99 protein-coding genes, 3 tRNA genes and 2 rRNA genes (2 of these 104 running past the window's edge) are annotated in these 113,832 nt (G+C 63.7%); 54 read left to right on the top strand and 50 right to left on the bottom strand.

Translation table 11 applies throughout. The features are described 5' to 3' along the window. The 5 genes from ACX1DW_RS22165 to ACX1DW_RS22185 form a co-directional block, all read left to right on the top strand. Positions 1-1,882: ribosomal RNA gene (locus tag ACX1DW_RS22165) — 23S ribosomal RNA — on the top strand (it extends 1,009 nt beyond the left edge of the window). Positions 1,883-2,017: 135 nt separating this feature from the next. After that, a 5S ribosomal RNA gene (rrf, locus tag ACX1DW_RS22170) occupies positions 2,018-2,133 on the top strand. Between the two features lie 268 nt (positions 2,134-2,401). Next, entirely contained in the window at positions 2,402-3,058 is a 657-nt protein-coding gene (locus ACX1DW_RS22175) for a paraquat-inducible protein A (protein ID WP_458992396.1), read from the top strand. Further along, complete coding sequence (locus tag ACX1DW_RS22180; RefSeq protein WP_270067474.1) at positions 3,045-3,668, top strand: paraquat-inducible protein A; 624 nt, start codon at positions 3,045-3,047, stop codon at positions 3,666-3,668. The genes ACX1DW_RS22175 and ACX1DW_RS22180 overlap by 14 nt, the downstream gene beginning before the upstream one ends. Further along, positions 3,661-5,970, top strand: coding sequence for a PqiB family protein (locus ACX1DW_RS22185; protein ID WP_458992397.1), 2,310 nt, complete (start codon positions 3,661-3,663; stop codon positions 5,968-5,970). Before ACX1DW_RS22180 ends, ACX1DW_RS22185 begins: the two co-directional genes overlap by 8 nt. A gap of 78 nt (positions 5,971-6,048) precedes the next feature. Here the strand turns inward: ACX1DW_RS22185 and mksF are convergent, their stop codons facing one another. The 3 genes from mksF to mksB form a co-directional block, all read right to left on the bottom strand. Then, on the bottom strand, positions 6,049-8,883 hold the full coding sequence (mksF, locus tag ACX1DW_RS22190; protein WP_458992398.1) for an Mks condensin complex protein MksF: 2,835 nt from the start codon (positions 8,881-8,883) through the stop codon (positions 6,049-6,051). After that, a complete protein-coding gene (gene mksE / locus ACX1DW_RS22195) occupies positions 8,880-9,569 on the bottom strand; it encodes an Mks condensin complex protein MksE (RefSeq protein WP_013983820.1) in 690 nt (229 codons plus the stop codon). The genes mksF and mksE overlap by 4 nt, the downstream gene beginning before the upstream one ends. Positions 9,570-9,635: 66 nt before the next feature. Beyond that, positions 9,636-10,922 (bottom strand): Mks condensin complex protein MksB, encoded by a 1,287-nt coding sequence (gene mksB, locus ACX1DW_RS22200; RefSeq protein ID WP_256450009.1) that lies wholly within the window; start codon positions 10,920-10,922, stop codon positions 9,636-9,638. A gap of 253 nt (positions 10,923-11,175) precedes the next feature. Here mksB and ACX1DW_RS22205 point away from each other — a divergent pair, with 253 nt between their 5' ends. The 5 genes from ACX1DW_RS22205 (at position 11,176) to rimI (ending at position 16,797) form a co-directional block, all read left to right on the top strand. Beyond that, the gene (locus tag ACX1DW_RS22205) at positions 11,176-12,273 is read left to right on the top strand and encodes a carboxynorspermidine decarboxylase (protein ID WP_045157720.1); all 1,098 of its coding nucleotides are present in this window, start codon (positions 11,176-11,178) and stop codon (positions 12,271-12,273) included. A gap of 26 nt (positions 12,274-12,299) precedes the next feature. Next, the gene (locus tag ACX1DW_RS22210; RefSeq protein ID WP_041016183.1) at positions 12,300-13,541 is read left to right on the top strand and encodes a saccharopine dehydrogenase family protein; all 1,242 of its coding nucleotides are present in this window, start codon (positions 12,300-12,302) and stop codon (positions 13,539-13,541) included. A gap of 446 nt (positions 13,542-13,987) precedes the next feature. After that, positions 13,988-15,532, top strand: a complete 1,545-nt coding sequence (locus tag ACX1DW_RS22215) for a 2-isopropylmalate synthase (RefSeq protein ID WP_458992399.1) — start codon at positions 13,988-13,990, stop codon at positions 15,530-15,532. Next, positions 15,529-16,335 carry an energy transducer TonB gene (locus ACX1DW_RS22220; protein ID WP_458992400.1) on the top strand — a complete coding sequence of 269 codons (807 nt, stop codon included), beginning with the start codon at positions 15,529-15,531 and terminating at the stop codon, positions 16,333-16,335. Before ACX1DW_RS22215 ends, ACX1DW_RS22220 begins: the two co-directional genes overlap by 4 nt. 9 nt (positions 16,336-16,344) lie before the next feature. Then, positions 16,345-16,797: a ribosomal protein S18-alanine N-acetyltransferase gene (gene rimI, locus ACX1DW_RS22225; protein ID WP_014597543.1), complete on the top strand. Its 453-nt coding sequence runs from the start codon at positions 16,345-16,347 to the stop codon at positions 16,795-16,797. A gap of 377 nt (positions 16,798-17,174) precedes the next feature. On the opposite strand, the gene ACX1DW_RS22230 is transcribed toward rimI, so the two are convergent. Further along, positions 17,175-17,717: a hypothetical protein gene (locus tag ACX1DW_RS22230; RefSeq protein WP_013983812.1), complete on the bottom strand. Its 543-nt coding sequence runs from the start codon at positions 17,715-17,717 to the stop codon at positions 17,175-17,177. Between the two features lie 190 nt (positions 17,718-17,907). Between ACX1DW_RS22230 and otsB the strand changes: the two genes are divergently transcribed. From otsB to ACX1DW_RS22275, 9 genes are all read left to right on the top strand, one after another. Further along, complete coding sequence (otsB, locus tag ACX1DW_RS22235) at positions 17,908-18,684, top strand: trehalose-phosphatase (RefSeq protein ID WP_458992401.1); 777 nt, start codon at positions 17,908-17,910, stop codon at positions 18,682-18,684. Between the two features lie 15 nt (positions 18,685-18,699). Beyond that, positions 18,700-20,115, top strand: a complete 1,416-nt coding sequence (gene otsA, locus ACX1DW_RS22240) for an alpha,alpha-trehalose-phosphate synthase (UDP-forming) (protein WP_458992402.1) — start codon at positions 18,700-18,702, stop codon at positions 20,113-20,115. Between the two features lie 69 nt (positions 20,116-20,184). Further along, positions 20,185-20,829: a carbonate dehydratase gene (can, locus tag ACX1DW_RS22245; protein WP_256044177.1), complete on the top strand. Its 645-nt coding sequence runs from the start codon at positions 20,185-20,187 to the stop codon at positions 20,827-20,829. Next, the gene (locus ACX1DW_RS22250; protein WP_102839702.1) at positions 20,829-21,728 is read left to right on the top strand and encodes a DMT family transporter; all 900 of its coding nucleotides are present in this window, start codon (positions 20,829-20,831) and stop codon (positions 21,726-21,728) included. The genes can and ACX1DW_RS22250 overlap by 1 nt, the downstream gene beginning before the upstream one ends. A gap of 205 nt (positions 21,729-21,933) precedes the next feature. Next, positions 21,934-22,010: transfer RNA gene (locus tag ACX1DW_RS22255), tRNA-Met, on the top strand. Positions 22,011-22,357: 347 nt separating this feature from the next. Next, positions 22,358-22,912 (top strand): hypothetical protein, encoded by a 555-nt coding sequence (locus tag ACX1DW_RS22260; protein WP_458992403.1) that lies wholly within the window; start codon positions 22,358-22,360, stop codon positions 22,910-22,912. Further along, on the top strand, positions 22,896-23,747 hold the full coding sequence (locus ACX1DW_RS22265) for a DUF2971 domain-containing protein (protein WP_458992404.1): 852 nt from the start codon (positions 22,896-22,898) through the stop codon (positions 23,745-23,747). Before ACX1DW_RS22260 ends, ACX1DW_RS22265 begins: the two co-directional genes overlap by 17 nt. Positions 23,748-23,975: 228 nt before the next feature. Further along, positions 23,976-24,185, top strand: a complete 210-nt coding sequence (locus tag ACX1DW_RS22270) for a hypothetical protein (protein WP_458992405.1) — start codon at positions 23,976-23,978, stop codon at positions 24,183-24,185. 163 nt (positions 24,186-24,348) lie between these two features. Continuing rightward, positions 24,349-24,510, top strand: a complete 162-nt coding sequence (locus ACX1DW_RS22275) for a hypothetical protein (protein ID WP_014597539.1) — start codon at positions 24,349-24,351, stop codon at positions 24,508-24,510. Between the two features lie 122 nt (positions 24,511-24,632). Here the strand turns inward: ACX1DW_RS22275 and ACX1DW_RS22280 are convergent, their stop codons facing one another. The 16 genes from ACX1DW_RS22280 to ACX1DW_RS22355 form a co-directional block, all read right to left on the bottom strand. Continuing rightward, positions 24,633-25,889 (bottom strand): OprD family porin, encoded by a 1,257-nt coding sequence (locus tag ACX1DW_RS22280; RefSeq protein WP_458992406.1) that lies wholly within the window; start codon positions 25,887-25,889, stop codon positions 24,633-24,635. Positions 25,890-26,157: 268 nt separating this feature from the next. After that, positions 26,158-27,873: a tannase/feruloyl esterase family alpha/beta hydrolase gene (locus tag ACX1DW_RS22285; protein ID WP_458992407.1), complete on the bottom strand. Its 1,716-nt coding sequence runs from the start codon at positions 27,871-27,873 to the stop codon at positions 26,158-26,160. A gap of 251 nt (positions 27,874-28,124) precedes the next feature. Continuing rightward, positions 28,125-28,523, bottom strand: a complete 399-nt coding sequence (locus tag ACX1DW_RS22290; protein WP_011914299.1) for a DoxX family protein — start codon at positions 28,521-28,523, stop codon at positions 28,125-28,127. 111 nt (positions 28,524-28,634) lie between these two features. Then, on the bottom strand, positions 28,635-30,134 hold the full coding sequence (locus ACX1DW_RS22295) for a sigma-54 interaction domain-containing protein (RefSeq protein WP_014597534.1): 1,500 nt from the start codon (positions 30,132-30,134) through the stop codon (positions 28,635-28,637). A gap of 76 nt (positions 30,135-30,210) precedes the next feature. Beyond that, complete coding sequence (locus tag ACX1DW_RS22300) at positions 30,211-31,581, bottom strand: TRAP transporter large permease (RefSeq protein WP_458992408.1); 1,371 nt, start codon at positions 31,579-31,581, stop codon at positions 30,211-30,213. 16 nt (positions 31,582-31,597) lie between these two features. Further along, on the bottom strand, positions 31,598-32,200 hold the full coding sequence (locus tag ACX1DW_RS22305) for a TRAP transporter small permease subunit (RefSeq protein WP_267935223.1): 603 nt from the start codon (positions 32,198-32,200) through the stop codon (positions 31,598-31,600). Positions 32,201-32,272: 72 nt separating this feature from the next. After that, a complete protein-coding gene (locus ACX1DW_RS22310) occupies positions 32,273-33,358 on the bottom strand; it encodes a TRAP transporter substrate-binding protein (protein ID WP_003299010.1) in 1,086 nt (361 codons plus the stop codon). Positions 33,359-33,767: 409 nt separating this feature from the next. Continuing rightward, positions 33,768-34,166: a MerR family transcriptional regulator gene (locus ACX1DW_RS22315; protein WP_014597531.1), complete on the bottom strand. Its 399-nt coding sequence runs from the start codon at positions 34,164-34,166 to the stop codon at positions 33,768-33,770. 78 nt (positions 34,167-34,244) lie between these two features. After that, the gene (locus ACX1DW_RS22320; protein WP_458992409.1) at positions 34,245-35,426 is read right to left on the bottom strand and encodes an acetyl-CoA C-acetyltransferase; all 1,182 of its coding nucleotides are present in this window, start codon (positions 35,424-35,426) and stop codon (positions 34,245-34,247) included. 257 nt (positions 35,427-35,683) lie between these two features. Then, positions 35,684-36,313 carry a CoA transferase subunit B gene (locus ACX1DW_RS22325; RefSeq protein ID WP_014597528.1) on the bottom strand — a complete coding sequence of 210 codons (630 nt, stop codon included), beginning with the start codon at positions 36,311-36,313 and terminating at the stop codon, positions 35,684-35,686. Between the two features lie 4 nt (positions 36,314-36,317). Further along, a complete protein-coding gene (locus ACX1DW_RS22330) occupies positions 36,318-37,013 on the bottom strand; it encodes a CoA transferase subunit A (RefSeq protein ID WP_458992410.1) in 696 nt (231 codons plus the stop codon). 85 nt (positions 37,014-37,098) lie between these two features. Further along, a complete protein-coding gene (locus ACX1DW_RS22335; RefSeq protein WP_458992411.1) occupies positions 37,099-37,998 on the bottom strand; it encodes a hydroxymethylglutaryl-CoA lyase in 900 nt (299 codons plus the stop codon). A 162-nt stretch (positions 37,999-38,160) separates the two neighbouring features. Next, positions 38,161-40,071, bottom strand: coding sequence for an acetyl/propionyl/methylcrotonyl-CoA carboxylase subunit alpha (locus ACX1DW_RS22340; RefSeq protein WP_458992412.1), 1,911 nt, complete (start codon positions 40,069-40,071; stop codon positions 38,161-38,163). Continuing rightward, complete coding sequence (locus tag ACX1DW_RS22345; protein ID WP_458992413.1) at positions 40,071-40,868, bottom strand: gamma-carboxygeranoyl-CoA hydratase; 798 nt, start codon at positions 40,866-40,868, stop codon at positions 40,071-40,073. Before ACX1DW_RS22345 ends, ACX1DW_RS22340 begins: the two co-directional genes overlap by 1 nt. 57 nt (positions 40,869-40,925) lie before the next feature. Further along, complete coding sequence (locus tag ACX1DW_RS22350; RefSeq protein ID WP_458992414.1) at positions 40,926-42,533, bottom strand: carboxyl transferase domain-containing protein; 1,608 nt, start codon at positions 42,531-42,533, stop codon at positions 40,926-40,928. Positions 42,534-42,644: 111 nt separating this feature from the next. Further along, positions 42,645-43,808 (bottom strand): isovaleryl-CoA dehydrogenase, encoded by a 1,164-nt coding sequence (locus ACX1DW_RS22355; RefSeq protein WP_200629591.1) that lies wholly within the window; start codon positions 43,806-43,808, stop codon positions 42,645-42,647. A 319-nt stretch (positions 43,809-44,127) separates the two neighbouring features. Between ACX1DW_RS22355 and ACX1DW_RS22360 the strand changes: the two genes are divergently transcribed. The 10 genes from ACX1DW_RS22360 to ACX1DW_RS22405 all read left to right on the top strand — a co-directional run bounded on the left by ACX1DW_RS22360 (position 44,128) and on the right by ACX1DW_RS22405 (position 54,516). Continuing rightward, positions 44,128-45,150 (top strand): apurinic/apyrimidinic endonuclease family protein, encoded by a 1,023-nt coding sequence (locus ACX1DW_RS22360; protein ID WP_458992415.1) that lies wholly within the window; start codon positions 44,128-44,130, stop codon positions 45,148-45,150. A gap of 278 nt (positions 45,151-45,428) precedes the next feature. Continuing rightward, on the top strand, positions 45,429-47,111 hold the full coding sequence (locus ACX1DW_RS22365) for an AMP-binding protein (RefSeq protein WP_458992416.1): 1,683 nt from the start codon (positions 45,429-45,431) through the stop codon (positions 47,109-47,111). A 57-nt stretch (positions 47,112-47,168) separates the two neighbouring features. Next, positions 47,169-47,774, top strand: coding sequence for a peroxidase-related enzyme (locus ACX1DW_RS22370; protein ID WP_458992417.1), 606 nt, complete (start codon positions 47,169-47,171; stop codon positions 47,772-47,774). Positions 47,775-47,877: 103 nt separating this feature from the next. Continuing rightward, complete coding sequence (locus tag ACX1DW_RS22375) at positions 47,878-49,140, top strand: OprD family porin (RefSeq protein WP_458992418.1); 1,263 nt, start codon at positions 47,878-47,880, stop codon at positions 49,138-49,140. Positions 49,141-49,450: 310 nt separating this feature from the next. Beyond that, positions 49,451-50,227, top strand: coding sequence for an ABC transporter ATP-binding protein (locus tag ACX1DW_RS22380; RefSeq protein ID WP_458992419.1), 777 nt, complete (start codon positions 49,451-49,453; stop codon positions 50,225-50,227). Continuing rightward, the gene (locus tag ACX1DW_RS22385; protein WP_038662714.1) at positions 50,224-50,940 is read left to right on the top strand and encodes an ABC transporter ATP-binding protein; all 717 of its coding nucleotides are present in this window, start codon (positions 50,224-50,226) and stop codon (positions 50,938-50,940) included. Before ACX1DW_RS22380 ends, ACX1DW_RS22385 begins: the two co-directional genes overlap by 4 nt. A gap of 84 nt (positions 50,941-51,024) precedes the next feature. Beyond that, positions 51,025-52,242, top strand: coding sequence for an ABC transporter substrate-binding protein (locus tag ACX1DW_RS22390; protein WP_270053096.1), 1,218 nt, complete (start codon positions 51,025-51,027; stop codon positions 52,240-52,242). Positions 52,243-52,311: 69 nt separating this feature from the next. Then, entirely contained in the window at positions 52,312-53,199 is an 888-nt protein-coding gene (locus tag ACX1DW_RS22395) for a branched-chain amino acid ABC transporter permease (RefSeq protein ID WP_125869038.1), read from the top strand. Between the two features lie 2 nt (positions 53,200-53,201). After that, on the top strand, positions 53,202-54,209 hold the full coding sequence (locus ACX1DW_RS22400) for a branched-chain amino acid ABC transporter permease (RefSeq protein WP_063540104.1): 1,008 nt from the start codon (positions 53,202-53,204) through the stop codon (positions 54,207-54,209). A 109-nt stretch (positions 54,210-54,318) separates the two neighbouring features. Next, positions 54,319-54,516 carry a hypothetical protein gene (locus tag ACX1DW_RS22405; RefSeq protein ID WP_063540103.1) on the top strand — a complete coding sequence of 66 codons (198 nt, stop codon included), beginning with the start codon at positions 54,319-54,321 and terminating at the stop codon, positions 54,514-54,516. Positions 54,517-54,584: 68 nt separating this feature from the next. Here the strand turns inward: ACX1DW_RS22405 and ychF are convergent, their stop codons facing one another. The 9 genes from ychF to ACX1DW_RS22450 all read right to left on the bottom strand — a co-directional run bounded on the left by ychF (position 54,585) and on the right by ACX1DW_RS22450 (position 61,513). Then, the gene (ychF, locus tag ACX1DW_RS22410; RefSeq protein ID WP_063540102.1) at positions 54,585-55,685 is read right to left on the bottom strand and encodes a redox-regulated ATPase YchF; all 1,101 of its coding nucleotides are present in this window, start codon (positions 55,683-55,685) and stop codon (positions 54,585-54,587) included. Between the two features lie 24 nt (positions 55,686-55,709). Then, positions 55,710-56,294, bottom strand: coding sequence for an aminoacyl-tRNA hydrolase (gene pth, locus ACX1DW_RS22415; RefSeq protein ID WP_003299803.1), 585 nt, complete (start codon positions 56,292-56,294; stop codon positions 55,710-55,712). 33 nt (positions 56,295-56,327) lie between these two features. Further along, entirely contained in the window at positions 56,328-56,945 is a 618-nt protein-coding gene (locus tag ACX1DW_RS22420; protein ID WP_013983773.1) for a 50S ribosomal protein L25/general stress protein Ctc, read from the bottom strand. A gap of 119 nt (positions 56,946-57,064) precedes the next feature. Beyond that, complete coding sequence (locus ACX1DW_RS22425) at positions 57,065-58,006, bottom strand: ribose-phosphate pyrophosphokinase (RefSeq protein WP_003294564.1); 942 nt, start codon at positions 58,004-58,006, stop codon at positions 57,065-57,067. 78 nt (positions 58,007-58,084) lie between these two features. Further along, a tRNA-Gln gene (locus ACX1DW_RS22430) sits at positions 58,085-58,159 on the bottom strand. Positions 58,160-58,206: 47 nt separating this feature from the next. Beyond that, a tRNA-Gln gene (locus ACX1DW_RS22435) sits at positions 58,207-58,281 on the bottom strand. A 19-nt stretch (positions 58,282-58,300) separates the two neighbouring features. After that, positions 58,301-59,161: a 4-(cytidine 5'-diphospho)-2-C-methyl-D-erythritol kinase gene (gene ispE, locus ACX1DW_RS22440; protein ID WP_458992420.1), complete on the bottom strand. Its 861-nt coding sequence runs from the start codon at positions 59,159-59,161 to the stop codon at positions 58,301-58,303. Beyond that, on the bottom strand, positions 59,162-59,782 hold the full coding sequence (gene lolB, locus ACX1DW_RS22445; RefSeq protein WP_458992421.1) for a lipoprotein insertase outer membrane protein LolB: 621 nt from the start codon (positions 59,780-59,782) through the stop codon (positions 59,162-59,164). It lies immediately after the preceding gene. Positions 59,783-59,785: 3 nt separating this feature from the next. Beyond that, entirely contained in the window at positions 59,786-61,513 is a 1,728-nt protein-coding gene (locus tag ACX1DW_RS22450) for a tetratricopeptide repeat protein (protein WP_458992422.1), read from the bottom strand. A gap of 186 nt (positions 61,514-61,699) precedes the next feature. Here ACX1DW_RS22450 and hemA point away from each other — a divergent pair, with 186 nt between their 5' ends. From hemA to ACX1DW_RS22480, 6 genes are all read left to right on the top strand, one after another. Beyond that, complete coding sequence (gene hemA / locus ACX1DW_RS22455; protein WP_063540098.1) at positions 61,700-62,968, top strand: glutamyl-tRNA reductase; 1,269 nt, start codon at positions 61,700-61,702, stop codon at positions 62,966-62,968. Then, the gene (gene prfA, locus ACX1DW_RS22460) at positions 62,965-64,047 is read left to right on the top strand and encodes a peptide chain release factor 1 (protein ID WP_102839744.1); all 1,083 of its coding nucleotides are present in this window, start codon (positions 62,965-62,967) and stop codon (positions 64,045-64,047) included. The genes hemA and prfA overlap by 4 nt, the downstream gene beginning before the upstream one ends. A 34-nt stretch (positions 64,048-64,081) precedes the next feature. Continuing rightward, on the top strand, positions 64,082-64,909 hold the full coding sequence (prmC, locus tag ACX1DW_RS22465; RefSeq protein ID WP_458992423.1) for a peptide chain release factor N(5)-glutamine methyltransferase: 828 nt from the start codon (positions 64,082-64,084) through the stop codon (positions 64,907-64,909). A 24-nt stretch (positions 64,910-64,933) separates the two neighbouring features. Then, entirely contained in the window at positions 64,934-65,689 is a 756-nt protein-coding gene (locus ACX1DW_RS22470; RefSeq protein ID WP_125856745.1) for a molybdopterin-synthase adenylyltransferase MoeB, read from the top strand. Next, positions 65,682-66,476, top strand: coding sequence for a glutamate racemase (murI, locus tag ACX1DW_RS22475; protein WP_458992424.1), 795 nt, complete (start codon positions 65,682-65,684; stop codon positions 66,474-66,476). Before ACX1DW_RS22470 ends, murI begins: the two co-directional genes overlap by 8 nt. Before the next feature lie 83 nt (positions 66,477-66,559). Further along, positions 66,560-67,078: an acyloxyacyl hydrolase gene (locus ACX1DW_RS22480; protein ID WP_079329204.1), complete on the top strand. Its 519-nt coding sequence runs from the start codon at positions 66,560-66,562 to the stop codon at positions 67,076-67,078. A 58-nt stretch (positions 67,079-67,136) separates the two neighbouring features. Here the strand turns inward: ACX1DW_RS22480 and ACX1DW_RS22485 are convergent, their stop codons facing one another. The 3 genes from ACX1DW_RS22485 to upp all read right to left on the bottom strand — a co-directional run bounded on the left by ACX1DW_RS22485 (position 67,137) and on the right by upp (position 69,423). After that, entirely contained in the window at positions 67,137-67,448 is a 312-nt protein-coding gene (locus ACX1DW_RS22485) for a YkgJ family cysteine cluster protein (RefSeq protein WP_063540093.1), read from the bottom strand. A gap of 74 nt (positions 67,449-67,522) precedes the next feature. Next, positions 67,523-68,782: a uracil-xanthine permease family protein gene (locus ACX1DW_RS22490; RefSeq protein WP_458992425.1), complete on the bottom strand. Its 1,260-nt coding sequence runs from the start codon at positions 68,780-68,782 to the stop codon at positions 67,523-67,525. Positions 68,783-68,784: 2 nt separating this feature from the next. Continuing rightward, complete coding sequence (gene upp, locus ACX1DW_RS22495) at positions 68,785-69,423, bottom strand: uracil phosphoribosyltransferase (RefSeq protein WP_125886642.1); 639 nt, start codon at positions 69,421-69,423, stop codon at positions 68,785-68,787. Positions 69,424-69,682: 259 nt separating this feature from the next. On the opposite strand from upp, the gene ACX1DW_RS22500 reads away from it, so the two are divergent. From ACX1DW_RS22500 to ACX1DW_RS22515, 4 genes are all read left to right on the top strand, one after another. Further along, positions 69,683-70,240, top strand: coding sequence for a hypoxanthine-guanine phosphoribosyltransferase (locus ACX1DW_RS22500; RefSeq protein ID WP_270053086.1), 558 nt, complete (start codon positions 69,683-69,685; stop codon positions 70,238-70,240). Positions 70,241-70,770: 530 nt separating this feature from the next. After that, a complete protein-coding gene (locus ACX1DW_RS22505; RefSeq protein WP_458992426.1) occupies positions 70,771-72,642 on the top strand; it encodes a DUF1302 domain-containing protein in 1,872 nt (623 codons plus the stop codon). 97 nt (positions 72,643-72,739) lie between these two features. Further along, positions 72,740-74,101 carry a DUF1329 domain-containing protein gene (locus tag ACX1DW_RS22510; RefSeq protein ID WP_063540090.1) on the top strand — a complete coding sequence of 454 codons (1,362 nt, stop codon included), beginning with the start codon at positions 72,740-72,742 and terminating at the stop codon, positions 74,099-74,101. Between the two features lie 250 nt (positions 74,102-74,351). Next, the gene (locus ACX1DW_RS22515; RefSeq protein ID WP_458992427.1) at positions 74,352-76,976 is read left to right on the top strand and encodes a LuxR C-terminal-related transcriptional regulator; all 2,625 of its coding nucleotides are present in this window, start codon (positions 74,352-74,354) and stop codon (positions 76,974-76,976) included. 157 nt (positions 76,977-77,133) lie between these two features. Here ACX1DW_RS22515 and ACX1DW_RS22520 read toward each other — a convergent pair whose 3' ends face one another. The 4 genes from ACX1DW_RS22520 to ACX1DW_RS22535 all read right to left on the bottom strand — a co-directional run bounded on the left by ACX1DW_RS22520 (position 77,134) and on the right by ACX1DW_RS22535 (position 78,892). Next, positions 77,134-77,400 carry a DUF3509 domain-containing protein gene (locus tag ACX1DW_RS22520; RefSeq protein ID WP_102839752.1) on the bottom strand — a complete coding sequence of 89 codons (267 nt, stop codon included), beginning with the start codon at positions 77,398-77,400 and terminating at the stop codon, positions 77,134-77,136. A 113-nt stretch (positions 77,401-77,513) separates the two neighbouring features. Next, a complete protein-coding gene (locus ACX1DW_RS22525; RefSeq protein ID WP_063540087.1) occupies positions 77,514-77,768 on the bottom strand; it encodes a YebG family protein in 255 nt (84 codons plus the stop codon). A gap of 84 nt (positions 77,769-77,852) precedes the next feature. Continuing rightward, complete coding sequence (locus ACX1DW_RS22530; protein WP_458992428.1) at positions 77,853-78,317, bottom strand: multidrug transporter; 465 nt, start codon at positions 78,315-78,317, stop codon at positions 77,853-77,855. Between the two features lie 119 nt (positions 78,318-78,436). Further along, a complete protein-coding gene (locus tag ACX1DW_RS22535; RefSeq protein ID WP_102839754.1) occupies positions 78,437-78,892 on the bottom strand; it encodes a DciA family protein in 456 nt (151 codons plus the stop codon). 271 nt (positions 78,893-79,163) lie between these two features. On the opposite strand from ACX1DW_RS22535, the gene secA reads away from it, so the two are divergent. From secA to ACX1DW_RS22570, 7 genes are all read left to right on the top strand, one after another. Next, positions 79,164-81,902, top strand: coding sequence for a preprotein translocase subunit SecA (secA, locus tag ACX1DW_RS22540; RefSeq protein ID WP_458992429.1), 2,739 nt, complete (start codon positions 79,164-79,166; stop codon positions 81,900-81,902). Between the two features lie 107 nt (positions 81,903-82,009). Beyond that, a complete protein-coding gene (gene argJ, locus ACX1DW_RS22545; RefSeq protein WP_458992430.1) occupies positions 82,010-83,227 on the top strand; it encodes a bifunctional glutamate N-acetyltransferase/amino-acid acetyltransferase ArgJ in 1,218 nt (405 codons plus the stop codon). Between the two features lie 137 nt (positions 83,228-83,364). Then, complete coding sequence (locus tag ACX1DW_RS22550; protein WP_458992431.1) at positions 83,365-84,306, top strand: Nudix family hydrolase; 942 nt, start codon at positions 83,365-83,367, stop codon at positions 84,304-84,306. A gap of 173 nt (positions 84,307-84,479) precedes the next feature. Then, positions 84,480-85,043, top strand: a complete 564-nt coding sequence (gene ahpC / locus ACX1DW_RS22555) for an alkyl hydroperoxide reductase subunit C (RefSeq protein WP_003284760.1) — start codon at positions 84,480-84,482, stop codon at positions 85,041-85,043. 121 nt (positions 85,044-85,164) lie between these two features. Beyond that, complete coding sequence (ahpF, locus tag ACX1DW_RS22560; protein ID WP_458992432.1) at positions 85,165-86,727, top strand: alkyl hydroperoxide reductase subunit F; 1,563 nt, start codon at positions 85,165-85,167, stop codon at positions 86,725-86,727. A gap of 221 nt (positions 86,728-86,948) precedes the next feature. Next, positions 86,949-88,076 carry a DUF3182 family protein gene (locus tag ACX1DW_RS22565; protein ID WP_458992433.1) on the top strand — a complete coding sequence of 376 codons (1,128 nt, stop codon included), beginning with the start codon at positions 86,949-86,951 and terminating at the stop codon, positions 88,074-88,076. Next, entirely contained in the window at positions 88,063-88,875 is an 813-nt protein-coding gene (locus ACX1DW_RS22570) for an alpha/beta hydrolase family protein (RefSeq protein ID WP_458992434.1), read from the top strand. Before ACX1DW_RS22565 ends, ACX1DW_RS22570 begins: the two co-directional genes overlap by 14 nt. Before the next feature lie 5 nt (positions 88,876-88,880). On the opposite strand, the gene ACX1DW_RS22575 is transcribed toward ACX1DW_RS22570, so the two are convergent. From ACX1DW_RS22575 to ACX1DW_RS22595, 5 genes are read right to left on the bottom strand one after another with little or no spacing between them, the layout of a single operon-like run. Beyond that, on the bottom strand, positions 88,881-89,909 hold the full coding sequence (locus ACX1DW_RS22575) for an ion transporter (RefSeq protein ID WP_458992435.1): 1,029 nt from the start codon (positions 89,907-89,909) through the stop codon (positions 88,881-88,883). Continuing rightward, entirely contained in the window at positions 89,902-90,492 is a 591-nt protein-coding gene (locus ACX1DW_RS22580; protein WP_458992436.1) for a cob(I)yrinic acid a,c-diamide adenosyltransferase, read from the bottom strand. The genes ACX1DW_RS22575 and ACX1DW_RS22580 overlap by 8 nt, the downstream gene beginning before the upstream one ends. Before the next feature lie 15 nt (positions 90,493-90,507). Then, complete coding sequence (locus tag ACX1DW_RS22585) at positions 90,508-92,523, bottom strand: sensor histidine kinase (RefSeq protein WP_458992437.1); 2,016 nt, start codon at positions 92,521-92,523, stop codon at positions 90,508-90,510. 43 nt (positions 92,524-92,566) lie between these two features. Further along, entirely contained in the window at positions 92,567-93,478 is a 912-nt protein-coding gene (locus ACX1DW_RS22590; RefSeq protein ID WP_458992438.1) for a putative 2-dehydropantoate 2-reductase, read from the bottom strand. Between the two features lie 4 nt (positions 93,479-93,482). Continuing rightward, positions 93,483-94,448, bottom strand: coding sequence for a GGDEF domain-containing response regulator (locus ACX1DW_RS22595; RefSeq protein WP_079329198.1), 966 nt, complete (start codon positions 94,446-94,448; stop codon positions 93,483-93,485). 152 nt (positions 94,449-94,600) lie between these two features. On the opposite strand from ACX1DW_RS22595, the gene ACX1DW_RS22600 reads away from it, so the two are divergent. After that, complete coding sequence (locus tag ACX1DW_RS22600) at positions 94,601-95,080, top strand: YajQ family cyclic di-GMP-binding protein (RefSeq protein WP_063540074.1); 480 nt, start codon at positions 94,601-94,603, stop codon at positions 95,078-95,080. Between the two features lie 86 nt (positions 95,081-95,166). After that, a complete protein-coding gene (locus ACX1DW_RS22605) occupies positions 95,167-95,991 on the top strand; it encodes a mechanosensitive ion channel family protein (protein ID WP_458992439.1) in 825 nt (274 codons plus the stop codon). Positions 95,992-96,051: 60 nt separating this feature from the next. Here ACX1DW_RS22605 and ACX1DW_RS22610 read toward each other — a convergent pair whose 3' ends face one another. Together ACX1DW_RS22610 and ACX1DW_RS22615 are read right to left on the bottom strand one after the other, a co-directional pair. Next, positions 96,052-97,752, bottom strand: a complete 1,701-nt coding sequence (locus tag ACX1DW_RS22610) for an AmpG family muropeptide MFS transporter (RefSeq protein WP_110776126.1) — start codon at positions 97,750-97,752, stop codon at positions 96,052-96,054. A gap of 38 nt (positions 97,753-97,790) precedes the next feature. Further along, the gene (locus ACX1DW_RS22615; RefSeq protein WP_084904868.1) at positions 97,791-98,150 is read right to left on the bottom strand and encodes an MGMT family protein; all 360 of its coding nucleotides are present in this window, start codon (positions 98,148-98,150) and stop codon (positions 97,791-97,793) included. Between the two features lie 134 nt (positions 98,151-98,284). Here ACX1DW_RS22615 and ACX1DW_RS22620 point away from each other — a divergent pair, with 134 nt between their 5' ends. After that, the gene (locus ACX1DW_RS22620) at positions 98,285-99,289 is read left to right on the top strand and encodes a DUF481 domain-containing protein (protein ID WP_458992440.1); all 1,005 of its coding nucleotides are present in this window, start codon (positions 98,285-98,287) and stop codon (positions 99,287-99,289) included. Positions 99,290-99,363: 74 nt separating this feature from the next. Here the strand turns inward: ACX1DW_RS22620 and ACX1DW_RS22625 are convergent, their stop codons facing one another. Next, complete coding sequence (locus ACX1DW_RS22625) at positions 99,364-100,122, bottom strand: SDR family oxidoreductase (protein ID WP_110776127.1); 759 nt, start codon at positions 100,120-100,122, stop codon at positions 99,364-99,366. Between the two features lie 100 nt (positions 100,123-100,222). Between ACX1DW_RS22625 and ACX1DW_RS22630 the strand changes: the two genes are divergently transcribed. The 5 genes from ACX1DW_RS22630 to ACX1DW_RS22650 all read left to right on the top strand — a co-directional run bounded on the left by ACX1DW_RS22630 (position 100,223) and on the right by ACX1DW_RS22650 (position 104,131). Beyond that, a complete protein-coding gene (locus tag ACX1DW_RS22630) occupies positions 100,223-100,930 on the top strand; it encodes a HugZ family pyridoxamine 5'-phosphate oxidase (RefSeq protein ID WP_458992441.1) in 708 nt (235 codons plus the stop codon). 131 nt (positions 100,931-101,061) lie between these two features. Beyond that, on the top strand, positions 101,062-101,520 hold the full coding sequence (locus tag ACX1DW_RS22635; protein ID WP_063540069.1) for an FxsA family protein: 459 nt from the start codon (positions 101,062-101,064) through the stop codon (positions 101,518-101,520). Positions 101,521-101,768: 248 nt separating this feature from the next. Beyond that, entirely contained in the window at positions 101,769-102,062 is a 294-nt protein-coding gene (locus ACX1DW_RS22640) for a co-chaperone GroES (protein ID WP_011914234.1), read from the top strand. 48 nt (positions 102,063-102,110) lie between these two features. Beyond that, positions 102,111-103,751, top strand: coding sequence for a chaperonin GroEL (gene groL / locus ACX1DW_RS22645; RefSeq protein WP_102839768.1), 1,641 nt, complete (start codon positions 102,111-102,113; stop codon positions 103,749-103,751). 158 nt (positions 103,752-103,909) lie between these two features. After that, the gene (locus ACX1DW_RS22650) at positions 103,910-104,131 is read left to right on the top strand and encodes a hypothetical protein (RefSeq protein WP_049326101.1); all 222 of its coding nucleotides are present in this window, start codon (positions 103,910-103,912) and stop codon (positions 104,129-104,131) included. A gap of 11 nt (positions 104,132-104,142) precedes the next feature. Here the strand turns inward: ACX1DW_RS22650 and ACX1DW_RS22655 are convergent, their stop codons facing one another. From ACX1DW_RS22655 to ACX1DW_RS22680, 6 genes are all read right to left on the bottom strand, one after another. Next, complete coding sequence (locus ACX1DW_RS22655) at positions 104,143-107,199, bottom strand: multidrug efflux RND transporter permease subunit (RefSeq protein ID WP_458992442.1); 3,057 nt, start codon at positions 107,197-107,199, stop codon at positions 104,143-104,145. 54 nt (positions 107,200-107,253) lie between these two features. Further along, positions 107,254-108,387, bottom strand: coding sequence for an efflux RND transporter periplasmic adaptor subunit (locus ACX1DW_RS22660; RefSeq protein WP_125869063.1), 1,134 nt, complete (start codon positions 108,385-108,387; stop codon positions 107,254-107,256). 222 nt (positions 108,388-108,609) lie between these two features. Further along, complete coding sequence (locus tag ACX1DW_RS22665; protein WP_152481652.1) at positions 108,610-110,232, bottom strand: methyl-accepting chemotaxis protein; 1,623 nt, start codon at positions 110,230-110,232, stop codon at positions 108,610-108,612. 85 nt (positions 110,233-110,317) lie between these two features. Then, positions 110,318-111,412 carry a DUF1513 domain-containing protein gene (locus tag ACX1DW_RS22670; RefSeq protein ID WP_458992443.1) on the bottom strand — a complete coding sequence of 365 codons (1,095 nt, stop codon included), beginning with the start codon at positions 111,410-111,412 and terminating at the stop codon, positions 110,318-110,320. 2 nt (positions 111,413-111,414) lie between these two features. Then, positions 111,415-112,491: an imelysin family protein gene (locus ACX1DW_RS22675; protein WP_125869065.1), complete on the bottom strand. Its 1,077-nt coding sequence runs from the start codon at positions 112,489-112,491 to the stop codon at positions 111,415-111,417. 75 nt (positions 112,492-112,566) lie between these two features. After that, positions 112,567-113,832, bottom strand: the 3' portion of a protein-coding gene (locus ACX1DW_RS22680; protein ID WP_458992444.1) for a di-heme oxidoreductase family protein. It continues 153 nt past the right edge of the window; the window shows 1,266 of its 1,419 coding nt (coding positions 154-1,419); its start codon lies off the right edge, out of view — the gene reads right to left on this strand; it ends in the stop codon at positions 112,567-112,569.

Consider the following 113,832-nt stretch of genomic DNA (forward strand, 5'->3'; position numbering starts at 1 on the left):
AAGTGGGAAACGATGTGGGAAGGCTTAGACAGCTAGGAGGTTGGCTTAGAAGCAGCCATCCTTTAAAGAAAGCGTAATAGCTCACTAGTCGAGTCGGCCTGCGCGGAAGATGTAACGGGGCTCAAACCAGGTACCGAAGCTACGGGTTCATCGCAAGATGAGCGGTAGAGGAGCGTTCTGTAAGCCTGTGAAGGTGAGTTGAGAAGCTCGCTGGAGGTATCAGAAGTGCGAATGCTGACATGAGTAACGACAATGCGAGTGAAAAACTCGCACGCCGAAAGACCAAGGGTTCCTGCGCAACGTTAATCGACGCAGGGTGAGTCGGTCCCTAAGGCGAGGCTGAAGAGCGTAGTCGATGGGAAACGGGTTAATATTCCCGTACTTCTAGTTACTGCGATGGGGGGACGGAGAAGGCTAGGCCAGCAAGGCGTTGGTTGTCCTTGTTTAAGGTGGTAGGCAGAGATCTTAGGTAAATCCGGGGTCTTAATGCCGAGAACTGATGACGAGCTTTCTTTTAGAAAGCGAAGTGGTTGATGCCATGCTTCCAGGAAAAGCCTCTAAGCTTCAGGTAACTAGGAACCGTACCCCAAACCGACACAGGTGGTTGGGTAGAGAATACCAAGGCGCTTGAGAGAACTCGGGTGAAGGAACTAGGCAAAATGGCACCGTAACTTCGGGAGAAGGTGCGCCGGTGAGAGTGAATGACTTGCTCAGTAAGCTCATGCCGGTCGAAGATACCAGGCCGCTGCGACTGTTTATTAAAAACACAGCACTCTGCAAACACGAAAGTGGACGTATAGGGTGTGACGCCTGCCCGGTGCCGGAAGGTTAATTGATGGGGTTAGCGCAAGCGAAGCTCTTGATCGAAGCCCCGGTAAACGGCGGCCGTAACTATAACGGTCCTAAGGTAGCGAAATTCCTTGTCGGGTAAGTTCCGACCTGCACGAATGGCGTAACGATGGCGGCGCTGTCTCCACCCGAGACTCAGTGAAATTGAAATCGCTGTGAAGATGCAGTGTATCCGCGGCTAGACGGAAAGACCCCGTGAACCTTTACTATAGCTTTGCACTGGACTTTGAGCTTGCTTGTGTAGGATAGGTGGGAGGCTTTGAAGCGTGGACGCCAGTTCGCGTGGAGCCATCCTTGAAATACCACCCTGGCAACCTTGAGGTTCTAACTCTGGTCCGTTATCCGGATCGAGGACAGTGTATGGTGGGTAGTTTGACTGGGGCGGTCTCCTCCTAAAGAGTAACGGAGGAGTACGAAGGTGCGCTCAGACCGGTCGGAAATCGGTCGCAGAGTATAAAGGCAAAAGCGCGCTTGACTGCGAGACAGACACGTCGAGCAGGTACGAAAGTAGGTCTTAGTGATCCGGTGGTTCTGTATGGAAGGGCCATCGCTCAACGGATAAAAGGTACTCCGGGGATAACAGGCTGATACCGCCCAAGAGTTCATATCGACGGCGGTGTTTGGCACCTCGATGTCGGCTCATCACATCCTGGGGCTGAAGCCGGTCCCAAGGGTATGGCTGTTCGCCATTTAAAGTGGTACGCGAGCTGGGTTTAGAACGTCGTGAGACAGTTCGGTCCCTATCTGCCGTGGACGTTTGAGATTTGAGAGGGGCTGCTCCTAGTACGAGAGGACCGGAGTGGACGAACCTCTGGTGTTCCGGTTGTCACGCCAGTGGCATTGCCGGGTAGCTATGTTCGGAAGAGATAACCGCTGAAAGCATCTAAGCGGGAAACTTGCCTCAAGATGAGATCTCACTGGAGCCTTGAGCTCCCTGAAGGGCCGTCGAAGACTACGACGTTGATAGGTTGGGTGTGTAAGCGCTGTGAGGCGTTGAGCTAACCAATACTAATTGCCCGTGAGGCTTGACCATATAACACCCAAACAATTTGGCTGTTAGACGGTAAGTCGACAATACAGACCGAAAATCTGCACGAACACGCAATACCGATTCGATCACATACCCAATTCGCTGCAGCGGCTCAACCCCGAGGCAGCAACCGAATTGCTTGACGACCATAGAGCGTTGGAACCACCTGATCCCATCCCGAACTCAGAAGTGAAACGACGCATCGCCGATGGTAGTGTGGGGTCTCCCCATGTGAGAGTAGGTCATCGTCAAGCGCCTATCCCAAACCCCCGATCCGCGTAAGCGGGTCGGGGGTTTGCTTTTGGGGCGCGGAAAGGCTGCCGTGCAGAACTGAGCCTGAACCGAGGCCGGCTGCTCCGATGCAGCCGGTGGCTGTGAAGGCGCTGCGACGGGTTGGAGTAAAAATACGTCTGCCCTCTGCACTGGATCGAACTGCCTTCAAGAGCATCTTCCCTCTCGCCTGACGGCTCACCGCAGTGCGTATCGCTCGTTTAAGATAAGCGCTTTACTCGGATATCCCTCATGCCGGAATCGGCTGCTAGCCCAAGACTTGAAGAGCTTCCGATCGAGCAGCTCGTAGGTTGCCCGGAATGCGATCTGTTGATGGCAAAGCCGACGCTTCACCTTGGCGAGGTGGCCGAATGCCCCCGCTGTGGTTGTGAGCTGTTTCGTCTGCGCCATCGTATCGTCGGACCGGGATTGGCATTGGTGCTGGCGGCTCTTCTGCTCTACTTTCCTGCGAACTTCCTGCCGATCATGCAGTTGAACCTGCTTGGCAGAGCCACCCACGATACCGTCTGGAGTGGGGTGTTGAGCCTGTACAACAGCGGCATGCAGGGCATCGCCGTGGTGGTGTTCCTCTGCAGTATGGCGGTGCCGTTGATGAAGCTGCTGTGCCAGCTCGCCGTGTTGCTCTGCATCGCCATCGATCGTGCCAAGCCCTTGGGGCTGCTGCTCTATCGGTTCTATCACCATCTGCGCGAGTGGGGGATGCTCGAGGTCTATCTGCTCGGAATCCTGGTTTCCATCATCAAGCTGCGTGACATGGCGGAGCTGAGCCTTGGTGTCGGCCTGGCCTGCTTTGCCGGGCTGCTGGTGGTGCAGGTGTGGCTGGAGTTGGTGATGTCACCGCATCAGGTATGGGAAGCGTTATCGGAGCCTGACGATGCGCGCCGCTGACGCCGGGCTGATGGTCTGCCACGAATGCCACCAGTTGAATCGCGCCACACCAGGTATCGAACATCAGCATTGCAGCCGCTGCGGGGCCCGTGTGCACATACGCAGGCCCAACAGCATCGCGCGCACCTGGGCCTTGCTGATCACCGCAGCATTGCTCTACCTGCCGGCGAACCTGCTGCCCATCATGACGGTGCGCATGCTCGGTAGCGGGACGCCCGACACCATCATGTCCGGCGTGGTCACATTGGCCAAGCACGGCATGTTTCCGATTGCGGCGGTGGTGTTCATCGCCAGCATTCTGGTGCCGACATTCAAGCTGGTCGGGATCGCCATGTTGCTGATTTCGGTACAAAGGCATCACCCGATGTCGCCGCGACAGCGCATTCTGGTGTTCCGATTCATCGAATGGATCGGGCGCTGGTCCATGCTCGATATCTTCGTCATCGCCATTCTGGTGGCGATCGTCAATTTTGGCAGTCTCGCCAGTGTCGAAGCGGGATTCGGCGCCGTCGCCTTCGCCAGCGTGGTCATCCTCACTATGCTCGCAGCCATCACATTCGACCCACGTCTGATCTGGGATAACACGGAAGCCGGGAACAAGCATGACTGACCTGCCACAAGCCAATACACGTCCGGCCTCCAGCTGGTCGGCCATCTGGATTCTGCCGCTGATCGCGCTGGCCATCGGCGCCTGGCTGGCCTGGCAGGCGTATAGCGAACGCGGCATCCATATAGAGGTGGTGTTCGACAGCGCCGAAGGCATTGAAATCAACAAGACGTCCGTGCTCTACAAGGGCATGACGATCGGTGTCGTACGCGACCTGCGGCTGGAAGATGACGACCGTCGGCAGGTCGTGGTCGCCGATATCGAAATGAACAAGGATGTCGACGGCTATCTGCGAAGCGGCACGCGCTTCTGGCTGGTCAAGCCCAGCGTCACACTGGCCGGGATCACCGGGCTGGAGACGCTGGTGTCGGGCAACTACATCGGTATGAGCCCAGCCGATGGCGAGCCGACCAAGCGTTTCGTCGCGCTGGCGGAGGAACCGCCGATGTCCGACAGTCGCATCGGCCTGCACCTGACACTCAAGGCCGAGCGCCTCGGCTCGCTGAATCGTGGCAGCCCGGTGTTCTACCGGCAGATTCAGGTGGGGCAGGTGAAGAACTATGTGCTCGCCGAGGATGACAGCACCGTGGAGGTGCAGCTCTATATCCAGCCGGAGTATGCGCACCTGGTGCGCAAGCACACCCGTTTCTGGAACGCCAGCGGCGTCACCGTCGACGCTGGGCTGACCGGCGTGAAGTTCCGTACCGAGTCCCTGGCCAGTATCGTCGCCGGGGGTATCGCCTTCGCCACGCCCGCGCACCGCAAGGACAGCCCGGCCACCGACCCGAACATCCCGTTCCGTCTCTACGAGGATTTTGACGCAGCCCAGGCGGGGATCAGGGCCGTGGTCGCGCTGCAGGATTTCGATGGGCTGCAGGCCGGGCGCACGCCGGTGATGTACAACGGCATGCAGGTTGGTCTGCTGAAAAAGCTGGATATCGACTCGGACCTCAAGGGTGCGCGCGCCGAGCTTTCGGTCGACCCGCTGTTCGAGGACTACCTGGTCGAGGACACCGATTTCTGGGTGGTCAAGCCGTCCATCTCGCTGGGCGGCATCACCGGCCTCGAAGCATTGGTGAAAGGCAACTTCATCGCCGTTCGGCCCGGCGAGAAAGGTGGCTCGCCCAAGCGCGAGTTCGTCGCCCGCCCCAAGGCGCCGCCGCTGGACATTCGCGCCCCGGGGCTGCATCTGGTGCTCACAACTGACAGTCTGGGGTCGCTGGACGTCGGCAGTCCCGTGCTCTACCGGCAGGTCCGGGTGGGGTCGGTACAGAGCTACCAGTTCTCTCGCGACCAGCAGAAGGTGGTGGTGGGCGTGCATATCGAACAGCCGTACGCCAACCTGGTGAACAGCTCGAGCCGGTTCTGGAATGCCAGCGGCATCTCGCTGAGCGGCGGTTTGTCCGGAATCGAGGTGCGCAGCGAGTCGCTGCAGAGCCTGCTTGCCGGCGGTATCGCCTTCGAGACGCCCGATCCGCAGGCCGCCGGGACGAAGAAGGTGCCGCGCTTCGTCTTACACAAGGATAGAGACAGTGCAATCCAGCGCGGGACGCCGATCGAGATCCGCCTGGCGCGTGGCGATGGACTGAGTGCAGGTACGCCCATTCGCTACAAGGGGCTGGCCGTGGGCCAGGTGGACACTGTCACGCTGAGCGATGACCTGCAGACTGTCGTGCTGCGTGCTCGGATTACCGCCGCAGAGTCCCGCATCGCTCGTGCGGGCACCCAGTTCTGGGTCGTTCGGCCGGAGCTCGGCATCATGCGTACGGCGAATCTGGATACGCTGGTCAGCGGCCCGTACCTGGAGGTGGCGCCGGGCAAGGCGGATGCGAGCGTGCAAACGCGTTTCACCGGCCAGGAGCGGGAGCCACAGAAGGCTGGTGAAGGGTTGAGCCTCGTGCTCAGCGCGGCCCGGCTGGGTTCGATCAAGCCGGGTAACGCGGTGACCTACCGCGAGGTGAAAGTCGGTGAGGTCACCGGTTATGAGCTGGGCCAGAACGCCGATCGTGTACTGATCCGCGTCGTCATCGAGCCGCGCTACGCGCCCTTGGTGCACACCGGCACCCGCTTCTGGGAGTCCAGTGGCTTCGGTGTGGATTTCAGTCTGTTCAAAGGTGCCAGCCTGCGCACCGATTCGCTGGAGTCGCTGCTCGAGGGCGGCGTCGCCTTCGCCACGCCAGAGGGCGAGCAGATGGGACGCCGGGCGCTGCCGGGACAGACCTTCGCGCTCTTCAAGGAGCCGCAGGACGAGTGGTTCGGCTGGGCACCGAAGATCGAACTGGGGCGAGCCGCCGGCGATAGATGACGGGCGTTGCTGGAGGGCCAGGCCCCCTGCGTGCATATGAAGAGGGCCCCTTCCGGGGCCCTTTTTCGTTGCAGGAGATCAGGCTGGTTCTTCGGTCCGTTGGGCTGAAGCAGTGTGCTCGCTGGCGACTGGTTCGCGGCGGCTGATGTATTTCCAGTCCGCCTCGTCGATGTAGATGCCGGCCGGCCCGCTGCCGCCTTCCAGGTCGATCGCGACATGGGCCGAGACCTGAGGCTTCACCGATGCGAGGATCGGCACGAAGCCCAGCTGCAGGCTGGTTTCGATCAGCGCCTGCTGGTTGCGCTCGTCGATGTCTGCCGCCTCGTCGAGGTAGTAGGGCAGGCGGATGCGCCCGGCCTGCTCGCGGTCCATCAGGTGCAGCAACAGGTACATGTTGGTCAGCGCCTTGATGGTCATGGTGGTGCCGTTGGACGCCGCACCGTCGATGTCGGTATGAATCACCGGCTGGCCGCCGACCTTGGTGATCTCGAACGCCAGCTCGAACAGGTCCTTCAGGCCCAGCTGGTTGTTGTTCGCCGCCACCAGCCGAGCCAGATACTCCTTGGCTTCCTCGTTCTTCGCGTCCTGCTCGGCGGACTGGGACAGATCGAATACCGACAGCGTCTCGCCTTCCTCGTACTGCCCGGCGCTGTGGATGATCTGGTCGATGTGCTTGAGCGCATCCTTGTTCGGCGCCAGCACGATGCGGAAGCTCGCCAGGTTGGAAACCTGACGCTTGTTGATCTCGCGGTTGAACAGCGCCAGCTGGTGTTCCAGGCTCTCGTAGTCGCTGCGGATGTTGCGCAGTGTCCGGGCGATGTCGGTGACCGCGGCACGGCGGGCCTTGGCCAGGGTCAGCGCCTCGTCCTGACGGTGGGCGTAGGCATTGACCAGCAGCTGCAGGCGACGCTCGGGATCTTCCTCGCTGTCGAACTTGGCCACGCCCTTCAGGCGCACCTGGGCATACAGCGCCTCGATCTGACCGTCGACGCGCTGCAGCGCCTGCCAGCTGTCCTGGTAGTCGTTGAGCAGCGGCAGCAGGTTGTCCAGCGAGTCGTCCACCGGATCCATGTAAGGCGTACCAAACGGCAGATCTGCCGGTAGCAGCTGGCGACGTCGCAGGGCGTCTTCCAGCGTGCGCTCCTTGGCTTCCAGATCGGCCAGCTGACGGCCGACCAGCTGCAGCTTGGCGGACAGGTGCTGTACGCGCTCGGCGAAGGCGTCACTGGTGCGCTTGAGTTCTTCCTGGGCGGCCTCGGCCTGGGCCAGCTGTTCCAGCTTCGCCGGCTCCTCGGCGGCCAGGGTCTGGCTGCGGCGGAAGTCTTCCAGTGCTTTCTGCGCATCCAGCACGGCCTGGTACAACGCCTCGGCCTGGGCCTTGCTCGCCGCGCGGTCGACGGCCACCGCATGCTGGGTCTTGAGCTGCTTGAGTTCGCGCTCCAGGCGATCCTTCTGGTCGCGCAGGGCGGCACGGTCGGCCAGGGCCTGCAGCGCCGGTGGCTCGATATGCGAGAGGTCGATGGACAGGCCCGGCACCGAGAAGGTGTCGCCCTTGAAACGATCCAGCACCGCTTCCACGGCCTTGACCCAGTCGTCGCCCTCGGCGCTGATGCCTTTGTCACCCAGCGGCAGGCTGAACAGCTGGCCATTGAACAGGCGCATCAGGCGATCCACATCGGCCTGGGAGAACTCCTCGCGCAAACGCGAGTAGCTGTTGTTGTCGGCATGGTCGAGCTGTTGCCGGACCGACTTCAGGCGTTTTTCCAGATCACGCAGGCGCTCGTCGAGGTCCTCGCTGGAGAACTGACGGGACTGCGCCAGCGCACCGGCCAGCTCGTCGTGGGCGTCCTTGGCGGCGAGCAGCTGCTGCTCCAGCACATGGGCGTCCTCGACCAGGGCGAAGCGGTTCTTCAGCACCGCCAGCTCGCCCAGCCAGCGCTGGATTTCGCTGATCTCGCGCTCCAGACGCATCAGTTCGCCAGTCGAGCCGCGCTGTTCGTTCTGCAGGCCGTCCTGCTCGCGCCGGTAATGCTCGGCTTGGATCACCAGCTCTTCCTTGCGCGCATCGGCGTAGTCGTGCCAGGTGCCGAGCAGGTTGTCGAGTAGCGGCGACAGGCGATGCAGCTTGCCGCGCAGCAGCTCGCGCTGGGCGACACCGGCCGCCAGCGCCTCGACCAGGGGGCCGGCGGCGACCAGTGCCTGGTAGTCCTGCTCCATGCGGCGCACGTCGCGGAAGGCTTCTTCGGTGGCGGCGATATAGTCGACGCTGCCCGAGCGCAGGCTGTGCTCGAAGGCATCGAGGAACAGCTGCTTGAGTTTCGCTGCGGTGATCTCGCGCATATGCAGCAGGTTGATGAATAGTGCGCGGAAGGTCTTCAGGCTCTGCTCGCTGGTTGAGCGCAGCGGGATCAGCGTCATGTCCAGCGGGATCGAGGTATGCCCGCCGACCAGCAGCCGGCGCAGCTCGTCCGGCTTGGCCTCGTAGGCCTTAATGCCGGCGCGTTCGAGGTTGGCGAACAGCTCGCGCTGGCGCAGGCAGGTGCCGTTCTGCTGGTAATGGTCGAGGTCCAGCGAGCCCTGATAAACGAAGAACTGATGACCGAAGCCGCCGCCCGGCCCGCGGCCGGCCACGCCGATCACATGCGGGCCGTGGGGCAGCATGACTTCGACGAGGATGTAGCTGGTGTCCGAGGCGAAGTAGAACTTGCGCGACTGCTCGAGGCTGTACTTGCCGAAGCTCATGTCCGACATGCGCGCCAGGATCGGGAACTGCAGCGCGTTGATCGACGCGGACTTGCCGAGGTTGTTGGCGCCGTAGACCGACAGCGGGTTTTCCAGCGGAAAGATGCCGAGGCTGTAGCCGGCGGTGTTCAGCAGGGCGAAGCGGCGGATGCCGTAGCGTTCCTGGCTCATGCTTCAAGCTCCTTTTCTTCGGCGATGGCGCGCGCCAAGGCGTCTTCTTCCGATTCTTCGGCTGCTTCCTCGATGAGGATGATGTCGTCCTCGCCCTCGTCCTCGGCGATCAGCTCCGGGGCGGGCAGCGGCAGGTCGCTGCTGTGCAGGCTGGCGGCCAGATCGCGGTCCTGCTGCACCGACAGGCAGACGTCGAGGAAACGGTGCATCGGCGGCAGGAAGCGGTAGACGCCGTTGCTGTCCTCGGCGAAGCCCAGCTGCGTCAGGCGGCGGATGACCTTCTCTTCCAATTCTTCCTGGGTGGTGACTTCGGCCTGCAGGAACAGGTCGCGGTACTTATCCAGCAGCGCCGGCAGTTCATCGCGACCGAGGCTGCCACCGTCGAGCACGGCCAGCGGGTCGCGGCCCTGGTCGGCCAGGTGCTCGACGAGGATGAAGGTGAACAGCGCCAGGCGCTGGGCGGTCTTGTTCACCTGCGCGCCCATCTGCTCCGGGACGAAGTAGTAGAAGCCGCGCGGATCGCAGACCAGCTCGAAGCCGAGTGCCTTGAACAGTGCGCGGTACTGGTCCTGCATGTTCGACAGCTGCGCGTAGGGCTCCGGCTCGCTGCGCGACAGGTGATAGCCCTTGAACAGCTCGCGGAAGATCGGCGCCAGCTGGGTCATTTCCTTGAGGTCGATGTTCATTCAGGTCGCTCGGATATCGTCGGGGTGATGGTGGACAAGCTGCGCGTTGTCCACCCTACGTAGGAGTCAGCCATTGGCATTGGCCACCAGCGCAAAGGAGCTGAGGCTGACGCGGTGTTCGCGGGTCAGGTACTCGCGACGTTCCAGGCGATCGCGCTGGAAGCGGCTGTCGCGGGACAGGCGCGAGAACCAGTAGAGCAGCTCGTCGGTGGCGCCCTCGGGTTCCTGTTCCAGCAGCCAGGCCATCAGGTCCGGCAGCGGCAGTGCCTGCTGGCAACGCTCGATCATCTCCCGTGCGGTGCGCGGTGCGCGCGGCTGCTCGCCCTTGCGCTTGCCGCTGGCCCGCGGGAACTGCGCCGGCTTCGGCTCGAAGCGGGCCAGGGCGTAGACGTAGGCTTCGACCTGGCTGGCAGTGCCGAGAAAGGTACTCTGCGGACGGGTGAACAGCGGCAGCGAGGCCTGTGGTACGGCGTCCAGGCCCTTCTTGCGGATCGCCGACAGTGCCAGTGCCGCGCCGCGGGTCACGGCATTGTGCCGACGCGCTTCCTCGCGTAGCGGCAGCAACAGCTCGCGGGCCTTGCGCAGGGTCAGCTGGGCGGTGGTCTGCATTTCCAGGATGCGCGCATGAGTGCGCAGCAGCAGGTCGTCGTCCACCAGCTGGCCGAGGCGCTGCTGTTCGCCGAGCAGCTTCATCAGCACCTGCTCGACGCGATGAACGCCCTGCTCGAAGGCGCCGTCGGCGGAGACCAGCTGGATCATCGGCTCGACGTACTCGTCCCAGGTCGCCAGCACCTCGGCATAGCGCTGGCGCAGCGGGATCTGGCGGTCGCTGGTCTTGGCCCGGTCGGCCACGGCGACCAGGGCCTGTTCGTCGTTGTCGAGCTTCTTCAATACATCGCGCACGCGCATGTCGAGCAGGCGCAGCTGGCGCGCGAGGTCGTTGCCGTCGCGAATCTCGAAGGCATCGAGGATATGCCCGGCCAGACGCTCCAGATGGCGCAGGTAGGCTTCGATCTCCAGGCACAGGCCGAGGCGGTGCTCGCGGCGCAGGTAAGCGAGGAAGTCGTGGATCTGCGCGTTCAGCTCGAAGCGGTTGGGACTCTTGGCCACCGGCACCAGGATGTCCAGGCGGATCCACTGGTCGAGCAGGGCGTTGATGTCGGTGGGCGTGCCTTCGGGTAGCTGTGCGGCGAGTTGGTGGCGCAACTCCACCAGGCTCAGGGTGCCGGCGTCGAAACGCTCGCACAGCGGCTCGAGCAACGTCCAGTGTTCGGCGAGGGCACGCAGTACGCGCTTGGGTTCGATCATCGTGGCGCCAGTCCAGCCAATGAAAAAGCGCCGATTGTACTGCATTGGGGCCTGCATGATGGACGCGCAGACAATCGGCCACGCCGTCGCGGCACGCATGGAGAAGTCACCTGAACGTCATCGCCTGAAGGTTAGCCTGACGCCATTCGGCGACCGGTCGGGCAAGCCCGAACGTCACTAAACGTGACGAAGTGTCGATGTGCTATTTCGATCTCTGTCGGTTCCCGGCACAATTCGCACTTTTTTGCAAAAAGCGAGCTGTCGGCCGCCGCCGGCGACTCCCTCGGGGCACGAACAGATGATCAAGACGCCGTATTACCTCATCGACAAACAGAAGCTTCTGGGCAATCTCGAGAAGATCGCCTACGTGCGTGAGCAGTCCGGCGCCAAGGCGCTGCTGGCACTCAAGTGCTTCGCCACCTGGTCGGTGTTCGACCTCATGCAGCAGTACATGGACGGCACCACCTCGTCATCGCTGTACGAGCTCAAGCTCGGCCGGCAGAAGTTCGCCGGCGAGACCCACGCGTACAGCGTGGCCTGGGCTGACGACGAAATCGAAGAGATGGTCGCCAACTGCGACAAGATCATCTTCAACTCCATCGGCCAGCTGGAGCGCTTCGCCGAGGCGACCGAGGGGACCATCCGCGGCCTGCGCGTCAATCCGCAGGTGAGCAGTTCGGACTACCTGCTGGCCGACCCGGCGCGGCCGTTCAGCCGTCTGGGCGAGCATGATCCGGCGAAGATCGAGGCGGTGATCGGCAAGATCAGCGGCTTCATGTTCCACAACAACTGCGAGAACTCCAGCTTCGAGCTGTTCGACAAGATGCTGAGCACCATCGAGGAGCGCTTCGGCCATCTGCTGGAACAGGTCCAGTGGGTCAGCCTCGGCGGTGGCATCCACTTCACCGGCGAAGGCTATCCGCTCGATGCCTTCTGCGCGCGACTGAAGGCGTTCTCGGAAAAATTCGGCGTGCAGGTTTACCTGGAGCCCGGCGAGGCGGCGATCACCATGAGCGCCTCGCTGGAAGTGACGGTGCTCGACACCCTGTACAACGGCAAGAACCTCGCGGTGGTCGACAGCTCCATCGAAGCGCACATGCTCGACCTGCTGATCTACCGCCTCAACGCCAAGATGGCGCCCAACGACGGCGAGCACAGCTACATGGTGTGCGGAAAGAGCTGTCTAGCCGGCGATATCTTCGGTGAGTACCAATTCGATCGTCCGCTGGCCATCGGCGATCGGCTGTCGTTCATCGACGCGGCAGGCTACACCATGGTCAAGAAAAACTGGTTCAACGGTCTGAAAATGCCGTCCATCGTGGTAAAGCAGCTCGACGGCAGCGTCGAGGTGGTTCGTGAGTTCGACTTTAACGATTACCTGTCCAGCCTTTCCTGAGGCCGCAGTACAAGGGGGTGAAACAATTGAAGAAAAACGTTCTTATCATTGGCGCAGGAGGTGTTGCCAAGGTGGTGGCCCACAAGTGCGCGCAGCACAACGACGAACTCGGTCGTATTGCTATCGCGTCGCGCAGCATCTCCAAATGCCAGGCCATCATCGACAGCGTCCAGGCCAAGGGCGGGCTGAAGCAGCCCGGCGAGATCAAGGCCTATGCGCTGGACGCCATGGACGTGGAAGCGACCAAGGCGCTGATTCGTGAAACAGAATCGCAGATAGTCATCAATGTCGGTTCTGCCTTCCTCAACATGTCCGTGCTGCGCGCCTGCATCGACACCGGCGCCGCGTATCTCGATACCGCGATCCATGAAGAGCCGGGCAAGATCTGCGAAACCCCGCCGTGGTACGGCAACTACGAGTGGAAGCACCTGGCCGAATGCCAGGAAAAGGGCATCACCGCCATCCTCGGTGCCGGCTTCGACCCGGGCGTGGTCAACGCCTACGCCGCTCTGGCCCAACAGGAATACTTCGACAAGATCGAGTCGATCGACATCCTCGACGTCAACGCCGGTTCCCACGGCAAGTATTTCGCTACCAATTTCGACCCGGAAATCAATTTCCGCGAATTCACCGGGCAGGTTTACAGCTGGCAGAACGGCCAGTGGACGACCAACCGCATGTTCGAGGTCAAGCGCACCGACGACCTGCCGGTCGTGGGCGAACAGAGCCTCTACCTGACCGGTCATGATGAGGTGCACTCGCTCTCCAAGCACCTCGACGTGCCGAACATCCGTTTCTGGATGAGCTTCGGCGAGCATTACATCAACGTCTTCACCGTACTGAAGAACCTCGGCCTGCTCTCCGAGCAGCCAGTGCGCACCGCCGAAGGCCTGGAAGTCGTTCCGCTCAAGGTGGTCAAGGCCGTGCTGCCCGATCCCGCCTCGCTGGCGCCGGGCTACACCGGCAAGACCTGCATCGGCGACCTGGTCAAGGGCACCAAGGATGGCCAGCCGCGCGAGCTGTTCATCTACAACGTGGCCGACCATGAAGAGGCCTACGCCGAGACGGATAGCCAGGGCATCTCCTACACCGCCGGCGTGCCGCCGGTCGCCGCCGCGCTGCTGATCGCCCGTGGCGAGTGGGATGCCAAGCGCATGGTCAACGTCGAAGAGTTACCGGCCCAGCCGTTCCTCAAGCTGCTCGATGTGATGGGGCTGCCGACGCGGATCAAGGATGAGCGCGGCGACCGCCCCTGGGATCAGGCTTGATCGGCTGCGCGTCGGCCCTGCTGCGTTAAAAACAGGCTCGGACGGTGGCTTGCCACCGAACGGCCTTTAGGCCGGCCCGAAGGGCGAGCGGAGCGAGTCATGCTCATTTACAGCAGTAAACTCGCGCGCGAGCCCGGTCCGCTTCCTCGCCTGTTTTGATTCGCTGGCGCTCACCCTACGGGCCAGCCTTCGGCTGTTACTTCCGCTGGTCGTTGCGCCTTGCATGGCTCTAGCTCGCTCGATCAGCCCAAAGCCCGCCTAAAGGCGGGCTTTGTGTTTTCTGGCGTAGGGTGGAAAACCGCGAAGCGTTTTCCACCAGCGTTCCCCGCGGTGGAAAACAACCCACGCCAAACGCAGCTGCGCCTTCCCGCCCCGTCCATTTCACGCGACAATCCGTCCACTCAGGCGCCCCATGAGAGGCGCCCGGCAGCCGTGAGGAACCCCCTATGAGCAGCAACGATCGCGTCATCATCTTCGACACCACCCTGCGCGACGGCGAGCAGAGCCCCGGCGCGTCCATGACCGGTGAGGAAAAGCTGCGCATCGCCCGGGCGCTGGAGCGGCTGAAGGTAGACGTGATCGAGGCGGGCTTCGCCATCGCCAGCCCCGGCGATTTCGCCGCGGTGAAGCTGGTCGCCGACAACATCAAGGACAGCACCGTGTGCAGCCTGGCGCGCGCCGTCGATGCCGACATCGAACGCGCTGCCGAAGCGCTGGCCGGCGCCAACTCCGGGCGCATCCACACCTTTATCGCCACCAGCCCGATCCACATGCAGTACAAGCTGCGCATGCAGCCGGACCAGGTGGTGGAGCAGGCAGTGCGCGCGGTGAAGAAGGCGCGCAGCCTGTGCACCGACGTGGAGTTTTCCTGCGAGGACGCCGGCCGCTCGGAGATCGATTTCCTCTGCCGCATCATCGAGGCTGCCATCGACGCCGGCGCACGCACCATCAACATTCCGGACACCGTCGGCTACGCCATCCCGCACCAGTACGCCGACACCATCCGCCAGCTGATCGAGCGCATCCCCAACGCCGACAAGGCGGTGTTCTCCGTGCATTGCCACAACGACCTGGGCCTGGCTGTGGCCAACTCCCTGGCCGCGGTGGTCGCCGGTGCGCGCCAGGTGGAATGCACCATCAACGGCCTGGGCGAGCGCGCCGGCAACGCCGCGCTGGAGGAGATCGTCATGGCGATCAAGACCCGCCAGGACCTGCTCAACGTGCACACCCGCATCGAGACCGAGCACATCCTCGCCGCCTCGCGCCTGGTCTCGGGCATCACCGGCTTTCCGGTGCAGCCGAACAAGGCCATCGTCGGCGCCAATGCCTTCGCCCACGAGTCGGGCATCCACCAGGACGGCGTGCTCAAGCATCGCGAGACCTACGAGATCATGTCCGCCCAGTCGGTGGGCTGGAACGCCAACAAGATGGTCATGGGCAAGCACTCCGGTCGCGCCGCGTTCCGTTCGCGCCTGGAGGAGCTGGGCATCGCACTGGAAGGCGACGAGCTGAACGCTGCCTTTGCCCGCTTCAAGGAGCTGGCGGACAAGAAGCATGAAATCTTCGACGAAGACCTGCAGGCGCTGGTCTCCGATACGCTGGCCGACGAGGCGCCCGAACACTTCAAGCTGGCCAGCCTGGAGGTGGCGAGCAAGACCGGCACCACGCCCGAAGCCAAGCTGGTGCTCAGCGTCGATGGAGCGGAGCGCAGCGCCCAGGCCGAAGGCTCCGGCCCGGTGGATGCCACCTTCAAGGCCATCGAGGCGGTCGCCGGCTCCGGTGCCACGCTGCAGCTTTACTCGGTCAACGCCATCACCCAGGGCACCGATTCCCAGGGCGAGGTGACCGTGCGGCTGGAGAAGGGCGGGCGTATCGTCAACGGCAACGGCGCCGATACCGATATCGTCGTCGCTTCGGCCAAGGCTTATCTCAACGCGCTGAACCTGATGCAGGTCGGCGCCAAGGCTCATCCACAGGTGGAAGGCGTTTGATCAGTGAAACCCGGCGTCGGGCCTACCTAGACGCCATGCAGGTAGCCAGCTGGCTGCCACGCACCGAGCTGCCGTTCGCTGCCCCGTCTCGGCTCGAGCTGCTGCAGCCTCCGGTTGCCGAGCCGGAGCCCGCGGCCGCCGTCGCGCCCGTGGCCGAGGTCGAGGCTGCACCGGTCGTCGAGCGGCCAGCCGTGACGCCGACCGTCGAACCGACCCCGGCACCGCGCCCGCGTATCGCCATGCCGGAGCCGAAGCCCGTGGCCGCGACCGACAGCCCTGGCGAGGAGGCCGCCGCCGAACCCGCCAGGGCCATCGAGCCGCCGCCGCGCTTCTCCCTGCAGCTGCTGCGCGCCGGCAACGTGTTGCTGGTGGTGGAACTGCCCACCGGCGAATCCTTCCAGAGCCGTGACCCGGCCTACATCCTGCTCAAGGACCTGCTGCGCGCCGCCCGGCTGCCGGACAAGCCGCAGCAGGTCGGCGACGGCGAACCGATCCGCTGGCCGCTGCTGCACAAGGGCAGCCTTGACCAGGGCGCCGAGGCTGCGCGCGATTACGTGCAGGGTGTGATGGCTGCCGAGCTGGAGCAGATGGGCTGCGACTGCATCTGGTTGATCGGTCGCCCGGCCCTGCGCTTCGCGGGCGAAGTGGACGTCGACAACTGCTATCGCGAGGTGGTCGTGGAAGGGCTGGGTCGCGCCCTGGCGATGCCGGGGCTGGAAGCCTTGATGGAACAGCCGGCCGCCAAGGCCGAGCTGTGGAAGGCCATGCGCCGCAGCATGCCGCGCTGGCACATAGGTTCGTGAGTACGCGTGATGAGTGATGCAGTCAGCTTTCGCCCGATGACAGCGGCGGATATCGAAACCGTGCTGAAGATCGAATACGCCGCCTTCAGCCACCCCTGGACCCGCGGCATCTTCAACGATGCCCTGACGGCCTACGAGTGCTGGGTGATGTTCGAGGGCGAGCAGCAGGTCGGGCACGGCGTGATCAACGTGATCCTCGACGAGGCGCACCTGCTCAATATCACCGTCAAACCGCAGAGCCAGGGCCGCGGCCTCGGCCTGCGCCTGCTGGAGCACCTGATGCAGCGCGCCCGCGAGCGCGGCGGCCGCGAATGCTTCCTCGAGGTGCGCGCCAGCAACGCGCCGGCCTACCGCCTCTACGAGCGGTACGGCTTCAACGAAGTGGGCCGCCGCCGGGCCTACTATCCCTCGGCCGATGGCCGCGAAGATGCGCTGGTGATGGCCTGCACATTGCTGGATTGACGGCGTGTTCAGCCCGGCGGACGGTAGCTCAGTCCGCTGGCCCATGAGGCGGCGTTTCCCGGAGGGGCTAAAGCCCACCCTACGATCTGGCAGCTGTAGGGTGGATCACGCTTCACCGATCCACCGTGCTTCGGGGAAGGTGGATGTAAAAATCGTACGACCCCTGGACTGATTGCTGCGCGGCCCGAGGCTGCGGCGCTTGGGCTGGGAGCTAGCGGACTCCACGACTCGCGGTTCCCGATCTCAAACTGTTGCTGTCCTCGTAGGGTGGATCACGCTTCACCGATCCACCATGCTCAGGCCAAGGTGGATGTAAAAAGCGACATCCACCCTACGACCAGACCCCACCCGGCGTTCGGGCGCGGCAAGCGGCTCGGTCACTCCCCCGGCCGCTTGTCCCGGCCTGAATCCAGCGGGGCGTCGCCCTCCAGTTCATCGTCCGACAGCACACTGTCGTCCTCGCGCAGCACCGCGTCGCCACCGCTGAGGCCGGTGTCCTCGTCGCCCTTGGCGGGGCCGTCCCAGGGTTTGCCGTCCAGCGGGTCGTAGCGGCCCAGCTCGGCTTCGTCGAGGTCCACGTCTGCGCCGATCTCGTGCTCGGACACCACGCTCAGATCCTGATCCGCCGGGCCGCCGTGGCCGCGTTCGCGGGGTGAGCGGGAGCCGTCGTCCGGGATCTGCGTCTCTGGCGCCAGGTCATCCATGGTGGTCTCGCCGCCGGGCACTTCGCCGACCGTCATGCCGGCCTCGGCCTCGCGCTCCGGCGGGAACTGATCGGCGATTTCCTCGGCCGGCACCTGGTCGCCGATGCGGCCCTTGCGCTCGTCCCGGCGCTGGTCGAAGTCGAGCGGCTCCATCGAGCCCATGCGGTCCTCGGTGTCGTCGATTTCCGTCGGGGTATAGGGTTTCTGATCGCTCATGATCGTCTCCTGTCAGGCCATCGGTCTTGCAGGTTGTGACCCGGCCGCTCGATGAAGATTCAGGTGCGCCGCTGGCCGGAACCGGCATCCGGGGCCATCCTTGATGGGCTGCGAATTCGGGCTGCAGTACCTGACCGGCAGGCGAGCGAAATGGGACGAACCACCGCGCGTGATCCGGAGTCCTACCTGCATGAACGATCAAAACGACCAACCTGCGCCTGAGGCTCGGCGCTGCGCTTTCTTTTTCGACGTCGACGGCACGCTGGCTGAAATACAGCCCCGCCCTGAGCTCGTCTTCATTCCACCGCCCACCCTTGCGGCCGTGGAACGACTGCATGCCGACGGGATTCCCGTCGCCGTGATCTCCGGGCGCCCCCTGGCCCAGCTCGATGTGTTGCTGGCGCCGCTGCAACTGCCCGCCGCCGGCGTGCATGGCGCCGAGCGCCGGGATGCCGAAGGCGAGTTGCGCAACCTGGCGCTGGATGCCCGGCAGCTGGAGCGCATCCAGCGCGAGCTGGCCGAGGCCTGCAGCGAGCACCCCGGCTTGCATCTGGAGAACAAGGGCGTCGCCTTCGCGCTGCACTTTCGCCTGGCGCCGCAGCTGGAACAGATCGCCCGAGAGCTCGCCGAGCATTTCGCCGAGCGCTACGCCGAGGTGCTGAGCCTGCAGCCCGGCAAGTGCGTGTTCGAACTCAAGCCGCGCGGGGCGAGCAAGGGCGAAGTCATTCGTGCCTTCATGGAGGAGATGCCGTTCGCCGGCCGCACCCCGGTATTCGTCGGCGACGACCTCACCGACGAAGCCGGTTTCGCCGTCGTCAACGAGCTGGGCGGGCGTTCCATCAAGGTCGGCGAGGGGCCCAGCGAGGCTCGCGAGCGATTGTCATCGGTACATGCGGTCGGCGGCTGGCTGGAACAGCTGCTGAGCGAGCTCGGCGAACCGGCCGAGCCCATAACAAAACCAGACTAGAGCGAGATTTTTGCCATGAGCCGTTTAGTAGTGGTTTCCAACCGCGTCGCGCCAATCAAGGCAGGCAAGGTGGCTGCCGGAGGGTTGGCCGTCGGTGTCTACGATGCCCTGCGCCAGGCCGGCGGCATCTGGTTCGGCTGGAGTGGCGAGGTCAGCGCGACCCCGGCCATCAACACCGAGGAAGTCGGCAACATCACCTATGTCACGCTGCCGCTGAACAAACGCGACTACGACCAGTATTACCGCGGCTTCTCCAACGCCACGCTGTGGCCGATCTTTCACTACCGCATCGACCTGGCCCGCTACAGCCGCGAGGAATACGACGGCTACCGGCGGGTCAACGCCATGCTGGCCGAGAAGCTCATGCCGCTGCTCAGGCCCGACGACATCATCTGGATCCACGACTACCACCTGATCCCCTTCGCCGAAGCCTGCCGCCAGCTGGGCATCCGCAACCGCATCGGCTTCTTCCTGCACATCCCGTTTCCGGCGCCGGAAATCCTCACCGCCATCCCGCCGCACAACGACCTGCTCAAGACGCTCTGCTACTACGACCTGATCGGCTTCCAGACCGACACCGACCGCCTGGCCTTCCAGGACTACATCACCCGCGAGGTGCGTGGCGTCGTCGAGCCGGACGGCAGTCTGACCGCCTATGGGCAGAACTTCCGCGCCGGCGTCTACCCCATCGGTGTGGTGCCGGACGAGATCCAGCAGCTCGCCGAAGGCTACAAGGGCCGCGCGCATCCCATGCGCCGCGCCACCGACACACGCCGCCAGACCATCATCAGCGTCGACCGGCTGGACTACTCCAAGGGCCTGGTGGAGCGTTTCCGCGCCTACGAGGAATTCCTCGACCGCTACCCGGCGCACCGCAACAACGTCGAATTCCTGCAGATCGCGCCAACCTCGCGCTCCGACGTGCGCACCTACCAGCACATCCGCGAGCAGCTGGAGAGCCAGGCCGGACACCTCAACGGGCGCATGTCCGATCTCGACTGGACGCCGCTGCACTACCTGAACAAGAGCTACGACCGCCGCGTGCTGATGGGCCTGTTCCGCGCCGCCGACGTCGGCTTCGTCACCCCGCTGCGCGACGGCATGAACCTGGTCGCCAAGGAATATGTCGCCGCGCAGGACCCGGAAGACCCCGGCGTGCTGGTGCTGTCGCGCTTCGCCGGCGCGGCCCGCGAACTGACCTCGGCGCTGATCGTCAACCCGTACGACTGCGTCGGCATGGCCGAAGCGCTCGACCGGGCGCTGAACATGTCGCTGGCCGAACGCAAGGACCGCTACGAGCACCTGATGCGCGCCATTCGCGCCGCCGACCTGGACGCCTGGCGCGACAACTTCATGCGTGATCTGCGCTCGTTCATCTCGCAACCCAGTGCCCAGCGGGCGAAGAAGGTCGAGCTGGTCGAACCCGAGTGAGCCGCGGCGGCTTGTCAAAAGCCTGCAGCGACTCGTAAGGTGCCGACCCGACCCACAGGGACACATGAGATGAGCGAACTGGACCCGCTGTTCGAGAACAACGCCCGCTGGGCCGAAGCCATCAAGGAAGAAGATCCGGATTTCTTCGAGAAACTGGCCCGCCAGCAGACGCCGGAGTACCTGTGGATCGGCTGTTCCGATGCGCGGGTGCCGGCCAACGAGATCGTCGGCCTGCTGCCGGGCGACCTGTTCGTTCATCGCAATGTCGCCAACGTCGTGCTGCACACCGACCTCAACTGCCTGTCGGTCATCCAGTACGCGGTCGACGTGCTCAAGGTCAAACACATCCTGGTCACCGGCCACTACGGCTGCGGTGGCGTCCGCGCCTCCATGCGCGACGACCAGCTGGGCCTGATCGACGGCTGGCTGCGCAGCATCCGCGACCTCTACTACGAACACCGCGTGCACCTGTCCAAGCTGGCCAGTGAGGAAGAACAGGTCGACCGCCTGTGCGAGCTCAACGTCATCCAGCAGGTCGCCAACGTCAGTCACACCACCATCGTCCAGAACGCCTGGCACCGCGGCCAACCGCTCGCCGTGCACGGTTGCATCTACGGCATCAAGGATGGCCTGTGGAAGAATCTCAACGTCACGGTGAGCGGGCTCGACCAGTTGCCCTCGCAATACCGTCTGCGCCCGCCGCGCCAAGCCTGATGAGTGCGCGCCAGGGCCCGGCCTTCGCCGGGCTGCTTATCGCCGTGCTCTGCTGGAGCGGCAACGCCCTGGTCGGCCGCGCCTTCCATGACAGCATCCCGCCGCTGAGCCTGTCGTTCTGGCGCTGGGTGCTGGCCACCAGCTTGTTGCTGCCTTTCGTCGCCAAGGGCATCTGGACCCACCGCGCCACCCTGCGTGCAGCCGGCTGGCGCCTGCCAGTGCTCGCCGCCATGGGCATCGCCAGCTACAACTCGTTGCTCTATACCGCCGCGCAAAGCACCGAGGCGATCAACCTCACCCTGGTGAACACCTGCCTGCCACTGGCGACCTTTATCGGCGCGGGCTTCCTGCTCGGCGAATGGCCGCTGCGCCGCGCCTGGTTCGGCATGGCCGTGGCGGCGGGCGGGCTGCTCTACCTGATCAGCCGCGGCAGCTGGCAGACCTTCGCCAGCCTGTCGTTCCAGCGCGGCGACCTCATCATGCTGCTCGCCGTGCTGGCCTGGGCGCTCTACACGCTGCTGCTGCGCCGCTGGGCCAGGCATCTGCTGGTGCCGCCGCTGGTGCTGCTGGGCGTGCTGATGCTGCTCGGTCTGCCGCTGATCCTGCCGTTCTACCTGCTGGAACTGGGCCGGGTAGGGGGCTTCGCCCTCACGCCGAGCAACCTCGCCGCCATCGGCTACACCGCCGTGTTCGCCTCGCTGGTGGCCTACGTCGGCTGGAACCATGGGGTGAGGATCGTCGGCGCGGGCAGGGCGGCCATGGTCATGTACCTGATGCCCGTGTTCACCGCGCTGCTGGGCTGGCTGCTGCTGGGCGAGGCCCTGCGCACCTTCCACTGGATCGGCGGCGCCCTGATCTTCGCCGGCCTGCTGCTGGCCACGCGGCCGTCGTTCCGCTAGGGCCGTAGGATTCCGATCTGGGCTGCCCGACCAGCGCGGCCCGGGCTGCGCGCCACCGACCTAGGCGGCCCGGGCTAGGCGCCCCCACCTGCGCGGCCCGACCTAGGCGGCCCCACCGTTCGTAACTAACCGTTTGAAAAGGATAAAAAATCTGCGGAGCCAGGGTTGACAGCCCAAACCGACCAGAGAATAATGCGCGCCACTTGGCTACATAGCTCAGTTGGTTAGAGCGCAGCATTCATAATGCTGATGTCCCAGGTTCAAGTCCCGGTGTAGCCACCAGACACAGAAAGGCGGTTAGCGAAAGCTAACCGCCTTTTTTGTTTTTGGGCTTTGACTACCGCTCTCCTGAATCACGCCACTTCGGCTTATTCAACGACCGTTTGATGCCCAGGCGGTAGGCATCTGTCTGCTGAATCCTTTCTCATTTTGACCCCCGTTGGAATCTTCGCGGAGCCGACCTAGCTATAGGTAGTGGTTGCCTAATGTCAAAGTGCCGCTAGAGAATGGCTGGATGAGCCCCGACTACGACGAGGCCAACCGAAACTTGGCCAATTCAAACGCGGGATAGCGATCACACAGGAAGTAGCTAGGCGCTGGTACGCCCGAAAAGATGCCAAGGAGGGAGAATGAAGGCAGATATCAATGATCGGCCGCTAAGAAGGCCCAGCTATGCAGTGCGACGACCTTATGTGTTAGCGATGGCCGTTTCGACTTTACTCTCAACTGGAATCTTATACCTCTATTCAACAGGCTGGGGAGTGACAGTCAACCTTCTGAAATTGGAGGAAGCTTTCATAATGCACGACAAGGCGCACCCTGGAAGCCGGAGTGAGGAGCTAGCAAGAGAGCAGCGTACAGTTACTCCAAGTCCTCAGTCATTAATACCGCAAAGAACAAGCGTGCCAATGAATGATGAGGCTTCGGGATTTTACGTGCCACCGAAAGGGATGATTCCAATCGATTGGAATACGCATGTAAGAAAATTTAATAGCGTTTTTATTCAGCATTCCTCTTGCAATCCGAACGATATGAAGTGGACGCAAATGGAATGCTCCAACTTCCGGGCAAGAGCTATGAAACGGTTTGGCGTTGAGTGGAGAAATGGGGCGTATTGGGATGGCGAAAAAATAATAGATAATCCAGAAGCAACGATGCGGGTTAATTTTGAGATTGGTAGCTAGGGAGGGTGGGGTGGAGCTAGGGCACTATACTAATACTCAAGGGCTGATGGGGATCTATCAGAGTAGAACCTTAAGGGCGACTAACATAAAGTTCTTGAATGACGAACAAGAGTTCGTTCATGCATTAGAGCTGATAAGGCGCCTCATTGAAGAGACTGACGAAAATAAGGTGGCGCCTTATGTTGTCGTGTTTAATGAGTTTAAAGATAGAATTCTGTCAAAGACAACTGCGCTAGATGAGCATACTTCAGAGTCAATATTTACTTTGTCATTTTCTGAAAAAACGGATTTACTTAGTCAGTGGAGAGGCTACTGTCCGGGTAATGATGGGTATTGCTTGATATTAGACACTACTAAGATACATGAAACAGCTTTTAGAGAGTTTGATGAATGCCATTTTTTTAAATGTGTCTATGATAACGGGGAAAAGGAAAAGCGTCTGAGGTCCGTTCTAAATAAGTATTGGTCGATATATAGGAAAGGGAATGATAAGGAAAAAGGGGTTGCGGTAGAGGAGCTGAGGAAAGATGTTCTTTTGCTTGCTTCTCACTTCAAGCATCCTTCTTTTGCAGAAGAGTGTGAGCATCGTGTCGTATTGTTGTTGGCTATGCCGGATAGCAGGGTTAGCTTCAGGCAGGGAAGATTCTCTATAATTCCATATGTTGATGTTAAAATTGAAGATTTGGAATTTGTAAAGAAAATAATTATCGGTCCAACTCACCGAAAAGATTTGGCCGAAAGAGGCCTCAGGTGCTTTTTGGAAACCATTATCGATTTTCCCTATTTCCTGATCGATACGGTCATAGAAAAGTCTGAAATACCTTACAGATCATAGCGACAACATTGGTCAATTTTCATGGAAAGTATTGGCATAGCCAGCGTAGGAATGGTCGGAAAGCGTAGTTTTATGGAGCTTTCTGGTCTAACCAGTGGCTGCACAAGCGATTCATAAGGCTCCGCTCGCCCGTCCAGCGCCACCCACTAGACATCCAAAGGCGCCTAGCCAAAGCTAGCCGCCCTTTTTCGTTCCTTCTGTTTGCTGTTCCGTTTTCCGAGGTAAACCATGCGTGACCGTTTCGATGAGATTCGTGCCGAGCGGGATATTCGTTCCGTGGAGCCGGTTGTTTACAACCGTGATCCCCATGCCGGGCTGTGGAAGCAGATCGCACTGGGGATCGTGGTGGGTTATCTGGCGTTGGGTCTGATCAGCGCCGTGGGTTGGGCGGTGTTTGTGCGGTTCGCCTTGGGCAGTCTGCAGATTGCGGTGCCGTGAAGGTGGGGCGATAGCGAGTGAGCTGATTCGTGCGAGGCCCCCATTATCAGCGGGCTGTGGCGCTTTCTCTTGCCGTTGACGCTACCTTTGGCGCGGCGCAGAATCGCGCCATTTGGCGGGGCGACCCCGCCTGCAGCTTTCTTCTTATGCAGTAGGGCGTGCGATGAATACCTTTCTGACGGCGGTCTCGGTGGTCGTTTGCGTGTTGGCGATCAGTGCGGGTGTGATGCTCGATGTGCGGCACAAGCCGAGCGACGAGGCGAAGCGGGTGTATACCGCGGAGCGGGTGAACGAGATTCTGCGGCGTAATACCAAGCACAGCTGAGCCGAGAGGCAAGGCGGCGGAATATGAAAAAGGCGACCCGAGGGTCGCCTTTTTCATGCCCGAAAAAAGCCGGGCGCAAGCCCGGCGAAGTCCAACGAGGAGAGGTGCTGCGGCGTGGGTGTTTACCAGAGTGGCAGGCTGTAGCTGACGATGAAGCGGTTCTCGTCCAGGTCGCTCTGGAAGTTGCTTCGCGTGGTGGCGTTGCGCAGCTTGAAGCCGAGGTTCTTCAACGGGCCGCTCTGGATGACGTAGGCGATGTCGGTGTTGCGCTCCCAGGTCTTGCCTTCGCTGGCGCCAGCGCCACGGTCGACGTTGTCGCCGGAGACGTAGCGGGTCATCAGGCTCAATCCCGGAATGCCCATGGCGGCGAAGTCGTAGTCATAACGGACCTGCCAGGAACGTTCGTCCTGGTTGCCGAAATCGTTGATCTGCAGCAGGTTGATCAACGCGTTATCGCCGCCGGCGACGTAGGCGAAACCGGTATCGCCGCTCATGTGCTGGTAACCGCCGGTGAAAGCGTGACCGCCATGCTTGTAGGTGAACAGCGCGCCGAAGGCATCGTTGTCGACGTTGCTGCCGCCGTCGTCGGTGGAGCGCACATAGCGCAGGTCGGTCTTGAAGCTCTGCTTATCGCCGAGCGGCAGCACGTGAACGACGTTGAAGTTGTGCTGGTCGTAGATGCCGTCCAGCCCGCCGTAGTAGTAGCTGGTGGCCAACTGCGGCGACCAGTCGTAACGCCCGCCGGCGAAGCGGAACTCGTCGCTCGTGGTATTGCCGCCAAAGGTAATGTTGCGCAGCCCGCCGTTGAACACCGTCATCTCTTGGTAATCGGAAGAGTCGCGGTAGCTCGTGCGATCGAGCATGCCGAGATCCAGCGTGAGGCCTGCGACCTCCTTACTCTGCAGCCAGGCACCGCGATAGATGTTCGGCAGCAGGCGGCTGTCATTGCGCATCAGCACCGGGATCACCGGTTGCAGGGTCCCCACGTGCAGCGTGGTGGCGGACAGCTTGGCCTTCGCCGTCAGGCCTGCCGTGCCGTAGTCGTCCGCCGGTTCACCGGAAGCCGAGCGTGGCAGCAGGCCGGTGCCGCCGCGACCGGAGCCGGAGTCGAGCTTGACGCCGAGCAGGCCGATGGCATCCAGACCGAAGCCGACCGGGCCTTCGGTATAGCCGGATTCCATTTTCAGGATGAAGCCCTGGGCCCACTCCTCGGCCTTGGACTGGCCGTCCCCTGAACGGAAGTCACGGTTCATGTAGAAGTTGCGCAGTTCGACAGCGGCCTTGCTGTCTTCGATGAAGGCGGCGCTGGCGGGGCTGGTGGCGATCACTACGGCGCCGCCGCAGAGGATGTGGCAGAGGGATTTGTGGTGCAGTCGCATGGTGTTTCCTCTTGTTGTTGTTTTAGGCCGCTCTCGGGCGGCTACAGGGCATAGAGCGAAACGCGTGCCAGGCGCGGCGCTCGAGTGGCCACCCGCCGCAATGGCGCGTGGTAGAGCGGTCTATGGGCGGTTGGCTGGGCTTGCCGCGCGGGCTGCGGTGCGTCCGTTGGGCTGGACATGTATGGCGGAAGGCGGTGTTCTGCGGGGTCGAGGTGTCCAGTCGGGCAGACTGGGCGGCGCCGGCGGGGGAAGCCGGCGCCGGGTCAGGTCAGCGCGTACCCCTGCGACTCTTGACGCAGACGAAGCTCGATGCGGCATTGACGTCGCCTTTGCCGACGTACTTCGGCCAGCCGGGGTATTCGCACAGCGGGCGGGTGCGGCCGGGCACGCCGACGCTATCGGCAACGACCTGCCGGCGCGGCGCACGGCCCTGCTCGACCCATTTTTCCAGCGCGGTCAGCGAATCCCAGGCGGCGTTGAATACCGTGCTGGCGGCGTGGCCGTAGCCGGGGATCTCGTAGTAGCGCAGGAAGCGCTGCGTCTTGCCCGGGCCCATGTCGCGGCGCACACGCTCGTAGTACTCGGCGGTGGCGCGGGTGCTCACCAGTTGATCGGAGGTACCGTGGGCCATGAGGATCTTGCCGCCGTTGCGGGCGAATGCGGACAGGTCGGTCCGGTTGACGTCCTGGCGCAGCGACAGCTCGCTGATCCGCGCCTGCCATGGGCCGGGGTTCTGCGGGTCGAGGGTCAGCGAGTTGAAGGTGGGATTGCGCGTCACGAAGAAGCGCACCCATTCATCCCAGAAGCCGGAATGGTAGGGCGCGCCCTCGGCGAAACCGGTGCCGTGCACGGGCATCGGGTAGCTCGGCTGCAGGGTGTTGAGGCCGAGGCGGTTGACCACCAGCTGCAAGCCTTCACCCGGCCGGCCGAGGTCGGTGCCCCAGGTATTGAAGCCAGGGTAGTGGGTCTCGCCGCTGGCCAGCGGGAAGTTGAAGCGGATCGGGCTGTTGAACACCCGCAGCGCCTGGATCTGCGCATCCGACAGGCAACGCTGCGAGGTGTCGGCACCGCCCGGGCAACGCAGCGGTTTGCCGTTGAGCTTGGCGCGGGCCGGGTCGAACTGCGCATTGCACGCGGCCTGATGGCTGATCACGCCGTCGCGCACGCCGTCCAGCCCGTCACAGGCCTGCATCGCGGCTTCCAGCAGTGCGGCGCGTTTTTCCAGGCTGGGAAAGGCGCCGGGCTGGGCGAGGGCGCGGGTGATGCGGCCGAACTGCAGGTCCAGCGCCAGCGCGTTGTAGGCGGGGTAGAGGACGATGGCGCCGTTGAAGTCGGTCGGCCATTGCTGCACCACGGCCAGCGCCTCGCGGCCACCGGTGGAGCCACCGGCGAAATAGCTGCGCTCGGGCGCGGCACCGTAGCGTTGTTCGATCAGGTAGATGGCGGTATCGCGGGTCTTCTTCAGCGCATCGTGGGCGTAGTTGGCCAGCGCTTCGTCATTCCAGGCAAAGGAGCCTGGGCTGAGCGGATCGGCGACGTGCCCGGAATCGCTGCCGAACACCGCATAGCCGCGGCCGAGCGGCGTGGGTTGATCGACAGGGCCGGCGGGTACGTTGCCGGCGACGTTCGGCACCGTGCCGTTGTAACCGCCGCCGCCGAACATCATCGCCTTGCGGTTCCACTGCTCGGGCAGCACCAGGCGCATGCGGATCGCCGGTGCGGCGGGATCGACCGGGCGAATCTCGGCGCTGACATCGCAATAAGCGCCAAAGGTCTGCGGTGCGCTGCCGCCGGCGGCCACCGGGGTCGCCGCCGTGACGCGGGCGCCGCTGGTAGGCAGGCCGATGGCCTCGGCCGGAATCTCGCGACCGAGCAGCTCGGTGCAGGTCGCCGCCTGGGCGGACTGGCTGGCCAGCAGTGCCAGGGCGAGGGAGGCCAGAGGCAGGGAACAGCGCGCAAGCGAGTTGCAGGATGGATGCATCATTGAGGCTTTCCTTCTTCTTGTTTTCGGGCCGTGCGCCGGGTAGGCGCATAAGCGCTCAAGCCAATGACATGCCAGCAGACGGAAGGAAGGGAGAGCAGGCGATGGCCGGTCGCCGCGCTTGCGGCGAAGGCTCTGGCGCAGGGATCGGGTCGATAACGGGGAAGGTTGCGCGAGGCGCCTGGGGCTCAGGCTGGCGAGGCAGGATGTCCGGCGCGCTGGACGACTGTCCGCCGCGCCGGACACTCAGGTGGCTAGTTGTAGCGGCCGTTCAGCCCGCCGACGCTGTAGCGCCCGGCGCCGAGCAGCAGGATGGCCAGCGAGCCGAACAGGAACAGGCCCTGCAGTTCGATGGCCCAGCCGCCCATCGGCCCGATGTCGAACAGCTCGGCCCGGTGCGCCAGGGCGAGGGCGACGACCATGTTGCCCAGCATCAGCAGGGCTCCGAGGCGGGTATACAGGCCGACGATCACCAGCAGCGGGCCGACCACTTCGCCCAGGAACACGCCATAGGCGAGAAAGGCCGGCAGCCCCATGCCGGCCAGCATGCCGCCGATGCCGTCCACGCCATGCAGCAGCTTGTGGATGCCATGCAGCAGCATCAGTACGCCGACCGAGAGCCTGAGAACGAGTTTGCCTGCATCGTCTGTCATCTTCGCGCATCCCAGTTGCGGCGCCGGGAGTCGGCGGCCCTGACTCCAATGTAGATCAGCCGCTGTGACATTGCCGCGTCGCGGTTGGCGCCGACCCGCGCGTTTGCCCGTTCAGCGCTGGCTCAGGCCATGCTGCTGCAGCTTGCTGTAGAGGCTGGCGCGGGAGATGCCGAGCTCCATGGCGGCGCGCCGACGGTTGCCCTTGCAGGCGGCCAGCGCGCTCTGCAGGGCGCGCCGCTCGGCCTGGGCGAGGGTCTGCGCCAGCGGTTGCAGCGGCAGTTCTTCGCTCGGCGCCGCCTCGGTCGGCAGGGCAGCGCTTGGCGCGCTTGACGCATAGGCCGGCGCGTCGGCCGAGCGCGCCTGCTCGCCCAGCAGCGGCAGCAGGTGCGCAGCCTGCAGCTGCGGGCCATCGGCGGACAGCTGCGCGCGCTCCAGCAGGTTGCCCAGCTCGCGCACGTTGCCGCGCCAGGGTTGCGCGCAGAGCAGCGCCAGCGCCTCGGGGCTCAGCTCCATCGGCGGCTGCCCGGAGCGGTTGGCGATGTCGTCCAGCAGGTGCTCGACCACGGCGGGGATGTCGCTGGCGCGCTCGCGCAACGGCGGCACGCGCAGGGCCAGGACGTTGAGACGGTAATAGAGGTCGTCGCGGAACTGGCCGGCGGCGACCTTGGCTTCCAGGTCGATATGCGTCGCGGCGATCACCCGCACGTTGAGCGCCTTGACCTGGTTGGAGCCCAGCGGCTCGACCTCCTGCTCCTGCAGCACGCGCAGCAGCTTGGCCTGCAGCGGCAGCGGCAGGTCGCCGATCTCGTCGAGGAACAGCGTGCCGCCGTTGGCCACCTCGAACTTGCCGATGCGCGCCTTGCGGTCGGCACCGGTAAAGGCGCCGGGGGCGGTGCCGAACAGTTCGGCCTCCACCAGGCTTTCCGGAATCGCCGCGACGTTGACCGCGACGAAGGGCCCGCGCGCCCGCGGCGAGAGGTTATGGATGCCCTGGGCCAGCAGCTCCTTGCCGGTGCCGGTCTCGCCACGCAGCAGCACCGTGGCATCGAGCTGCGCGGCGCGCCGGGCCTGACGCTTGATTTCGCTGGCGGCCGGGCTGTTGCCGATGAAACCGGCGATGGTGTAACGCGCCCGGCGTGCCTTGGCCAGTTCGTTCTGGGTGGCGACCAGCTGGGTCTGCAGGCTGGTGTACTTGGACATCAGCGGCTTGAGGTGGCGGGCGCGGTCGAACAGCACGAAGCCCAGCGCGCCGACCAGGGTGCCGTCCTCGTCGCGCAGCGGAATGCGGGTGACCACGAAGTGCTCGTCGCCGAAGGCCATCAGATCGAGCATGCTCGGCTGGCCGCTTTCCACCACCTCGCGCAGGCGGCTGGCCGGCAGCACTTCCTCGATCTCCTTGCCGAGCACGCTGGACGGATCGCGAATACCGACCTTCTCGGCGTACTTGTCGTTGATCCAGACGATGCGCGCCTGGCGGTTGACCGCGATGGTGCCCTCGCACTGCGCGTTCAGGTGGTCGAACAGCAGTGGCATGGCCACGGCACGGAAGCGTTCCGGCGAAACGCCGACGATCAGGCCGTGGTTGTCGAGTGCGTCGCGGGCAATGCTCATGGGCAGTCAGGGTCCGTTCTGGGGCGACCGATTATGGTTGGCCCCGGCTGCCACGGGCAAGGCAGCCGGGGCATGCTCACGGCTGGGAATACACTTCGTTCGGCAGCCAGGTGGCCAGCGGGGCGAAATAGAACACCAGGGCCAGGCCGATCAGCTGAATGATGATGTACGGCAGCACGCCGAGATAGACATCGCGGGTGGTGATGCCCGGCGGACAGACGCCCTTGATGTAGAACAGCGCGAAGCCCACCGGCGGAGTGAGGAACGAGGTCTGCAGGCAGAGCGCGAAAAGGATCGCGAACCACAGCGGATCGACGCCCATGGAGAACAGCACCGGTGCCACCAGCGGCAGGATGATCAGGGTGATCTCCACCCAGTCGAGGAAGAACCCCAACAGGAAGGTGATCGCCAAGACGGTGAGCAGCACGCCGGTCTGGCCGAACGGCAGGCCGGTCAGCGCCGCGCGGATCACGTCGTCGCCACCCAGGCCGCGCAGCACGGCGGCGAATACCGTGGCGCCGATGAAGATGCCGAAGATGAATGCGGCGGTGCGGCTGGTCTGGTACAGCGCATCCTTGAGCACCGGCAGATTGAGGCGGCGGCTGGCCGCGGCCATCAGCAAGGCACCGAAGGCGCCGACCGCCGAAGCCTCGGTGGTGGTGGCGATGCCAAAGAAGATCGAGCCGAGCACGGCGAAGATCAGCGCCAGCGGCGGGACCACGGCCCAGAACACGTCGAGCAGGGCACGGGCGTCGAGCTTTTGCCGGTTGGCTGGGGCAGGGGCGAAGTCCTTCTTCAGCCAGGCGACGACCACGATATAGAGGATGTACATCAGCGCCAGCATCATCCCCGGGATCAGCGCGCCCATGAACAGCTTGCCCACCGAGGCTTCCGAGGTGCCGAGGCGGTCGGCCATCAGCACCAGCATGATGCTCGGCGGAATCAGGATGCCCAGCGTACCCACCGAGCAGGCAGTGCCCACCGCCAGGCTCTTGTTGTAGTTGGCCTGCAGCATCGGCCCGATGGAGAGCATGCCGAGCAGAGCCACCGAGGCGCCGACGATGCCGGTGGAGGCGGCGAGCAGGATGCCGACCACCACCACCGTCACCGCGTAGCCACCGCGCAGCGGGCCGAGTACGCGCACCAGGCTGTGCATCAGGCGCTCTGCGATGCCGGAGCGGTCGAGCATGATGCCCATGAAGATGAACAACGGCAGGGCGACCATCAGTTCGTTGGCGACGATGCCGTAGATGCGCGCGTCGAGCACGCCGATGGTGCCGTCCCAGGTAAACCAGAGATTGGCGTCGAAGTGCTCGACCAGCACATAGCCGACCACGGCGAACAGCAGGCCGATGCCGGCCAGCGACCAGGCGACCGGGAAGCCGAGCAGCAGCAGGCCCATGAAGCTGGCGAACATGGCGATGACGAGGATTTCTTCCAGACCCATGATTGCGACTACTCCATCAGGGCTGCGAACGAGTGCGGTCGCGCTCGTCCGAGGGGGCCGTCAGGGCCCGCGGGAAATTGAACAGCAGGGTGCTGCAGCGCAACGCGCGGGACAGCAGCGCCAGCGCCACCAGCGCGAGGCCAATGGGCAGCACGCTCTTGAAGAGGAAGCGATGGGGCAGCCCGCTGGGTGCCTGGGAGCGCTCGTTGTAGAGGTAGGCCTTGTAGGCGTAGGGAATCAGCGCATCGATCATCAGCGCGATCACTGGCAGGGCCAGCAGCACGATGGCGATCAGCTCGATCCAGGCGCGACCGCGTAGGCTGAAGCGTTCGCTGAGCACGTCGACGCGCACATGGTCGTCGCGCACCACGGCATAGGCGAGGGCAAGCATCAGCGCGGCGCCGAACAGGTGCCAGGACAGTTCCTCCAGCGCGATGGAGCCGCGGGAGAGGACGAAACGGCTGAACACATTGGTCAGCACGACCAGCAGAACCGCCAGCCAGAGCCAGGCGCTGGCCTGGCCGATGGCGACCAGCAGGCGATCCAGCGGCCGCGAGATGCGGTTGTACGGCAGCGCGTCGGGCGCTGGCGCATCGGGAGAGACGGGCTTGAAGGACACGGCGGACCTCGAAATCTCGACACAGGTGATGAACGCGGGCACGTCGCCGTGCCCGCGGGTTAGGCACAGCCGTCAGTCGTACTTGTAGAAGTCGCGCGGCAGGTAGCCCATGCCGTGCCAGATCGAGTGGTGCTGCATGAACTCGCGCTGGCTGGTCAGCACGCGCTTGAACATTTCGTCCTTGGCGGCCATCTCGTCGAGCACCTCGTCGGTGACCTTCTGCAGCTCGCGCAGTACCGGCTCGGGCAGCACCTGGGCCTTCACGCCCTGCTTCTGGTAGTCACGCAGCGCGGTCGGCTGGGCCCATTCGCTTTCGGCAAAGCCTTTGAGCGTGGCCGACTCGCAACCCATCTCGATGAGTGCGCGGCTTTCCGGCGCGAGCTTGTCCCAGACGTCCTTGTTCACCAGCAGGTGCGAGGTGGTCAGCGTCTGGTGCCAGCCGGGCATGATGTAGTTCTTGATGATCTGGTCCAGGCCCAGCATCTTGTCCACCGCCGGCTGCGAGAACTCGGTGGCGTCGATGGTCTTGCGCTCCAGCGCCTGGTAGATCTCGCCGCCCGGGACCATGGTCACCGAGGCGCCGAGCTTTTCCAGCACCTTGCCGCCGATGCCGGCGAAGCGGATGCGCAGGCCGTCGAAGTCGTCCAGCTTCTCGATGGGCTTGGCGAACCAGCCGGCGCCTTCCGGGCCGATGATGCTGCACAGCATCGGGTGGATATTGCGCTCGGCGTAGATCTCCTCGAGCAGCTTCTTGCCGTCACCCTGGTAGTACCAGGCCAGGTGCGCCGGCGGCTCCATGTTGAACGGCGCGCCGGAGTACAGCGGCAGGGCCGGGATGGTGCCCTGGTCGTAGCCGATCCAGGTGTAGCCGGCCGGGTACTTGCCGCTGCTCACCGCATCCATGATCTCGAACGGCGGCACCAGCTCGCCCGGCTCGTAGTAGCGCAGCTGGATATCACCGCCGGACACCGCCTTGAGCGATTCGGAGAGGTGCTTGACCGGAGTGGAGAGGCCGATCAGGTGCGAGGGGAAGGCCAGCGGCACCTGCCAGCGGATCTTTTCCGCGGCGCTGGCGACGCCACTGAGCAGGCTGGCGCCGAGCAGGGTGGTGGCACCGATGGCGCAGGCGATACGGGAGAGTTTGTTCTTGGTCGACATGCAGGTTTCCTTCTTGTTGTTGTTCTGGTGCCCGAGGGCGGACGCGTAACCGCCCGTGGGTCGAGGGGGTTAACAGGCCAGAACAAGAACAGAGGCCGAGCCGATGCTGCCGATCCGGCGCCAGTCTTGTTCTTTGGTTTGTTCTGGCGTCGCAGGGTGGATTGCAGGTTCTGTGCCTATCGCTCGCGATCGAGGAAAGGCGCGGTCTGCAGCGGCATTCGGATACCCGCAGGGCGATAGCGGTGTCCGCTGCGGCAGACACTGCTCAGGTGAACATGCGGCGGTGTCCGGAATTCTGGAACATGTCCAGTTCCATGGACATCCGCAATGGCTGACTGCTGGACAAACAAAATCCGGCGTTGCGCGGGGCGCGACGCCGGATGAGAGGAGTAAAGCGGAGGGCGTGCGATCAGCTGGCCGCTTGCTTGGCCAATGTGCTTTCCAGTGCGCTGCGGCAGCGCTCCTCGGCGGTGTCCAGCTCCAGCTGCATCTGCTGGATGTCGAGCAGCTGCTGCTCCAGCTGCTGGCGCCGCTCGGCGATCATCTGCAGCATGATGTTCAGCTGCTTCTGGTTGCCGGCCTTGGGATCGTAGAGCTCGATCAGCGTCTTGCATTCGGCCAGCGAAAAGCCGATGCGCTTGCCGCGCAGGATCAGCTTCAGCGCGACGCGATCCTTGGGTGAGTAGATGCGTTCCTGACCGCGACGGGTCGGGGTGAGCATGCCCTGCTCTTCATAGAAGCGGATGGCGCGAGTGGTGATGTCCAGCTCATTAGCCAGGTCGGAAATACTGTAGGTCTGTTTCGCCATGATTCCTTCCGATCATCCTCTGTCGCGCCCGGTGATCCGGGCGCGTGTCTGCCAGCATGCCCTGCCGCGATGGCGCGTTCAGGAGCGTTCGACTGCCAAGGCTACTCCCTGGCCACCACCGATGCACAGTGTTGCCAGGCCCTTGCGAACGTCGCGGCGCTGCATCTCGTGCAGCAGGGTCACCAGGATACGGCAGCCCGAGGCGCCGATCGGGTGGCCGAGGGCGATGGCGCCGCCGTTCACGTTGACCTTATCGGCATCCCAGCCCAATTCCTTACCCACCGACAGCGCCTGCACGGCGAAGGCTTCGTTGGCTTCGATCAGGTCCAGCTCGGCCAGCGTCCAGCCGGCCTTTTCCAGGCAGCGGCGGGTTGCGGTGACCGGACCGATACCCATGATCGCCGGGTCGACGCCGGCGTTGGCGTAGCCGGCGATCTTCGCCAGTACCGGCAGGCCGAGGGCTTCGGCCTTGCTGGCGCTCATCAGCACCACCGCGGCGGCGCCGTCGTTCAGGGTCGAGGCGTTGCCGGCAGTGACGCAGCCGTCCTTCTTGAAGGCTGCGCGCAGGCCGCCGAGGGATTCGGCGGTGGTGCCGGCGCGGGGCTGCTCGTCACGGGCGAAGGCGACCGGGTCGCCCTTGCGCTGGGGAATCATGACCGGGGTGATCTCGGCATCGAAGCGGCCGCTTTCGATGGCCGTCGCGGCACGCTGCTGCGACTGCGCGGCGAAGGCGTCCTGCTGGGCGCGGTCGATGCCGTACTTGTCGGCCAGGTTCTCCGCGGTGATGCCCATGTGGTAGTCGTTGAAGGCATCCCACAGGCCGTCGGTGATCATGGTGTCGACGATCTGCGCGTGGCCCATGCGCAGACCGGTGCGTGCGCCGGGCAGAACGTAGGGCGCCAGGCTCATGTTCTCCATGCCGCCGGCGATGACCACTTCGGCATCGCCGCAGCGGATCGCCTGCACGGCCAGATGCACGGCCTTGAGGCCCGAGCCGCAGACCTTGTTCAGCGTCATGGACGGTACGGCGTGGGGCAGGCCGGCCTTGATCGAGGCCTGGCGCGCGGTGTTCTGCCCGGCGCCGGCGGTGAGCACATGGCCGAGGATGACTTCATCGACCTGGGCCGGGTCGATACCGGTCTTTTCCAGCAGGGCGCGGATCACGGTGGCGCCCAGTTCGACCGCCGGCACATTGGCCAGCGAGCCCTGGAAACTGCCGATGGCGGTGCGGGTTGCAGCTACGATGACGACGTCTTGCATGACGGACTCCGAATAAAAAAGCGCTACGCCGGAGCGTAACGCGAGGACCAGGCACACGGCCTGGCTCCGGGAAAGGGTGCCCTCGAACGACAGGGGGCAAGCCGTTGGTCAGCGCGCTGGCAGACCGGTCGATGCCGCAGTATACGGGCGCCTGGGTGACTGGCCAGTGCTGGCGCGCCGCCGGCTCGGGGCTTTCGGGGCAGGCGGGAAGACGCAGCGGGCAAGGGGTGCTCCGGCGTGCTTCCCGCACCCAGGCTTCAGCGCTGGATCGGGCAGCCGGTGGCCTCTTGCAGCTCCTCGAAGCTGACGCCTTCGGCCAGTTCCACCAGTTTCAGGCCCTGCTCGGTGACGTCCAGCACGCCGAGGTCGGTGATGATCCGGTCGACCACGCCGAGGCCGGTCAGTGGCAGGTCGCAGGCCGGCAAGATCTTGTGCGCGCCGCCCTTGGCGGTGTGCTCCATCAGCACCACGACGCGCTTGACGCCGGCCACCAGGTCCATCGCGCCGCCCATGCCCTTGACCATCTTGCCGGGGATCATCCAGTTGGCCAGGTCGCCCTTTTCCGACACCTGCATGGCGCCGAGGATGGCCAGGTTGATGTGGCCGCCGCGGATCATGGCAAAGCTCTGCGCGTTGTCGAAGAAGCTCGAGCCGGGCAGGGCGGTGACGGTCTGCTTGCCGGCGTTGATCAGGTCCGGGTCGATCTCTTCCTCGCTCGGGAAGGGGCCGATGCCGAGCAGGCCGTTCTCGCTCTGCAGCCAGACGTCCATGCCTTCCGGGATGTAGTTGGCCACCAGGGTCGGCAGGCCGATACCGAGGTTGACGTAGAAGCCGTCCTGCAGCTCCTGGGCGGCGCGTTGCGCCATCTGTTCACGTGTCCAGGCCATGGTCTCAGCTCCTCACCGTGCGTTTTTCGATGCGTTTTTCCGGGTTCGGGTTGTGCACGATGCGATGCACGTAGATACCCGGCAGGTGAATCTGGTCCGGGTCCAGCTCGCCGGTCTCGACGATCTCCTCCACCTCGACGACGCAGACCTCGCCGGCCATCGCTGCCAGCGGGTTGAAGTTGCGCGCGGTCTTGCGAAACAGCAGGTTGCCGGCCTTGTCGGCCTTCCACGCCTTGACCAGGGCCAGGTCCGCGGTCAGCGACTCTTCCATCACGTACCACTCGCCGTTGAACTGGCGGGTTTCCTTGCCCTCGGCCACCAGGGTGCCGTAGCCGGTCTTGGTGTAGAACGCCGGGATACCCGCGCCGCCGGCACGCAGCTTCTCGGCCAGGGTGCCTTGCGGGGTGAACTCCAGGGCCAGCTCGCCGGCCAGGTACTGGCGCTCGAACTCCTTGTTCTCGCCCACGTAGGAGGAAATCATCTTGCTGATCTGCCGCGTCTCCAGCAGCAGGCCGAGGCCGAAACCGTCGACACCGGCGTTGTTGCTGATGGCAGTCAGGTCCTTCTTGCCGCTGTCGCGCAGCGCGCCGATCAGCTGCTCGGGGATGCCGCACAGGCCGAAGCCGCCGACGGCGATGGTCATGCCGTCCTGAACCAACCCTTCCAGGGCGTGGGCGGCGTTGGGGTAAATCTTGTTCATGAATTACCTCTACTTGTTGTTCTGTCCGTGCCGGGCGCTACCTGAATGGGCGCCCGACGAATAGGGTTTAGCAAGAACGGTGCCGCTAACCGGCCAGTCTGGCGCGGGCGACCCGCGAACCGTTGGCGCGCCCCAGCAGCTGGCTGATGCGCTGGCCGGCGGCGATCAGTGCGTCGAGGTCGATGCCGGTGGCTATGTCCAGCCCGTTGAACATGTACAGCACGTCTTCGCTGGCGACATTGCCGCTGGCGCCTTTGGCGTAAGGGCAACCGCCGAGGCCGGCGACCGAGCTGTCGAACACGGCGATGCCTTCCAAGAGGCTCGCATAGATATTCGCCAGCGCCTGGCCGTAGGTGTCGTGGAAATGCCCGGCCAACCGTTCGCGCGGCACTTCGCGGGCTACGGTATCGAACAACGTGCGGGCCTTGCCCGGCGTGCCGGTGCCGATGGTGTCGCCCAGGGAAACCTCGTAGCAGCCCATGGCATACAGCTCTCGGGCCACTTCGGCGACCTTGGCTGGCGATACCTCACCCTCGTAAGGGCAGCCGAGCACGCAGGAAACGTAGCCACGCACGCGAATGTCGTGCTCGCGGGCAGCCTCCATCAAAGGCGCGAAGCGTGCCAGGCTCTCGGCGATGGAGCAGTTGATGTTCTTCTGCGAGAAAGCTTCGGAGGCCGCACCGAACACCGCGACTTCCTTCACGCCGGCCTCGATGGCCGCCTCCAGGCCCTTCATGTTCGGCGTCAGCGCCGCGTAGGTGACCCCGGCCTTGCGCTGGATCTGCGCGAAGACTTCGGCGGAGCCCGCCATCTGCGGCACCCACTTGGGCGAGACGAAGCTGCCGACTTCGATATAGGACAGCCCGGCGGCGCTCAGGTCGTCGACCAGGCGCACCTTGTCCGCCACGCTGATCGGCTGCTGCTCGTTCTGCAGACCGTCACGCGGGCCGACTTCCACCAGCCGGACCTGTTTGGGCAGGCTCATATGTCCTCCAGGGGCGAGCGCGATTGGCGGGCTCGCCGGTTCATGTGTGTCAGCCGAGGCGTCCGGCTACTGGTGGAAAAGCCTGCGGCGTTTTCCACCCTACGGCCTTGCGTTCGTGCGTGGGGTGGACAACGGCGAAGCCTTGTCCACCTTGTGCATCCTTCAGGCCTCTTCCATCTCCAGCAGCACCGCGCCTTCGCTGACCATTTCGCCTTCGTTGCAGAACAGGCTCTTGACTACGCCAGCCTGGGCGCTGCGGATGCTGTGTTCCATCTTCATCGCTTCCAGCACGATCAGCGCGGTGCCGGCTTCGACATGCTGACCGGCCTCCACCAGTACACGCACGATGCTGCCGTTCATCGGTGCGGTCAGGCCGCCGTGATGCTGGTGGCTGGCCTCGGCTTCGGCGATGGGGTCGAAGGCGCGCACGGCCAGCCATTCGCCGTTCCACTGCAGGTACAGTGCATCGCCCTGGCGGATCGCCCTGGGCGTGCGGACGTTCTGCCGCGGCGCTGCCGGGTCGACCTTCAGCCGGCGGCTCTCGCCATTGCACTGCAGATGCAGGCTGACCTGCGCCGGCATGCCGAAACGCAGCCCGTTGCGCTTGGACCACGGCGAATGGGCATCGTCGTCGCGAACCGTGGTCGGCTCGCTCTGTACGAAGCACTCGGCAGCCTGTTGCCAGAAGGCATCGGACAGCTCGCCGGCCGGACGCAGTAGTTCGCTTTCGTGGCGCGGGATAAAGCCGGTATCCAGCTCGGCCTCGGCAAAGGCGCGATGGCCGACGACGCGGCGCAGGAACGCGAGGTTGGTGCGCACGCCGCCGACGGCAGTCTCGTCGAGCATGGCCAAGAGGCGCAGACGTGCTTCCTCGCGGTTCTCGCCCCAGGCGATCAGCTTGCCGAGCATCGGGTCGTAGAACGGCGACACGGTATCGCCCTCGGCGACGCCGCTGTCGACGCGACGGCCCGGGCCATCCGCGGCTTCACGGTAGAGCTCGAGGGTGCCGGTGGCGGGGAGGAAATCGTTGTCCGGGTCCTCGGCGTACAGCCGTACCTCAATGGCATGGCCGATCAGCGGCACCTGCTCCTGGCTGATCGGCAGCGGCTCGCCGCGGGCGACGCGAATCTGCCAGGCAACCAGATCGAGGCCGGTGATGGCCTCGGTGACCGGGTGCTCGACCTGCAGGCGGGTGTTCATTTCCATGAAGAAGAACTCGCCGCGGGCATCCAGCAGGAATTCCACAGTGCCGGCGCCGACGTAGCCGATGGCCTTGGCGGCCTTCACCGCGGCTTCGCCCATGGCACGGCGCAGCTCGGGGGACAGGCCAGGGGCAGGGGCCTCTTCGACCACCTTCTGATGGCGGCGCTGGATCGAGCAGTCGCGCTCGTTGAGGTACAGGCAGTTGCCGTGCTGGTCGGCGAAGACCTGGATCTCCACATGGCGCGGCTTGAGCACGTATTTCTCGACCAGCATGCGTGAGTCACCGAACGACGACTGCGCCTCGCGCTGCGCGGATGCCAGCGCCTCGGCCAGGTCCGCCTCGCGCTCGACCACCTTCATGCCCTTGCCGCCGCCGCCGGCGGTGGCCTTGAGCAGCACCGGATAGCCGATCACCTCGGCGGCGGCACGGAAGGTTTCCACGTCCTGCGCTTCGCCGTGGTAGCCCGGCACCAGCGGCACGCCGGCTTCTTCCATCAGCGCCTTGGCGGCGGACTTGCTGCCCATGGCGTCGATGGCGGAGGCGGGTGGGCCGAGGAAGATCAGCCCGGCCTGTTCGATGGCGCGGGCGAACTCGGCGTTCTCCGAGAGAAAGCCGTAGCCCGGGTGGATCGCCTGGGCGCCGCTGGCCTTGGCCGCCTCGATCAGCCTGTCGATGCGCAGGTAGCTCTCGGCCGGCTTGGCGCCGCCCAGGTCAATGCGGATATCGGCTTCGCGGGCATGGCGCGCGCTGGCGTCGATGGCGCTGTGCACCGCAACGGTGGTCAGGCCCATGGCCTTGGCGGTGCGCATCACGCGGCAGGCGATCTCGCCGCGGTTGGCGACCAGCAGGGTATCGATATGGCGATTCATCACTTCTTCTCCTGCCAGGCGGGCGTACGTTTTTCCAGAAAGGCGCTCAGGCCTTCCTGACCTTCCGGACTGGTGCGCAGGCGGGCAATGGCCTGTTCGGTGGTCTGGCGCAGGTCGGCGCTGAAATCGCCATCGCCCACTTCCAGCAGCAGGTCCTTGCAGGCCTTGAGCGCCTGCGGGCTGTTGAGCAGCAGGTTGTCGACCCATTGCTCCAGCGCGGCGTCCAGCTCACTGGCCGGGTAGCTTTCAGCGAGCAGGCCGAGTTCGCGGGCACGTGTGCCGTCGAAGCGCTCGGCGGTCAGCGCGTAGCGGCGGGTGGCGCGCTCGCCGATGGCCTTGACCACGTACGGGCTGATCACCGCCGGCGCCAGGCCGATGCGGACTTCCGACAGGCAGAACAGTGCGTCGCGGGCGCCGATGGCCATGTCGCAGCAGGCGATCAGCCCCAGCGCGCCGCCAAAGGCCGCGCCCTGCACCACGGCCAGGGTCGGCTGCGGCAGCTGATAAAGGCGCTGCATCAGCTCGCCGAGTTCGTGGGCGTCAGCCAGGTTCGCCTGGTAGTCGAGTTTGGCCGATTCGCGCATCCAGCCGAGATCCGCGCCAGCAGAGAAGTGCTTGCCGCGCCCGCGCAGGATGAGGAAGCGGATGCCCGCATCGTCCTGCACCTGGGCCAGCGCTGCGTTCAGTTCGCCGATCACCTGGGCGTCGAAGGCATTGTTCTTGTCCGCGCGGTTGAGCCAGAGGGTGGCCACGCCGCGCGCGTCTTTGTTCAGTTCGATGGTCTGGAAATCGGTCATCTCGGCATCCTCGATGCGACTGCAGGCGCCGGCGCGCTCGGCTGCCGGCGGCACGGATTACATGCGGAACACGCCGAAGCGGGTCGGCTCGATCGGCGCGTTCAACGCGGCGGACAGCGCCAGCCCCAGCACCTCGCGGGTCTGCGCCGGGTCGATCACGCCGTCGTCCCACAGCCGCGCGCTGGAGTAATAGGGATGGCCCTGGCGCTCGTACTGTTCGAGGATCGGCTGCTTGATGGCCGCCACCTCATCGTCGCCGAGACTCTTGCCAGCGCGCGCGCTCTGCTCCTGCTTGACCTGCGCGAGCACCCCGGCGGCCTGTTCGCCACCCATCACCGCGATGCGTGCGTTGGGCCACATCCAGAGGAAGCGCGGGTCGTAGGCGCGGCCGCACATGCCGTAGTTGCCGGCACCGAAGCTGCCGCCGATGAGCACGGTGAACTTCGGCACCTGGGCGCAGGCCACCGCGGTGACCAGCTTGGCGCCGTGCTTGGCGATGCCGCCGGCCTCGTATTTCTGCCCGACCATGAAACCGGTGATGTTCTGCAGGAACAGCAGCGGAATGCCGCGCTGGCAGGCCAGTTCGATGAAGTGCGCGCCTTTCTGCGCCGCCTCGGCGAAGAGGATGCCGTTGTTGGCGAGGATGGCGATCGGGTAGCCGTGCAGATGGGCGAAGCCGCAGACCAGGGTGGTGCCGAACAGCGCCTTGAATTCATCGAACTCACTGCCGTCCACCAGCCGCGCGATCACCTCGCGCACGTCATAGGGCTGCTTGGCCTGCGCCGGGATCACACCGTACAGCTCGTCGGCGGCATACAGCGGTGCGCGCGGTTCGCGGGTCTGCAGCTGGCCGAGCTTGCGCCAGTTAAGGTTGGCCACGCAGCGGCGGGCGATGGAAAGCGCGTGCTCGTCGTTCTCGGCGTAGTGGTCGGCGACGCCCGAGGTCTTGCAGTGCACGTCGGCGCCGCCCAGTTCCTCGGCGGTTACCACTTCGCCGGTGGCAGCCTTCACCAGCGGCGGGCCGGCGAGAAAGATGGTCGCCTGGTTGCGTACCATGATGGTCTCGTCGGCCATCGCTGGCACGTAGGCGCCGCCGGCAGTGCAGGAGCCCATCACCACGGCGATCTGCGGGATGCCCATGGCGCTCATGTTGGCCTGGTTGAAGAAGATGCGGCCGAAGTGTTCGCGGTCCGGGAACACCTCGTCCTGACGCGGCAGATTGGCGCCGCCGGAGTCCACCAGGTAGATGCAGGGCAGGCGGTTCTCGCGGGCGACGGTCTGCGCGCGCAGGTGCTTCTTTACGGTCAGCGGGTAGTAGGTGCCGCCTTTCACGGTGGCGTCGTTGGCGATGATCATGCACTCGACGCCTTCGACGCGGCCGATCCCGGCCACTACGCCGGCAGCAGCGACGTCTTCGCCATAGACCTCATGAGCGGCCAGCGGCGCGAGTTCGAGAAAGGCCGAGCCGGCGTCGAGCAGGGTATCGATGCGCTCGCGCACCAGGAGCTTGCCGCGTGAGACATGGCGCTGCTGGGCGGTGGCGCCGCCGCCTTCGCTGACGCGGCCGAGCAGGGCGCGCAGGTTGTTCACCTGTTCGAGCATCGCCGCGCTGTTGGCGGCGAACTCCGGCGAACGGGTATTGATCTGGGTGTGCAGGATGGCCATGGTTGGCTCCGTTCAATTCCATCATGGATGGCTCTGCCATCCACCGACTGCGGTGGAAAACGCTTCGCGGTTTTCCACCCTACGAGGGTTGGGCGTTGTTCCGCCCGCAGCTCACCTGGATTCGTTGAACAGCTCGCGTCCGATCAGCATCCGGCGGATCTCGCTGGTGCCGGCGCCGATCTCATAGAGCTTGGCGTCACGCAGCAGGCGGCCGGTGGGGAATTCGTTGATATAGCCGTTGCCACCGAGGATCTGGATCGCCTGCAGGGCCATCTGCGTGGCGTTCTCGGCGGTATAGAGGATCACCCCGGCGGCGTCCTTGCGGGTGGTCTCGCCACGGTCGCAGGCCTGGGCGACGGCGTAGAGATAGGCGCGGCTGGCGTTGAGCTGGGTGTACATGTCCGCCACCTTGCCCTGGATGAACTGGAACTCGCCGATGCTCTGACCGAACTGCTTGCGGTCGTGGATGTAGGGCACCACCACGTCGAGGCAGGCCTGCATGATCCCGGTCGGGCCGCCGGCCAGTACCACGCGCTCGTAATCCAGGCCGCTCATCAGCACCTTGACGCCGCCGTTCTCGACGCCCAGCACGTTCTCTTGCGGCACCTCGACGTCATCGAAGAACAGCTCGCAGGTGTTGGAGCCACGCATGCCGAGCTTGTCGAACTTGTTGCCGCGGGAGAAACCTTTCCAGTCGCGCTCGACGATGAAGGCGGTGATGCCGTGCGGACCCTTGTCCAGGTCGGTCTTGGCGTAGATCACGTAGGTGTTGGCGTCCGGGCCGTTGGTGATCCAGGTCTTGCTGCCGTTGAGCACGTAGCGGTCGCCGCGCTTTTCTGCGCGCAGCTTCATGGAGACCACGTCGGAGCCGGCATTCGGCTCGCTCATGGCCAGCGCGCCGACGTGTTCGCCGCTGATCAGCTTGGGTAGGTAGCGGGCCTTCTGCTCGGGGTTGCCGTTGCGGTTGATCTGGTTGACGCACAGGTTGGAGTGGGCGCCGTAGGAGAGGGCGACCGAGGCCGAGCCGCGGCTGATCTCTTCCATCGCCACCACGTGGGCCAGGTAGCCGAGGCCGGCGCCGCCGTATTCCTCGGAGACGGTCACGCCGAGCAGACCCATCTCGCCGAATTTTCTCCACATGTCCGCCGGGAACAGGTTCTCCTGGTCGATGGCTTCGGCGCGCGGCGCCAGCTCGGCGGCGACGAAGGCCTGGACCTGTTCGCGCAGCATGTCGATGGTTTCACCGAGGGCGAAATTGAGGCTGGAGTAGTTCATGGGGCCACCTGCTTGTCTTGTAATTGTTCTGTTTCAGAGAATTCGTTCGTCCGGCGGGTTCCGGCCGGCGCTCCGGTCGCAGCCTGAACGCCTTCGGGAAGTGGCTGCTCGCTGCTTTACGTTAACGTAAAGGTCCGCCAGCGGTCTGTCAACATGCCAGCGGGCGGCGTTCTGCAAGCATAGGTGCACGGCAAGAGCGGTGCTGCCCGGCCATGAATGCCGAGGGTGGTGTTTCGTCGGCGGTCGGGCACTCGGCTCGACGCGGGCGGGACTAAACAGGCAGTGGTCGGAGCGCCGGCCTGTCATCGACGAGGAATCCATGCCCCGTATCGGCTTCGCCTGCATGTATCGCCATCCGCAACAGAGCCTCTCGCTGAAGGAACTGGAGCGCATCGAGCGCACCTTCAACCCGCGCAGCACCACGCTGCGCTGGATGGCCTCGGTGGGGCGCGAGGCGGCCGAAGCGAAGCTCGAGGAGATCGTCGAGCACAACCTGAACGCCCAGCGGGTGTTGCTCGAATACGTCGCCACGTTGCCGCCGATGCTGCGCATGTTGCGGCTGTCCAGCGACCTGCTGCCGTTCTACAGCCATGCCGAGATCGCGCCGTTCTACCGCCGCGCCGAAATGCAGAGCCGCCTCGAGGCGGGTTTCGCCGCGATCGGCGAGCTGGCGCGAGCCCACGACATCCGCCTGTCGATGCATCCCGGCCAGTACTGCGTGCTGGGGTCGGACAAGCCGCAGGTGGTGGAGAACAGCCTGGCGGAATTCGAGTACCACGCCGACATGATCCGCATGATGGGTTATGGCCGGCGCTTCCAGGACTTCAAGTGCAACCTGCATATCGCCGGGCGACTCGGCGCCGAGGGTGTGCGTGCCGTGTGGCCGCGCCTGTCGAGCGAGGCGCGCCAGTGCATCACCTTCGAGAACGACGAGAAGACCTATGGCCTGGACGACTGCCTGAGCCTCGCGGACCTCGCGCCGGTGGTGCTGGACATCCATCACTGCTGGATTCACGAGGGCCGCTACATCGAGCCGGACGACCCGCGCATCGAGCGTGTTCTGGAAAGCTGGCGCGGCGTGCGGCCCACCATGCACTACTCGCAGCCGCCGGAGCGCCTGATGGAGCTGGGCTTCGCGCCGGAGCGGAAGCTGGAAATCCCCGAGTTGCTGGAGCAGGTCAGCAAGCGCGACCTCTATGCGCACAGCAAGCGCATGTGGAACCGCTGGACGAATCGCTATGCGTTTCAGTTTCTGGACCGCTTCGACATCATGCTCGAAGCCAAGGACAAGAACCTCGCTGCGCTGGACTTCCATCACGAGTACCAGTGCGAAGGCGCGTGACGGGGCGAGCGCGGCATCATTGCGAAGCACCCGAATCCGTGCCGCGATTGCCAGCATCCAGGCATGCCATGGCAGTCTGATCTGACCCGCAACGACCCCACGCCATACCGCTGGATACTGGCTATTTGCCTTCCTGCGCCCTCGACTTTCGCCTACTCCGCGACATGTTGTCACTTAGTTACCTTTACGTTAACGTAATCGTGGCTAGGGTGACTGTCAGCAGCGCCAGCGCCCTTGCGAGTACGCCTCATAACAAACATAAGACTGAGGAAATCGTCATGAGTCTTCCGAGCTATACCTGCGGACCGCAGAGCAAACCCCTGTTGCCCATGACCATCGGCGCGGCGTTCGATCGTACCGTGGAGCGCTTCCCCCAGCGTGAGGCTCTGGTGGTGCGCCATCAGCAGCTGCGTTACACCTGGGCGGAACTGGCGGAGGCGGTGGACCGTTGCGCGCGTGGCCTGCTGGCCCTCGGACTGCAAGCTGGCGAACGAGTGAGCATCTGGTCACCGAACAATGCCCAGTGGTGCATCACCCAGTTCGCCACCGCGAAGATCGGCGTGGTGCTGGTCAACATCAATCCCGCCTACCGCCTCAGCGAACTCGAGTACGCCTTGAAACAGTCCGGCTGCCGCTGGCTGATCTGCGCCGATGCCTTCAAGACGTCCGATTACCACGCCATGCTCCACGAGCTGCTGCCGGAGCTGGAAAGCGCCGCCGTCGGCGCCCTGCAGAGCCATATGCTGCCGGAGCTGCGCGGCGTGATCAGCCTGTGCGACAAGCCGGTGGACGGCATGCTGCAGTGGCAGGCGCTGATGGAGATGGCCGAGCAGGTCGGCCCCGAGCAGCTGCGCCAGTGCGGCGAGCGCCTGCAGTTCGACGACCCCATCAACATCCAGTACACCTCCGGCACCACGGGCTTTCCGAAAGGCGCCACGCTCAGCCACTACAACATCCTCAATAATGGCTACATGGTCGGCGAGAGCCTCAGGCTCACCGAGCATGACCGTCTGGTGATCCCGGTGCCGCTGTACCACTGCTTCGGCATGGTCATGGGCAACCTCGGCTGCGTCACCCACGGCACCACCATGATCTACCCGAGCGCCGCCTTCGAGCCGCTGGCCGCATTGCAGGCTGCGGCCGAGGAAAAGGCCACCGGCATGTACGGCGTGCCGACCATGTTCATCGCCATGCTCGACCATCCGGAGCGCCAGTCGCTGGACCTGAGCAGCCTGCGCACCGGCATCATGGCCGGCTCCACCTGCCCGATCGAGGTGATGAAGCGCGTCATCGACGACATGCACCTGGCCGAAATGCAGATCGCCTACGGCATGACCGAAACCAGCCCGGTCTCCACGCAGACCAGCGCCGATGACGACCTGGAACGCCGCGTCACCAGCGTCGGCCGCACCCAGCCGCACCTGGAAAGCAAGATCGTCGACGAGCACGGCGCGGTTGTGCCGCGCGGGCAGATCGGCGAACTCTGCACCCGCGGCTACAGCGTGATGCTCGGCTACTGGAACAACCCGGATGCCACCCGCGAGGCCATCGACGGCGCGCGCTGGATGCACACCGGTGACCTCGCGGTGATGGACGACGAGGGTTACATCAAGATCGTCGGCCGCAACAAGGACATGATCATCCGCGGCGGCGAGAACGTGTACCCGCGTGAGATCGAGGAATTCCTCTTCACCCATCCGGCGGTGGCCGACGTGCAGGTGATCGGCGTGCCGGACAGCAAGTTCGGCGAGGAGATCGTCGCCTGGGTCAAGCTGCACCCGGGCCATCAGGTCGAGGCCGAGGCGCTGCGCGAGTTCTGCAAGGGCCGCATTGCCCACTTCAAGACGCCGCGGCACATCAAGTTCGTCGACGACTTCCCGATGACCATCAGCGGCAAGGTCCAGAAGTTCCGCATGCGCGAGATCAGCGTGGTCGAGCTGGGCATCAGCGAACAGCACTGACCGGCACCGGCCGGGTTCGCCCGGCCGGCCATTCGCTCATCCGAAAAGGAGCTTTCCATGGCGCTGCCTATTGCTCGGTCAATCAGCCGTTTCCCGCTGCCCGACAGCCTCGACACACTGCCCGCCGATCTGCGCGAGCGGATTCTCGCCGTGCAGGAAAAGGCCGGTTTCATTCCCAACGTGTTTCTCATGCTGGCCCATCGGCCGGCGGAGTTTCGCGCCTTCTTCGCCTATCACGATGCGCTGATGGAGCGCGAAGCCGACAGCCTGACCCAGGCCGAGAAGGAGATGATCGTGGTCGCGGTCAGCGCCGACCACGGCTGCCTGTATTGCGTGGTTGCCCATGGCGCGATCCTGCGCATCCTCGCCAAGGACGCGCAGCTGGCCGACCAGATCGCCGTCAACTACCGCACCGCGCCGATCTCCGAACGCCAGCGCACCATGCTCGACTTCGCCATGCACCTGGCCGCCGGCCGCGGCGTGCTGGACGACGCCTGGCAAGCGCGGCTGGAAACCCAGGGTTTCAGCCTCGACGACATCTGGGACATCGGCGCCATCGCCGGACTGTTCGGCCTCTCCAACCGCCTGGTGTCCATGGCGCGTACCCCGCCCAACGACGAGTTCTATCTGCTGGGCCGTGTGCCCAGGAGCCCCGCGCGCTGAGCGCGAGCACCGCATTACCGCATGAGGTGGTAATCCGAGCCCGAGCAGTTCGCAGTCGGGCTCAACAGCTGCATCAACGATCACAACAACAAGAGAGAAAGCTATGCAACTGAAACCAGCAAGCCGAACCGTCCTGTCCGCCAGCATCGCGGCCATCGCCCTCGGTGCATCGAACGTGGCCTCGGCCGCTTTCATCGAAGACAGCAAGGCCGCTGTAGAACTGCGCAACTTCTACATGAACCGTGACTTCCGCTCCGGCACCGGCCAGTCCAAGGCCGAGGAGTGGGCCCAGGGCTTCATCCTGAAAATGGAATCCGGCTACACCGAAGGACCGGTCGGCTTCGGCCTGGATGCCATCGGCCTGCTCGGCGTCAAGCTCGACTCCGGCTCCGGTCGCGGCGGCACCGGCCTGCTGCCACGCTCGGCTTCCGGTGAACCGGCGGACGACTACGGCACGGCAGGCCTGACGGCGAAGGCCAAGCTGTCCGCCACCACGCTGCACGTGGGGACCCTGCAACCGGTGATTCCGGTGCTGATGCGCAATGACAGCCGCCTGCTGCCCAACATCTATCGCGGCGCCTGGCTGCAGAGCAAGGACGTCGAAGGCCTTACGCTGGATCTCGGCATGCTCGATCGCACGAGCTACCGCGACTCTTCCAACTACGAAGAGATGACGGTGTTCAATGGCGGGCTGCGCAACATTACCTTTGGCAGCAATACGACGAGCGACGAGTTCCTCTTCGCCGGCGGGCGCTACGACTGGTCGCCACAATTGGCTACCAGCTACTACTACGGCGGGCTGGACGGCATCTACGACCAGCACAACCTCAGCCTGGTCCATGTGCTGCCGATCGGCGAGTCGCAGAGCTTCAAGACCGACCTGCGCTATGTGCGCTCCACCGACGATGGTGGCAGCAACGTCGACAACGATGCCTTCGGCGCGCTGCTCACCTACAAACATGGCGGTCACGCTTTCACCGGCGGTTACCAGCACATGAGCGGCGATACCGGTTTCGCCTACGTCGCCGGCGGCGATAACGCGTTGATCAACCTGCTGCAGATCAACGATTTCGGTAACCAGGACGAACGCTCCTGGCAGGTCCGTTATGACTACGACTTCGCCGCCATGGGCATTCCGGGATTGAGCCTGATGACCCGCTACGTTTCCGGCGACAACGTCGACCGTGGCGCCGGCGCCAGCGAAGGCAAGACCTGGGAGCGCAACACCGACATCGCCTACGTCATCCAGAGCGGTCCGCTGAAGAACCTCGGCTTCAAGCTGCGCAACGCCACCACGCGAAGCAACTTCCAGAGCGATCTGGACGAGAACCGCTTCATCGTCAGCTACAGCCTGCCGCTCTGGTAAGCACCAACTCGCAGCAGCACCTCTCCTCGTTGGAATTTCCGGGCCGCATAGGCCCGGCTTTTTGCCTCGTTCGGAGACTTTCCTTCAGCGGTTCCGGGCACGGGCGTGCCTGTGCCTGGGCGCAGAACAATCAACCAGATGGCGCCTGGGTAGTGGCGATTCGCCCAGATTTTTCGCGCCTTCCAGATCAATCACCCGTTTGAAAAAGCCACTTGCCGTTTACGGAAATCGGTTGTTATCGTTTACGTAAAGGTCATGCAACGACCTGCGCCATAACCAACAACAACAAATCAAGGTTAGAGGGCACCCAATGGAACCAGAGTTCGTGCTGGAAACGCGCGGCCTGACCAAGGAATTCCGCGGCTTCACCGCAGTGGATTCCGTCGATCTGAAGGTCCGTCAGGGTCACATCCATGCGCTTATCGGCCCCAACGGCGCCGGCAAGACCACCGTATTCAATCTGCTCACCAAATTCCTCACGCCCACCCGTGGCGAGATCCTCTATCGCGGCAAGAACATCACCTCGATGAAGGCCAACGAGATCGCCCGGCTCGGCCTGGTGCGCTCGTTCCAGATCTCCGCGGTGTTCGGCCACATGAGCGTGCTGGAGAACGTGCGTGTCGCGCTGCAGCAGAAGATGGGCAATTCCTTCCACTTCTGGAAATCCGAACGCAGCCTGCGCGAGTTGGACGATCAGGTGATGCAGCTGCTCGCTGAGGTGGACCTGCAATCCTTCGCCCAGACCCTGGCGATCGAGCTGCCCTACGGTCGCAAGCGCGCGCTGGAGCTGGCCACCACCCTGGCGCTCGATCCCTTCGTGCTGTTGCTCGACGAACCGACCCAGGGCATGGGCAGCGAGGACGTCGACATGGTCGTCGAGCTGGTGCGCAAGGCCGCTGCCAACCGCACGGTGCTGATGGTCGAGCACAACCTCAGCGTGGTCAGCCGCCTGTGCGATCGCATCACCGTGCTGGCGCGTGGCTCGGTGCTCGCCGAGGGCGACTACGACAGCGTTTCGGCCAACCCGCAGGTGCGCGAAGCCTATCTCGGCAGCGAAGCCGCGGCACTCGAGGAGGCGCACGCATGACCCCGCCCATGGACCGCGATCAGCTGCGCGTCAGCGATCTGCACGCCTTCTACGGCGAGTCGCACATCCTGCATGGCGTCGATCTGGTGGTCGGCCGCGGCGAGCTGGTGACCTTGCTCGGACGCAACGGCGCCGGACGCTCCACCACCCTGCGGGCGATTATGAACATGGTCGGTCGCCGCACCGGCTCCATCGTGGTCAATGGCAACGAAACCATCGGCATGCCGGCCCACCAGATTCCGCGGCTGGGCGTCGGCTATTGCCCGGAAGAGCGCGGCATCTTCGCCAGCCTGAGCGTCGAGGAAAACCTCTTGCTGCCGCCCACGGTGCGCAGCGGCGGCATGAGCCTGGACGAGCTCTACGAGATGTTTCCCAACCTTTACGAGCGCCGCTTCAGCCAGGGTACGCGGCTCTCCGGCGGCGAGCAGCAGATGCTGGCCATGGCGCGCATCCTGCGCACCGGTGCCAACCTGCTGCTGCTCGACGAGATCACCGAAGGCCTGGCGCCGGTCATCGTGCAGAAGCTCGGCGAGGTGCTGATCAAGCTCAAACAGCGCGGCCTGACCATCGTCCTGGTGGAGCAGAACTTCCGCTTCGCCGCGCCATTGGCCGACCGCCATTACGTCATGGAACACGGCCGCATCATCGAGGAGATCGAGGCGGCGGAGCTGGATTCGAAGAAGGATTTCCTCAATTCCTGTCTCGGGGTGTAAGCCCCGGACGACTCAGGAAGCAGCAACCGGCCGCAGTGGATGCCGGCCCGAACCACAACAAAAACAATCGAGAGTGGTGATTACATGAGCTTTTTCCGCAAGAGCGCGAGCGTCATCCTGGCTTCTTCCCTGATCGCTTCGGCCGCCCAGGCCGAGATCAGCAACGATGAAATCCGCATCGGCTATCTGGCCGACATGTCCGGTACCTACCGCGACCTCTCCGGCCCGGGCGGCCTGGAAGCGCTGAAGATGGCGGTGGAGGATTTCGGCGGCACGGTCGACGGCAAGAAGATCGTCGTCTTCCACGCCGATGACCTGAACAAGCCGGACGTCGGTGCCAACACCGTGCGTCAGTGGATCGACGAGCGCAACGTCGACATGGTGACCGGCATGGTCGCAAGCTCCGTGGTGCTGGCGGCGAGCAAGGTGGTGGAGCAGGGCGGCAAGCTGGCGCTGATCTCCGGCGCGGCGGCTTCCAGCATCACCAATGAGTTCTGCTCGCCGAACCACATCCACTGGACTTACGACACCTACGCGCTGGCCAACGGCACGGCCAAGGCGGTGCTCGCCGACGGCGGCAAGAGCTGGTACATCCTCACCGCCGACTACGCCTTCGGCCACGCCATGGAAGCCGACATCACCAAGGTGGTGGAAGGCGACGGTGGCAGCATCGTCGGCAAGGTCCGCCATCCGTTCCCGAGCAGCGATTTCTCCTCCTACATGCTGCAGGCGCAGGGCTCCGGCGCCGAGGTCATCGCCCTGGCCAACGCCGGCGCCGATACCGTCAACTCGCTGAAGACCGCCAGCGAGTTCGGCGTCACCCAGTCCGGGCAGAAGCTCGCCGGCATGGTGGTGTTCCTCAACGACATCCATGCCATGGGCCTGGACGTGACCCAGGGCCTGATGCTGACCACCGGCTGGTACTGGGACATGAACGAGGACACCCGCGCCTGGGCCAAGCGCTACTACGAGCGCACCAAGCGCATGCCGGGCATGGTGCACGCCGGCATCTACTCGGCGACCACCCACTACCTGAACGCGGTGAAGGCCGCCGGCACCGACGAGACCGTCGCGGTGCGTGCGCAGATGGCCAAGACCCCGGTCAACGACATGTTCGCCAAGGATGGGCGCATTCGCGAGGACGGCCGCATGGTGCACGACATGTACCTGGTGCAGGTCAAGACACCGGCCGAGTCCAAGGGAGAGTGGGACCTGTACAAGATCGTTCGCACCATCCCCGGCGACCAGGCCTACCGGCCGATCGCCGAAACCCAGTGCACCAAGCTGGTCGCCAAGGACTGACCGGCTGATCCGCGCCATCACCCGGCCGGCGGCGGCCGGGTGCCACGGACTTCCTTTGGGTGGTGAACCATGACTCTCGTATTCGGCGTTCCTCTGAGCGTGCTGCTCGGGCAGCTGCTGCTCGGCCTCATCAACGGGGCGTTCTACGCGCTGCTGAGCCTGGGCCTGGCGATCATCTTCGGTCTGCTGCGTATCATCAATTTCGCCCACGGCGCGCAGTACATGCTCGGCGCCTTCGTCGCGTTCCTCGGGCTGAACTACCTGGGCGTGAGCTACTGGGTCGCGCTGGTGCTGTCGCCGTTGCTGGTGGGCTGCGTGGGCATGGCCATCGAGCGCGGGCTGCTGCGGCGCATCGCCAATGAGGACCACCTCTACGGACTGCTGCTGACCTTCGGCCTGGCGCTGATCGTCGAGGGCAGCTTCGTCAAGCTGTTCGGCGTGTCCGGCTCGTCCTACCCGATGCCGGAACTGCTGCGCGGCGGCTTCAACCTCGGCTTCATGTTCCTGCCCACCTACCGCGCCTGGGTGATCGTCGCCGCGTTGGTGGTCTGCCTGGCGACCTGGTACGTAATCGAACGCACCCGCCTGGGCTCGTACCTGCGTGCCGGCACCGAGAACCCCAAGCTGATGCAGGGCTTCGGCATCAACGTACCGCTGCTGGTGACCCTGACCTATGGCTACGGTGTGGCCCTGGCCGCATTTGCCGGCGTGCTGGCCGCGCCGATCTACGCGGTGACGCCGGGCATGGGCTCGAACCTGCTGATCGTGGTGTTCGCCGTGGTGGTGATCGGCGGCATGGGCTCGATCCTCGGCGCCATCGTCACCGGCATCGCCATGGGCCTGATCGAGGGGCTGACCAAGGTCTTCTATCCGGAAGCTGCCAACACCGTGGTGTTTCTGGTCATGGTGGCGGTGCTGCTGATTCGTCCTGCGGGACTCTTTGGTAAGGAGGCATGAGCATGACGAATCCGGCAAACGTGCAGGCCGCATCGCTGCGGCAGGCCAGTGTGGTGCGCGAGCGCAGGCATGCGGCCGCGCGGCGGCAGAAGATCTTCTATGCGGTGCTGCTGGTGATCGCGCTGTTGGCGCCGCTGGCGGTGTATCCGGTGTTCCTGATGAAGCTGCTGTGCTTCGCCCTGTTCGCCTGCGCCTTCAACCTGCTGCTGGGCTACGCGGGGCTGCTGTCCTTCGGCCATGCGGCATTCTTCGCCACTGGTGGCTACATCACCGGCTACATGCTGAGCAGCTACAGCGGGCTCAGCACCGAGCTGGGCATCCTCGCCGGCACCCTGGCCTCGACGGTCCTCGGTGCGCTGTTCGGCATGCTGGCCATCCGGCGGCAGGGCATCTACTTCGCGATGATCACCCTGGCGCTAGCCCAGCTGGTGTTCTTCGTCTTCGTCCAGGCGCCGTTCACCGGCGGCGAGAACGGTCTGCAGGGCGTGCCGCGCGGGCACCTGTTCGGCCTCGTCGACATGCAGAACAACATGGCCATGTACTACTTCGTGCTGGCGGTGTTCGTGCTCGGCTTCGCCATCATCCAGCGCACCATCCATTCGCCTTATGGCCAGGTGCTCAAGGCCATCCGCGAGAACGAGCCGCGCGCCGTGTCGCTGGGCTACAACGTCGATCGGCACAAGCTGCTGGCCTTCGTCATCTCGGCAGCGCTGGCGGGGCTGGCCGGCTCGACCAAGACCGTGGTGTTCCAGCTGGCCTCGCTGACCGATGCGCACTGGCACATGTCCGGCGAGGTGATCCTGATGACCCTGCTCGGCGGGGTCGGCACCATCCTTGGCCCACTGGTCGGCGCCACGGTGGTGGTGACGCTGCAGAGCTACCTGTCCAACGGGCCGCTGGGCGAATGGGTGCACGTGATTCTCGGGGTGATCTTCGTGCTCTGCGTGCTGCTGTTCCGCTCCGGCATCGTCGGCTGGCTGGAGCGGCTGGTGAAGCGCAACTTCAAATGATGCGGCGCTGCGGGGCCGTCCAGTTTGCGCCGGACGGTGCCGCCAGCGGCGAACCCGTTACCGGGATGCGTGCCTAACGTCCCAGGCCCCCTTTTCAGAGGACAGCGCCATGCCTGGCACCGAACCCCAAGTGCAGCCGCAACCCTTCTGGCCCTGGCGAGCCGACGAATCGCCGCTCAACGACCTCGATGATGCCGAGAGCGACACCGAACTGGACGGCCCGGACGAGTTGCCGGATGAAGTGCTGGAACAACTCGAGAAGGTCGCTCCGCCGCCGGATCCGATGCCTGACCCCGGTCCGCTGTAAAAATCTTCGGCATCGACAGAAACGAAAAGGCCCCGACGAGTCGGGGCCTTTATCAAGTGTGCGGACGTTTAGACGTTGAAGCGGAAGTGCATCACGTCGCCATCCTTGACGATGTATTCCTTGCCTTCCAGACGCCACTTGCCGGCTTCCTTGGCACCGGCTTCGCCCTTGTACTGGATGAAGTCGTCATAGGCGATGACTTCGGCGCGGATGAAGCCTTTCTCGAAATCGGTATGGATCACCGCGGCGGCTTGCGGAGCGGTGGCGCCGATCCTGACCGTCCAGGCCCGGACTTCCTTCACCCCGGCGGTGAAGTAGGTCTGCAGATTGAGCAGCTGGTAGCCGGCGCGGATCACGCGGTTCAGGCCCGGCTCGTCCATGCCCATGGTCTCGAGGAACATCTGCATCTCTTCCAGATCGTCGAGTTCGGCGATCTCGGCCTCGATCTTGTTGCACACCGGCACGACGATGGCGCCTTCTTCCTCGGCGATGGCATTGACCACGTCCAGGTGCGGGTTGTTCTCGAAGCCATCCTCGGCGACGTTGGCGATGTACATCACCGGCTTGGTGGTCAGCAGGTGAAAGGTCTTGGCCAGGCGCTTTTCCTCGTCGCTGAAGTTCTTCAGCAGGCTGCGCGCCGGCTTGCCTTCGGTGAGGTGCGGGATCAGCTTCTCCAGCAGCGCCTTCTGCGCCACCGCTTCCTTGTCGCCGCCCTTGGCGGTCCGGGCGACGCGCTGCAGCTGCTTCTCGCAGCTGTCGAGGTCGGCCATGATCAGCTCGAGGTCGATGATCTCGATGTCACGCTTGGGATCGACGCTGTTGGCGACGTGGATGACGTTCTCGTCCTCGAAGCAGCGCACCACATGGGCGATGGCATCGGTCTCGCGGATATTGGCGAGGAACTTGTTGCCCAGGCCTTCACCCTTGGACGCGCCAGCGACCAGGCCGGCGATGTCGACGAACTCCATGGTGGTCGGGATCACCCGCTCCGGCTTGACGATCGCCGCCAGCGCGTCGAGACGCGGATCGGGCATCGGCACGATGCCGCTGTTCGGCTCGATGGTGCAGAAGGGGAAGTTCTCCGCCGCGATGCCGGACTTGGTCAGGGCGTTGAACAGGGTGGACTTGCCGACGTTGGGCAGACCGACGATGCCGCAGTTGAATCCCATGGTGATCTTGCCTCGGAGTTAGGTTCAGGCCTTCTGGCTGTGCAGGCGCTGCATCGCGCGGGTCCAGTCGCCGGCCAGGATTTCCGGCACGACATCCAGTGCGAAGTCGATACTGGCGTCGAGCTTCTCGCGTTCGGCCTGCGGCGCCCGCCCCAGCACGTAGCCACTGACCAGGCTGGCGTGGCCCGGATGGCCGATACCCAGGCGCAGGCGATGAAAGCCATTCTGGTTGCCGAGCTTGGCGATGATGTCGCGCAGCCCGTTGTGCCCGCCATGACCGCCGCCCTGCTTGAGCTTGGCGACGCCTGGGGGCATGTCGAGTTCATCGTGGGCGACCAGGATGGACTCGGGAGGAATTCGGAAAAAGCCGGCCAGTGCCGCCACCGCCTGACCGCTGCGGTTCATGTAGGTGGTGGGGATGAGCAGGCGGATGTCTTCGCCCTGATGGCTGAACTTGCCGACCAGGCCGAAGTACTTGCGATCGTTGCTGAGCGAGACGCCCTCGCGGGCAGCCAGACGCTCAACGAAAAGGGCCCCCGCGTTATGCCGGGTCTGGTCGTATTCAGGGCCTGGATTTCCCAGGCCGACGATCAGTTTTACGGCAGTCACGACGGGGGCCCCTTCTTCGGCTAGACGAGTGGATTACTCGGCAGCGCCTTCTTCTTTCGGAGCGTCTTCCTTGCTCACGCGCGGGGCGTGAACGTTGGCAACCGGCAGGTCGCTGCCGTGGGCCAGGGAAACCAGCTCAACGCCTTTCGGCAGCTTGATGTCGGTCATGTGCAGAACCTGGCCGACTTCGACGTTGGCCATGTCGACTTCGATGAATTCCGGCAGGTCTTGCGGCAGGCAGGAAACTTCGACTTCGTTCAGGTTGTGCAGGATCTCGCCGCCTTGCTGCTTCACGCCAACCGAGGTTTCCTGGTTGATGAAGTGCAGGGGAACGGTAGCGGTCAGCTTGTGGCCGGCAACGACGCGAACGAAGTCGGCGTGCAGAACGAAGCTCTTGGCCGGATGACGCTGCAGCGCCTTGATCAGAACGGATTCGTTCTGGCCGTCGACGTTCAGGCTCAGCACGTGGCTGAAGGAGGCTTCGTTTTCCAGCAGCTTGGCCAGATCTTTGGCCAGGATGCTGATGGACTGCGGGGCCTTGTCGCCACCGTAGATGACGGCCGGAACCAGGGCAGCGTTACGACGCAGGCGGCGGCTCGCACCTTTCCCCAGGTCGGAACGCACTTGGGCATTCAGGGTGAAATCGGTCATTTCGTTTCTCCAGTAACAACATTACCCGTCGCGCTTGCGACCAGCGCTCGGGCTGTTGGGCAAAAAGCCCCGCGCGAGGCGGGGCACATTACGTTCAGTTCGATTTCCGCAGCTTGCGCTTAGCGGAACATCGCGCTGATCGATTCGGCATTGCTGATGCGGCGTACCGCTTCAGCCACCACTGGCGCGATGTCCAGCTGGCGAATTCGGGTGCAAGACTGTGCGGCGGCCGACAGCGGGATGGTGTTGGTCACCACCAGCTCGTCGAGCACGGAGCCTTCGATGTTCTCGATGGCGCGGCCGGACAGGATCGGGTGCGTGCAGTAGGCGTAGACCTTGGCAGCGCCATGGTCCTTCAGCGCCTTGGCTGCATGGCAGAGGGTGCCGGCGGTATCGACCATGTCATCGACGAGGATGCAGGTACGGCCTTCGATATCACCGATGATGTGCATCACTTCGGACTGGTTGGCTTTCGGCCGACGCTTGTCGATGATCGCGAGGTCGACGCCGAGGGATTTGGCCACGGCACGGGCGCGGACCACACCACCGATGTCGGGGGAGACGATCATCAGGTTCTCGAAGCGCTGTGCCTGGATGTCGTCGACCAGGACCGGCGAGCCGTAGATGTTGTCCACCGGCATGTCGAAGAAACCCTGGATCTGGTCGGCGTGCAGGTCAACGGTCAGTACGCGGTTTACGCCGACGACGTCGAGCATGTCGGCCACGACCTTAGCGCTGATCGGCACACGGGCCGAACGCGGACGGCGATCCTGGCGGGCATAGCCGAAGTAGGGGATCACGGCGGTGATGCGCGAAGCCGAGGAGCGGCGGAAGGCATCGGCCAGCACCACCAGCTCCATCAGGTTATCGTTGGTCGGTGCGCAGGTCGGCTGGATCAGGAAGACGTCCTTGCCGCGAACGTTCTCGTTGATCTCGACACTGATTTCACCGTCGGAGAATTTTCCGACATAGGCGTCACCGAGGGGGATATGCAGCTGACGTACGACACGCCGGGCCAGATCGGGGTTGGCGTTCCCCGTGAAGACCATCATCTTGGACACGCGCAGTACCTGCCTGAGGGTGGGTCCGATGAATAAAAAGCTGTTCAAAAGGCGAGCTCTTGAACAGCTTCAAGTGTATGGCAGGGGCGGCTGGATTCGAACCAACGCATGCCAGGATCAAAACCTGGTGCCTTACCGCTTGGCGACGCCCCTGTAGGGTCAACTTCTAGTGCGCTGATCGTACGAACCTTGGAAGGTTATGGCAGGGGCGGCTGGATTCGAACCAACGCATGCCAGGATCAAAACCTGGTGCCTTACCGCTTGGCGACGCCCCTGTATCGTACAACCCTTGTGCTACGCACTCGCTTCCTGTGCCATCTGTTCCAGGCTTCGGTGCAACATCGAGACGTTACGACCGCGGGCCACGAAACTCGGCAAAGTGGCTGGAAGTTGGCGGCGGACTTTATCAGCCTCGCCCTCGTTTGGGAAGCTCCCAAACACACAAGCTCCAGTGCCGGTCATCCTTGCCTGAACGAATTTGTTCAACAAGCTCAAAGCGTTACGAACTTCCGGATAACGCTTCTCGACCACCGGCTGACAGTCGTTATGACCGCCCCCTGCAAGAAGGCTGCGAACTGTAATGGCCGGGGTATTACGTGTCAACTCCGGGTCGGCAAATATTTCCGCTGTACTAACAGAGACTTGCGGCGCTATGACGAGGAACCAGGGCTCGGCCAGATCGACCGGTTGCAGGCGCTCGCCGACCCCCTCGGCGAAGGCCGCGCGACCGCGAACGAACACCGGTACATCGGCCCCCAGACTCAGGCCCAGCTCGGCCAGGCGGTCCTCGCCAAGCCCGGTATTCCACAGATGGTCGAGGCCGAGCAGGGTGGTGGCGGCATCCGAGCTGCCGCCACCGATCCCGCCGCCCATGGGCAGGCGCTTGGTCAGCTGGATGTCTGCCCCCTGGGTGCAGCCGCTTTCTCGTTGCAGCATGCGCGCGGCGCGAACGATCAGGTTGCTGTCGTGATCGACGCCCGGCAATTCGGTCAACAGGCGGATCTGCCCATCCTCCCGCAGGCGGAAGCTGAGCTCGTCACCGTAATCGAGGAACTGGAACAGGGTCTGCAGCTCGTGATAGCCATCGGCACGACGCCCGGTGATGTGCAGCATCAGATTGAGCTTGGCCGGTGCCGGCAGGGTCAGCGTCTGCATTCAGCGGCCCAGCTGGCGCGGCTGCCAGTCCTTGACCACCAGGGTGATCTGCAGGTCATGGCCCTCCAAGCGGATGCGCTCGGGCAAGGTGAAGCCGTTGTGCTCGGCGTAGGCCAGGTAGTTCACCTGCCAGCCGTCCTGCTCCAGGCGCGCCAGACGGCTGTCGCTGTCCAGGCTCAGGCGGCTGCGGCTGTCCGGCGCGGGTAGGCCGCGTACCCACCAGAGCAGGTGCGATACCGGCAGTTGCCAGCCGAGCTGGGCCTCTACCAGCGCTTCCGGGGAATCCGCCTCGAAGCGGCCCTGGCCGGCCACTTCCAGTGACACGGCATCCGGTCGGCCGGTCAGACGGGTGGCGCCGCGGCCAAGCGGGCCGGACAGGCGGATATCGAAGTAGTCCTGGCGTTGCAGCCAGAACAGCGTGCCGCTGCCGGATTCCTGCGGCGCGCGGATGCCGATCTTGCCGCTGATCTGCCAGCCGTCGAGGGTCTCGATCTGGCTGCGGTGCTCCTTCCAGGCCGCCGCGTTGCCGGGGCCTTCGACCGATTCGCGCGGGCCCATGCCGGCACAACCGGCGAGCAGCAGGGCCAGGCAGGGGGCGGCGAGTTTTTGCAGTATGGACATGGGTCAGGGCTTCTCCGAGCCGGTCAGCCGCTTGAGCGTTTCGCGCAGGATCTGGCTGTCCGGTTGTAGTTTGAGTGCCTTCGACCAGACCGCGCGGGCCTCGCTGCGTTCCCCCTTGGCCCAGAGTACCTCGCCCAGGTGCGCCGCCACCTCATGGTCGGGGAAGCGCTGCAGGGCCTTGCGCAGCAGCGCCTCGGCCTCGCTGAGATTGCCCAGCCGGAAGTTGACCCAGCCGAGGCTGTCGAGAATCGCCGGGTCATCGGGGTTGAGCTGGTAGGCCTGTTCGATCAGCTGCAGTGCTTCCTGATGGCGATCGGTGCGGTCGGTGAGGGTGTAGCCAAGGGCGTTGAGCGCCATGGCGTTGTCCGGTTCGCGTTCGATGATGAAGCGCAGATCGCGTTCCAGCTGGCCCAGGTCGCCGCGTTTCTCGGCGAGCATGGCGCGGGTGTACAGCAGGTTGAGATCGTCGGGAAACTCCTCGAGCGCCTGTTCGGCCAGGGTCCAGGCCTGCTCGGTGCGGTCGTGCTCGGAGAGGGCTTCGATCTCGATGAGGTACAGCTGAATCGCATAGTCCGGCTGCTGCTGTCGGGCCTCGGCAAGCACCCTGGCTGCGTCATCGTCGCGGTTGCCGGAGAACAGCAGTTGGCTCTGCAGCAGCTTCGCCGGCAGATACTCATTGCCGGGGCCGACCTGGGCCAGTGCCTCCAGCGCCTTGGCGTTCTTGTCCATCGCTTGATAGGCGCGGCCGAGGTTGAAGTAAGCTGCGTCGATATGACTGCCGCGCTCGATCAACTCCTCAAGATAGACGGTCGCTTCACGCCAGGCCTGCGCTTCCATGCAGACCAGCGCCATGGAGAAACGCAGGTCGTCATCGGTAGGGTGTTGCTGGACCAGCGTCGCGAACTCGCCCATGGCTTCTTCCAGGCGATCCTGTTCGACCAGCAGGCGCGCGTAGGTCAGGCGCAGGCGCTTGTCTTCGGGGTGCTGACGCAGGCTCTTCTCCAGCAGCGGCAGGGCTTCATCGCCGCGCTGCAGGCTATGCAGCAGGCGCGCTTCCAGGAGGATGGAGGGGATCTGACGTTGCTTGGCAGGCTGCTTCTGTAGCAGAGCGAGGGCTTCCTCGCTGCGATCGTCCTGCTGTAGCAGAACGGCTTTGCCGAAGGACAGCTGCGGGTTGTCCGGGTGCTTGGCCAGCAGCTTGTCGAAGCTCTGCAGCAGGCCGGCGCGGGTATCGGGGTCGGTTTCTGAAGCAGACAGCGCGAGGAAGTCGAAATGCGTGTCGCCCTGGCCCTGCAGGACTTTCTCCATGAACTCCAGCGATTCTTCGTAGCGCCCGGCACGGGCGAGCTGCACGGCGGCAGCGCGCTGGGCGTCGAGATTCTCCGGCGCATTGCGTGCCCAGATCAGTGCCGTATCCAGTGCGGCCTGGTCGGCGCCGAGGTATTCGGCGATGCGAAAGCCGCGCTCGGCGACACCGGCATCCTGGGTCGCATGCGCCTGCTGTACATAGTTGCCCAGGGCGATGTCGAACCGATTTCGCTGTCCTGCCAGTTCCGCGACCAGCAGTGCATAGAGCGATTCGCGGCTGAACGAGCCCTGCGCCGGCTCGGCAACCGGCGCACTCGATGGCGCTGCATCCTCGACCGGCGGGGCGCTTTCCGGCGCCTGCTGCAGGAAGGTCTGACAGCCGCCGAGTAACAGCAGGGCGGCGAATGCGGCAAGTCTATTCATAGAGGAAATGTACGGCTGGTGTGCGGTCGCGGCATGATGACACAAGCCGCCGGGCAAGCCCATGGCCGCCAGAATGGTGCCAGGTGACGGGCATGGCCATCGAATCGGACAATCAAGGGCAATGGTTGTTCTCCATCAGACGAAGTAGGAGAATTGCGCGCTCCGTTTTCCAATCAGCGGTTCTGCATGGCTTTCCTCGCGCTTGGTATCAATCACAAGACCGCTTCGGTGGACGTCCGCGAGCGCGTAGCCTTCACGCCGGATCAGATGGTCGAGGCCCTGCGCCAGCTGTGTCGCGTCACGCCAACGCGTGAGGCGGCGATTCTTTCGACCTGCAATCGCAGTGAACTGTACCTGCAGCAGGATCAGGTCGAAGCCGATGCCGTGCTGGCCTGGCTGGCCAACTATCACCGCCTCAGCCTCGACGAGCTCAAGGCCTGCGCCTATGTGCACGTCGACGACCAGGCCGTGCGTCATATGATGCGTGTCGCCTCCGGGCTCGATTCGCTGGTGCTGGGCGAGCCGCAGATCCTTGGACAAATGAAGTCGGCCTACGCCGTCGCGCGCGAGGCTGGCAGCGTCGGCCCGCTGCTCGGGCGACTATTCCAGGCCACCTTCAGCACGGCCAAGACCGTGCGCACCGACACCGCCATCGGCGAGAACCCGGTGTCGGTGGCCTTTGCCGCGGTCAGTCTGGCGCGGCAGATCTTCAGCAATCTGCAACGCAGCCAGGCGCTGCTGATCGGCGCTGGCGAAACCATCACCCTGGTGGCGCGTCACCTGCACGAGCAGGGCGTGAAGAAAATCGTCGTCGCCAACCGTACGCTCGAGCGCGCCAGTGCGCTGGCGGCGGAACTGGGGGCGCAGGCAATCCTGCTCGCCGACATCCCGGAAGAGCTGCACAACAGCGACATCGTCATCAGCTCCACCGCCAGTCAGCTGCCGATCCTCGGCAAGGGCGCGGTAGAGCAGGCGCTGAAGCGGCGCAAGCACAAGCCGATGTTTATGGTTGACATCGCCGTGCCGCGGGACATCGAGCCGCAGGTCGGCGAGCTGGACGATGTCTATCTCTACACCGTCGACGACCTGCACGAGGTGGTCGCGGAGAACCTCAAGAGTCGCCAGGGCGCGGCCCAGGCCGCCGAGGAGCTGGTCGCCGCCGGTACCGAGGATTTCATGCAGCGCCTGCGCGAGCTGGCCGCAGTGGATGTGCTCAAGGCCTACCGCCAGCATGCCGAGCGAATTCGCGACGACGAACTGAGCAAGGCCCAGCGCCTGCTGGCCAATGGCGCCAGCGCCGAGGACGTCCTCGCCCAGCTCGCCCGTGGGCTGACCAACAAGCTGCTGCATGCCCCCAGTGTGCAGCTGAAAAAACTCTCTGCCGAGGGCCGCGTCGAGGCGCTGAGCATGGCCCAGGAACTCTTCGCCCTGCACGAGGGCACGGAAAAGACATGAAAGCTTCGCTGCTGAACAAGCTGGACATCCTGCAGGACCGTTTCGAGGAGCTCACCGCGCTGCTCGGCGATGCCGAAGTCATCAGCGACCAGAACCGCTTCCGCGCCTATTCGAGAGAATACGCCGAGGTCGAGCCGGTGATCGTCGCCTATCGCCAGCTGTGCAAGGTGCAGCAGGATCTCGAAGGCGCTCAGGCGCTGCTCAAGGACAGCGATCCCGACATGCGCGAGATGGCCGAGGAGGAAGTCGCCGAGGCCAAGGCGCAGCTCGAGACACTCGAAGCCAGCCTGCAACGCATGTTGCTGCCCAAGGACCCCAACGATGGCCGCAACGTGTTCCTCGAGATCCGCGCCGGCACCGGCGGCGACGAGGCAGCGATCTTCGCCGGCGACCTGTTCCGCATGTATTCGCGCTACGCCGAGAAGCAGGGGTGGCGCGTGGAGATCCTCTCCGAGAGCGAGGGCGAGCACGGCGGCTACAAGGAAGTGATCTCCCGCGTCGAGGGCGACAACGTCTACGCCAAGCTCAAGTTCGAGTCCGGCGCGCATCGTGTGCAGCGTGTGCCGGAGACCGAATCCCAGGGGCGCATCCATACCTCGGCGTGCACCGTGGCGGTACTGCCGGAGCCGGACGAGCAGGCGGCTGTGGAGATCAATCCTGCCGAGCTGCGCATCGACACCTATCGTTCCTCCGGCGCCGGCGGCCAGCACGTCAACAAGACCGATTCGGCGATTCGCATCACCCACCTGCCGACCGGTATCGTCGTCGAGTGCCAGGAAGAGCGTTCGCAGCACAAGAACCGCGCCAAGGCCATGGCCTGGTTGGCGGCCAAGCTGCAGGACCGCCAGGATGCCGCAGCGCACAAGGAAATTTCCGAGACGCGCAAGCTGTTGGTCGGCTCCGGTGATCGCTCCGAGCGCATCCGCACCTACAATTTTCCCCAGGGCCGGGTCACCGATCATCGGGTCAACCTGACGCTGTATTCGCTCAACGAAGTGATCGGCGGCGCAGTGGAGCAGGTCATCGAGCCGCTGTTGCAGGAGTACCAGGCCGACCAGCTGGCCGCGCTGGGCGACTGATCCTTTCCGCTGCGCACCGCGCTAAGAGCACCTCATGCCAACCATCGAGTCCCTGCTGCACAGTGTCGATTTGCCGGACTCGCCGAGCGCCAGGCTGGACGCCGAATGGTTGCTCGCCGCCGCGCTGGGCAAATCCACCAGCTATCTGCGCACCTGGCCCGAGCGAGAGGTGCCGGCTGATCTGGCCGAGCGCTTCGCGGCGGATCTGGCGCGACGTCGGCGCGGCGAGCCGGTCGCCTATATCCTCGGTCGCCAGGGCTTCTGGAGCCTGGAGCTGGAGGTCGCGGCGGAGACCCTGATCCCGCGTCCGGACACCGAGCTGCTGGTGGAAACCGCGCTGCAGCTGCTTCCGGCGACGCCGGCTCGGGTGCTCGACCTGGGCACCGGAACCGGAGCGATCGCGCTGGCGCTGGCGGCCGAGCGGCCCATGTGGCACGTCCGCGGCGTTGACCGTATCGAAGCTGCAGTGGCGCTCGCCGAGCGCAACCGCCTGCGCCTCGGGCTAGGCAACGTCAGCTTCACGCGAAGCGACTGGTTTTCCGAGCTGTCCGGTGAGCGCTTCCAGCTGATCGTCAGCAATCCACCCTACATTCCTGCCAGCGATCCGCATCTGCAGCAGGGCGACGTGCGCTTCGAACCGCAGAGTGCGCTGGTGGCCGGGGTGGATGGGCTGGACGACATTCGTACGATCATCGCCCAGGCGCCTGGACATCTGACCTCAGGCGGCTGGCTGCTGCTGGAGCACGGCTATGATCAGGCTGGAGCGGTACGTGCGCTGCTCGCCGCGCACGGCTTCGAGGCGTGCGAAAGTCGATGCGACCTGGGCGGTCACGAGCGCGTCAGTCTTGGCCGGCTCGCATGAATTTCCCGTTACGCGAGGTGCTCGATGCTGAGTGACGAAGAACTGCTGCGTTACAGCCGGCAGATCCTGCTCAAGCAGGTCGATATCGAGGGGCAGCTACGGCTCAAGCAGAGTCGCGTGCTGATTGTCGGTCTCGGTGGGCTCGGCTCGCCGGTAGCGCTGTATCTGGTGGCCGCGGGCGTCGGCGAACTGCATCTGGCGGACTTCGATACGCTGGACCTGACCAACCTGCAGCGTCAGATCGTTCACGACACACCATCGCTTGGCCTGCACAAGGTCGACTCCGCCATGGCCCGGCTGGAAGCATTGAACCCGCATGTGCGCCTGGTTCCTCATCGCAGCGGGCTGGATGCCGACTCCCTGGGGGCGGCGGTTGCCGAGGTCGATCTGGTGCTCGACTGCACGGACAACTTCGCCATCCGCGAGGCGGTCAATGCGGCCTGCGTGCAGGCCAGGAAACCCTTGGTCAGCGGCGCGGCGATTCGTCTCGAGGGACAGCTCTCGGTGTTCGATCCCCGAGTCGAAACGAGCCCCTGTTACCATTGCCTTTACGGGCACGGTAGTGAGGCCGAACTGACCTGTAGCGAGGCGGGGGTCCTTGGTCCACTGGTAGGCATGGTCGGCAGCCTGCAGGCGTTGGAGGCGCTCAAGCTGCTAGCCGGTTTCGGCGAGCCATTGATTGGTCGTCTGCTGCTGATCGACGCACTGTCCAGTCGTTTTCGCGAGTTGCGGGTCAAGCGCGATCCGCACTGCGCGGTGTGTGGTTCAGGCGATGCCTGACTGTACGGCGCCCGTGGGCGTATTCGATTCCGGCGTCGGCGGGCTCTCGGTGCTGCGCGAGATTCGCCAGCGCCTGCCGCACGAATCGCTGCTCTATCTGGCGGACAGCGCCCACGTTCCTTACGGCGAGAAGAGCCCCGAGTACATCCGCGAGCGCTGCCGCATCATCGCGGCGTTTTTCGTCGAGCAGGGCGCCAAGGCCCTGGTGGTGGCCTGCAACACCGCGACGGCGGCCGGCGTGACCGAGCTGCGCGAGCTGTATCCGGATTGGCCCATCATTGGCATGGAGCCGGCGGTAAAGCCCGCCGCAGCGGCCACCCGCAGTGGCGTGGTAGGTGTACTCGCCACCACCGGTACGCTGAAAAGCGCCAGATTCGCCGCATTGCTCGATCGTTTCGCTTCGGACGTGCGGGTGATCACTCAGCCTTGCCCGGGGCTGGTCGAACGCATCGAGGCCGGCGATCTGAATAGCGTCGAGCTGCGCGTCATGCTCCAGGGCTGGGTCGAGCCACTGCTGGCGCAGGGTTGCGACACGCTGATCCTGGGCTGCACTCATTACCCCTTCATTCGTCCGCTGCTGAGCTGCCTCGTGCCTCGCGACATCCGGTTGATTGATACCGGAGCAGCGGTTGCGCGCCACTTGGGTGAGGTGTTGACGGAGCGCGGCCGGCTCGCCGGCGGGGAAAGCAGTTGCCGATTCTATTGCAGCGGCGATCCGCAGCGAATGGCCGAGGTGCTGCCTACACTTTGGGGAGAACATGCAGAGGTCGAGTTGTTCTCCCGGTAGGAACTCACGCCACGGAGGAGTTTCTCAATTGATGCTGGCAATAATTAACCAAACAAACGCAGTGTTTTTATAAGGAAGTTCCCATGAAAAAACTGTTTACCCTGGCTGCAGTAGCGGCACTCTCGGTCGGGCAGATGGCGGCTGCTCACGCTGTGGACTTCACCGTTGCGGTCGGCCAGACCGACGAGTCGACCATGACCTATCGCCTGGGTGCGCAATTCGACTTCAACAGGAGCTGGTTCCAGACCAGCGTCGGGCGACTGACCGGCTATTGGGATGCGGGTTACACCTACTGGGAGGGTGACGAGTCCACCAGCAATCACAGCATTTCACTGGCACCGGTCTTCGTCTACGAGTTCGCCGGTCAGTCGGTCAAGCCTTACGTCGAGGCGGGTATCGGTGTGGCGGCGTTCGAAAACACCGAGGTGGAAGGCAACCGTCTGGGGTCGTCGTTCCAGTTCGAGGACCGTATCGGTGCGGGTCTGCGCTTCGCCGGCGGCCATGAGGTCGGCGTACGTGCGATCCATTACTCCAACGCGGGTATCAAGAAGCCGAACGACGGTGTCGAGAGCTACGCTCTGCACTACCGGATGGCGTTCTAAGCGATAGCGTCCAGGCTGCAGGGCTGTCGACGGCCCTGCAGCGCTCCCTCAGGCGACCTCAGCCATACGCCGTGGCGCTGCCCTTGCGCTCCTCGCGGCAATCCTGCGAACCCAGTTCGAACTCGCGGCAGATCAGCGGGCGATGTGCATAGATAGTGCAGCGCATGCTGTCCCGGTCAAGCGCCGCGCACCAGCCGTCATCGAGCCGCCGCATCACTTCGCCGCCCCAGCTATCCCTGTCGATGAATCGCTGCGGTACACCGGTATCGCCGAACAGCATGACTTCGAGACGGCAGCAGCACGCCGCGCAGGTGGAGCAGCTGACGATGGGGTCTTCGAGTTGCTTGAGCGGGATGGTCGAGTCAGTCATGACGGCAGTCTAGCCGATGTGATCGACCTGGGCAGAGAGGCGGGCGGCCCCAGCGGACGCTGGGGCCGCAAGTTTCAGACTTCTTCGTTCAGCTGCTTGTTGCGCCAACCCTCACCACCGGGCAGCACCAGGTTGAGCAGAAGCGCGATGATGGCGCACAGCGAGATGCCGGACAGGGTGAATTCACCGTAGCCGATCGCCATGCCGCCGATACCGAACACCAGCGTCACCGAGACGATGATCAGGTTGCGTGCTTCGGACAGGTCGACCTGGTGGCGGATCAGGGTGCTCAGGCCAACCACGGCGATCGAGCCGAACAGCAGGCAGAGGATGCCGCCCATGACTGGCACCGGAATGCTCAGCAGGCCGGCGCCGAACTTGCCGATGAAGGCCAGGGCGATGGCAAAGATCGCCGCCCAGGTCATGATCTTCGGGTTGTAGTTCTTGGTCAGCATCACCGCGCCCGTTACTTCGGCGTAGGTCGTGTTCGGTGGTCCACCAAACAGGCCGGCTGCGGATGTCGCCACGCCGTCACCCAGGAGCGTGCGATGCAGCCCTGGCTTCTTCACATAGTTGTTGCCGGTGACGCTGCCGATGGCGACCACGCCGCCAATGTGCTCGATCGCCGGGGCCAGGGCGACCGGGATCATGAACAGGATGGCGCCGATGTTGAACTCCGGCGCAATGAAGTTGGGCATCGCCAGCCAGGGTGCTGCGGCGATGCCGCTGGTGTCGACCACGCCGAATATGAGCGAAAGCCCGTAACCAACGGCGACCCCGGCGAGAATCGGCACCAGGCGGAACAGCCCCTTGCCCAGCACCGCCACCAGCAGCGTGGTGACCAGCGCTGGCATCGAGATGAGCATCGCCGTGTGGTACGGGATGAGCTGGGCGCTGCCGTCGCCGGCCTTGCCCATGGCCATATTCACTGCTACCGGCGACAGTGCCAGACCGATGGAAATGATCACCGGTGCGATGACCACGGGTGGCAACAGGCGGTCAATGAAGCCCGGGCCTTTCAGGCGCACGGCGAAACCGAGCACGATGTACACCAGCCCGGCAGCCATCACGCCGCCCATGACCGCAGGCAGGCCGAACTCGCCCTTGGCAGCGATGATCGGGGCGATGAAGGCGAAGCTCGATGCAAGGAATACTGGCACTTGACGCTTGGTGACCAGCTGGAACAGAAGCGTGCCGAGACCGGCAGTGAACAGAGCGACGTTGGGGTCCATGCCGGTGATCAGTGGCATCAGCACCAGTGCGCCGAAGGCGACGAACAGCATTTGCGCGCCGGCCAGGACCTGCCGGCCTACCGGCTCCTCGGGATGCGACATGCTCAGATGTCCTTCTGCTTGGTGCCGAAGATCTTGTCACCGGCATCGCCCAGGCCCGGAACGATATAGCCGTGCTCATCCAGGTGCTGGTCGATGGAGGCGGTGAAGATCAGCACGTCGGGGTGCGCCTTCTCGACGGCAGCGATGCCTTCCGGTGCGGCGACCAGGACCAGGGCGCGAATCTCCTTGCAGCCCGCCTTTTTCAGCATGTCGATGGTGGCGACCATCGAACCGCCGGTAGCGAGCATCGGGTCGATGATGATCGCCAGGCGCTGTTCGATTTCCGGAACCAGCTTTTCCAGGTAGGTCTGCGCCTGCAGCGTCTCTTCATTGCGGGCGATGCCGACCGCGCTGACCTTGGCGCCGGGGATGAGGCTGAGCACGCCATCGAGCATGCCGATGCCGGCACGCAGAATCGGTACTACGGTAATCTTCTTGCCGGAGATCTTTTCCACCTGCACCGGGCCGCACCAGCCGTCGATGCTGTAGTGTTCCAGCGGGAGATCCGAAGTCGCTTCATAAGTGAGGATCGAGCCCACTTCCTGCGCCAGTTCACGGAAGTTCTTGGTGCTGATGTCTGCACGGCGCATCAGGCCGAGCTTGTGGCGGATCAGCGGGTGGCGGATCTCTCGAATGGGCATTGTGGGCTCCGGCGGGCAAATAAACCGGCTTAGATTAAAGCATCGTCGGGTCAGCGGCTATTCGCGTGTCATCCGGCCGGCGGACTTGCTGCGCACGGCGAGGGTGGGTATCTTCCCCGCCCTTTCGCGAACGGCCGAAAATCGGCTGTTCGGTCAGGTTTTTCGCTGTCCGGGTTCGCCTGGCAATACGGCGATTCAACCGCACGAGCTGCCAGCCCCGGCTGGTGCTCCCAACTAAACTCTCTGGGGGAATCGCTTCATGTCCGTCGATCTCGCACATATTCGCCAAGTCATGGCCGAGGCAGACTGCCTGTACACTGAGGAGCAAGTCGAAGCGGCGATCGCCAAGGTTGCCGAAGCCATCAACGCCGAGCTGGCCGAGCGCAATCCGGTGGTGTTCTGCGTCATGAATGGCGGGCTGATCTTCTCCGGCAAACTGGTGCCGAAGCTGAACTTCCCCCTCGAGCTGTCCTATCTGCATGCGACCCGTTACCGCAACGAGACCAGCGGCGGCGAGCTGTTCTGGAAGGCCAAGCCGGAGATTTCCTTCATCGATCGCGATGTACTGATCATCGATGACATCCTGGATGAGGGGCACACGCTGGGCGCAATCATCGATTTCTGCCGTCATGCCGGGGCTGCCGCCGTGCATACCGCAGTGCTGATTGACAAGGACCACCAGCGCAAGGCGCGCCCGGATCTGAAAGCGGACTACGTTGGGCTCAGCTGCATCGACCGCTATATCTTTGGTTACGGGATGGACTACAAGGGCTACTGGCGCAACGCGCCGGGTATCTACGCCGTAAAAGGTATGTAAGCGTCTCGGCGGAGCTCATTGTCATGCGCGCCCGCAATGGGTGCGCAGCCACGTGGCCGCGACGATTCGCCGTCCCGGCGACAGCCATGCGCGCTTCGATCTGGGAGCTACAGCGGTTACGTTTCGATTGGCCCCATTGCGCTTCCTAAAGTAACGCAGCGGCGGCGTGCCCACGCCTGATCCGCTCGTTGTCGGGCTGGCTGCCTTTCGTGGTTCACAATGCCGGCTGCCTTGATCCAGACGGATTGGGCTGCCTTATCGGCGTGATGAATACTACTTTCGGATAACCAGCCGACATTTCTCCATTCCAACCGCACGAAAGGCTCTGCGGCGGGCTTTGCGCTGCTAGCGTTCACGGCTAAGCTCAGAACGTCCTTAATACGCATGGCCGAACGAAATCACGCTGAAAGCCACTGCTGGAAAGGCTATTCATACTAAAGGATTACAAGCTAAATCAAACCTTAGTGCGCTTAACCCTCCTTCTACGTCTGGGTAGGGTTGACGCACTTCGAACCAACCAGGAGCGCCTCATGACAAAAACAACAAGGCAAGGAATCTTCCAGCCGAAGTCTCTAGCTCTCGCCGTTGCGCTGGGCACTGCCGCCCCGGCCTACGCTGTGAACTTCAATATCGGAGAGATCGAAGGGCAATTCGACTCGGCGATGTCCATCGGTGCCAGCTGGTCCATGGCGGACAGGGACATGGATCTGGTCGGCTTGGCCAATGGAGGAACTGGCTATACCCAGACAGGGGATGATGGGCGGCTTAACTTCAAGAAGGGCGAAACCTTTTCCAAGATTTTCAAAGGTGTCCATGATCTTGAGCTTCGTTATCGCGATAGCGGCGCCTTTATTCGTGGTAAGTACTGGTATGACTTCGAACTGAAGGATGAAAACCGTCTGTTCAAGGATATCAGCGACAGCAACCGGAAAGAGGCGGCTCAATCATCGGGTGCGCAGATTCTGGACGCGTTTCTTTATCACAACTATGCGATTGGTGATTTGCCGGGGACCGTGCGTCTCGGAAAGCAAGTAGTGAGCTGGGGTGAAAGTACTTTTATTGGTAACAGCATCAACTCAATCAACCCATTGGATGCGGCCGCTTTCCGTCGCCCCGGTGCTGAAATCAAGGAAGGCCTGATTCCTGTCAATATGCTCTACGTCTCGCAGAGTCTGACTGATCGACTCAGCATGGAGGCGTTCTATCAGCTCGAGTGGGATCAAACGATCATCGACAATTGCGGCACCTTCTTCGCCAGTAATGACGTTGCAGCCGATGGTTGCGATGATAATTATACGGTCCTATCTGCTGCTCAGCGCGACGCTATCATTGGTGCTGGGGTTACGATTGATCAGCTAAATGCATTGATCGGTGCCGACTATTATGCCGGCCTGGACGATCTAGGCATTATCGTGGGGCCTGAAGGGGTAACAGTTCCGCGTGGTGGTGACCGGGATGCTCGAGATTCCGGCCAGTATGGATTTGCGTTTCGGTGGCTAGGTGACGTGGCCGAATACGGTCTGTATTTCATGAACTACCACAGCCGTACGCCAACCGTCGGCTACCAGAATGCATCCGCCGCTGAGATCCAGGCGTTGTTAGGGCTTCTCGGTACTCCGTCTCCAGGCGGTCCGCTTCCATCAGGGGCGGCCTTCAGCGGCCTGGCATCTGCCGCTTTGCTAAGCAACGGCGAGTACTATCTCGAGTATCCGGAAGATATCCGCTTGTATGGCGCAAGCTTTTCTACGACCTTGCCAACAGGCACAGCGTGGTCTGGTGAAATTAGCTATAGGCCAAACCTTCCGGTAGCTCTCAACTCTACATATACCACCGGATTGCTTGCTACCGGCATCGGCGGTTCCATTGCTACCGGTGACTTCGCGGGTGCGATCGGCCAGGCGGGTATCGAACATCGGGGCTATAACCGCAAGGAAGTCACTCAGCTACAGACCACGTTTACGCACTTCTTCGATCAGGTCTTGGGCGCTGGGCGAGTCACCGTAGTGGGTGAGATCGGTTATGCACATGTCGGTGGGCTGGAAAGTAAGAGCGAGCTTCGTTACGGCCGTGACTCCATTTATGGTCTGGATACGCCAGAGTACGGGAATGACGGCTTTGTAACCGCCAACTCCTGGGGTTATCGCCTGCGCGCCATTGCGGACTACAACAACGTCTTTGCCGGTATCAACTTCAAGCCCAACCTGTCGTTTTCCCACGATGTCGACGGTTATGGCCCGAACGGTCTGTTCAACGAAGGCTCCAAAGCGGTCAGCATTGGTCTGGATGCCGAGTACCAAAACATGTACACCGCCAGCCTGTCCTACACCGACTTCTTCGGCGGCGACTACAACACGCTGGTTGATCGCGACTTCCTCGCGTTCAGCGTGGGCGTGAACTTCTAAGGAGACCAGCGCTGTGTCCGGCCGATGAGGAAGGTCGGCCGGACAACGACGATAAGCAAGGCCTCCGGTAAACAAGATCAAGAGGAACTGGAATCGTATGAAAACAACAAGAAAGCTATTCAGTGTCTTGGCCTTCTCTCTGCTCGCCAGCAGTGTGATGGCCGCGGTTTCCCCCGAAGAAGCCGCCAAGCTCGGAACATCCCTCACGCCGCTGGGCGCGGAGAAGGCTGGTAACGCAGACGGCACCATTCCGGAGTGGACCGGTGGCCTGAAAACCGATGCCGCGCCGCTCAAGAATGGTCATCTGACCAACCCGTTCAAGGACGAACAACCCAAGTTCGTGATCACTGCGCAGAACGCCGAGCAGTACAAGGACAAGCTGACCGCAGGTCAGATGGCGATGTTCAAACGCTACCCGGAAACCTACAAAATCCGTGTCTTTCCGACTCACCGCTCCGTAGCGGTCCCGGACGAGATCTATGAGGCCGCCAAGAAAAGCGCGCTGAATACCGAGCTCGTCGAAGGTGGCAATGGTCTCGCCAACTTCACCGACAGCCGCTATTACGCCTTCCCGATTCCGAAGAACGGCTTGGAAGTGATCTGGAACCACATCACCCGCTATCGCGGCGGCAATGTGCGACGCAACATCGTTCAGGCGACTCCGCAAACCAACGGCAGCTACACAATGGTCCACTTCGAGGACGAGGTGGCCTTCCCGCTGGGCATGACGGACCTGGATCCGGAACGCGCCAAGAACGCTTTGCTGTTCTTCAAACAGCGCGTGACAGCACCGTCGCGACTGGCTGGTAACGTACTGCTGGTGCACGACTCGCTGGATCAGGTGAAGGATCCACGTCAGGCCTGGATCTACAACGCTGGTCAGCGTCGTGTTCGCCGCGCGCCGCAGGTTGCTTACGACGGACCGGGTACCGCTTCCGATGGTATGCGTACCACTGACAACTTCGACATGTTCAGTGGCGCCCCGGATCGCTACGACTGGAAACTAATCGGCAAGAAAGAGCTGTATATCCCTTACAACAGCTATGAGATCGCCTCCAGCGACCTGAAGTACGACCAGATCATCAAGGCTGGTCACGTCAATCAGGATCTGGCGCGCTATGAGCTGCACCGCGTCTGGGAGATCGAGGCCACGCTCAAGAGCGGCGAGCGGAACATCTATGCCAAGCGTCGTTTCTTCGTTGACGAAGACAGCTGGACCATCGTCCAGTCGGAGCTGTACGACGGTCGTGGTCAACTGTGGCGGGTAGGCGAAGCCCATTCGCTCCAGTACTACCAGCACAAGGTGCCCGCTTATGCGTTCGAAGCGCTGTACGACATCATCTCCGGTCGCTACATCGCCATCGGCATGAGCAATGAGGAAAAGCCCCACGAGTACGGTTACCGTGCGTCCGCCCGGGACTTCACGCCAGCAGCTCTGCGTAACGCTGGAGTTCGCTGATCGGGTTCCATCCAGCTGATGAATAAGGCGGCCGACTGGCCGCCTTTTTTTTTGTTTCGAACCAGCGGATGATAATTTCAGTTTACTGGTTCGTTTCCCGGCTCGTTCGCAACCGAAAAGAGTCGTTCCAGCGTCTGCGTTCGCTGCCGGGCGCAGATGCCTCGCTGACGACGGGCATGCCATTGATGGTGGCGTCGGGCGAGGCCGTGCTGTGTTTCAATGGACTGATTCGAATAAGAGAACCGTCGCCATGTCCGTACGCTTCATTCCTGATGCGCTCAGTGCAGAGGCAGGAGCCGCAGACCATCTCGCGTCTATTCCGAGACTTCCGCCGGCGCACATAGGGCGGCCGAGACTCGTTCAGTCTTTGCTCGCCGCCGATTGTCGCTTGCGTCTGATCTGTGCTCCGGCAGGATTCGGCAAAACCGTGCTGATGAGCGAGTGCGCTCGGCTCGTGCCGGAGGGCACGCACATGGTGTGGCTGGATCTGGGCGGACGGGCCTGTAGCGTGGGCGCTCTGTACAGCCAGCTCAGCGGAGCCCTGGGTCAGCAAGATGAACTGGTCGGGAGCGCCGACACTGCAATTCTCACGCTGCTGCGCCGGTTGCGGCAGCCTCTGTGGATCATGCTCGACGATTACCCGCGCGACTGCGATGCGGAGCTGGACGCCTGCCTCGACATGCTGCTGGACATTGGTCCTACATCGGTCAGCTGGTGGGTCTCCAGTCGTCGTCAGCCTGCATGGAAGCTGCCACGGCTTTTGTTGCAGGGGCATCTGTGCGAACTCGATGCCGAGGCTCTCGCCTTCACCGAGGATGAGCTCGAGCGAATGCTCGTTGCTCAGCGAATGGCGCTTTCGCCGGAAAGTTTTCAACAGCTCCACCGCGGTATGGAAGGGTGGCCGGCGGGCGTCTGCCTGATGCTGCTCGGCGCCGATGAGCAGGCGCTGCGCGAGCGGCTTGTGGCCGGCACGCCGTTATTGCGTGACTACGTGCAACGCGAGGTTCTGGCCGGGCTGGGCGACGAAGTGCGCCGCGCGCTGCTTGCCCTGGCGCGTATGCCGCGTTTCTCGGCCGAGCTCTGTGACCATGTGCTGGATGGCGTCGGCAGTGAAATTCTCGATGTGCTCAAGACTCGCCAGCTATTCATCAGGCAGATCGACAATTGTGGCGAGTGGTTTCGCTTGTGGAAGCCGCTGGCGTTGATGCTCCAACGTCTGGCTGACGCGGCTGCGCCGACCCAGGTGCATCTGCGTGCCTGTCAATGGTTCGCCAGCCGCGGCGAAATGCGCGAGGCGGTGGAGCATGCCCTGTGGGCAGGCCAGCCGGAAGTGGCGGCCAATTACCTGCAGCGTTACGGGCAGGAACAGTTGCTGATCGGCGACAACGTTTCGCGATTCCTCAAATGGCGAAGCGAGCTGCCGCAGGATCTGTTTGCCAGTACCACGCGGTTGATCGTGCTTCAGGGATGGGCACTGATCATCTCGGCGCGTCTGGATGAGGTGGAAGACTGTCTGGCCGAACTGGCCAAATTCTTTCCTCAGCCCGATGCCCGGCGGCAGGCGCAACTGCTGGCGCAATGGCAGGCGTTGCGAGGCTTTCTTGCGCGCTTGCGTGGAGAGCCTGGGGCTCGGGAAAATTGCCTGCAGGCGCTTGAGGTGCTGTCCGATCATGCTTGGGCGCAACGCGTGCTCTGCTATCAGGTGCTGACCCAGCAGGCGATGTCCGAGGGCAAGCTGGAGCTGGCGCAACAGTACAACAGCGAAGGTATGAAGCTGGCTCGGCTCAAGGGCAGCGTGCTTTACGAGATGATGCTCAGCGTGGACCGTATCCAGCTGTTGGAGCTCACCGGTGAGTTCGAGCGCGCGGTTGGTGTGCTGAATGAGGCATTGCAGGCCCTCCGCGAAACGGTTCGGCACAGTCCATTGATCGGCCGCTTGCAACTTCTGCAGGGTCATCTGCTGGCCTATCAGGGGCTGGATGAGCCTGCTCAGGAAGCCTATCTGCTCGGCAAGGAGGAGACCGAGACCTGTGGCGATTCCTACTGCTTCTTCGGCTATGTCGGGCTGGCCGAGCTGGCCGCGCGAAGCCAGGAATTCGCCTGTGCCTATCATTGGTTGCGCGACGCCGAGCGGCTTTCACAGTGGCGTCATGTTCCGGAGGCGCGTTTTCGAGGAATTCTGCCGCTCATCAACGGTGTCGCGTGGCTCCACCAGGGAGAGCTACGCAAGGCCCGAAGTGCGCTCTGCCAGGTATTGGATCTCTACGAGGGGCACGGCTACCTGTCGCCTTCCGGATTCTACGAGCTGCTACCCCGGCTGCGGCGCTATCTTGCGGTCATCGATGTGCTGGAGGGGCAGCCACAGCGAGCGATCACCGAGCTGCGCGCACAGGTCGAACAGAACCTGCGGACCCAGCGGCTGGGGCTGGCATGTGAATGCCGCTTTAGCCTGGCCGAGGCGCTTCAGGCCGCGGGCCAGACAGCTGAAGCCGAAACGGAGTTGCGTTCGGCGCTGGCCGAGGCGGCTCGTCAGCATCTGGTAAAGCCGCTTTACGAGCTTCACCACCGCCAACCCCAGTGGCTGGCTCGCGTTCTGCCTGCTACGGCGAAAGGCGAGTCGCTTCGCCAGCGCCTACTCCACTACGAGCGTGAGCCGGAGACGGTACAGGCGATAACGGATGAAACCGTGCTCAGCAACCGTGAGCTGACCGTGTTGCGGCTGATCGCGCAGGGTTGTTCCAACCAGGAAATCGCCGAGCAGCTATTCATCTCTCTGCATACGGTCAAGACGCATGCCCGCCGAATAAATACCAAGCTGGGCGTAGCGCGTCGAACGCAGGCGGTGGCGAAGGCCAAGGCGTTGGCCTGGCTCTGAGGTATCTGGATAGGCTTCACCGTTGCGCCAGGGCGGCAAAACCAGGCACAACGGTGCGCTGCGAGTCAGGGACTGACAGTCGACGGATAAGATCTTGTTGTTGTTTTGAGGCGGGTAAGGTGAAGCGGGCAACCTGCAGGCAATCAGGTTGGTGTTCCTACAGCGAGACGGGTTGGAGCATCGAGGCGCCTCGAGGCGGTAACTGTTCGCCGCGTTCGATGGCCAGACTCACCTGCAGGCTGGTGATCAAGCGCTGCAACTGCTGCTGATCGCGCCACTGTTGCGCACTGATGAAACGCTTGACCGCAACACCCTCAGCACTGGTCAGCGTAAGCAGAATGCTGCCGTCCGGCTTCTCGATGCTGAAGTTGACGTTATAGCGGGGACGAAACACATCACTGATCTTCTGGAATGGACTCGTCATGCCTGGATACCTGTATGGGGTGGTTGCCAGCAATGGACCCGGTAGGTAGCGACAAGTTTCCCCCGCAGATCGGCGCGGGTGCAGCGAAAGGCCGCATGCCCTGCGCGCTGAGCTCAGGCGCCGCTTATCAACTCTGACAGTGCTTCCGGGCTGCTCTTGAACGCCTTGGCGAATAGCTCTCGATGCTTGGCCATATAGATGCCGATGTCCTCGGCCTGCTGCTCGCTGAGCGATGGCGAAGCCTGCTGCAAAACCGTGGCTAGCGTCTCGGCCAGCTCCAGCATTTTGTCATGACGATCGGCTTCGGCTTTATCCATGAACAAACGCTCCAGGTCCCGACTGCTGCGGTACACCACTTCGACGGCCATTTACCACCTCGGTTATTGGCAGATGATACTGTTTATTTGTACAGCATAAGCGGGTGCGGCAAAGATTGGTAGTGTGCCGTCGCTTCAGCGAATGAAACGCCCTTGCAGCCGCTCGGCATGAAACTCCAAGGTCGCGGCGCGATATCCGCTGCGCAGCAGCGGCAGGGGCAGGCAGGATTCCCAACGGGCGCCAGGTTGCAGATCGCCGGGCCCTTGGTAGGTGGGAGCATCGTATGCGCGGCGTGCAAGGTTTGTGCGTGAGCCCGGAAAATAGGCGGCCACTTCCCATTGCAGGCTCTGCAGTCTCCTGTCCGTGTGGTTGACCAGTTGCACATGCAGCGGCTGAGCGCCGGGACAGCGCTGCGGGTCGTGGCTCAGCCGAATCTCGAGGCGCGCCAGCAGTTGTTCCTCACGATGTTCCTGCCAGAGCACCCAGCCGGCGAGGAGTGCGAGGCCGAGCACGGCCCCCAGCGAGATCGGCACGGCCCTCAGCGGGTAGCGGATCAGCAGTACCAGCCAGGTGAGGATGAGCAGGGCGCCGATCAGCATGAGCGCGCTCCTGCGAACAAACGGCTTAGCGACATGGAACACCTCCGCATTGACGGGCTCATGCTAACCCGTGCCGGCCGAGGCTGCGCAAGGACGCGGCGCGCATTTGTAGCAGGATGTCAGTCGCTGGTTTTGCCGCGGCTGGCCAGGCGCTCGAGTGCGGCCCGCAGTCCCGGATCACGAATGCCCTGAGCGGCGGCCTGAATGCTGTCCGCCGCGTTGCTCGACAGTGGGGGCGTAGCGGCGGGCTTGTGTCTCGGTGGTGGCGGTGGCTGCACCTTGAACTGGATGCGTAGCAGTCCGGCAAACTCATCCATGGCTTCCAGCTGGCGCTGCAGGCGGCGCTGCTGGTAACGCAAGCGCGTGGCCCAATGGCCATCGGTGACGATCAGCAGCAGACAGCCTTCACGCCAGGATGCCACCCGACAATGTTCGCGCGCAGCCGGCTGCAGTTGGCTTTCCAGCAACTTCTGAAGGCGCTCGAGTCGCAGCGCCTCACCGAACAAGGCTCTGAGCGGCTTTGCTTCGCGTAGCAGTGAGGCAGGGGCGCGGGCCGGTGATGGGCGAAAGGCCATGATGGTCGGAAGATCCGTGATAACGGTGCTCATGGTAGCAGATGCACGCAAGGCCGAAGCCGGCCGCTGGAGGGTGGCGTCTGGTTGAAATGTGGCTTGGCGAGCCCCATGTTGAGCGCCGAACGGTCGCCTGCCAGCGCCATCGGCGGGTCGCCGTGCTGCGCAGTCAGGCACCTTTCCTCAGTGCCGTTTCCGAGTAGAATGGCCGCTTTGCACGCAGCCGTGACCTCGCGGACGTGCCTCCATCCCCAGCATGGAAGTCTTTGTCGATATGTTTGCGCCTTTATTGAAGAAACTCTTTGGAAGCAAGAATGAGCGTGAAGTCAAACGCATGCTCAAGGCGGTGCATGCCGTCAATGCACTCGAAGAGCAGATGCTGTCGCTCTCCGACGAGCAACTGCGCAGCAAGACCGAAGAGTTCAAGGCCCGTCTCGAGAAAGGCGAAACCCTCGATCAGATCCTCCCCGAAGCGTTCGCCGTCTGCCGCGAGGCCGGCAAGCGCGTGATGGGCATGCGCCACTTCGACGTGCAGCTGATCGGCGGCATGACTCTGCATGAGGGGCGCATCGCCGAGATGCGTACCGGTGAAGGCAAGACCCTTGTGGCGACCCTGGCCGTGTACCTCAATGCGCTGGCCGGCAAGGGTGTGCACGTAGTTACGGTCAATGACTACCTGGCCCGCCGCGACGCTAACTGGATGCGCCCGCTGTACGAATTTCTCGGCCTCTCCGTCGGTATCGTCACACCGTTCCAGCCGCCGGAAGAAAAGCGTGCTGCCTATGCCGCTGACATTACTTACGGCACCAACAACGAATTCGGCTTCGACTACCTGCGCGACAACATGGCGTTCAGCCTGGAAGAGAAGAACCAGCGTGAGCTCAACTTCGCCGTCATCGACGAAGTCGACTCCATTCTCATCGACGAAGCGCGTACTCCGCTGATCATCTCCGGTCAGGCCGAGGACAGCTCCAAGCTGTACCAGCAGATCAATCAGCTGATTCCGCGGCTCACGCAGCATATCGAGGAAGAAGAGGGCGTCGTTACCCAGGAAGGGCACTTCAGCATCGATGAAAAAACGCGCCAGGTCGAACTGAACGAGCAGGGCCACCAGTACATCGAGGAGATGCTGACCCAGGCCGGTTTGCTGGCAGAGGGTGAAAGCCTGTACTCGGCACACAACCTGGGCTTGCTGACCCACGTCTATGCCGGTCTGCGCGCGCACAAATTGTTTCACCGCAACGTCGAATACATCGTGCAGAACAATCAGGTGCTGCTGATCGACGAGCACACCGGCCGGACCATGCCGGGCCGCCGGCTTTCCGAAGGCCTGCACCAGGCCATCGAGGCGAAGGAAGGGCTGCAGATCCAGCCGGAAAGCCAGACCCTCGCCTCGACCACCTTCCAGAACTACTTCCGCCTCTATAAGAAGCTCTCCGGCATGACCGGTACCGCCGATACCGAGGCATTCGAATTCCAGCAGATCTACAACCTGCCGGTGGTGGTCATTCCGACCAACAAGCCGCTGGCGCGCAAGGACTTCAACGACCTGGTCTATCTGACCCAGGAGGAAAAGTTTGCTGCGATCATCGCCGACATCAAGGAATGCCGCGAGCAGGGGCGTCCGGTGCTGGTCGGCACGGCCACCATCGAGACGTCCGAATACGTTTCGCGCCTGCTGGAAAAAGAAGGCTTCGAGCACAAGGTGCTCAACGCCAAGCACCACGACAAGGAAGCCGAGATCATTGCCCAGGCTGGACGTCCCGGCGCGGTGACCATCGCCACCAACATGGCAGGCCGCGGTACCGACATCCTCCTCGGCGGCAACTGGGAAGTTGAGGTGGCGGCGCTGGAGAATCCGAGCGAAGAGCAGGTCGCGCAGATCAAGGCCGATTGGCAGAAGCGTCACCAGCAGGTGCTGGAAGCGGGCGGTCTGCACGTGATCGCCTCCGAGCGTCACGAATCGCGGCGTATCGACAACCAGCTGCGTGGTCGTGCGGGTCGCCAGGGCGACCCGGGCTCGAGCCGTTTCTACCTGTCGCTGGAAGACAGCCTGATGCGCATCTTTGCCTCCGACAGGGTGAAGAATTTCATGAAGGCGCTGGGCATGGAATCCGGCGAGGCCATCGAACACCGCATGGTCACCAACGCCATCGAGAAGGCGCAGCGCAAGGTCGAAGGGCGCAACTTCGATATGCGCAAGCAGCTGCTTGAGTACGACGATGTGGCCAACGAGCAGCGCAAGGTGATTTACCACATGCGCAACAGCCTGCTGGCCGCGGATGAAATCGGTCAGACCATCGCCGAGTTCCGCCAGGAAGCGCTGGATGCGGCCATCAGCGCGCACATTCCGCCGCAGTCGCTGCCGGAGCAGTGGGACATCCCGGGCCTGGAAGCGGTGCTCTACAGCGACTTCGGTACGCGCCTGCCGGTCCAGCAATGGCTCGACGAGGACGAGAAACTTTACGAAGAAACCTTGCGTGAGCGCATTCTCGACGCGCTGCTGGCCGCCTACAACGAGAAGGAAGAGCTGGCTGGCGCCGAAGCGCTACGTTCCTTCGAGAAGCAGATCGTGCTGCGTGTGCTCGACGACCTGTGGAAAGAACACCTGTCGACCATGGACCATCTGCGCCACGGCATTCACCTGCGTGGCTATGCGCAGAAGAACCCGAAGCAGGAATACAAGCGCGAGTCCTTCGCGCTGTTCCAGGACCTGCTCGAATCGATCAAGCGCGACAGCATCCGCGTGCTCTCCCATGTTCAGGTTCGCCGCGAGGATCCGGCCGAGGAAGAAGCCCGTCTGCGCCGCGAAGCCGAGGAGCTGGCCAAGCGCATGCAGTTCCAGCACGCCGAGGTGTCGGCTCTGGACCAGCCGGAGGAGGACGCGGAAGTCGAAGGGCAACCCGACGTCGCTGCCGTTCCGGTACGTACCGAACCGAAGATCGGACGCAACGAGCCCTGCCCGTGCGGCTCGGGCAAGAAGTACAAGCATTGCCACGGTCAGGTCCAGTAAGCGCGACCTCGTCCCGTTGATCCGCGCCGCGACCGGCCTGTGCCGCTCGCGGCGTTTTTCTCCCCGTCACCTGGCCTGTTGGCCACCACTGTCTGAAGGAGCGTCCCATGGCTGTCGGTCTTGGTCCTTTACCTACGCTGCACCCGGTTCCCGGCTTCGAGCTGGGCATCGCCTCCGCCGGCATCAAGCGCCCCGGCCGCAAGGACGTGGTGGTGATGCGCTGTGCCGAAGGCTCGCGAGTGGCTGGAGTGACCACCACCAATGCCTTCTGTGCCGCCCCCGTACTGATCACCCGCGAACGCATGCACGGTCCGGTGCGCTACCTGCTGACCAACACCGGTAACGCCAACGCGGGCACCGGGCCGCAGGGCCTGGCCGATGCCCGTCACACCTGCGCCGCGCTGGCGGCAATGACCGGTGTCGACGAGACTGCCGTGCTGCCGTTTTCCACCGGCGTGATCGGCGAACCGCTGCCGGTGCAGAAAATCGAGTCGGCACTGCAGGCCGCGCTCGACGACCTCTCGCCCGATCATTGGGCCGAGGCCGCGACCGGCATCATGACCACCGATACGCTGCCCAAGGGCGCCAGCCGGCAGTTCCAGCACGACGGTGTGACCGTCACCATCACCGGTATCAGCAAGGGCGCCGGGATGATCCGGCCGAACATGGCGACCATGCTCGGTTACATCGCCACCGACGCCAAGGTCGCCGGCAACGTGTTGCAGGATCTGGTGCGCGATGCGGCGAACAAATCCTTCAACCGCATCACCATCGACGGCGACACGTCCACCAACGACTGCTGCATGCTGATTGCCACCGGCCAGGCGGCGCTGCCGGAGATCACCTCCGCCTCCGGCGAGCTGTTCGGCAAGCTCAAGCAGGCGGTGCTCGAAGTGTTCATGGAAGTAGCCCAGGCCATCGTCCGCGACGGTGAGGGCGCAACCAAGTTCGTCACCGTGCAGGTCAACGGTGGCGGCAATCATCAGGAATGCCTGGATGTCGCCTACGCCGTGGCCCATTCGCCACTGATCAAGACCGCACTGTTCGCGTCCGACCCGAACTGGGGGCGCATCCTCGCCGCCGTGGGGTATGCCGGTGTGCCGGATCTGGATGTGAGCAAGATCGATGTCTTCCTCGGCGAGGTCTGCATCGCCAGCCAAGGCGGACGCTCGCCCAGCTATACCGAAGAGCAGGGCGCCGCGGTGATGGCGCGCGAGGAGATCACCATCCGTATCGAACTGGGCCGCGGCAGCTGCAGCGAGACCATCTGGACCACCGACCTGTCCCACGAGTACGTGAAGATCAACGCCGAGTACCGCACCTGACAGCGCCTGGTGGCCTCCGTTGCGCGAGCGTCTCTCAGCGGATGGCCGGTGATTGGCCAGAGTGCGACGACAGGATGAGCCGGGCGTGGCCGGCTCTGCCGGCCCAGGGCGCAAGCTAGCCGACAGGAGATGCGGGAATGAAGCGAGTTCATGTCGCTGCAGCGGTCATTCGCGGCGCTGAAGGAGCGGTGCTGATCGCCAAGCGACCACTCGACAAGCACCAGGGTGGCCTCTGGGAATTCCCGGGCGGCAAGGTCGAGGCAGGTGAGCAGGTCGAAGCGGCGCTGGCGCGGGAGCTGCTGGAGGAGCTGGCGATTCAGGTCACGGCGGCTCGCCCGCTGATCCAAGTGCGTCATGACTACCCGGACAAGCATGTCCTCCTGGACGTCTGGGAGGTTACTGCATTCATCGGCGAACCGCATGGTGTCGAGGGGCAGCCGTTGAAGTGGGTGCCGGCCGATGAACTCGTTGCTTATCGCTTTCCTGAGGCCAATCGGCCGATCGTCGCTGCTGCCCGCCTGCCCCAGCGTTATCTGATCACACCGGATGGCCTGTCCGCCGAACGGCTGCTCGACGGGCTAGCACAGGCGCTCGACGCAGATTTCGGGCTGATTCAGCTGCGTGCACCTTCGCTCTCATCGCTCGACTATCGATCGCTCGCCGAGCGTGTGCTTGCCCTATGCGCAGGCCGTGCGCGGGTCATGCTCAAGGGACCGCTGGACTGGGCGAGCGACTTTCCGGATGCCGGTTGGCACCTGACGGCGGAGCAGCTCCGACTGTTCGATGGCGCTGCACGTCCCATTGCGGGTGAACGCTGGCTTGCAGCCTCGTGCCATGATGAAAGGGAGCTGGAACTGGCCACGGCATTGGGAGTAGATTTCGTCACGTTGTCGCCGGTGCAAGCCACTGCCAGCCATCCGGATAGCTCACCCTTAGGTTGGTCGCGTGTCGCGGCGCTGTTGGCAGGGTTCAATCAGCCGGTTTATCTGCTTGGGGGACTGGGTGAAGCGGACCTCGCTCATGCGGTGCGTATTGGGGCTCAGGGTGTCGCTGCAATCCGATCCTTCTGGCCAGATTGAACCGTGGCCGGCGTGGCTGGTCACTGGCGTAGCTGTCGCCGCATACACGCGCGATCGGATGTTTCACTGATAGATATATGTAATCGGTGCTATTCCCTTAATCAATAACGTTATGCGTCTGGTTGCGCTATCGTAGGCCCCGTCAAATTCTTAACCCGCTAAGGAGTTAGTAGATGTCCTTGATCAACACTCAGGTCCAGCCTTTCAAAGTCAATGCCTTCCACAACGGCAAATTCATCGAAGTCACCGAAGAGTCCCTCAAGGGCAAGTGGTCCGTGCTGATCTTCATGCCGGCTGCCTTCACCTTCAACTGCCCGACCGAGATCGAAGACGCTGCCAACAGCTACGCCGAGTTCCAGAAGGCCGGTACCGAGGTGTACATCGTCACCACCGATACCCATTTCTCGCACAAGGTCTGGCACGAAACTTCCCCTGCCGTTGGCAAGGCGCAGTTCCCGCTGATCGGCGATCCGACTCACCAGCTGACCCGCGCTTTCGGTGTGCACATCGAAGAAGAAGGTCTGGCGCTGCGTGGCACCTTCCTGATCAACCCGGAAGGCGTGATCAAGACCGTCGAGATCCACTCCAACGAGATCGCTCGTGACGTGTCCGAGACCCTGCGCAAGCTGAAGGCCGCTCAGTACACCGCCGCTCACCCGGGTGAAGTCTGCCCGGCCAAGTGGAAAGAGGGCGAGAAGACCCTGGCTCCTTCGCTGGACCTGGTCGGCAAGATCTAAGGCTTTCGCCTATCTGCCCTGCGTGCCGGAGGGCTGTTCACCGCCCTCTGGCAACCCAACGCCTGGACGCGAACCGTCCGGGCGTTTTATTTCCTGAATTCCGAACGGGGTACCGCTGCTCATGTTGGACACCAATCTCAAGACCCAGTTGAAAGCCTACCTGGAGAAGGTCACCCAGCCCTTCGAGATCGTCGCGTCCCTCGATGACGGCGAGAAATCCCGGGAGCTGCTGAGCCTGCTGCAGGACATCGCCGGCCTCAGCGACAAGATCACCTTGAAGACCGACGGCGACGATGCGCGCAAGCCGTCGTTCTCGCTCAACCGCATCGGCGGCAACATCAGCCTGCGTTTCGCCGGCATCCCCATGGGCCACGAGTTCACCTCGCTGGTGCTGGCCCTGCTGCAGGTCGGCGGCCATCCGTCGAAGACCGCACCGGAGGTGATCGAGCAGATCAAGGCGCTCGACGGCAACTATCGCTTCGAAACCTACTTCTCGCTGTCCTGCCAGAACTGCCCGGACGTGGTCCAGGCGCTGAACCTGATGGCCGTGCTCAACCCGAACATCAAGCACGTGGCCATCGACGGTGCGCTGTTCCAGGACGAAGTCGAGGCGCGTCAGATCATGTCGGTGCCGAGCATCTACCTCAACGGCGAACTGTTCACCCAGGGCCGCATGAGCGAAGAAGAGATCCTCGCCAAGCTCGACACCGGTTCCAGCGCCCGTGATGCCGAGAAGCTCAAGGCCAAGGACGCCTTCGACGTGCTGGTGGTCGGCGGTGGCCCGGCCGGCGCGGCAGCGGCGATCTACGCCGCGCGTAAGGGCATCCGCACCGGTGTCGCAGCCGAGCGCTTCGGCGGTCAGGTGCTCGATACCATGGCCATCGAGAACTTCATCTCGGTGAAAGAAACCGAAGGCCCGAAACTGGCCCGCGCGCTGGAAGAGCACGTGCGCGAGTACGAGGTCGACATCATGAACCTGCAGCGCGCCAGTCAGCTGATCCCGGCCGGCGACGACGGCCTGCATCGTGTGCGGTTCGAGAATGGCGGCGAGCTCAAGGCCAAGACCCTGATTCTGGCTACAGGCGCGCGTTGGCGCGAAATGAACGTGCCGGGCGAGCAGGCATACCGCGGCCGTGGTGTCGCCTACTGCCCGCACTGCGACGGCCCGCTGTTCAAGGGCAAGCGCGTGGCGGTGATCGGCGGCGGCAACTCCGGCGTGGAAGCGGCCATCGACCTGGCCGGCATCGTCGCCCACGTCACCCTGCTCGAGTTCGGTGAAGAGCTGCGTGCCGACGCCGTGCTGCAGCGCAAGCTCAACAGCCTGCCCAACGTCCGCGTGCTGAAGATGGCGCAGACCACCGAGGTCAAAGGCGACGGCCAGAAGGTCACCGGCCTGGTCTACAAGGACCGCACCAGCGAAGAAATGCACAGCGTCGAGCTGGAAGGCATCTTCGTGCAGATCGGCCTGCTGCCCAACAGCGAATGGCTCAAGGGCACCCTGGAGCTGTCGCGCTTCGGCGAAATCATCGTCGATGCCAAGGGCCAGACCAGCATCCCCGGCGTGTTCGCTGCCGGTGACGTGACCACGGTGCCGTACAAGCAGATCGTGATCGCCGTGGGTGAAGGCGCCAAGGCCTCGCTGAGCGCCTTCGATCACCTGATTCGCAGCTCCGCGCCGGCCTGATCGAAACGCGAAAAAAGAAGGGGAGTAACCGCGAGGTTGCTCCCCTTTTTTGCGTCTGGTTGGGAGGTCATTGGATTCGCCCGGCGGTCTGCCGAGGATCGTTGCGAGGTGTCTGCGGTCTACTGCGGTACACCGCGCTACGGCTCAGGTGGTAGCGAGCGCTCGCGATGGCCATGGGCTCCGGGCGCGCATGTCGAGCAGTCCATGGAGCTGTCCACGAAATGATGAATGCGCAAACGTCGCAAAACTCGCGCAGGGTCGTACTGACCCATGCCAACCGACCCAATGAGCCACAGCACGAACGGGTCGTACACGCAGCCTTGGCCGAGCGTCTGGCTGCACTGCTAGGGCTGACTTATGGCGGCGATTACGATCCGACCCGTCGCTATGAGGCTCAGCCCTATCTCGTGCCATCCGGTACGGTGGTCGGCCTGCGTGAAGCCCAGGCGCTGGGCCTGTGCGGGGAGTCTGACCTGTTCGGCGGTGTGGTACCGCAGGCCTTCGTCGAAACCAAGGCCATCACCCACCCACTGATTCGCCCGGACGCCGCTGCGCCGGTCGGCTGGTCGCGCGATTTCAGTACGCAGGTCAAGGGCAGTGTGCTCGCTGGCTATAGCGTCTTCAGTCTGGAGGATGCCAGAGATGCCGGGCGTCGGCTGCTGCACGAGGGCTCTGTGCGCATCAAGCCGGTCCGAGCTACCGGTGGACGCGGCCAGCAGCGCGTCGATGACAGTGATGCCCTCGATCAGGCTCTGTTTGCGCTCGATGAGCAGGAGCTGGCCGAGTACGGCCTGGTGCTAGAGGCCCATCTGGAGCACGTCACGACCTTCAGCGTCGGACAGGTGCGGGTCGGCGGCCGCCTGGCGAGCTACTACGGTACCCAGCGGTTGACCGAGGATAACGCCGGCAACGAGGTGTACGGCGGTTCCGATCTGGTCGTCGTGGACGGTGACTTCGAGGCGTTGCTGGCGCTTGAACTAACGGAAACCACACGGCTCGCCGTCAGCCAGGCACAGGTGTACGACGAGGCCGCTTCGGCCTGCTACCGAAACTTCTTCGCCTCCAGGCGCAACTACGACATCGCCCAGGGGATCGACGGTCGCGGCCAGCCGCGCTCGGGTGTGCTGGAACAATCCTGGCGCATCGGTGGTGCCAGCAGCGCTGAAATCGCGGCGCTGGAACTCTTCCGTCAGGGCACGGGCGCACGAGTCGTACGGGCATCTTCGCTCGAGATCTATGGTCGAGAACGCCCGGCGCCGGCGGCAGCCACGATCCTGTATCAGGGGCAGGATGAAGAGGTTGGTTTCGTCACCAAATGCGTAGTGGTGGAGCAATATGGCGACGCATAGCGAGACAGTAGACATTCTGGTTGGCGATGAGCATATCGCCGGTACGTTCCTTTCACCGCCGGCCAAGATGCCCGGCGTGCTGTTCGTTCACGGTTGGGGCGGCAGCCAGCAGCGCGATCTCACCCGCGCCCGCGGCATCGCCGGGCTCGGCTGTGTCTGCCTGTCATTCGACTTGCGGGGACACGCGCAGACCCGCGCGCAACAGGAATCGGTGACCCGCGAGCAGAACCTCGCCGATCTCCTGGCTGCCTACGACCTGCTTGCTCAACATCCGCATATCGATCCGTCCGCCATCGCCGTGGTCGGGACCAGCTATGGCGGTTATCTGGCCACCATCCTGACCTCTCTGCGGCCGGTCAAATGGCTGGCGCTGCGGGTGCCTGCGCTCTATCGCGACGAGGACTGGAACCTGCCCAAGCGCCAGCTGGACCGCGATGTGCTCAATCAACTGCGCAGCCGGCGGGTGTTGCCGGAAGAGAACCGTGCATTGGCCGCTTGCTCCGCCTTTCGCGGAGATGTACTGATCGTCGAGTCGCAGCACGACACCTTCGTGCCTCACGAAACCATCATGAGCTATCGCGCCGCCTTTCACCGCACCCAGTCGCTGACCCATCGCATCATCGATGGCGCCGACCATGCGCTGAGCAACGAGCGCTGCCAGGAGGCCTACACATCGATCCTGGTCAACTGGGCGACGGAAATGGTCATTGGTGCGCGTCTCGACGAAAAGTCGGCAGCCGGTTTCCGGGGCGTGGATGAGGGCGAGGAGCCCGGGCGTGGCGCGGTGCAGTCGAGCTGATCCGATCAATCGGGCGGCGTAGCGGGTGGCGTCGGTCCGACGAAACGACTCCAGCGTCGGTCGAGCACCTGCTGCTTGAGCACCTCGATGACATCGACCAACAGCTCTTCCAGGGCCAGGTCGGTGTGCTCGTCCTGATAGACCCAGGCATCGAAGAACTCGTCGGCGAGATTGGCGGCCAGGGCCTGGAACTGCAGCCCGCGCATGCCTTCGACGGCGCCCTGCAGGAGGCGTGCGGCGATATCGGCGAGCGCGTCGTCGAGCGTCGCGGCCAGTCGATTGCCGAGCGGCAGCCTTCTGAGGCTGTGCATCTCCGGATTGTCCTGCAGCGCCTGGTGGATCAGCTGGCTGACATAGCCTTCAATGGCGCCGCGATTGTCGCGGTAGCCGGTTTCCAGCATGCCTTGCAGGCGCCGCGACAGATCGTTGAGCACGCGCTGCTTGCGCGGTCGGACCACCTCCTGCAGCAGGCGTCGGGAAAGGTCGTCGCCGGCGCCGATCTCCTGCTGCAGGCGGCCGAACAGGCGCACCATCACCCGGTCGGAGAGCTCCTCGATCAAGAGGTAGTAGTAGCGGCTGAACAGCCCATAAACGGCCCAGCGGCGCATGTCGATCAGGCCCAGACGCTGCAGGCGGATCAGCAGGCTGCCAACCCGCAGTACCCGCAGCCAGCGGAATCCCGCCAGCGGAATGCAGCCGAGCACGTCATACCAGTGGGCGAACGGGTAGTAGTACCAGCGCGCATAACGGCGCTCGAACAGTGCGACCGTCCAGCCGAGCAGCACGTCGAGAATGAAGACCGCGACGAAGGCCAGGTCGATGTACTGGAAGTTGACGTGGATGCTTTGCTGATAGCGCTCGTGCAGTTGCGGCAGCAGGTTGGCAAGCGCCGTGTTGACCGGCTGCAGCGCGAACAGGCTGTCGAACAGGATGAGCGCCAGGTTCACGCAGACCAGCAGGACGATGAAGGCTTCCCAAGCGGCATGCAGCCCGTCGCGCCGTCGCGCCTGTTGATCCACGCGGTGCTCAGTCATCCGCGCCGGCTGCCGCGGCGGCGGGTTGCCAGAGGATCTCGCCACACCCCTGGCGCCGCGCAATCAGGCGGGCGGCGACGAACAGCGCGTCGGACAGCCGGTTCAGATAGGCCAGCAGCACCGGGCGCACGGTTTCGCTGGCATTGAGCTGCTGGCAGCGGCGCTCGGCAGTGCGCGTCACGCTGCGGCACAGGTGGGCAAGGGCGATGAGCCTGGAACCGCCCGGCAGGATGAACTCCTTGAGCGGCCCCAGCTCCTGATTCCAGCTGTCGATGGCCTGCTCCAGGCGCTCGACCTCGCTTTCCGGCAGCGCCTGGTAGTCGGGCATGGCCAGCTCGCCGCCAAGGTCGAACAGGCGGTGCTGACAAGGCCCGAACACGCTGATCAGCTCATCGAGCGCAGGCCATTGCACTTGCGCCTCAGCCAGTTCGGCAAGCAGCAGGCCGAGCTGACTGTTGAGCGTGTCGACCTCGCCCATGGCTTCCACACGGGGATGATCCTTGGCGACCCGGCGGCCATCACCGAGGCCGGTTTCACCGCTATCGCCGGTACGGGTGTAGATCTTCGACAGTCGATTGCCCATCTTTTGGTTCCTTGTTCAGGCCGCCGGCGGCTCGCCAGGCGAACTCAGTGGCAGGCGCAGGGTAAAGGTGGAGCCATGGCCGGGTTGGCACTGCACCTCCATCTGGCCCTGGTGGTTGTTGGTAATGATGAAATACGAGACGGAAAGGCCCAGTCCGGTTCCCTGACCGACTTCCTTGGTGGTGAAAAACGGTTCGAATATGCGTTTGCGAACATTCTCCGGAATGCCGCCACCGTTGTCTTCGACCTGAATCTCTGCCCATGGCGGGTTCAGTCGAGTGCGCAGGATGATGCGCCCGCGTTCCTGAGCCTGGTTCTGGTGGATTGCCTGGGCGGCGTTCTTCAGCAGATTGAGCAGGACCTGTTCCAGTTCGTTGGCGATGCAGGGCACGCGATCGATCTGCGGATCGAAGTCGCGAACGATCTCGATCGACCTGAAATCGAAACCCTCCATCAGGGCGAAATCGTTGCCGGCGATCTCCAGCGCCTGGTCGATCAGCATCGGCAGCTGACAATCGGCCAGCTGCCGGTTGCTCATGCGACTGAAGCTGAGCATATGGCTGACGATCTTCGCGGCCCGGGAGCCGGCCTGCTGGATGCCGTCGAGCAACTGCGGCACTTCGCGGCGTTGCAGATACTGGTTGACCGCCTCCAGACGCACGCCGGTTTCCTCCGCTGCCTCGCGATTGCGTTCCAGTTCGGGCGAAAGCCGGCGGCGGATGTTCTGTGCGTTGTGCAGGATGGCGCCGAGGGGATTGTTGATCTCGTGAGCCATGCCGGCGGCCAGGCTGCCCACCGAGAGCATCTTCTCCGACTGCACCATCATCTCTTCCATGTTGATGCGCTGGGTGATGTCGTCGATGCGGATCACCACGCCGCGGCCACCTGCCCCGCTGAGCGGGTAGAAGGTCAGTGCGTAGTGGTGCGGCTCGTCGTTGCGCTGCCAGGTCACCCGCTCGATCTTTTCCACCACGTGCTGCTCGGAAGTGCGGCGGATCTGCGCCAGGAAGGGCTTGAGCGGCTCGAAGGCGACGAACACCGGCTGATTCAGCGCGTCGTCCAGCGGCGTTCCGGAGAGGGCGCTGGCTTCCTGATTCCACTGGGTGACGTAGAGCTGCTCATCGAGGGCGATCAGCGCAGAGGGCATCGAATCGATGATGCTGTTGAGGTACTTCTGGAAACCGGTGAGTTTCTGCTCGATCTTGCTGCGAACCTGGACCTCCAGCTCCAGCTTGCGGTTGGAGTGCCGCGTTTCCTCGGCCAGCCCCTGGGCGTGATCGAAGGCTTCCTGGGCATCGTCACGGGCGCGCTTGAGCTGCTGCTCGCGAGCCTCCATGCGTGACAGCATGGTGTTGAAAGCGTCGGCCAGGCGACCGATCTCGTCTTGGTTGCCGGGCTTGGCCCGTAGCGAGTAGTTCTCCTCGCGGGTTACCTGGCGGGACAACGCTTCGAGGTCGCGAATTGGCCGCGTGACCAGCTGGCGGATCTGCCGGGCGACCAGAACCCACAGCAGCAGGCTGGCCACGAGGATCGCCAGGCTCGCGGTCAGCGTGCCGGTGTAGAACGCCCCGGGCAGTTCGCTGCTGGCGACCATCAGCAGATGCCCGGCGCTGCCGTCCGGTTGCGGCAAGCGGACCAGCAGATTGGCGCGGATCTCGCCGGCGCGCCAGTCGGCGACTGCGCTCAGCCGTTCCGGCAGACGCAGGCGCTCGCCCTGCTGGACCTGTGCCAGGCTGTTGCCGTCGCGGTCGTAGATGACCGCTGCGCGCAGCGGCGCATAGCCGTCCAGGCGTCTGAGTAGCGAATTTGCCGCTTCTGGTGAGGTCAGCGCGCGCGTGCTCAGCTCTTCGGTAGCGAACAGTTCGCCCAGCGTATGCATGGCCTGGGGAGCTACGCTCTGCCGCGAGATCCAATAGGCGGCGCTGATGAAGGTGAGGTTGGACACCAGCAGGACCGCAGCCAGGAGGACGAGCAGGGCGAGCAGTAGCTTGCGGCCGACCGGGAGGTTTTCGAGGCGTTGACGCAGGATCATTGGCGGTACGAGGCGGCAGAGGTTTCTGCAGGGTAGCCGCGGCTCAGTCGGTGGGCAATCCGCGCTGGCGCAGGTGCTCGCGAAGACGCTGGTGCAGCGCGTGCAGCTTCGGCGTGGGCAGCCCCAGGGTTTGCGCCGTGGCACAGGCGTGGCCGAGCAGATAGGCGATCTCCGTGCGTCGGCCAAGACGGACGTCCTGATGCATGGACGAGTAGTTGGCCGCCGTGGCTTCGATGACCCGTAGCACCTCGTTCTCCAGGTCGTCGGCGGCCGCTGGCTGGCCGCTGGCTACGAGCAGTCTGCCGAGTTCTTCGCTCAGCGCAGCGAGTTGCGCAGGGTGCTGCAGCAGCTCGCCGTTGCGGCAGTCATGGAGCACGGTCAGTGGATTGATTGCACAGTTCAGCGCGAGTTTGCGCCAGAGCCGCGAGAGAATTTCCGTGCTCCACGTCTGCGCGATGCCGGCCAGGTCCAGTTCGCTCAGCCAGGCAGGCGCTGCGCCGCCAAGCGGGTCGCCCAGCCAGTTCTGCCCGCGGCCGGCGAACAGTACCTGGAAATCAGTCTCGCGATAGGCCCCTTCGGTGCTCGACACGAAGATGCAGCGGGCCTGCGGCCAGCGCTCGGCTATCGCTTGCTGACTGCCGAGACCGTTCTGCAGCAGGAGCAGTTCGGCACCCGGGACCAGGCGAGCGGCGACCCGGGACACGGCGGCTTCGGCATCGTAGGCCTTGCAGGCAACCAGCAGTCGTCTGATGGTGGTCGGTGCGTCGGGCAGCTCCGCCGGGATGTCGAAACGCTCGAGATTGTCGTTCTCCCGCAGGCCGAGCCCGCCGGCGTGTTGGTACTCGTCCAGGCGTTGCGCCGAGCGCAGGATCAGCCGTACCGGCAGACCGGCACGAGCCAGCCGGGTGGCCCACAGGCTGCCGAGCGCACCGGCGCCGAGAATGTGCCAGGTCATCGACTCATGCCGACTGCTTGAGCCGGAAGGGGACAATACGGCCCGTGCTGTAGGCGCTCGGCAGCAGCGCAGCGGCACGTTCGATGATGGCCTGCGGTGTGACCGGGAGCGCGTCGGCATCGAGGCTGATCAGGCTGATGCCTGCCTTGATCGAAATGAAGCCTTCGCTGGTCTTCAGCGCGCGCAGGTTCAGACCCTCGTGCAGGCGTTTGAAGCTGCTCGGCGAACAGCCCTTCAGATCATCGACCAGCGCCAGCAGGCCGAACTGTTGCTCGTCGATCCGGCACACCACATCCAGTGGGCGGACCAGCTGCTGCAGGCGAGCACCGATGGCACAGAGGATTTCCGCATAGACGGGCTTTCCGTAACGTTCGCGCAGTGCATCCGCGTCCGGCAGGCCGATCTGCAGGTAGTACAGCGCGGTACCACGATTCTCCATTTGCCGCAGGCTGGCGGCCAAGCGCTGCTGTAGATAGCGGCAGTTGCCCAACCCGGTCAGTGGGTCGTGCAGGCTCTGTTCCTCGAGGCTGGCGACGCTTTCGGCCAGCTGATGGTTCTCCTGCTTCAGCTGCTGCAGCGAGGCGCATAGCCGGTCGGCAGCGAAGATTCTCGGCAGTAGTTGCTCGTTCATTGCCGACTTGCTGATGAAATCGTCGACGCCATGGTCGAATGCCAGGCCGAGCGCATTCTCGCTGTCGCGCCCGGTGAGCAGGATGACGTAGCTGTAGTGGCCGCTCAGGGCGTCGCGTTGGCGAATCTGCCCGGTCAGCTCGAGGCCGTCCATCTCCGGCATCAGCCAGTCGGCCAACAGTACGTGGGCAGGACGTTGCGCATGCTGCGTCAGCGCGTCAGCGGCGCTGCTGGCGAAGCGGATATCCTGGTAGCCGGCCTTGCTCAGGGCACGACCGATCATGACGCTGGAGAACTTGGCGTCATCGACCACGAGGATGCTCAGGTGGGGGTTGGGCATGGCAAGCTCAATCAGTTGGAGGGGGACGTCCTGTCACTCCGTAGGGGCGGGCGCTGAAACGTCGAAGCGTTATAATGACCGCGCTTTCTTAACCGTCAAGACACGCGCGCTCGGCTCATGCGGCCCGTCGCGCTACATAGTGGAGGAATCCCATGCCCTCGTTCGACGTGGTGTCCGAACTGGACAAGCACGAAGTCACCAACGCGATCGACAACGCGATCAAGGAACTCGATCGTCGCTACGACCTGCGTGGCAAAGGCAGCTTCGAGCAGAAGGACCTGACCGTGCAGCTGACGGCAGAAGCCGAGTTCCAATTGGAGCAGATGCTAGAGATTCTCAAGTTGAGCCTGGTCAAACGCAAGATCGATATCCAGTGCCTGGAAGTCAAAGAGCCCTATGCCTCCGGCAAGACCACGAAGCAGGAAGTGACGCTGCGCGAAGGCATCGACAAGGAGCTGGCGAAGAAGATCGTCGCGCACATCAAGGACGCCAAGCTCAAGGTACAGGCCGCCATTCAGGGCGAGCAGGTGCGCGTTACCGGCAAGAAGCGCGATGACCTGCAGGAAGCCATCGCCCTGCTGCGCGGACACGAGTTCGGCATGCCGCTGCAATTCAACAACTTCCGCGACTGATTCCCGCCGCGCTTCGGCGCACGCAACAACCCCGCTGTTCTCGGTGCCCGGCCCGCCGGCACCGATTCTTGAAGGAGCATCTCTGCATGGACCTCTCTATCGACTATCTGGTCGATCTCTCCGAAGCCTGGCTGCCGGTCGTTCTGCAATACGGCGCCCAGGTGACGCTGGCATTGCTGACCTTTCTATTCGGTTGGTGGCTGATCAATACGCTGACCGCCAAGGTCAGCGCGCTGTTGCAGCGGCGCAAGGTGGATCCGACCCTGCACGGTTTCATAGGCAGCCTGGCCGGTATCATCCTCAAGGTATTGTTGCTGGTCAGTGTGGCCTCGATGATCGGGGTGGAAACCACTTCGTTCATCGCCGTGATCGGTGCTGCCGGCCTGGCCATCGGTCTGGCCCTGCAGGGCAGCTTGGCGAACTTCGCCGGCGGCGTGCTGATCCTGCTGTTCCGCCCGATTCGGGTCGGCGAGTGGATTGAAGCCCAGGGCGTAGCAGGCACCGTCGATTCGATTCAGATCTTCCATACGGTGCTCAAGTCCGCCGACAACAAGACCATCGTGGTGCCCAACGGTGCTCTATCCAACGGGCATATCACCAACTACTCCCGCGAGCCGCGGCGCCGTGCCGATATCAACGTCGGTATCGACTACGGCGCGGACATCAAGCTGGCACGGCGGATCCTGCTGGAAATCGCGCAGGATGAGCGTGTTCTGCGCGATCCCGAGCCGGTGGTGTTCGTCACCGGGTTGGGTGACAGCTCGGTCAATCTGTCGTTGCGGGTGTGGGTCGCGACCGGCGATTTCTGGCCGGTGACTTTTGGCTTCACCGAACTGGTAAAGGAGCGTTTCGACGCTGCTGGGATCGGCATTCCGTTTCCGCAGCGCGTGGTGCACCTGGTTCAGAGCTGAAGTCTTGCCTAAACGAAGCGAAGCCGGCATCTGCCGGCTTCGTCGTTTCTGCTGGTCGCCTCAGGACTGTTCCGAGGCTGCTTCGCGCTGCGCCTCGCCGGGTTGCTGGCGGTCTCGGCTCCATTGCCAGGCGATCAGGATCAGCGTCGGCACGCCGAGCAACGCGGTGACCAGGAAGAAGTCGCTGTACCCGAGGTGTTCCACCATGACCCCGGAGTAGCCACCCAGCAGACGGGGCAGCAACAGCATGAGCGAACTCAGCAGCGCGTACTGGGTGGCCGAGAACTTCAGGTTGGTCAGGCTGGACAGGTAGGCGACGAAGGCGGTGGAGGCGAGGCCGCCGCTGAAGTTGTCGCAGGAGATGGTGACGATCAACATGTTCAGGTTCGCGCCCATCTCCACCAGCAGCATGAACATCAGGTTGGTCGCCGCGGAGGCGACGCCACCGATGAACAGGATCGGCAGGATGCTGAAACGCACGATCAGCAAACCGCCGAAGGCCGCTCCCAGCAGCGTCATCACCAGCCCGAACAGCTTGCTGACGCTGGCGATCTCGTCCTTGGAAAAACCCTGATCGATGTAGAACACGTTGGCCATCACGCCCATCACCGTATCCGACATGCGATAGGTGGCGATCAGCCCCAATAACAGCAGCGCCTGCCAACGGTAGCGCACGATGAAATCGGTGATCGGCGTCAGCACCGGCCCCATCAGGATGCGTCCTGGGGCCGACAGGCAGCCCCAGCAGATCAGCAGGTACATGGTGCCGCGCGGCCAGTAGCCGCCCCAGTAGGACTGGAACATGCCGGTAGTGGAAACCATCAGGATGATCAGCACGATTACCGACACGGCCTGGTGGGCGAAGTCGAAGCGCACCGGTCGCTGGCGTTGCTTGGCTTGACTGAAGATATGCCGTACCGGGACGAACAGCGCGCGGCCCACCGGCGATACGCTGCCGAGGATGAACAGTGCGTAGAGCGTGGCGCGCGGCCAGGCCTGGGCGATCAGCGCATTGATCATCGCCGGCACCGAGACCAGCAGCACCAGCAGCAGGCCGACCGCGGCCAGCTGATGATTGAAGGTGTAGCGCGAGGGCTCGTTGGGCAGTGGCGCGGCTACGTCCGGCTCGCGGATCACCAGACTGGTGATCAAGCCGGGCAGGATCAGCAGCGCGAAGACGAAATAGGTCGTGGTCCAGGCCGCCTGGTTGTAGTCGAGGCTGCTCGAACCCAGCCATTCGGCGAGGAAGAGGGCGCCGGCGCTGGCGAGCAGCATGGCGATGCGATAGCCGGTCATGTAACTGGCGGCGAGGGTCGCCTGCAGCTTGTCCTCGACGATCTCCAGGCGATAGGCGTCGATGGCGATGTCCTGGGTGGCCGACGAGAATGCCACGACCACCGCCAGGGCGATGAGCATCGTCAGGTTGTGCTGCGGGTTGCAAAGGGCCATGCCAATCAGGCCGACGGCGATCAATGCCTGCGACAGCACCAGCCACGAGCGGCGTCGGCCCAATGCGCCGATCCAGGGCAGCCGCCATTGGTCTAGCATCGGCGACCACACCCACTTGAAGGCGTAGGCCAGGCTGATCCAGCTGGCGAAGCCGATGGTTTCCCGCGAGACGCCCGCTTCGCGCAGCCATACCGACAGTGTGGAGAACACCAGAACGGCGGGAAGACCCGCAGCGAAACCCAGCAACAGCAGGGCTAGCGTAGCGGGACTGGCGTAGGCGGCTAGCGCATCGCGCCAGGTTTCACGGGACATACATCGAGGTTCTGCACGGATTGGACGAAGGGCGCACTCTAACCGCTGTGCTCCGTCGAATGCCAGCCATGCCGACGCATGTCCACTCGGTCGTTGACGATGGTCAGGCCCTCTGCCCGCAGGCGCATCCGCTGTTCGTGACCTGCTGCTGTTCCGGCTGGCAGGCTGAGGCGGCCGCCGGCGGCAATCACTCGATGCCACGGGAGTGTGGTGTCGTCGGGCAGCTGCGACATCAGCCGACCGACCCAACGTGCAGCCCGGCCGAGCCCCGCCATGGCGGCCAGCTCGCCATAACTCACCACCTTGCCGGGCGGGATTTGCGACATCACCAGATAGACGGCAGCTCGGCGCGTTTCAGCGTCGGCGGACGGCGGCAGCAGCGGTGCGTGGTCATTCATGCTGGGGCTTCCGGGGAGGTAAATCGACGGGCCGGAGAACTCGGGTTCCGTTCGGCGGTCTGTGCTTGCTGTGGTTAGACGCATAGGGATAATGCCAGCCTTTCAACCGACCCAGACCTGATTTCAATACCCGTATGTTCCCCAGAACCCTGCTTTGCGTGACCCTTTCCGCTCTGGCTCTGCCATCGTTCGCCGACACCGTATGGCTGAAGAATGGCGATCGCCTGACTGGCAAGATCAGTGTGCTCGACGGCGGCAAGCTGCTCATCGAAACCGAGTATGGCGGTTCGATTCCGCTGAAGTGGAGCAAGATCGCCACGCTGGAAAGCGACCAGAAGCTGCTGATCAAGCAGGACGACGTGACCGGCGAGGTCGCGCAATCGCTGCAGGCAGCCGACGAGGGCAAGGTCGTCATCGCCAACGGTGCCGCGCCGCGCACGGTGGAGCTGGCGAGCATCACCCAGATCATCCATCCCAAACCGCTGGTTCAGGATTTCACCTGGAGCGGCAACGTCGATATGGCGATGGACTACAAGCGTGCCGAAACCGATACGGATGACTATGACGTCTCCTTCGACACCAAGGCGCGGCACGGGCTGTGGCGCCACAACGGCACCGGCAACTACAACCGCGAGTACCGCGACGGCGTGACGGTCACCGACAACTGGGATGCCGAGTACGCGCTGGACCGCTTCCTCGATCAGCACTGGTTCTGGCAGGGGCGGTTGAGCTACAAGCGCGACCAGATCGAGGATGTGCGCCGTCAGCGCACCATCGGTACCGGTCCTGGTTACCAGTTCTGGGACAACGAGCTGGGCGCCTTCTCCCTGGCAGGGCTGATCAACCGTAGCGACTACGAGTTTGCCGACGGCGACAAGGAGAACTTCTACCTGGCGGCGATGAAGTGGGACTACAACCGCTACCTGGTGGGCAAGACCTTCGAGCTGTTCAGTACCGGTGAACTCGGCAAGCCGCTGGAGAACGTGGCCGATTACGCGCTCGATGCTGAGGTCGGCCTGCGTTACAAGGTGACCGACTGGGCTTCGCTGAACATGAAGGCAGAGAAGGACATCATCAGCGGTGCCGACAACGATCTCGACGAGACCCGCTACAGCATCGGCTTCGGCGTGGGCTGGTAAGCCTTATCGATCCGGTGTGCATATAAGAAAGGCAGCCATCTGGCTGCCTTTCTTCTTTGGCTCTGACACCACGATCAGAGACGCAGCCCGCCGTCCAGTTCGAGGATGCGGCCGGTGTAATAGTCGTTCTCGAAGATGTACGCCACCGAGTGGGCGATCTCCGCCGGCTTGCCCATGCGCTTGAGCGGAATGCCGGAAGTCATTTTCTCCAGGGCTTCGGGCTTCATGCTGGCGACCATCTCGGTCTCGATGAAGCCGGGCGCCACGCCTGCCACGCGAATGCCGTAGCGCGCCAGCTCCTTGGCCCAGACCACGGTGGCCGAGGCCACGCCGGCCTTGGCCGCGGAGTAGTTGGTCTGGCCCATGTTGCCCGCGCGGGAGATCGACGAGATGTTGATGATCGCGCCTTCGCTCTTCAATTCGACCATCTTCGCCGCGACTTCGCGGGTGCAGAGGAACACGCCGGTGAGGTTGACGTCGATCACCGCCTGCCACTGCGCCAGGCTCATCTTGCTGATCTCGCCGTCCTTGACCTTGAGCAGCAGGCCGTCGCGCAGGATGCCGGCATTGTTCACCAGGCCATGCAGGCCGCCGAAGTCTTCGGCCACACGCGTGACCATGTCGCTGACCTGCTCTTCGTTGGCGACATTGCACAAGTAGGCGCGTGCGTCGCCGCCGGCGGCCTTGCAGGCGGCGACGGCCTCGTCCAGACGCTCCTGGTTGAGGTCCACCAGCGCCAGTCGCGCGCCCTTGCTCGCCAGGTACTCGGCCATGGCCCGGCCGAGGCCCTGGCCACCGCCAGTGACGATGATGACCTTGTCTTGCAGTTGCATGCGCGCCTCCTGTTGTCCTTGTAAGGCGGGAACGACGCCCGCCAGGGAAATCGTTATGCTGGGCGCTCCGTCGTCCCGGACCCGTCTCGAGGAGCCACAGGTGAGCGCCGAAGCCCGCAAGCATGCCCGACAACTCCTGCTCAAGGAATACCGCGGTGTGCTCTCCACCCATTCCCAGGCCATGCCCGGCTTTCCGTTCGGCTCGGTCGTGCCGTACTGCCTGGACGCCAATGGCTGGCCGCTGATCCTCATCAGCCGGATTGCCCAGCACACCCGCAACCTCAAGGCCGACGGGCGCTGCTCATTGCTGGTCGGCGAGCGCTCCGCCGAGGACGTGCAGGCAGCGGGTCGGCTCACGCTGCTGGCCGAGGCCCGCCAGCTCGAAGACGCAGCGACGGTCGAGGCTGCTGCCCAGCGTTATTACAGCTACTTCCCCGAATCGAAGGATTACCACCGCGTACACGACTTCGACTTCTGGGTGCTGGAACCGGTGCGCTGGCGCTACATCGGCGGTTTCGGTGCGATCCACTGGCTGGATCAGGTCGCATTGGCCAACCCCTTCGCGGCGGGGAACGGCGAGGTGGAGCGGGGCATGGTCGAGCACATGAATGACGATCATGCCGCGGCCATCGCGCATTATGTCGAACAGGCCGGGCTGCCGCGCGAATCCGCGGCGCGGATGACCGGCATCGACAGCGAAGGCTTCCACCTGCGCATCGGCCAGGCGCTGCATTGGCTAGCCTTCCCCGAACCCTGCGCGACGCCCGGGGCGGTGCGGCAGGCGTTGGTGGCGATGGCGCGTCGCTGAGGTGATTCAGCTTGGCTTCAGCGGCGCCGCGCATAATCCGGTTACAGGGCTTTTTTCACCTGGGTTGAATTAGACCCGGGATGCCGCCATCTACAGAGGACTGGAAGCTGATCTTCCGCCAAGGACCATCGATGCGAATCTTTTTTGTGCTGTTTCTGTTGTTTCCGCTGGCCGAGCTGTATGTGCTGATCAAGGTCGGCAGCTCCATCGGCGCGCTGGCCACCATCCTGCTGCTGGTGCTCAGTGGCATCGCCGGTGTCCTGCTGCTGCGTCTGGCCGGTTTCGCCACCGCCTGGCGTGCCCGCGAGCGCCTGGCGCGCGGCGAGCTACCCGAGCGCGAGATGCTGCAGGGTCTGATGATGGCTATCGGCGGCGGGCTGCTATTCCTGCCCGGCTTCATCAGCGACGTGCTGGCGCTGATCGTGCTGTTCCCGCCGACCCGCAACTTCCTCTTCCGTCAGATCAACCGGCGCATGGAGGCGCAGGTGCGCCGCCAGCGCGCCTTTGCCGATGACTTGCAGGCGCGGTCCAACCCGCAGCGGCCGAATGTGATCGAAGGCGAATGGGAGCGGCGCGATCAGGACAAATGATCCGTTCGCTCGAAGACCGGCATGCCAGCAGGCATGCCGGTTTGCATTTATAGCCATGAAAATTTCATCCGCGCCCCTTGAAATGCTCTTGAACGCCCGCATGTAGCGGACACCGCAAGGTCGCTGTCGTGTTCGACAGTCCGTCTTCTGCGGCTCGCGTTGCGGGCCGCAACCGGCACCGCCGGATTTGCCCAACCCGCCGATGAAGGGTCATCGGCATGGAACCACTCTACTAGGAGAGATCGACAATGAAGCTTCGTCCTCTGCATGACCGCGTCGTGATTCGTCGCAGCGAAGAAGAAACCAAGACCGCAGGCGGCATCGTCCTGCCGGGCTCCGCTGCCGAAAAGCCGAACCGTGGCGAAGTCGTTGCTGTGGGTACCGGCCGTGTGCTGGACAACGGCGAAGTGCGCGCTCCGGCCGTGAAGGTTGGTGACAAGGTGGTCTTCGGCCCTTACTCCGGCAGCAATACCGTCAAGGTCGACGGCGAAGACCTGCTGGTGATGAGCGAGAACGAAATCCTCGCTGTCATCGAAGCCTGATCACCCGCGAATCTCCATCGATAATTCAAGAATTGAGGATCAATCAACATGGCTGCTAAAGAAGTCAAATTCGGCGATTCCGCACGCAAGAAAATGCTGGTCGGCGTGAACGTCCTGGCTGATGCGGTAAAAGCGACCCTCGGCCCGAAAGGCCGCAACGTGGTGCTGGAGAAGAGCTTCGGTGCTCCGACCATCACCAAGGACGGCGTTTCCGTCGCCAAGGAAATCGAGCTGAAGGATCGCTTCGAGAACATGGGCGCCCAGCTGGTCAAGGACGTTGCGTCCAAGGCCAACGACGAGGCCGGTGACGGCACCACCACCGCTACCGTGCTGGCCCAGGCCATCGTCAACGAAGGCCTGAAGGCCGTCGCTGCCGGCATGAACCCGATGGATCTGAAGCGCGGCATCGACAAGGCGACCATTGCCATCGTCGCCGAGCTGAAGCAGCTGGCCAAGCCGTGCACCGATTCCAAGGCCATCGCCCAGGTCGGCACCATCTCCGCCAACTCCGACTCCTCCATCGGTGACATCATCGCCGAGGCCATGGAGCGCGTTGGCAAGGAAGGCGTGATCACCGTCGAGGAAGGTTCGGGTCTGGAGAACGAGCTGTCCGTCGTCGAAGGCATGCAGTTCGATCGCGGCTACCTGTCGCCTTACTTCATCAACAAGCCGGACACCATGGTCGCCGAGCTGGACAGCCCGCTGCTGCTGCTGGTCGACAAGAAGATCTCCAACATTCGCGAACTGCTGCCGGTGCTGGAAGCCGTTGCCAAGGCCGGTCGCCCGCTGCTGATCGTTGCCGAAGACGTCGAAGGCGAAGCCCTGGCGACTCTGGTGGTCAACAACATGCGTGGCATCGTCAAGGTTGCTGCAGTCAAGGCCCCGGGCTTTGGCGATCGCCGCAAGGCCATGCTGCAGGACATCGCCATCCTGACTGGCGGTACCGTGATTTCCGAAGAAGTCGGCCTGAGCCTGGAGACCGCTACCCTGGAGCACCTGGGTAACGCCAAGCGCGTCGTGCTGAACAAGGAAAACACCACCATCATCGACGGCGCTGGCGCCCAGGCTGATATCGAAGCCCGCGTTGCGCAGATCCGCAAGCAGGTCGAAGACACCACTTCCGACTACGACAAAGAGAAGCTGCAAGAGCGTCTGGCCAAGCTGGCCGGCGGTGTTGCCGTGATCAAGGTCGGTGCCGGTACCGAAGTCGAGATGAAAGAGAAGAAGGCCCGTGTCGAAGACGCCCTGCACGCCACCCGTGCAGCCGTCGAAGAAGGCGTGGTGCCTGGCGGTGGCGTTGCCCTGGTGCGCGCTCTGCAGGCCATCTCCGAGCTGAAGGGCGACAACGAAGACCAGAACGTCGGTATCGCGCTGCTGCGTCGCGCTGTCGAAGCGCCGCTGCGCCAGATCGTCTCCAACGCCGGTGGCGAGCCGAGCGTGGTGGTTGACAAGGTCAAGCAGGGTTCGGGCAACTACGGCTTCAATGCCGCTTCCGACACCTACGGCGACATGATCGAGATGGGTATCCTCGATCCGGCCAAGGTCACCCGTTCCGCGCTGCAGGCTGCTGCCTCCATCGGCGGTCTGATGGTCACCACCGAAGCCATGGTTGCCGAAGTGGTAGAAGACAAGCCGGCCCCGGCTATGCCGGACATGGGCGGCATGGGTGGCATGGGCGGCATGATGTAAGCCGACCGGCCCCTTGGCACCATAAAAAGAACCCCGCCTCGTGCGGGGTTTTTTTTGCGTGCCGTTCAGTGCATCCTCGACCGTTCGTCAAAAACAACGCAGGAATTAACTAGCTGAGCTACGGTCAGTTAACCACCGCCTAATCAAGGGTTTACACCATGAAGCTGGAAATCGCTCGAGGATTGTTCCTCATCGGCGCGCTCGGAGTGACCACGCTTTGCGTAGCGGCATGGAATGAGCCCGGAGCGACACTGGTGCAGAGCAGCGAAAGCCGCAGCTACTGCCCGTTGCCGCCAGGCGGCAAGTCCCGCTTCGAGGCGGTGCGTCCCGATCAGGATCTGCTCTTGCTTCTCTACGGCCTGTCACAAGGCATGCGCTAACGCCTCTGGCGTCAGGCGATGCCAGGCGCGCTAGCCGGTAGCGGTGCCTTGTCCGGCCTGGCCAGCAGTTCATAGACGGCAGGCAGCACGAACAGCGTGAACAGCGTGCCGACCGACATGCCGGTGGCGATCACCAGGCCGATGTCGAACCGGCTGACCGCACCGGCCCCACTGGCGATGATAAGCGGCACCATGCCGAACACCGTCGCCGCGGTGGTCATCAGCACCGGCCGCAGGCGAATCGCCGCTGCTTCTTCCACTGCCTCGCGTCGACTCAGGCCCTGTTCACGGCGCAGCTGATTGGCGAACTCGACGATCATGATGCCGTGCTTGCTGATCAGGCCGATCAGCGTCACCAGGCCCACCTGGGTATAGATGTTCATGCTCGACAAGCCGAGGAATAGCGGCACCAGCGCGCCGCAGACCGACAGCGGCACGGTTACCAGGATCACCAGCGGATCGCGGAAGCTCTCGAACTGCGCGGCCAGGACCAGGAAGATCACCGCCAATGCCAGCGCGAAGGTCAGGTACAGCGCATTGCCTTCCTGAATGTACTGGCGCGAAGCGCCTGCGTAATCGAAGCTGAAACCCTCCGGCGCTTCCTCGCGGGCGATCCCCTGCAGCGTCTCGATCGCCTCGCCCATGCTGACGATGGGGAAGCCCTGGATCATCGCGGCGTTGAGTTGCTGGAACTGCTTGAGCTGAGTCGGCCGGGCGCGGTCGCGCACCTTGATCAAGGTCGACAGCGGCAGCATCTGGCCCTGCTGGTTGCGCACGTAGTAGTTGCTCAGCCAGTCGGGGTTGTCGCGGTAGGCGCGTTCGACCTGGGCGATGACCTTGTAGCTGCGGCCCTCGATGGTGAAGCGGTTGATCTCGCCTTCGCCGAGCAGGGTGCTCAGGGTCAGACCCAGGTCTTCCATGGAAACACCCATCTGCGCGGCTTTCTCGCGGTCGATATCGACCACGATCTCTGGCTTGTCGAAGGCGAGATCCACGTCGAGGAAGGCGAACTTGCCGGACTCCTCGGCGCGTTTGCGGATGCGCTCGGTCACCTGCAATAGCGTCTCGTAGTCGTTGGCGGTATTGATCACGAACTGGAACGGCAGGCCTTCGCCGGTGCCGGGCAGCGAAGGCAGGTTGAAACCGAAGATCTGCAGGCCGGACAGGCGATCGAGCTTGGCCTGGACCTCGGGGAGGATTTCCATCTGCGAGCGCTCGCGCTCGTCCCAGGGCTTGAGCAGGAAGCCGCCGATGCCGCTCTGCACGCCGTCGAAGCCGTTGATCTGGAACCAGGAGTAGTACTCCGGGAAGCTCTGGAAAATCTCCAGGAACTGATCGGTATAAGCGTTCAGGTAGTCCAGGTTGGCGGTCTTCGGTGCGCTGGCCATCATAAACACGATGCCCTGGTCCTCCTCCGGCGCCAGCTCGCTCTCGGTGAACATCAGCAGCACCGGAATCAGCGCCAGCACGAGCACGGCGAACACCAGCACCACCGGGCGGGTGTTCAGGGTGCCGTGCAGGGCGCGCTGATAGCGCTGCTTGAGGCGCTCGAACAGCTCGTCCAGGCGATGGGCGAAGCCGCTGGGGTTCTCTTCGTGGCGCAGCAGCTTCGAGCACATCATCGGCGACAGCGTCAGCGCCACCACGCCGGAGATCAGCACGGCGCCGGCCAGGGTGAGGGCGAACTCCTGGAACAGCGCACCGGTCAGCCCCTGCAGGAAGCCGATGGGTGCATAGACCGCAGCCAGGGTGATGGTCATCGAGACCACCGGCATGGCGATCTCCCGGGCGCCGTCGAGCGCCGCCTGGAACGGCGATTTGCCCTGCTCGATGTGTCGGTGGATGTTCTCCACCACGACGATGGCATCGTCCACGACCAGGCCGATCGCCAGCACCATGGCCAGCAGTGTCAGCAGGTTGATCGAGTAGCCCATCGCCTGCATGAAGAACAGCACGCCGATCATCGACAGCGGGATGGTTACCACCGGGATCAGCACCGTGCGCAGTGAGCCGAGGAACAGGAAGACCACGACGATGACGATCACCGCGGCCTCGGCCAGGGTCTTAACCACCTCGTCGATGGAGGCCTGGATGAACTCGGTGGCGTCGTAGGCAATGGTCGCCTTCAGGCCCGGCGGCAGCTGCGCCTCGATCTGCGGCATGACCGCGCGCACTTCCTTGATCACGTCCAGCGGGTTGGCGCTGGGCGTGCCCTTGATGCCGATATAGACCGAGGGGATACCGTCGAACGAGCTGATCGAGTTGTAGCTTTCGGCGCCCATCTCCACCCGTGCCACGTCGCCCAGCAGGACGCGGCTGTCGCCCTGGGTCTTGAGCGGGATGGCGGCGAACGCTTCCGGTGTCTTCAGCTCGGTGTCGGCGTTGATGCTGGTGACCACGTACTGGCCCTTCACTTCGCCGGCCGCCGAGAGGAAGTTGTACTTGCGCACCGCCTCGTTCACGTCGCTGGCGGAAACCCCATAGGCCGCGAGCTTTACCGGGTCCAGCCAGAGGCGCATGGCGAACACCTGGTTGCCGAGGATTTCCGCCTCGGCCATGCCCGGCAGCGTCGCCAGCTTGGGCTGGATGACCCGCGACAGGTAGTCGGTGATCTGCGGGTTGCTCAGCTGGTCGCTGTAGAAGCTGATGTACATCAGCGCGGTGGAGTCGGCCGCCTGCTTGTTCAGCACCGGGTCCTCGGCATCTTGCGGCAGCTGGTTCTTCACCGAGTTGGCCTGGCTGAGCAGCTCGGTGTAGAGACGATCGGTGTCGGCGCCAATACGCGCATAGACCGAGATCACCGAGGCGTTCTGCTGGCTGACCGAGGTCATGTAGTCCACCCCTTCGGCGCTGGCCAGACTCTGCTGCAGCGGCTGGGTGATGTAGCCCTGAATGGTTTCGGCGTTGGCGCCGGGGTAGGCGGTGGTCACCGTGATCAGCGCGCTTTCCATCTGCGGGTACTGGCGAATGGTCAGGCTGTTGAAGGCCTGAATGCCGAGCAGCACGATCAGCAGGCTGATGACGCTCGCCAGTACCGGGCGGCGGATGAAGGGATCGGTGAAGGCCATGGGCAAGTCCCTGGAACTGTTCGATGTGGCGCTACCGCCGGAGCGGCAGGCCGCTTATTCGGACGCCGGCTCGGCGCCGTCCAGCTTGAGCGTGCGGCTCTCGGCGATAGCGACATGGGTGCCGCTGTCGAGCTTGAGCTGGCCGGCAGTGATCACCTGTTCGCCGCCTTCCAGGCCGTCGAGAATGACCACCAGGCCGTCGCGACGCTCCCCCGTGCTGACGAAACGGCGCTCGACTACCAGGTACGGCTCGTCGCTGCTGACCCCCTCCGGCGGCGTGCCTTCGGTGACCAGCAGTACCGAGTTGCCGTACAGGGTGTAGGTGATGGCGGTTTCCGGCACCACCACTTGCGCGGTTTCGGTCGGTAGCAGCACCTGCAGGTCGGCGAACATGCCGGGCAGCAGGCGGCCGTCGGGGTTGGCCAGTTCAGCGCGCACCTGCACGTTGCGCGTTGTGGTTTCCACCTTCGGGTTCAGCGCGGTGATTTCGCCTTCGAAACGCTCGTTCGGGTAGGCCGCCACGCGCAGCTGCACTTTCTGCCCGAGTGCCAGCAGCGGCACATGCTGTTCGGCCAGGAAGAAGTCGACGTACAGCGTGGACAGGTCCTGAAGCGTGGCGATCGGCGTGCCGGCGGCGAGGTAGTCGCCGACATCCACCTGGCGGATGCCGATGGTGCCGGAGAAGGGCGCCAGCACACGCTTCTTCGCCAGGCTGGCGCGCAACTGGGCGACGCTGGCCTCGGCCTTCTGCGACTGTGCGTTGAGGCGGTCGTACTCGCTGCGGGAAATGGCCTGGCGGTCGAGCAGGCTGCGGGCGCGCTGGAACTCCAGGCGGGACAGGTTCAGGTCGGCCTCGGCGCTGGCCAGGCTGGCCTGCTCCACTTCACTGTCCAGCAGCACGATGGCCTGGCCCTTGCTGACTTTCTCGCCGGACTGGAACTGCACGTCGCTGATGGTGCCGGCGATCTCGACGCTGAGGTCGATGCCCTGCGATGCCTTGAGCGTACCGATCGCCGGCAGGCGGCTCTGCCAGTCCATGCGTCGGGCTACTTCCGCCTCGACGTTGATCGCTGGCTTGGGCGCCTGGAACTGCTGAATCTGTTGGTAGATCGAGTTGAACTTGAAGGCGGCGAGGATCGCAACGACGACGACCACCGCGCCCAGCATGAACAGCATGCGGCGCAACATTTTCCGATTTCCTTGGAGATGTGAGCCGGCTGTCTACTGCCGTGATCGAGGCAGCCGTTCGAACGTCCGGTCATCGTCGCTTGGACGATGGCTGCACTGGCGCAGCCGGACCGGGGAGGGAGGAACTTAGCCCCGAATCGGAGGCAAGTAAAGGGGGAGAGAGGGCGCAGGACTGCTGAAATGCGGGGCGGGCGACAGACTGTCGAGCCGCCCCGCTGATCGTCAGCCTGCGAGGCGGCGGGTAACCTCTGTGAGCTGCGCCGACAATCCGTGCAGGTTCTGGCTGGCGGCTTCGGTGCGTTCGACGTTCTGCTGGTTGGTGGTGGCGATGGACGTGATCTCGGTGAGGTTGCGCGAGATATCCTCGGCCACGGCGGTCTGCTCCTCGGCTGCGGTGGCGATCTGGCGGTTCATGTCGCGGATCGCTTCGACCGCTTCAGTGATGCGTTGCAGCATCTGGCCTGCTTCGGTCACCTGGCCGACGCCCTGTTCGCTGCGCGCCTGGCCGCTCTCGATGGCGCGCACGGCGTTGCTCGCGCCGGTCTGCACGGTGTCGATGATCTGGTGGATTTCGGCGGTGGATTCCGCGGTGCGCTGGGCCAGCGTGCGTACCTCGTCGGCGACCACGGCAAAGCCGCGGCCGGCGTCGCCCGCGCGAGCGGCCTCGATGGCGGCATTGAGCGCGAGCAGGTTGGTCTGGTCGGCGATGCCGCGGATCACTTCCAGCACCTTGCCGATGCGCCCGCTGTCACCCTCCAGGCGGCGGATGACGTCTGCCGTGCTGGCGATCTCGTTGCTCATATCGGTGATCGTGGCGATGGTGCCGCGCATCACCGCTTCACCCTGTTGGGCGGAATGGTCAGCGTCGTCGGCAGCCTGCGCGGCTTCGGCGGCATGCCGGGAGACTTCCTGAGCGGTCGCGGACATCTCGTGCATCGCCGTGGCGACCTGATCGGTACGCGAGAACTGCTCGCGGGCGCCGTTGGCCATCAGCCTGGCGATGGCGTTCAGCTCGCCGCTGGCACTGTCCAGATTCGAGGTGCTCTGCTGCAGGCGGGTGAAGGTATCGGCGAGGAAGTCGCGCAGCACGTTGGCGGCGGCGGCGAGGCGGCCCAGTTCGTCGCTGCGGCTGGCATCCACGCGATCGGCGAACTTGCCCTGGCTGAGGCGCGCGATGTGCTCGATCAGGTTGCGAATCGGTTCGATGATCCGGCGATTGACCAGCCACAGGCTGAACAGCGCCACCACCACACTGGCGAGGATCATGATGATCGGGCCGAAGGATGCGGTGCTCTGTGCGTCGGCACGGATGGTCTCCGAGCGCTGCGCGGCGGCGTCTCCCAGCTGTTCGACCAGCTCGCTCAGCTGAGCGCTGGTCGCCCGGTCGATACCGGCGACCGCGGCGTCCCCGGCGAGCGGGTCGCTGTCGGCGGCAATGTAGGCATCCAGGCCCTTGCGATAGGCAGCACCGAGAGTGCGGTGCTCGCCGCGCAGGCTCTCGATCTGCTTGGCCAACTCCGGCTCATCGGCGCTCAATACCAGCAGGTCGCCGAGAATCTTCTGTACCTTGGCTTCCTGGGCCTCGAACTGGCTCCAGTAGCGGTTGCGCTGCTCGGGCTGCTTGCCGCGCAGCAGTACGTTCTTCCATTCCTGGACCTGCACCTTGAACTCGAGGTTGGCCTCGTCGATCAGCTGCACTTCGGCCAGCGGGCCGTCGAGCAGCGTCTGGAAGTGGTCGATGTTGTTGCTGAGCAGGCGAATGCAGGCTAGGGCGATGAGGAGGGTCAGCAGCAAGCTGCCGCCGATCAGCGCGAGGATCTGCGCGCGCAGGGATTTATGAAGCATGGGCAAGGTCTCGTCATTTGAGAAAACGTCAATGAGCATCCCTGCCGTTGCCCAGCATCATCGGCCGGGGGACGTTTTTCTTGAGCTAGGCGATGCGCAAATGGTTGTCCCAGAGCCCGGCCGGCATTTTCAGGTGGCTGCTGACGATATGCGCGCCCCGGCAGTCGAACAGGCGGCAGCGGCCCTGTCCGGAGCTGACGACGAAGCCTTCGGTAACTGCAGCGACACCCGCGCAGTCGGGCAGATGGGTCTCCTGACGCAGCTCTGCGGAGTCCAGGTCCCAGAAGAACACTTTGTTGCCACGCGGTGCGGTGACGGCCAGCAGGCGTAGTTCATCGTGAATGGCCAGGCTCGCGGTGTACTGGTTCATGCTCTGCCGCTGCGCCTCGCCGAGTGGGAAATGCTGGAACGGCTGACCCGGACGCTTGATCGCCAACAGCGGGATGCGGTCCATGGCGTCGCCTTCGTACTGCTGGCCGCTGACGATGGTGCCGTCCGCCGCAACCGCGAGGTGACGCACGCTGTTCATCTGCTCGGGCAACTGTTCCTTGCTCACCAGGCTGCCATCGCGGCGCAGCAGCACCAGGCTCGGCTCCATGGCGTCGAGATTCATCATCTCGCGGCTGTCGGCCTCGGTGCGGATGCCGCCGTTGGCGATGACCAGGGTTTCGTGGTCGGGCATCCACAATAGTTGGTGCGGGCCGATGCCATGGGTGGCATGTTCGCCGACCCGCACGAGCTGCCGGCCGTCCAGGCGGTAGACACCGAGTACTCCGCGGCCTGGGTCGGCGGTGTCGTTCTCGGTGGCGTAGAACCATTCGCCGTCGCGATGGAACACACCGTGGCCGTAGAAATGGCGATCCTTCGGCGAGACCAGCACCTGCAAGAGCTGCCCGTCGCGTGAGTCGATCAGGTAGCTCTCGCGGCTCGGGCGGCGGCCGACGAAGACCGCCAGCGGCAGGTAGGGGTGCGGATAGACGTCGTGGCAGCGTTCGGCGACCGGGGTGGCGAACACCTGACTGCCATCGAGCCGATAGCCGACGGCGTAGTGCTGGCCGTCATTGCCATCACGGGCCGAGAGCAGCACCGGTTGCCTGCCGTTACGCGTCAGCGACCAGCCGGCAATTCCGCCGGCGGCCAGCATGGCACCACCGAGGCCGAGCAGGGTTCGACGCTTCATGTTCAGTCTCCGTCGTGGGCGTTGAAGCCGATCTGCACACCTAGCGCGCGGGCCAGCTCCAGCTGATGCAGGCGGTGCAAACGGTCGATTCGCGCGTACAGCTCGTCGAGTTGTGCTCGACCCTCTTGCTCGGCGAGCAACTTGCCGAACGGCTGCTTCAGGCTTGCCAGCTGCTGCAGCACCTCGCCGTAGCTGGCATCGATACGTGCAGCCAGTTCGCTCTGCTCTTGGCCCAACAGCGCGCGCAGCCCGTTCTGCTCGGCGCCTGACCACAAACGCTCGGCGCCCTTGACCGCGGCCTCAATGCTGCCGAGCGTCGTGTCGCTACGCCAGCCTTCGGCCTGGTAGGGCTGCGGATGACCCTTGGACTGCCGGCCAAGGGGCGCGCCGAGTTTCTTCTTCAGGCCATCGAGGGCGGTGACCTGTATCCGCAGTAGCTCGGCAATGGCCTCGTTCGGTTCGGCATAGCGCTCGTTGGGAAAGCTACGCAGCTGGTCGGCCATGCCGTCCTTGTCCTGCCAGCGCTGCAGCACGCCCGCGGCGAGTTTCTGCTGATGTTCGCCGATAGCCGCCAGCAGCGGACAATACCGGGCCTTGGTGGCCTGGTCGTTCAGATCGATGCTGCGGTCGAACAGGATGTATTCGTAGGCACTCAGTCCCTGGACCACTACGCTGGCATTGTCGAGGTCGGCCTGGCTGAGGTCGGGTTTGGCTTCGAGCAGGGCGCCGACCTGACGCGCGACCAGGTTCTTCTTGTCCGGCCAGAACTGGACCTGCCAGGCCAGATTGCCCTCGCCCAGCGGGCCGATCAGCAGGGGTTGCAGGCCCGCCCAGGCTGTTTGGGCGTGCACGAAGGCTTCGCGCGCCTCCTCCAGCGTCTGGTTGTCGGCACAATAAGCGATGGCGCTCGCCGCGAGGCGACGATCCACTTCCGACCATTGGGTGTAGGCGGGTAGCAGCACGTCATCGGCCAGCGCCTTGCTGGTTTCCACTTGCGGATCGGCCGGGGTGCAGGCGCTCAGCAGGAGCGCGGCGAGCAATCCGCCGCTGGCGATGCGCAAGGAATTCGAACGGATCATGGTGTCCTCTTTGGCGGAGCCGGTTTGCAGGCCTGCAGCGATACGCAAGCCCGGCTGAATGTTAGATCTGGAGACTCAGAGCGACTCCAGGAAGCTCAGCAGCGCGTCACGCTCCTGCTGGTCGAAGCCGAGCACGACCTGGCGTGCTTTCTCCGCCTCGCCACCGTGCCAGAGTATCGCTTCGAGCAGGTTGCGGGCGCGGCCGTCATGCAGGAACTGGCTGTGGTCGCTGACCGTCTGGGTCAGGCCGATGCCCCAGAGCGGTGGGGTGCGCCACTCGCGACCGCTGGCCTCGAACTCGGGACGATGGTCGGCCAGGCGTTCGCCCATGTCATGTAGCAGCAGGTCGGTATATGGGCGGATCAGCTGGTTGGCCAGCTCCGGTTCCGCCGCGTCGGCTGCGGTGGTGAACTGCGGCACATGGCAGCTTTGGCAGCCGGCCCGGTGGAACAGCGTCTTGCCGGCCAGGACCTGGGGATCGTCGACGTTGCGCCGCGCCGGCACGCCGAGGTTGCGCGTGTAGAACAGCACCTGGGCAAGGATGTTGTCGCTGACTTCCGGCTCGCCGCCGTGGGGCATCGCCAGGCAATCGGTCTGGCGCTCCGTGCAGCTGTTTCCGCTGAAGAGGCTGGTGGACAAGCCCATGTCGTTGAAGAAGGCGTCGGCATTCTGCTGATTGAGGCTCGGTTGCCCGGCCTTCCAGCCGAAGCGACCCATCACGGTCTCCCGGGTGGTCTGATCGAAAACCCGATTGGGGCGCCCGGAGATGCCGTCACCGTTGCGGTCGTCCGGGTCGGCATTGGCCAGCAGCGCCTGCTCGGGGATGGCTTCGAGCAGGCCGAGGCCGATCATCTGCGGTGCGATGCGCAGCGACACAAGGGTGTCTGGATGCATCTCGCCGTAAGCCAGCTCGCTCAGCTCGACCTCGGGCTTGCGCAGTTCCACCTCGGTGCCATCGGCGAAGCGTACCCGCTCGGTCGAATAACGCAGGCGAGCCTTGCCTTCGGGGGCGACTCCGGGCACCGCCATGTCTTGCAGCTGACCGCCGTAGCTCGGCTCCGGGGCGATGCCACGTTCGCGGACGACTTCGGCATGCTCGGGACCCGCCGGGATGGACAGGCGCACCAGCATTGAAACCGCGCTGGCTGCGTCTTCCGCGGGCGGATGGCCACGGCCGTCCTTGATATGGCAGTTCTGGCAGGCATTCGTGTTGAACAGCGGGCCGAGTCCGTCGCGCGCGGTGGTGGAGGACGGCGCGATGACCCAGGGATTGCGGAAGAAACTGTTGCCGACACTGAAGTCGAGCCGGCGCATCGGCGCGAGATTCGCAGCGGGCATGGA

The organism is Stutzerimonas sp. KH-1 (assembly GCF_054483855.1).

Coding starts and splice junctions, on each gene's coding strand:
- ACX1DW_RS22420 (WP_013983773.1), bottom strand. CDS start 56,945: ATGACCGATTTCACCCTGAATGCCCAAGTGCGTTCCGACCTGGGGAAA.
- ACX1DW_RS22510 (WP_063540090.1), top strand. CDS start 72,740: ATGAAAACAACAAGAAAGCTATTCAGTGTCTTGGCCTTCTCTCTGCTC.
- ACX1DW_RS22360 (WP_458992415.1), top strand. CDS start 44,128: ATGCCCCGTATCGGCTTCGCCTGCATGTATCGCCATCCGCAACAGAGC.
- upp (WP_125886642.1), bottom strand. CDS start 69,423: ATGCCCATTCGAGAGATCCGCCACCCGCTGATCCGCCACAAGCTCGGC.
- ispE (WP_458992420.1), bottom strand. CDS start 59,161: ATGCAGACGCTGACCCTGCCGGCACCGGCCAAGCTCAATCTGATGCTG.
- ACX1DW_RS22215 (WP_458992399.1), top strand. CDS start 13,988: ATGAGCAGCAACGATCGCGTCATCATCTTCGACACCACCCTGCGCGAC.
- ACX1DW_RS22395 (WP_125869038.1), top strand. CDS start 52,312: ATGACTCTCGTATTCGGCGTTCCTCTGAGCGTGCTGCTCGGGCAGCTG.
- ACX1DW_RS22525 (WP_063540087.1), bottom strand. CDS start 77,768: ATGGCCGTCGAAGTGGTGTACCGCAGCAGTCGGGACCTGGAGCGTTTG.
- ACX1DW_RS22180 (WP_270067474.1), top strand. CDS start 3,045: ATGCGCGCCGCTGACGCCGGGCTGATGGTCTGCCACGAATGCCACCAG.
- ACX1DW_RS22250 (WP_102839702.1), top strand. CDS start 20,829: ATGAGTGCGCGCCAGGGCCCGGCCTTCGCCGGGCTGCTTATCGCCGTG.
- rimI (WP_014597543.1), top strand. CDS start 16,345: ATGAGTGATGCAGTCAGCTTTCGCCCGATGACAGCGGCGGATATCGAA.
- otsA (WP_458992402.1), top strand. CDS start 18,700: ATGAGCCGTTTAGTAGTGGTTTCCAACCGCGTCGCGCCAATCAAGGCA.
- ACX1DW_RS22355 (WP_200629591.1), bottom strand. CDS start 43,808: ATGAACTACTCCAGCCTCAATTTCGCCCTCGGTGAAACCATCGACATG.
- can (WP_256044177.1), top strand. CDS start 20,185: ATGAGCGAACTGGACCCGCTGTTCGAGAACAACGCCCGCTGGGCCGAA.
- ACX1DW_RS22515 (WP_458992427.1), top strand. CDS start 74,352: ATGTCCGTACGCTTCATTCCTGATGCGCTCAGTGCAGAGGCAGGAGCC.
- ACX1DW_RS22635 (WP_063540069.1), top strand. CDS start 101,062: ATGCGAATCTTTTTTGTGCTGTTTCTGTTGTTTCCGCTGGCCGAGCTG.
- ACX1DW_RS22325 (WP_014597528.1), bottom strand. CDS start 36,313: ATGGCCTGGACACGTGAACAGATGGCGCAACGCGCCGCCCAGGAGCTG.
- secA (WP_458992429.1), top strand. CDS start 79,164: ATGTTTGCGCCTTTATTGAAGAAACTCTTTGGAAGCAAGAATGAGCGT.
- ahpC (WP_003284760.1), top strand. CDS start 84,480: ATGTCCTTGATCAACACTCAGGTCCAGCCTTTCAAAGTCAATGCCTTC.
- ACX1DW_RS22405 (WP_063540103.1), top strand. CDS start 54,319: ATGCCTGGCACCGAACCCCAAGTGCAGCCGCAACCCTTCTGGCCCTGG.
- ACX1DW_RS22570 (WP_458992434.1), top strand. CDS start 88,063: ATGGCGACGCATAGCGAGACAGTAGACATTCTGGTTGGCGATGAGCAT.
- ACX1DW_RS22550 (WP_458992431.1), top strand. CDS start 83,365: ATGAAGCGAGTTCATGTCGCTGCAGCGGTCATTCGCGGCGCTGAAGGA.
- ACX1DW_RS22385 (WP_038662714.1), top strand. CDS start 50,224: ATGACCCCGCCCATGGACCGCGATCAGCTGCGCGTCAGCGATCTGCAC.
- ACX1DW_RS22530 (WP_458992428.1), bottom strand. CDS start 78,317: ATGCTGATCGGCGCCCTGCTCATCCTCACCTGGCTGGTACTGCTGATC.
- ACX1DW_RS22310 (WP_003299010.1), bottom strand. CDS start 33,358: ATGTCGACCAAGAACAAACTCTCCCGTATCGCCTGCGCCATCGGTGCC.
- ACX1DW_RS22330 (WP_458992410.1), bottom strand. CDS start 37,013: ATGAACAAGATTTACCCCAACGCCGCCCACGCCCTGGAAGGGTTGGTT.
- mksF (WP_458992398.1), bottom strand. CDS start 8,883: ATGAGCCAGGAACGCTACGGCATCCGCCGCTTCGCCCTGCTGAACACC.
- otsB (WP_458992401.1), top strand. CDS start 17,908: ATGAACGATCAAAACGACCAACCTGCGCCTGAGGCTCGGCGCTGCGCT.
- ACX1DW_RS22290 (WP_011914299.1), bottom strand. CDS start 28,523: ATGACAGACGATGCAGGCAAACTCGTTCTCAGGCTCTCGGTCGGCGTA.
- ACX1DW_RS22260 (WP_458992403.1), top strand. CDS start 22,358: ATGAAGGCAGATATCAATGATCGGCCGCTAAGAAGGCCCAGCTATGCA.
- ACX1DW_RS22270 (WP_458992405.1), top strand. CDS start 23,976: ATGCGTGACCGTTTCGATGAGATTCGTGCCGAGCGGGATATTCGTTCC.
- ACX1DW_RS22655 (WP_458992442.1), bottom strand. CDS start 107,199: ATGGCCTTCACCGATCCCTTCATCCGCCGCCCGGTACTGGCGAGCGTC.
- ACX1DW_RS22280 (WP_458992406.1), bottom strand. CDS start 25,889: ATGCGACTGCACCACAAATCCCTCTGCCACATCCTCTGCGGCGGCGCC.
- prmC (WP_458992423.1), top strand. CDS start 64,082: ATGCCAACCATCGAGTCCCTGCTGCACAGTGTCGATTTGCCGGACTCG.
- ACX1DW_RS22470 (WP_125856745.1), top strand. CDS start 64,934: ATGCTGAGTGACGAAGAACTGCTGCGTTACAGCCGGCAGATCCTGCTC.
- ACX1DW_RS22285 (WP_458992407.1), bottom strand. CDS start 27,873: ATGATGCATCCATCCTGCAACTCGCTTGCGCGCTGTTCCCTGCCTCTG.
- hemA (WP_063540098.1), top strand. CDS start 61,700: ATGGCTTTCCTCGCGCTTGGTATCAATCACAAGACCGCTTCGGTGGAC.
- ACX1DW_RS22625 (WP_110776127.1), bottom strand. CDS start 100,122: ATGCAACTGCAAGACAAGGTCATCATCGTCACTGGCGGTGGCCAGGGC.
- ACX1DW_RS22650 (WP_049326101.1), top strand. CDS start 103,910: ATGAAGCTGGAAATCGCTCGAGGATTGTTCCTCATCGGCGCGCTCGGA.
- ACX1DW_RS22300 (WP_458992408.1), bottom strand. CDS start 31,581: ATGGGTCTGGAAGAAATCCTCGTCATCGCCATGTTCGCCAGCTTCATG.
- ACX1DW_RS22450 (WP_458992422.1), bottom strand. CDS start 61,513: ATGAATAGACTTGCCGCATTCGCCGCCCTGCTGTTACTCGGCGGCTGT.
- ACX1DW_RS22370 (WP_458992417.1), top strand. CDS start 47,169: ATGGCGCTGCCTATTGCTCGGTCAATCAGCCGTTTCCCGCTGCCCGAC.
- ACX1DW_RS22350 (WP_458992414.1), bottom strand. CDS start 42,533: ATGGCCATCCTGCACACCCAGATCAATACCCGTTCGCCGGAGTTCGCC.
- ACX1DW_RS22590 (WP_458992438.1), bottom strand. CDS start 93,478: ATGACCTGGCACATTCTCGGCGCCGGTGCGCTCGGCAGCCTGTGGGCC.
- ACX1DW_RS22275 (WP_014597539.1), top strand. CDS start 24,349: ATGAATACCTTTCTGACGGCGGTCTCGGTGGTCGTTTGCGTGTTGGCG.
- mksE (WP_013983820.1), bottom strand. CDS start 9,569: ATGAACATCGACCTCAAGGAAATGACCCAGCTGGCGCCGATCTTCCGC.
- ahpF (WP_458992432.1), top strand. CDS start 85,165: ATGTTGGACACCAATCTCAAGACCCAGTTGAAAGCCTACCTGGAGAAG.
- ACX1DW_RS22380 (WP_458992419.1), top strand. CDS start 49,451: ATGGAACCAGAGTTCGTGCTGGAAACGCGCGGCCTGACCAAGGAATTC.
- ACX1DW_RS22605 (WP_458992439.1), top strand. CDS start 95,167: ATGGACCTCTCTATCGACTATCTGGTCGATCTCTCCGAAGCCTGGCTG.
- ACX1DW_RS22675 (WP_125869065.1), bottom strand. CDS start 112,491: ATGATCCGTTCGAATTCCTTGCGCATCGCCAGCGGCGGATTGCTCGCC.
- ACX1DW_RS22375 (WP_458992418.1), top strand. CDS start 47,878: ATGCAACTGAAACCAGCAAGCCGAACCGTCCTGTCCGCCAGCATCGCG.
- prfA (WP_102839744.1), top strand. CDS start 62,965: ATGAAAGCTTCGCTGCTGAACAAGCTGGACATCCTGCAGGACCGTTTC.
- ACX1DW_RS22485 (WP_063540093.1), bottom strand. CDS start 67,448: ATGACTGACTCGACCATCCCGCTCAAGCAACTCGAAGACCCCATCGTC.
- ACX1DW_RS22480 (WP_079329204.1), top strand. CDS start 66,560: ATGAAAAAACTGTTTACCCTGGCTGCAGTAGCGGCACTCTCGGTCGGG.
- ACX1DW_RS22535 (WP_102839754.1), bottom strand. CDS start 78,892: ATGGCCTTTCGCCCATCACCGGCCCGCGCCCCTGCCTCACTGCTACGC.
- ACX1DW_RS22205 (WP_045157720.1), top strand. CDS start 11,176: ATGATCAAGACGCCGTATTACCTCATCGACAAACAGAAGCTTCTGGGC.
- murI (WP_458992424.1), top strand. CDS start 65,682: ATGCCTGACTGTACGGCGCCCGTGGGCGTATTCGATTCCGGCGTCGGC.
- ACX1DW_RS22600 (WP_063540074.1), top strand. CDS start 94,601: ATGCCCTCGTTCGACGTGGTGTCCGAACTGGACAAGCACGAAGTCACC.
- ACX1DW_RS22315 (WP_014597531.1), bottom strand. CDS start 34,166: ATGGCGAAACAGACCTACAGTATTTCCGACCTGGCTAATGAGCTGGAC.
- ACX1DW_RS22595 (WP_079329198.1), bottom strand. CDS start 94,448: ATGCCCAACCCCCACCTGAGCATCCTCGTGGTCGATGACGCCAAGTTC.
- ACX1DW_RS22580 (WP_458992436.1), bottom strand. CDS start 90,492: ATGGGCAATCGACTGTCGAAGATCTACACCCGTACCGGCGATAGCGGT.
- groL (WP_102839768.1), top strand. CDS start 102,111: ATGGCTGCTAAAGAAGTCAAATTCGGCGATTCCGCACGCAAGAAAATG.
- ACX1DW_RS22185 (WP_458992397.1), top strand. CDS start 3,661: ATGACTGACCTGCCACAAGCCAATACACGTCCGGCCTCCAGCTGGTCG.
- ACX1DW_RS22365 (WP_458992416.1), top strand. CDS start 45,429: ATGAGTCTTCCGAGCTATACCTGCGGACCGCAGAGCAAACCCCTGTTG.
- ACX1DW_RS22390 (WP_270053096.1), top strand. CDS start 51,025: ATGAGCTTTTTCCGCAAGAGCGCGAGCGTCATCCTGGCTTCTTCCCTG.
- ACX1DW_RS22620 (WP_458992440.1), top strand. CDS start 98,285: ATGTTCCCCAGAACCCTGCTTTGCGTGACCCTTTCCGCTCTGGCTCTG.
- ACX1DW_RS22565 (WP_458992433.1), top strand. CDS start 86,949: ATGATGAATGCGCAAACGTCGCAAAACTCGCGCAGGGTCGTACTGACC.
- ACX1DW_RS22670 (WP_458992443.1), bottom strand. CDS start 111,412: ATGAAGCGTCGAACCCTGCTCGGCCTCGGTGGTGCCATGCTGGCCGCC.
- lolB (WP_458992421.1), bottom strand. CDS start 59,782: ATGTCCATACTGCAAAAACTCGCCGCCCCCTGCCTGGCCCTGCTGCTC.
- ACX1DW_RS22505 (WP_458992426.1), top strand. CDS start 70,771: ATGACAAAAACAACAAGGCAAGGAATCTTCCAGCCGAAGTCTCTAGCT.
- ACX1DW_RS22575 (WP_458992435.1), bottom strand. CDS start 89,909: ATGACTGAGCACCGCGTGGATCAACAGGCGCGACGGCGCGACGGGCTG.
- ACX1DW_RS22500 (WP_270053086.1), top strand. CDS start 69,683: ATGTCCGTCGATCTCGCACATATTCGCCAAGTCATGGCCGAGGCAGAC.
- ychF (WP_063540102.1), bottom strand. CDS start 55,685: ATGGGATTCAACTGCGGCATCGTCGGTCTGCCCAACGTCGGCAAGTCC.
- ACX1DW_RS22665 (WP_152481652.1), bottom strand. CDS start 110,232: ATGCTTCATAAATCCCTGCGCGCGCAGATCCTCGCGCTGATCGGCGGC.
- ACX1DW_RS22640 (WP_011914234.1), top strand. CDS start 101,769: ATGAAGCTTCGTCCTCTGCATGACCGCGTCGTGATTCGTCGCAGCGAA.
- ACX1DW_RS22490 (WP_458992425.1), bottom strand. CDS start 68,782: ATGTCGCATCCCGAGGAGCCGGTAGGCCGGCAGGTCCTGGCCGGCGCG.
- ACX1DW_RS22340 (WP_458992412.1), bottom strand. CDS start 40,071: ATGAATCGCCATATCGATACCCTGCTGGTCGCCAACCGCGGCGAGATC.
- ACX1DW_RS22345 (WP_458992413.1), bottom strand. CDS start 40,868: ATGACCGATTTCCAGACCATCGAACTGAACAAAGACGCGCGCGGCGTG.
- ACX1DW_RS22335 (WP_458992411.1), bottom strand. CDS start 37,998: ATGAGCCTGCCCAAACAGGTCCGGCTGGTGGAAGTCGGCCCGCGTGAC.
- ACX1DW_RS22610 (WP_110776126.1), bottom strand. CDS start 97,752: ATGTCCCGTGAAACCTGGCGCGATGCGCTAGCCGCCTACGCCAGTCCC.
- ACX1DW_RS22400 (WP_063540104.1), top strand. CDS start 53,202: ATGACGAATCCGGCAAACGTGCAGGCCGCATCGCTGCGGCAGGCCAGT.
- argJ (WP_458992430.1), top strand. CDS start 82,010: ATGGCTGTCGGTCTTGGTCCTTTACCTACGCTGCACCCGGTTCCCGGC.
- ACX1DW_RS22660 (WP_125869063.1), bottom strand. CDS start 108,387: ATGTTGCGCCGCATGCTGTTCATGCTGGGCGCGGTGGTCGTCGTCGTT.
- ACX1DW_RS22320 (WP_458992409.1), bottom strand. CDS start 35,426: ATGCAAGACGTCGTCATCGTAGCTGCAACCCGCACCGCCATCGGCAGT.
- ACX1DW_RS22585 (WP_458992437.1), bottom strand. CDS start 92,523: ATGATCCTGCGTCAACGCCTCGAAAACCTCCCGGTCGGCCGCAAGCTA.
- ACX1DW_RS22295 (WP_014597534.1), bottom strand. CDS start 30,134: ATGAGCATTGCCCGCGACGCACTCGACAACCACGGCCTGATCGTCGGC.
- mksB (WP_256450009.1), bottom strand. CDS start 10,922: ATGCAGTACAATCGGCGCTTTTTCATTGGCTGGACTGGCGCCACGATG.
- ACX1DW_RS22520 (WP_102839752.1), bottom strand. CDS start 77,400: ATGACGAGTCCATTCCAGAAGATCAGTGATGTGTTTCGTCCCCGCTAT.
- ACX1DW_RS22175 (WP_458992396.1), top strand. CDS start 2,402: ATGCCGGAATCGGCTGCTAGCCCAAGACTTGAAGAGCTTCCGATCGAG.
- ACX1DW_RS22615 (WP_084904868.1), bottom strand. CDS start 98,150: ATGAATGACCACGCACCGCTGCTGCCGCCGTCCGCCGACGCTGAAACG.
- ACX1DW_RS22230 (WP_013983812.1), bottom strand. CDS start 17,717: ATGAGCGATCAGAAACCCTATACCCCGACGGAAATCGACGACACCGAG.